Annotated in this window: 126 protein-coding genes, 3 tRNA genes and 2 pseudogenes (1 of these 131 running past the window's edge); 62 read left to right on the top strand and 69 right to left on the bottom strand. The window is 31.6% G+C overall.

Annotated features, from left to right (window positions below; translation table 11 throughout):
• On the bottom strand, positions 1 to 161 hold the 5' portion of the coding sequence (locus C5F50_RS00655; protein ID WP_179371817.1) for a PIG-L deacetylase family protein. 547 nt of this gene lie to the left of the window's left edge; only the first 161 of its 708 coding nucleotides appear in the window; the start codon lies at positions 159 to 161; the stop codon falls past the left edge of the window.
• 135 nt (positions 162 to 296) lie between these two features.
• Between C5F50_RS00655 and C5F50_RS00650 the strand changes: the two genes are divergently transcribed.
• Entirely contained in the window at positions 297 to 1,223 is a 927-nt protein-coding gene (locus tag C5F50_RS00650; RefSeq protein ID WP_179371816.1) for an NAD-dependent epimerase/dehydratase family protein, read from the top strand.
• 47 nt (positions 1,224 to 1,270) lie between these two features.
• Positions 1,271 to 2,332 carry a glycosyltransferase family 4 protein gene (locus C5F50_RS00645; protein WP_179371815.1) on the top strand — a complete coding sequence of 354 codons (1,062 nt, stop codon included), beginning with the start codon at positions 1,271 to 1,273 and terminating at the stop codon, positions 2,330 to 2,332.
• A gap of 2 nt (positions 2,333 to 2,334) precedes the next feature.
• Here the strand turns inward: C5F50_RS00645 and C5F50_RS00640 are convergent, their stop codons facing one another.
• From C5F50_RS00640 to tes, 3 genes are all read right to left on the bottom strand, one after another.
• Complete coding sequence (locus tag C5F50_RS00640; RefSeq protein ID WP_179371814.1) at positions 2,335 to 3,381, bottom strand: methyltransferase domain-containing protein; 1,047 nt, start codon at positions 3,379 to 3,381, stop codon at positions 2,335 to 2,337.
• A gap of 63 nt (positions 3,382 to 3,444) precedes the next feature.
• Positions 3,445 to 4,383: a glycosyltransferase family 4 protein gene (locus tag C5F50_RS00635; RefSeq protein ID WP_179371813.1), complete on the bottom strand. Its 939-nt coding sequence runs from the start codon at positions 4,381 to 4,383 to the stop codon at positions 3,445 to 3,447.
• A 52-nt stretch (positions 4,384 to 4,435) separates the two neighbouring features.
• Positions 4,436 to 6,100, bottom strand: coding sequence for a tetraether lipid synthase Tes (gene tes, locus C5F50_RS00630; protein WP_179371812.1), 1,665 nt, complete (start codon positions 6,098 to 6,100; stop codon positions 4,436 to 4,438).
• Between the two features lie 117 nt (positions 6,101 to 6,217).
• Between tes and C5F50_RS00625 the strand changes: the two genes are divergently transcribed.
• From C5F50_RS00625 to C5F50_RS00615, 3 genes are read left to right on the top strand one after another with little or no spacing between them, the layout of a single operon-like run.
• Positions 6,218 to 6,985 carry a TrmB family transcriptional regulator gene (locus C5F50_RS00625; RefSeq protein ID WP_179371811.1) on the top strand — a complete coding sequence of 256 codons (768 nt, stop codon included), beginning with the start codon at positions 6,218 to 6,220 and terminating at the stop codon, positions 6,983 to 6,985.
• A 1-nt stretch (position 6,986) separates the two neighbouring features.
• The gene (locus C5F50_RS00620; RefSeq protein ID WP_179371810.1) at positions 6,987 to 7,445 is read left to right on the top strand and encodes a metal-dependent transcriptional regulator; all 459 of its coding nucleotides are present in this window, start codon (positions 6,987 to 6,989) and stop codon (positions 7,443 to 7,445) included.
• Positions 7,446 to 7,494: 49 nt separating this feature from the next.
• The gene (locus C5F50_RS00615; RefSeq protein WP_179371809.1) at positions 7,495 to 7,659 is read left to right on the top strand and encodes a hypothetical protein; all 165 of its coding nucleotides are present in this window, start codon (positions 7,495 to 7,497) and stop codon (positions 7,657 to 7,659) included.
• Here the strand turns inward: C5F50_RS00615 and C5F50_RS00610 are convergent, their stop codons facing one another.
• The 3 genes from C5F50_RS00610 to C5F50_RS00600 all read right to left on the bottom strand — a co-directional run bounded on the left by C5F50_RS00610 (position 7,660) and on the right by C5F50_RS00600 (position 8,641).
• Entirely contained in the window at positions 7,660 to 8,079 is a 420-nt protein-coding gene (locus C5F50_RS00610; RefSeq protein ID WP_179371808.1) for a secondary thiamine-phosphate synthase enzyme YjbQ, read from the bottom strand.
• Between the two features lie 168 nt (positions 8,080 to 8,247).
• Positions 8,248 to 8,496, bottom strand: a complete 249-nt coding sequence (locus C5F50_RS00605) for a type II toxin-antitoxin system RelE family toxin (RefSeq protein ID WP_179371807.1) — start codon at positions 8,494 to 8,496, stop codon at positions 8,248 to 8,250.
• A 1-nt stretch (position 8,497) separates the two neighbouring features.
• Complete coding sequence (locus C5F50_RS00600; protein ID WP_179371806.1) at positions 8,498 to 8,641, bottom strand: hypothetical protein; 144 nt, start codon at positions 8,639 to 8,641, stop codon at positions 8,498 to 8,500.
• Positions 8,642 to 8,903: 262 nt separating this feature from the next.
• Between C5F50_RS00600 and C5F50_RS00595 the strand changes: the two genes are divergently transcribed.
• Positions 8,904 to 9,320: a hypothetical protein gene (locus C5F50_RS00595; RefSeq protein WP_179371805.1), complete on the top strand. Its 417-nt coding sequence runs from the start codon at positions 8,904 to 8,906 to the stop codon at positions 9,318 to 9,320.
• A gap of 32 nt (positions 9,321 to 9,352) precedes the next feature.
• Complete coding sequence (locus C5F50_RS00590) at positions 9,353 to 10,396, top strand: mRNA surveillance protein pelota (protein WP_179371804.1); 1,044 nt, start codon at positions 9,353 to 9,355, stop codon at positions 10,394 to 10,396.
• On the opposite strand, the gene cutA is transcribed toward C5F50_RS00590, so the two are convergent.
• The gene (cutA, locus tag C5F50_RS00585) at positions 10,393 to 10,704 is read right to left on the bottom strand and encodes a divalent-cation tolerance protein CutA (protein WP_179371803.1); all 312 of its coding nucleotides are present in this window, start codon (positions 10,702 to 10,704) and stop codon (positions 10,393 to 10,395) included. The genes C5F50_RS00590 and cutA overlap by 4 nt on opposite strands.
• Before the next feature lie 88 nt (positions 10,705 to 10,792).
• On the opposite strand from cutA, the gene C5F50_RS00580 reads away from it, so the two are divergent.
• From C5F50_RS00580 to C5F50_RS00555, 6 genes are all read left to right on the top strand, one after another.
• Positions 10,793 to 11,944, top strand: a complete 1,152-nt coding sequence (locus C5F50_RS00580; protein ID WP_179372849.1) for a site-2 protease family protein — start codon at positions 10,793 to 10,795, stop codon at positions 11,942 to 11,944.
• 48 nt (positions 11,945 to 11,992) lie between these two features.
• On the top strand, positions 11,993 to 12,676 hold the full coding sequence (locus tag C5F50_RS00575; protein WP_179371802.1) for a class I SAM-dependent methyltransferase: 684 nt from the start codon (positions 11,993 to 11,995) through the stop codon (positions 12,674 to 12,676).
• 101 nt (positions 12,677 to 12,777) lie between these two features.
• The gene (locus C5F50_RS00570) at positions 12,778 to 15,198 is read left to right on the top strand and encodes a PEP/pyruvate-binding domain-containing protein (protein ID WP_179371801.1); all 2,421 of its coding nucleotides are present in this window, start codon (positions 12,778 to 12,780) and stop codon (positions 15,196 to 15,198) included.
• A gap of 50 nt (positions 15,199 to 15,248) precedes the next feature.
• Positions 15,249 to 15,881, top strand: coding sequence for a gamma-glutamyl-gamma-aminobutyrate hydrolase family protein (locus tag C5F50_RS00565; RefSeq protein ID WP_179371800.1), 633 nt, complete (start codon positions 15,249 to 15,251; stop codon positions 15,879 to 15,881).
• A 1-nt stretch (position 15,882) separates the two neighbouring features.
• Positions 15,883 to 16,677 (top strand): phosphocholine cytidylyltransferase family protein, encoded by a 795-nt coding sequence (locus C5F50_RS00560; RefSeq protein WP_179371799.1) that lies wholly within the window; start codon positions 15,883 to 15,885, stop codon positions 16,675 to 16,677.
• A 55-nt stretch (positions 16,678 to 16,732) separates the two neighbouring features.
• Positions 16,733 to 17,881: a sulfatase family protein gene (locus tag C5F50_RS00555; RefSeq protein ID WP_179371798.1), complete on the top strand. Its 1,149-nt coding sequence runs from the start codon at positions 16,733 to 16,735 to the stop codon at positions 17,879 to 17,881.
• Here C5F50_RS00555 and C5F50_RS00550 read toward each other — a convergent pair.
• Entirely contained in the window at positions 17,878 to 19,116 is a 1,239-nt protein-coding gene (locus C5F50_RS00550) for an SGNH/GDSL hydrolase family protein (protein WP_179371797.1), read from the bottom strand. The genes C5F50_RS00555 and C5F50_RS00550 overlap by 4 nt on opposite strands.
• Before the next feature lie 99 nt (positions 19,117 to 19,215).
• On the opposite strand from C5F50_RS00550, the gene C5F50_RS00545 reads away from it, so the two are divergent.
• Both C5F50_RS00545 and C5F50_RS00535 read left to right on the top strand, forming a co-directional pair.
• Positions 19,216 to 20,130, top strand: coding sequence for a TIGR00269 family protein (locus tag C5F50_RS00545; protein WP_179371796.1), 915 nt, complete (start codon positions 19,216 to 19,218; stop codon positions 20,128 to 20,130).
• Positions 20,131 to 20,508: 378 nt separating this feature from the next.
• Positions 20,509 to 20,841: a hypothetical protein gene (locus C5F50_RS00535; protein WP_179371795.1), complete on the top strand. Its 333-nt coding sequence runs from the start codon at positions 20,509 to 20,511 to the stop codon at positions 20,839 to 20,841.
• Here the strand turns inward: C5F50_RS00535 and C5F50_RS00530 are convergent.
• Together C5F50_RS00530 and C5F50_RS00525 are read right to left on the bottom strand one after the other, a co-directional pair.
• Positions 20,838 to 21,116, bottom strand: coding sequence for an acylphosphatase (locus tag C5F50_RS00530; protein WP_179371794.1), 279 nt, complete (start codon positions 21,114 to 21,116; stop codon positions 20,838 to 20,840). The genes C5F50_RS00535 and C5F50_RS00530 overlap by 4 nt on opposite strands.
• Positions 21,117 to 21,165: 49 nt before the next feature.
• Complete coding sequence (locus C5F50_RS00525; protein WP_179371793.1) at positions 21,166 to 21,900, bottom strand: 50S ribosomal protein L2; 735 nt, start codon at positions 21,898 to 21,900, stop codon at positions 21,166 to 21,168.
• 103 nt (positions 21,901 to 22,003) lie between these two features.
• Between C5F50_RS00525 and C5F50_RS00520 the strand changes: the two genes are divergently transcribed.
• The 3 genes from C5F50_RS00520 to gatE are packed head-to-tail and all read left to right on the top strand — an operon-like array spanning position 22,004 to position 27,433.
• A complete protein-coding gene (locus tag C5F50_RS00520; protein ID WP_179371792.1) occupies positions 22,004 to 24,190 on the top strand; it encodes a CDC48 family AAA ATPase in 2,187 nt (728 codons plus the stop codon).
• Between the two features lie 32 nt (positions 24,191 to 24,222).
• Entirely contained in the window at positions 24,223 to 25,512 is a 1,290-nt protein-coding gene (gene gatD, locus C5F50_RS00515; RefSeq protein WP_179371791.1) for a Glu-tRNA(Gln) amidotransferase subunit GatD, read from the top strand.
• Between the two features lie 13 nt (positions 25,513 to 25,525).
• Positions 25,526 to 27,433: a Glu-tRNA(Gln) amidotransferase subunit GatE gene (gene gatE / locus C5F50_RS00510; protein ID WP_179371790.1), complete on the top strand. Its 1,908-nt coding sequence runs from the start codon at positions 25,526 to 25,528 to the stop codon at positions 27,431 to 27,433.
• A gap of 6 nt (positions 27,434 to 27,439) precedes the next feature.
• On the opposite strand, the gene C5F50_RS00505 is transcribed toward gatE, so the two are convergent.
• Positions 27,440 to 27,524 (bottom strand) — tRNA-Leu (locus C5F50_RS00505).
• 76 nt (positions 27,525 to 27,600) lie between these two features.
• Here C5F50_RS00505 and C5F50_RS00500 point away from each other — a divergent pair.
• Positions 27,601 to 27,765, top strand: a complete 165-nt coding sequence (locus tag C5F50_RS00500) for a hypothetical protein (protein WP_179371789.1) — start codon at positions 27,601 to 27,603, stop codon at positions 27,763 to 27,765.
• Here C5F50_RS00500 and C5F50_RS00495 read toward each other — a convergent pair.
• Genes C5F50_RS00495 through C5F50_RS00475 form a run of 5 tightly spaced genes read right to left on the bottom strand, consistent with a single transcriptional unit; the run spans position 27,762 to position 33,213 of the window.
• Positions 27,762 to 28,301, bottom strand: coding sequence for a 5' nucleotidase, NT5C type (locus C5F50_RS00495; RefSeq protein WP_179371788.1), 540 nt, complete (start codon positions 28,299 to 28,301; stop codon positions 27,762 to 27,764). The genes C5F50_RS00500 and C5F50_RS00495 overlap by 4 nt on opposite strands.
• A gap of 4 nt (positions 28,302 to 28,305) precedes the next feature.
• Positions 28,306 to 29,391 carry a molecular chaperone DnaJ gene (gene dnaJ / locus C5F50_RS00490; protein WP_179371787.1) on the bottom strand — a complete coding sequence of 362 codons (1,086 nt, stop codon included), beginning with the start codon at positions 29,389 to 29,391 and terminating at the stop codon, positions 28,306 to 28,308.
• Between the two features lie 48 nt (positions 29,392 to 29,439).
• The gene (dnaK, locus tag C5F50_RS00485; protein WP_179371786.1) at positions 29,440 to 31,470 is read right to left on the bottom strand and encodes a molecular chaperone DnaK; all 2,031 of its coding nucleotides are present in this window, start codon (positions 31,468 to 31,470) and stop codon (positions 29,440 to 29,442) included.
• Positions 31,471 to 31,477: 7 nt separating this feature from the next.
• Complete coding sequence (locus C5F50_RS00480) at positions 31,478 to 32,038, bottom strand: nucleotide exchange factor GrpE (protein ID WP_179371785.1); 561 nt, start codon at positions 32,036 to 32,038, stop codon at positions 31,478 to 31,480.
• A 35-nt stretch (positions 32,039 to 32,073) separates the two neighbouring features.
• A complete protein-coding gene (locus C5F50_RS00475) occupies positions 32,074 to 33,213 on the bottom strand; it encodes a hypothetical protein (protein ID WP_179371784.1) in 1,140 nt (379 codons plus the stop codon).
• Between the two features lie 64 nt (positions 33,214 to 33,277).
• Between C5F50_RS00475 and C5F50_RS00470 the strand changes: the two genes are divergently transcribed.
• The 3 genes from C5F50_RS00470 to C5F50_RS13005 all read left to right on the top strand — a co-directional run bounded on the left by C5F50_RS00470 (position 33,278) and on the right by C5F50_RS13005 (position 36,388).
• Complete coding sequence (locus C5F50_RS00470) at positions 33,278 to 34,306, top strand: DUF354 domain-containing protein (RefSeq protein ID WP_179371783.1); 1,029 nt, start codon at positions 33,278 to 33,280, stop codon at positions 34,304 to 34,306.
• Positions 34,307 to 34,373: 67 nt separating this feature from the next.
• Positions 34,374 to 34,446: transfer RNA gene (locus tag C5F50_RS00465), tRNA-Gln, on the top strand.
• A 67-nt stretch (positions 34,447 to 34,513) separates the two neighbouring features.
• Entirely contained in the window at positions 34,514 to 36,388 is a 1,875-nt protein-coding gene (locus C5F50_RS13005; RefSeq protein WP_179371782.1) for a hypothetical protein, read from the top strand.
• Positions 36,389 to 36,397: 9 nt separating this feature from the next.
• Here the strand turns inward: C5F50_RS13005 and C5F50_RS00455 are convergent, their stop codons facing one another.
• A complete protein-coding gene (locus C5F50_RS00455; RefSeq protein ID WP_179371781.1) occupies positions 36,398 to 37,159 on the bottom strand; it encodes an ABC transporter permease in 762 nt (253 codons plus the stop codon).
• On the bottom strand, positions 37,143 to 38,081 hold the full coding sequence (locus C5F50_RS00450) for an ABC transporter ATP-binding protein (RefSeq protein WP_179371780.1): 939 nt from the start codon (positions 38,079 to 38,081) through the stop codon (positions 37,143 to 37,145). Before C5F50_RS00450 ends, C5F50_RS00455 begins: the two co-directional genes overlap by 17 nt.
• Positions 38,082 to 38,324: 243 nt before the next feature.
• Here C5F50_RS00450 and C5F50_RS00445 point away from each other — a divergent pair, with 243 nt between their 5' ends.
• Positions 38,325 to 39,701, top strand: a complete 1,377-nt coding sequence (locus C5F50_RS00445) for a single-stranded DNA-binding protein (protein ID WP_246282082.1) — start codon at positions 38,325 to 38,327, stop codon at positions 39,699 to 39,701.
• Here the strand turns inward: C5F50_RS00445 and C5F50_RS00440 are convergent.
• Both C5F50_RS00440 and C5F50_RS00435 read right to left on the bottom strand, forming a co-directional pair.
• Positions 39,698 to 42,439: a DEAD/DEAH box helicase gene (locus C5F50_RS00440; protein WP_179371778.1), complete on the bottom strand. Its 2,742-nt coding sequence runs from the start codon at positions 42,437 to 42,439 to the stop codon at positions 39,698 to 39,700. The two genes, C5F50_RS00445 and C5F50_RS00440, sit on opposite strands and share 4 nt — an antisense overlap.
• A gap of 99 nt (positions 42,440 to 42,538) precedes the next feature.
• Positions 42,539 to 43,198, bottom strand: a complete 660-nt coding sequence (locus C5F50_RS00435; RefSeq protein WP_179371777.1) for an ATPase domain-containing protein — start codon at positions 43,196 to 43,198, stop codon at positions 42,539 to 42,541.
• 108 nt (positions 43,199 to 43,306) lie between these two features.
• Between C5F50_RS00435 and C5F50_RS00430 the strand changes: the two genes are divergently transcribed.
• Complete coding sequence (locus C5F50_RS00430) at positions 43,307 to 43,552, top strand: U6 snRNA-associated Sm-like protein LSm6 (RefSeq protein WP_014964213.1); 246 nt, start codon at positions 43,307 to 43,309, stop codon at positions 43,550 to 43,552.
• 16 nt (positions 43,553 to 43,568) lie between these two features.
• Positions 43,569 to 44,735, top strand: a complete 1,167-nt coding sequence (metK, locus tag C5F50_RS00425; RefSeq protein WP_179371776.1) for a methionine adenosyltransferase — start codon at positions 43,569 to 43,571, stop codon at positions 44,733 to 44,735.
• On the opposite strand, the gene C5F50_RS00420 is transcribed toward metK, so the two are convergent.
• Complete coding sequence (locus C5F50_RS00420; protein WP_179371775.1) at positions 44,712 to 45,581, bottom strand: SDR family oxidoreductase; 870 nt, start codon at positions 45,579 to 45,581, stop codon at positions 44,712 to 44,714. The genes metK and C5F50_RS00420 overlap by 24 nt on opposite strands.
• 79 nt (positions 45,582 to 45,660) lie before the next feature.
• Between C5F50_RS00420 and C5F50_RS00415 the strand changes: the two genes are divergently transcribed.
• Genes C5F50_RS00415 through C5F50_RS00400 form a run of 4 tightly spaced genes read left to right on the top strand, consistent with a single transcriptional unit; the run spans position 45,661 to position 49,231 of the window.
• A complete protein-coding gene (locus C5F50_RS00415) occupies positions 45,661 to 46,764 on the top strand; it encodes a cobalt-precorrin-5B (C(1))-methyltransferase (RefSeq protein ID WP_179372848.1) in 1,104 nt (367 codons plus the stop codon).
• A 31-nt stretch (positions 46,765 to 46,795) separates the two neighbouring features.
• Positions 46,796 to 47,848, top strand: a complete 1,053-nt coding sequence (locus C5F50_RS00410) for a cobalt-precorrin 5A hydrolase (protein ID WP_179371774.1) — start codon at positions 46,796 to 46,798, stop codon at positions 47,846 to 47,848.
• A complete protein-coding gene (locus tag C5F50_RS00405; protein WP_179371773.1) occupies positions 47,845 to 48,597 on the top strand; it encodes a sirohydrochlorin chelatase in 753 nt (250 codons plus the stop codon). The genes C5F50_RS00410 and C5F50_RS00405 overlap by 4 nt, the downstream gene beginning before the upstream one ends.
• The gene (locus C5F50_RS00400) at positions 48,587 to 49,231 is read left to right on the top strand and encodes a precorrin-8X methylmutase (protein WP_179371772.1); all 645 of its coding nucleotides are present in this window, start codon (positions 48,587 to 48,589) and stop codon (positions 49,229 to 49,231) included. The genes C5F50_RS00405 and C5F50_RS00400 overlap by 11 nt, the downstream gene beginning before the upstream one ends.
• Here C5F50_RS00400 and C5F50_RS00395 read toward each other — a convergent pair.
• Positions 49,216 to 50,571: a cobyrinic acid a,c-diamide synthase CobB gene (locus C5F50_RS00395; RefSeq protein ID WP_179371771.1), complete on the bottom strand. Its 1,356-nt coding sequence runs from the start codon at positions 50,569 to 50,571 to the stop codon at positions 49,216 to 49,218. The two genes, C5F50_RS00400 and C5F50_RS00395, sit on opposite strands and share 16 nt — an antisense overlap.
• An 87-nt stretch (positions 50,572 to 50,658) precedes the next feature.
• Between C5F50_RS00395 and cobO the strand changes: the two genes are divergently transcribed.
• The 3 genes from cobO to C5F50_RS00380 are packed head-to-tail and all read left to right on the top strand — an operon-like array spanning position 50,659 to position 52,187.
• Complete coding sequence (gene cobO, locus C5F50_RS00390; protein ID WP_179371770.1) at positions 50,659 to 51,192, top strand: cob(I)yrinic acid a,c-diamide adenosyltransferase; 534 nt, start codon at positions 50,659 to 50,661, stop codon at positions 51,190 to 51,192.
• 40 nt (positions 51,193 to 51,232) lie between these two features.
• The gene (locus tag C5F50_RS00385; RefSeq protein WP_179371769.1) at positions 51,233 to 52,030 is read left to right on the top strand and encodes a translation initiation factor IF-2 subunit alpha; all 798 of its coding nucleotides are present in this window, start codon (positions 51,233 to 51,235) and stop codon (positions 52,028 to 52,030) included.
• 1 nt (position 52,031) lies between these two features.
• Positions 52,032 to 52,187: an RNA-protein complex protein Nop10 gene (locus tag C5F50_RS00380; protein WP_179371768.1), complete on the top strand. Its 156-nt coding sequence runs from the start codon at positions 52,032 to 52,034 to the stop codon at positions 52,185 to 52,187.
• Between the two features lie 9 nt (positions 52,188 to 52,196).
• On the opposite strand, the gene C5F50_RS00375 is transcribed toward C5F50_RS00380, so the two are convergent.
• The 6 genes from C5F50_RS00375 to C5F50_RS00350 all read right to left on the bottom strand — a co-directional run bounded on the left by C5F50_RS00375 (position 52,197) and on the right by C5F50_RS00350 (position 57,320).
• The gene (locus tag C5F50_RS00375) at positions 52,197 to 54,332 is read right to left on the bottom strand and encodes an STT3 domain-containing protein (protein ID WP_179371767.1); all 2,136 of its coding nucleotides are present in this window, start codon (positions 54,330 to 54,332) and stop codon (positions 52,197 to 52,199) included.
• A gap of 72 nt (positions 54,333 to 54,404) precedes the next feature.
• The gene (locus C5F50_RS00370) at positions 54,405 to 54,851 is read right to left on the bottom strand and encodes a YbhB/YbcL family Raf kinase inhibitor-like protein (RefSeq protein WP_179372847.1); all 447 of its coding nucleotides are present in this window, start codon (positions 54,849 to 54,851) and stop codon (positions 54,405 to 54,407) included.
• Positions 54,852 to 54,894: 43 nt separating this feature from the next.
• A complete protein-coding gene (locus C5F50_RS00365) occupies positions 54,895 to 55,263 on the bottom strand; it encodes a type II toxin-antitoxin system VapC family toxin (RefSeq protein ID WP_179371766.1) in 369 nt (122 codons plus the stop codon).
• On the bottom strand, positions 55,256 to 56,518 hold the full coding sequence (locus C5F50_RS00360) for a translation initiation factor IF-2 subunit gamma (protein WP_179371765.1): 1,263 nt from the start codon (positions 56,516 to 56,518) through the stop codon (positions 55,256 to 55,258). The genes C5F50_RS00365 and C5F50_RS00360 overlap by 8 nt, the downstream gene beginning before the upstream one ends.
• Before the next feature lie 31 nt (positions 56,519 to 56,549).
• On the bottom strand, positions 56,550 to 56,948 hold the full coding sequence (locus tag C5F50_RS00355) for a S6e family ribosomal protein (RefSeq protein WP_179371764.1): 399 nt from the start codon (positions 56,946 to 56,948) through the stop codon (positions 56,550 to 56,552).
• A 198-nt stretch (positions 56,949 to 57,146) separates the two neighbouring features.
• Complete coding sequence (locus C5F50_RS00350; RefSeq protein WP_179371763.1) at positions 57,147 to 57,320, bottom strand: zinc-domain-containing protein; 174 nt, start codon at positions 57,318 to 57,320, stop codon at positions 57,147 to 57,149.
• 52 nt (positions 57,321 to 57,372) lie between these two features.
• Here C5F50_RS00350 and C5F50_RS00345 point away from each other — a divergent pair.
• A tRNA-Gly gene (locus C5F50_RS00345) sits at positions 57,373 to 57,446 on the top strand.
• On the opposite strand, the gene C5F50_RS00340 is transcribed toward C5F50_RS00345, so the two are convergent.
• The 5 genes from C5F50_RS00340 to C5F50_RS00320 are packed head-to-tail and all read right to left on the bottom strand — an operon-like array spanning position 57,447 to position 64,036.
• The gene (locus C5F50_RS00340; RefSeq protein ID WP_179371762.1) at positions 57,447 to 58,409 is read right to left on the bottom strand and encodes a tetratricopeptide repeat protein; all 963 of its coding nucleotides are present in this window, start codon (positions 58,407 to 58,409) and stop codon (positions 57,447 to 57,449) included.
• Positions 58,410 to 58,443: 34 nt separating this feature from the next.
• Entirely contained in the window at positions 58,444 to 58,986 is a 543-nt protein-coding gene (locus tag C5F50_RS00335; protein WP_179371761.1) for a type 1 glutamine amidotransferase, read from the bottom strand.
• On the bottom strand, positions 58,987 to 61,842 hold the full coding sequence (locus tag C5F50_RS00330; protein ID WP_179371760.1) for a UPF0182 family protein: 2,856 nt from the start codon (positions 61,840 to 61,842) through the stop codon (positions 58,987 to 58,989).
• Positions 61,843 to 61,889: 47 nt separating this feature from the next.
• A complete protein-coding gene (locus C5F50_RS00325) occupies positions 61,890 to 63,011 on the bottom strand; it encodes a DNA primase small subunit domain-containing protein (protein ID WP_179371759.1) in 1,122 nt (373 codons plus the stop codon).
• On the bottom strand, positions 63,011 to 64,036 hold the full coding sequence (locus tag C5F50_RS00320) for a DNA primase (RefSeq protein ID WP_179371758.1): 1,026 nt from the start codon (positions 64,034 to 64,036) through the stop codon (positions 63,011 to 63,013). Before C5F50_RS00320 ends, C5F50_RS00325 begins: the two co-directional genes overlap by 1 nt.
• A gap of 85 nt (positions 64,037 to 64,121) precedes the next feature.
• On the opposite strand from C5F50_RS00320, the gene C5F50_RS00315 reads away from it, so the two are divergent.
• A complete protein-coding gene (locus tag C5F50_RS00315) occupies positions 64,122 to 64,961 on the top strand; it encodes a deoxyribonuclease IV (protein ID WP_179372846.1) in 840 nt (279 codons plus the stop codon).
• A 31-nt stretch (positions 64,962 to 64,992) separates the two neighbouring features.
• Positions 64,993 to 66,450 (top strand): glycine--tRNA ligase, encoded by a 1,458-nt coding sequence (gene glyS / locus C5F50_RS00310; protein WP_179371757.1) that lies wholly within the window; start codon positions 64,993 to 64,995, stop codon positions 66,448 to 66,450.
• 191 nt (positions 66,451 to 66,641) lie between these two features.
• Here the strand turns inward: glyS and C5F50_RS00305 are convergent, their stop codons facing one another.
• Positions 66,642 to 67,292, bottom strand: a complete 651-nt coding sequence (locus C5F50_RS00305) for a Snf7 family protein (protein WP_179371756.1) — start codon at positions 67,290 to 67,292, stop codon at positions 66,642 to 66,644.
• Between the two features lie 105 nt (positions 67,293 to 67,397).
• Between C5F50_RS00305 and C5F50_RS00300 the strand changes: the two genes are divergently transcribed.
• A complete protein-coding gene (locus C5F50_RS00300; RefSeq protein ID WP_179371755.1) occupies positions 67,398 to 68,162 on the top strand; it encodes a glutamate racemase in 765 nt (254 codons plus the stop codon).
• Here C5F50_RS00300 and cobM read toward each other — a convergent pair.
• The 4 genes from cobM to C5F50_RS00280 are packed head-to-tail and all read right to left on the bottom strand — an operon-like array spanning position 68,155 to position 70,760.
• A complete protein-coding gene (gene cobM / locus C5F50_RS00295) occupies positions 68,155 to 68,919 on the bottom strand; it encodes a precorrin-4 C(11)-methyltransferase (RefSeq protein WP_179371754.1) in 765 nt (254 codons plus the stop codon). The two genes, C5F50_RS00300 and cobM, sit on opposite strands and share 8 nt — an antisense overlap.
• Positions 68,912 to 69,634 carry a precorrin-2 C(20)-methyltransferase gene (cobI, locus tag C5F50_RS00290; protein WP_179371753.1) on the bottom strand — a complete coding sequence of 241 codons (723 nt, stop codon included), beginning with the start codon at positions 69,632 to 69,634 and terminating at the stop codon, positions 68,912 to 68,914. The genes cobM and cobI overlap by 8 nt, the downstream gene beginning before the upstream one ends.
• Before the next feature lie 36 nt (positions 69,635 to 69,670).
• On the bottom strand, positions 69,671 to 70,261 hold the full coding sequence (cbiT, locus tag C5F50_RS00285) for a precorrin-6Y C5,15-methyltransferase (decarboxylating) subunit CbiT (RefSeq protein WP_179371752.1): 591 nt from the start codon (positions 70,259 to 70,261) through the stop codon (positions 69,671 to 69,673).
• A gap of 19 nt (positions 70,262 to 70,280) precedes the next feature.
• Entirely contained in the window at positions 70,281 to 70,760 is a 480-nt protein-coding gene (locus C5F50_RS00280; RefSeq protein WP_179371751.1) for a hypothetical protein, read from the bottom strand.
• 104 nt (positions 70,761 to 70,864) lie between these two features.
• Between C5F50_RS00280 and rqcH the strand changes: the two are divergent.
• Positions 70,865 to 72,810, top strand: a pseudogene (gene rqcH / locus C5F50_RS00275) (ribosome rescue protein RqcH).
• Here the strand turns inward: rqcH and C5F50_RS00270 are convergent.
• The 3 genes and pseudogenes from C5F50_RS00270 to C5F50_RS12995 form a co-directional block, all read right to left on the bottom strand.
• A complete protein-coding gene (locus C5F50_RS00270; RefSeq protein ID WP_179371750.1) occupies positions 72,788 to 73,177 on the bottom strand; it encodes an aconitase X swivel domain-containing protein in 390 nt (129 codons plus the stop codon). The pseudogene rqcH and the gene C5F50_RS00270 sit on opposite strands and share 23 nt — an antisense overlap.
• Positions 73,174 to 73,554 carry an aconitase X gene (locus C5F50_RS13000; RefSeq protein ID WP_246282081.1) on the bottom strand — a complete coding sequence of 127 codons (381 nt, stop codon included), beginning with the start codon at positions 73,552 to 73,554 and terminating at the stop codon, positions 73,174 to 73,176. The genes C5F50_RS00270 and C5F50_RS13000 overlap by 4 nt, the downstream gene beginning before the upstream one ends.
• 137 nt (positions 73,555 to 73,691) lie before the next feature.
• Positions 73,692 to 74,248 (bottom strand): annotated as a pseudogene (locus C5F50_RS12995) (aconitase X).
• Between the two features lie 113 nt (positions 74,249 to 74,361).
• Between C5F50_RS12995 and C5F50_RS00260 the strand changes: the two are divergent.
• On the top strand, positions 74,362 to 75,012 hold the full coding sequence (locus C5F50_RS00260; RefSeq protein WP_179371749.1) for an endonuclease III domain-containing protein: 651 nt from the start codon (positions 74,362 to 74,364) through the stop codon (positions 75,010 to 75,012).
• Here C5F50_RS00260 and C5F50_RS00255 read toward each other — a convergent pair.
• The 3 genes from C5F50_RS00255 to C5F50_RS00245 are packed head-to-tail and all read right to left on the bottom strand — an operon-like array spanning position 74,996 to position 77,561.
• Positions 74,996 to 75,661, bottom strand: coding sequence for a hypothetical protein (locus tag C5F50_RS00255; protein ID WP_179371748.1), 666 nt, complete (start codon positions 75,659 to 75,661; stop codon positions 74,996 to 74,998). The genes C5F50_RS00260 and C5F50_RS00255 overlap by 17 nt on opposite strands.
• Positions 75,662 to 75,691: 30 nt before the next feature.
• Positions 75,692 to 76,834 (bottom strand): sulfate adenylyltransferase, encoded by a 1,143-nt coding sequence (sat, locus tag C5F50_RS00250; RefSeq protein WP_179371747.1) that lies wholly within the window; start codon positions 76,832 to 76,834, stop codon positions 75,692 to 75,694.
• A gap of 10 nt (positions 76,835 to 76,844) precedes the next feature.
• The gene (locus tag C5F50_RS00245; protein WP_179371746.1) at positions 76,845 to 77,561 is read right to left on the bottom strand and encodes a phosphoadenylyl-sulfate reductase; all 717 of its coding nucleotides are present in this window, start codon (positions 77,559 to 77,561) and stop codon (positions 76,845 to 76,847) included.
• Positions 77,562 to 77,645: 84 nt separating this feature from the next.
• On the opposite strand from C5F50_RS00245, the gene C5F50_RS00240 reads away from it, so the two are divergent.
• The 4 genes from C5F50_RS00240 (at position 77,646) to C5F50_RS00225 (ending at position 80,900) form a co-directional block, all read left to right on the top strand.
• A complete protein-coding gene (locus tag C5F50_RS00240; protein ID WP_179371745.1) occupies positions 77,646 to 78,761 on the top strand; it encodes a thiamine biosynthesis protein in 1,116 nt (371 codons plus the stop codon).
• Positions 78,762 to 78,791: 30 nt separating this feature from the next.
• On the top strand, positions 78,792 to 80,024 hold the full coding sequence (locus C5F50_RS00235) for a glycosyltransferase (protein WP_179371744.1): 1,233 nt from the start codon (positions 78,792 to 78,794) through the stop codon (positions 80,022 to 80,024).
• Between the two features lie 153 nt (positions 80,025 to 80,177).
• A complete protein-coding gene (locus C5F50_RS00230) occupies positions 80,178 to 80,486 on the top strand; it encodes a hypothetical protein (RefSeq protein WP_179371743.1) in 309 nt (102 codons plus the stop codon).
• 12 nt (positions 80,487 to 80,498) lie between these two features.
• Positions 80,499 to 80,900 (top strand): hypothetical protein, encoded by a 402-nt coding sequence (locus tag C5F50_RS00225; protein WP_179371742.1) that lies wholly within the window; start codon positions 80,499 to 80,501, stop codon positions 80,898 to 80,900.
• 8 nt (positions 80,901 to 80,908) lie between these two features.
• Here the strand turns inward: C5F50_RS00225 and C5F50_RS00220 are convergent, their stop codons facing one another.
• Both C5F50_RS00220 and C5F50_RS00215 read right to left on the bottom strand, forming a co-directional pair.
• On the bottom strand, positions 80,909 to 81,703 hold the full coding sequence (locus C5F50_RS00220) for an SDR family oxidoreductase (RefSeq protein ID WP_179371741.1): 795 nt from the start codon (positions 81,701 to 81,703) through the stop codon (positions 80,909 to 80,911).
• 47 nt (positions 81,704 to 81,750) lie between these two features.
• The gene (locus C5F50_RS00215; protein WP_179371740.1) at positions 81,751 to 82,755 is read right to left on the bottom strand and encodes a lysylphosphatidylglycerol synthase transmembrane domain-containing protein; all 1,005 of its coding nucleotides are present in this window, start codon (positions 82,753 to 82,755) and stop codon (positions 81,751 to 81,753) included.
• Between the two features lie 374 nt (positions 82,756 to 83,129).
• Between C5F50_RS00215 and C5F50_RS00210 the strand changes: the two genes are divergently transcribed.
• From C5F50_RS00210 to C5F50_RS00200, 3 genes are read left to right on the top strand one after another with little or no spacing between them, the layout of a single operon-like run.
• Complete coding sequence (locus tag C5F50_RS00210; protein ID WP_179371739.1) at positions 83,130 to 83,888, top strand: ATP/GTP-binding protein; 759 nt, start codon at positions 83,130 to 83,132, stop codon at positions 83,886 to 83,888.
• On the top strand, positions 83,888 to 84,808 hold the full coding sequence (locus C5F50_RS00205) for a homoserine kinase (protein WP_179371738.1): 921 nt from the start codon (positions 83,888 to 83,890) through the stop codon (positions 84,806 to 84,808). The genes C5F50_RS00210 and C5F50_RS00205 overlap by 1 nt, the downstream gene beginning before the upstream one ends.
• 12 nt (positions 84,809 to 84,820) lie before the next feature.
• Positions 84,821 to 85,495: a 7-cyano-7-deazaguanine synthase gene (locus C5F50_RS00200; protein WP_179371737.1), complete on the top strand. Its 675-nt coding sequence runs from the start codon at positions 84,821 to 84,823 to the stop codon at positions 85,493 to 85,495.
• A 2-nt stretch (positions 85,496 to 85,497) separates the two neighbouring features.
• On the opposite strand, the gene C5F50_RS00195 is transcribed toward C5F50_RS00200, so the two are convergent.
• From C5F50_RS00195 to C5F50_RS00165, 7 genes are all read right to left on the bottom strand, one after another.
• Positions 85,498 to 85,749, bottom strand: a complete 252-nt coding sequence (locus C5F50_RS00195; RefSeq protein ID WP_179371736.1) for a hypothetical protein — start codon at positions 85,747 to 85,749, stop codon at positions 85,498 to 85,500.
• Positions 85,750 to 85,792: 43 nt separating this feature from the next.
• Positions 85,793 to 86,350 carry a GTP cyclohydrolase I FolE gene (folE, locus tag C5F50_RS00190; RefSeq protein ID WP_179371735.1) on the bottom strand — a complete coding sequence of 186 codons (558 nt, stop codon included), beginning with the start codon at positions 86,348 to 86,350 and terminating at the stop codon, positions 85,793 to 85,795.
• 63 nt (positions 86,351 to 86,413) lie between these two features.
• On the bottom strand, positions 86,414 to 87,127 hold the full coding sequence (locus C5F50_RS00185) for a 7-carboxy-7-deazaguanine synthase QueE (protein ID WP_179371734.1): 714 nt from the start codon (positions 87,125 to 87,127) through the stop codon (positions 86,414 to 86,416).
• Positions 87,128 to 87,168: 41 nt separating this feature from the next.
• On the bottom strand, positions 87,169 to 87,363 hold the full coding sequence (locus C5F50_RS00180; protein ID WP_179371733.1) for a hypothetical protein: 195 nt from the start codon (positions 87,361 to 87,363) through the stop codon (positions 87,169 to 87,171).
• A gap of 44 nt (positions 87,364 to 87,407) precedes the next feature.
• Positions 87,408 to 88,442 carry a hypothetical protein gene (locus C5F50_RS00175; RefSeq protein WP_179371732.1) on the bottom strand — a complete coding sequence of 345 codons (1,035 nt, stop codon included), beginning with the start codon at positions 88,440 to 88,442 and terminating at the stop codon, positions 87,408 to 87,410.
• Entirely contained in the window at positions 88,439 to 89,470 is a 1,032-nt protein-coding gene (locus tag C5F50_RS00170; RefSeq protein WP_179371731.1) for a helix-turn-helix transcriptional regulator, read from the bottom strand. The genes C5F50_RS00175 and C5F50_RS00170 overlap by 4 nt, the downstream gene beginning before the upstream one ends.
• Before the next feature lie 4 nt (positions 89,471 to 89,474).
• A complete protein-coding gene (locus tag C5F50_RS00165) occupies positions 89,475 to 89,762 on the bottom strand; it encodes a winged helix-turn-helix domain-containing protein (protein ID WP_179371730.1) in 288 nt (95 codons plus the stop codon).
• 315 nt (positions 89,763 to 90,077) lie between these two features.
• Here C5F50_RS00165 and C5F50_RS00160 point away from each other — a divergent pair, with 315 nt between their 5' ends.
• Positions 90,078 to 90,755, top strand: coding sequence for a hypothetical protein (locus C5F50_RS00160; RefSeq protein WP_179371729.1), 678 nt, complete (start codon positions 90,078 to 90,080; stop codon positions 90,753 to 90,755).
• Between the two features lie 98 nt (positions 90,756 to 90,853).
• A complete protein-coding gene (locus C5F50_RS00155) occupies positions 90,854 to 91,318 on the top strand; it encodes a coiled-coil domain-containing protein (protein WP_179371728.1) in 465 nt (154 codons plus the stop codon).
• A gap of 11 nt (positions 91,319 to 91,329) precedes the next feature.
• On the opposite strand, the gene C5F50_RS00150 is transcribed toward C5F50_RS00155, so the two are convergent.
• Positions 91,330 to 91,971 carry a Snf7 family protein gene (locus C5F50_RS00150; RefSeq protein WP_179371727.1) on the bottom strand — a complete coding sequence of 214 codons (642 nt, stop codon included), beginning with the start codon at positions 91,969 to 91,971 and terminating at the stop codon, positions 91,330 to 91,332.
• 234 nt (positions 91,972 to 92,205) lie between these two features.
• On the opposite strand from C5F50_RS00150, the gene C5F50_RS00145 reads away from it, so the two are divergent.
• From C5F50_RS00145 to C5F50_RS00130, 4 genes are all read left to right on the top strand, one after another.
• Complete coding sequence (locus C5F50_RS00145) at positions 92,206 to 92,637, top strand: hypothetical protein (protein WP_179371726.1); 432 nt, start codon at positions 92,206 to 92,208, stop codon at positions 92,635 to 92,637.
• Between the two features lie 266 nt (positions 92,638 to 92,903).
• Positions 92,904 to 93,647: an SDR family NAD(P)-dependent oxidoreductase gene (locus tag C5F50_RS00140; RefSeq protein ID WP_179371725.1), complete on the top strand. Its 744-nt coding sequence runs from the start codon at positions 92,904 to 92,906 to the stop codon at positions 93,645 to 93,647.
• Positions 93,648 to 93,687: 40 nt separating this feature from the next.
• Positions 93,688 to 93,894, top strand: coding sequence for a hypothetical protein (locus C5F50_RS00135; RefSeq protein WP_179372845.1), 207 nt, complete (start codon positions 93,688 to 93,690; stop codon positions 93,892 to 93,894).
• A gap of 9 nt (positions 93,895 to 93,903) precedes the next feature.
• Positions 93,904 to 94,719, top strand: coding sequence for a 3'(2'),5'-bisphosphate nucleotidase CysQ family protein (locus tag C5F50_RS00130; RefSeq protein ID WP_179371724.1), 816 nt, complete (start codon positions 93,904 to 93,906; stop codon positions 94,717 to 94,719).
• On the opposite strand, the gene cysC is transcribed toward C5F50_RS00130, so the two are convergent.
• Entirely contained in the window at positions 94,711 to 95,226 is a 516-nt protein-coding gene (gene cysC / locus C5F50_RS00125; protein WP_179371723.1) for an adenylyl-sulfate kinase, read from the bottom strand. The genes C5F50_RS00130 and cysC overlap by 9 nt on opposite strands.
• 37 nt (positions 95,227 to 95,263) lie before the next feature.
• Positions 95,264 to 95,806 (bottom strand): hemerythrin domain-containing protein, encoded by a 543-nt coding sequence (locus C5F50_RS00120; RefSeq protein ID WP_179371722.1) that lies wholly within the window; start codon positions 95,804 to 95,806, stop codon positions 95,264 to 95,266.
• Between the two features lie 116 nt (positions 95,807 to 95,922).
• Here C5F50_RS00120 and C5F50_RS00115 point away from each other — a divergent pair, with 116 nt between their 5' ends.
• On the top strand, positions 95,923 to 97,335 hold the full coding sequence (locus tag C5F50_RS00115; protein WP_179371721.1) for a cation:proton antiporter: 1,413 nt from the start codon (positions 95,923 to 95,925) through the stop codon (positions 97,333 to 97,335).
• A 58-nt stretch (positions 97,336 to 97,393) separates the two neighbouring features.
• On the opposite strand, the gene C5F50_RS00110 is transcribed toward C5F50_RS00115, so the two are convergent.
• Entirely contained in the window at positions 97,394 to 98,299 is a 906-nt protein-coding gene (locus C5F50_RS00110) for a transcription initiation factor IIB (RefSeq protein ID WP_179372844.1), read from the bottom strand.
• Positions 98,300 to 98,469: 170 nt separating this feature from the next.
• Between C5F50_RS00110 and C5F50_RS00105 the strand changes: the two genes are divergently transcribed.
• A complete protein-coding gene (locus C5F50_RS00105) occupies positions 98,470 to 99,378 on the top strand; it encodes a COG1361 family protein (protein ID WP_425340048.1) in 909 nt (302 codons plus the stop codon).
• Here C5F50_RS00105 and C5F50_RS00100 read toward each other — a convergent pair.
• Positions 99,375 to 99,674: a hypothetical protein gene (locus tag C5F50_RS00100; RefSeq protein ID WP_179371719.1), complete on the bottom strand. Its 300-nt coding sequence runs from the start codon at positions 99,672 to 99,674 to the stop codon at positions 99,375 to 99,377. The two genes, C5F50_RS00105 and C5F50_RS00100, sit on opposite strands and share 4 nt — an antisense overlap.
• Positions 99,675 to 99,781: 107 nt before the next feature.
• On the opposite strand from C5F50_RS00100, the gene C5F50_RS00095 reads away from it, so the two are divergent.
• Positions 99,782 to 99,991 (top strand): hypothetical protein, encoded by a 210-nt coding sequence (locus C5F50_RS00095; protein ID WP_179371718.1) that lies wholly within the window; start codon positions 99,782 to 99,784, stop codon positions 99,989 to 99,991.
• A gap of 101 nt (positions 99,992 to 100,092) precedes the next feature.
• On the top strand, positions 100,093 to 100,365 hold the full coding sequence (locus tag C5F50_RS00090) for a hypothetical protein (protein WP_179371717.1): 273 nt from the start codon (positions 100,093 to 100,095) through the stop codon (positions 100,363 to 100,365).
• Here C5F50_RS00090 and C5F50_RS00085 read toward each other — a convergent pair whose 3' ends face one another.
• Both C5F50_RS00085 and crcB read right to left on the bottom strand, forming a co-directional pair.
• Positions 100,366 to 100,596 carry a hypothetical protein gene (locus tag C5F50_RS00085; RefSeq protein ID WP_179371716.1) on the bottom strand — a complete coding sequence of 77 codons (231 nt, stop codon included), beginning with the start codon at positions 100,594 to 100,596 and terminating at the stop codon, positions 100,366 to 100,368.
• Positions 100,597 to 100,601: 5 nt separating this feature from the next.
• A complete protein-coding gene (gene crcB / locus C5F50_RS00080) occupies positions 100,602 to 100,982 on the bottom strand; it encodes a fluoride efflux transporter CrcB (protein WP_179371715.1) in 381 nt (126 codons plus the stop codon).
• Between the two features lie 133 nt (positions 100,983 to 101,115).
• On the opposite strand from crcB, the gene C5F50_RS00075 reads away from it, so the two are divergent.
• Together C5F50_RS00075 and C5F50_RS00070 are read left to right on the top strand one after the other, a co-directional pair.
• Complete coding sequence (locus tag C5F50_RS00075; protein ID WP_179371714.1) at positions 101,116 to 101,307, top strand: DUF1059 domain-containing protein; 192 nt, start codon at positions 101,116 to 101,118, stop codon at positions 101,305 to 101,307.
• A 177-nt stretch (positions 101,308 to 101,484) separates the two neighbouring features.
• A complete protein-coding gene (locus C5F50_RS00070) occupies positions 101,485 to 102,405 on the top strand; it encodes a transcription initiation factor IIB (protein ID WP_179371713.1) in 921 nt (306 codons plus the stop codon).
• A gap of 16 nt (positions 102,406 to 102,421) precedes the next feature.
• Here C5F50_RS00070 and C5F50_RS00065 read toward each other — a convergent pair whose 3' ends face one another.
• The 4 genes from C5F50_RS00065 to hsp20 all read right to left on the bottom strand — a co-directional run bounded on the left by C5F50_RS00065 (position 102,422) and on the right by hsp20 (position 105,847).
• The gene (locus C5F50_RS00065) at positions 102,422 to 102,856 is read right to left on the bottom strand and encodes a hypothetical protein (protein ID WP_179371712.1); all 435 of its coding nucleotides are present in this window, start codon (positions 102,854 to 102,856) and stop codon (positions 102,422 to 102,424) included.
• A gap of 73 nt (positions 102,857 to 102,929) precedes the next feature.
• Positions 102,930 to 103,148, bottom strand: coding sequence for a hypothetical protein (locus tag C5F50_RS00060; protein ID WP_048114480.1), 219 nt, complete (start codon positions 103,146 to 103,148; stop codon positions 102,930 to 102,932).
• 30 nt (positions 103,149 to 103,178) lie between these two features.
• The gene (locus tag C5F50_RS00055; protein ID WP_179371711.1) at positions 103,179 to 105,320 is read right to left on the bottom strand and encodes a CDC48 family AAA ATPase; all 2,142 of its coding nucleotides are present in this window, start codon (positions 105,318 to 105,320) and stop codon (positions 103,179 to 103,181) included.
• 26 nt (positions 105,321 to 105,346) lie between these two features.
• Positions 105,347 to 105,847 carry an archaeal heat shock protein Hsp20 gene (gene hsp20, locus C5F50_RS00050; RefSeq protein WP_179371710.1) on the bottom strand — a complete coding sequence of 167 codons (501 nt, stop codon included), beginning with the start codon at positions 105,845 to 105,847 and terminating at the stop codon, positions 105,347 to 105,349.
• A gap of 120 nt (positions 105,848 to 105,967) precedes the next feature.
• Here hsp20 and C5F50_RS00045 point away from each other — a divergent pair, with 120 nt between their 5' ends.
• Positions 105,968 to 106,618, top strand: coding sequence for an ACT domain-containing protein (locus tag C5F50_RS00045; RefSeq protein ID WP_246282079.1), 651 nt, complete (start codon positions 105,968 to 105,970; stop codon positions 106,616 to 106,618).
• Between the two features lie 76 nt (positions 106,619 to 106,694).
• Entirely contained in the window at positions 106,695 to 108,050 is a 1,356-nt protein-coding gene (locus C5F50_RS00040) for an NAD(P)/FAD-dependent oxidoreductase (RefSeq protein WP_179371708.1), read from the top strand.
• Positions 108,051 to 108,103: 53 nt separating this feature from the next.
• Here the strand turns inward: C5F50_RS00040 and C5F50_RS00035 are convergent, their stop codons facing one another.
• The gene (locus C5F50_RS00035) at positions 108,104 to 109,654 is read right to left on the bottom strand and encodes a peptidylprolyl isomerase (RefSeq protein WP_246282078.1); all 1,551 of its coding nucleotides are present in this window, start codon (positions 109,652 to 109,654) and stop codon (positions 108,104 to 108,106) included.
• Between the two features lie 73 nt (positions 109,655 to 109,727).
• On the opposite strand from C5F50_RS00035, the gene C5F50_RS00030 reads away from it, so the two are divergent.
• Together C5F50_RS00030 and cbiE are read left to right on the top strand one after the other, a co-directional pair.
• Positions 109,728 to 110,219, top strand: a complete 492-nt coding sequence (locus C5F50_RS00030) for a hypothetical protein (RefSeq protein WP_179371707.1) — start codon at positions 109,728 to 109,730, stop codon at positions 110,217 to 110,219.
• 2 nt (positions 110,220 to 110,221) lie between these two features.
• Positions 110,222 to 110,938 (top strand): precorrin-6y C5,15-methyltransferase (decarboxylating) subunit CbiE, encoded by a 717-nt coding sequence (gene cbiE / locus C5F50_RS00025; protein WP_179371706.1) that lies wholly within the window; start codon positions 110,222 to 110,224, stop codon positions 110,936 to 110,938.
• On the opposite strand, the gene C5F50_RS00020 is transcribed toward cbiE, so the two are convergent.
• Positions 110,935 to 111,873 (bottom strand): cupredoxin domain-containing protein, encoded by a 939-nt coding sequence (locus tag C5F50_RS00020; RefSeq protein WP_179371705.1) that lies wholly within the window; start codon positions 111,871 to 111,873, stop codon positions 110,935 to 110,937. The two genes, cbiE and C5F50_RS00020, sit on opposite strands and share 4 nt — an antisense overlap.
• Positions 111,874 to 111,958: 85 nt before the next feature.
• Positions 111,959 to 112,495: a stage II sporulation protein M gene (locus C5F50_RS00015; RefSeq protein WP_179371704.1), complete on the bottom strand. Its 537-nt coding sequence runs from the start codon at positions 112,493 to 112,495 to the stop codon at positions 111,959 to 111,961.
• A gap of 76 nt (positions 112,496 to 112,571) precedes the next feature.
• Between C5F50_RS00015 and C5F50_RS00010 the strand changes: the two genes are divergently transcribed.
• On the top strand, positions 112,572 to 114,017 hold the full coding sequence (locus C5F50_RS00010) for a DNA-directed DNA polymerase II small subunit (RefSeq protein WP_179371703.1): 1,446 nt from the start codon (positions 112,572 to 112,574) through the stop codon (positions 114,015 to 114,017).
• Here the strand turns inward: C5F50_RS00010 and C5F50_RS00005 are convergent.
• Complete coding sequence (locus tag C5F50_RS00005) at positions 113,994 to 115,199, bottom strand: Cdc6/Cdc18 family protein (RefSeq protein WP_179371702.1); 1,206 nt, start codon at positions 115,197 to 115,199, stop codon at positions 113,994 to 113,996. The two genes, C5F50_RS00010 and C5F50_RS00005, sit on opposite strands and share 24 nt — an antisense overlap.
• Positions 115,200 to 115,343 lie beyond the last annotated feature (144 nt).

Genomic DNA, 115,343 nt, shown 5'->3' with positions numbered 1-115,343 from the left:
ATTCGTGTTCCTTCAAATTTATCAAATCCTCCCAACGACAATACTTGAACATAGACTTGTCCTCCACCTTTTTTTATTTTATTAATCAAGCCAAAACAGCCCATTACCTCATCATCAGCATGAGGAGAAATGACAAGTAATCTTTCTTTTTCTAAATTCAATTAGATATCTCCAATAACGACCCATTTTTACAACATAAAAGCATATTGTATAAATCAAAAAATAATTTTAAAAAATTATTCTTGTGCAGATTATAAATTCAATAAATTTATGAATACTAATTTTAGAAACAACTCATGAATATAGCTGTAACGGGAGGAGCAGGTTTTATCGGTAGCCACATTATAGAGTATTTAGTTAACAGAGGAGATTCTGTAACGGTAATTGACAATCTTTATACAGGAAAGATAGAAAATTTAGCAGCTGTTATAGATCAGATAAATTTTATTCAAACAGACATTCGAAACATAGATTCTTTAAGAAAGATTTTAAAAAATATTGACGGAGTTTTTCATGAAGCCGCATTAGCATCAGTTCAAGAATCATTTTCTAAACCAAATGAATATCACGATGTAAATGTTAATGGCACTGAAAATATTCTCAAATTAGCAAAAGAGTTTGGATTCAAAGTAGTATATGCTAGCTCATCAAGTGTTTATGGAAATCCAATAAACATCCCCATAAAAGAAGATGCACAGAAAATCCCAATTAATCCATATGCTCAAACCAAACTAGATGATGAAATTTTAGCAGAAAAATTTTCTAAACTAGGAGTTAATGTTATTGGATTAAGATATTTCAATGTCTTTGGAGAACGTCAGTCAGAAAATTATGCAGGAGTAATAAAATTATTTCTTGAAAGAATACAAAACAAAGAACCACCCATAATTTATGGTGATGGTTCACAAATCAGAGATTTCATTTATGTAAAAGATGTGGTCAGAGCAAACATTATGGCATTAGAGAGTAATGTAAAACATGCTTTTATCAATATTGGAACAGGAAAAACGATTTCAATATTAGAATTAGCTAATCAAATTATTAAAGCATCAAATCTCACATTAAAACCAATACATAAAAAAGCGTTGGAAGGAGATGTTCACAAAAGTCAAGCTGATGTAACATTAGCTAAAAAATTATTAAACTGGGAATACAAGGTTGAATTAAAAGATTGGTTAAGTGAAACAGTTTCAGATCTAATTAGAATAAAAAGTAGTGAATAAATAAATTACAAAAGCATTATACATTACTCAAAAATTATTTCATTAAATTGAAATTGTTAATTGCAGGATTTGGTTTAAGATATGTTCACTTGAAAGGTTTTGCTAATACTTTGAAAAAATACAATATTGAATGTAAAGTTGTAGTAGATTCTGAAATATATGATGGTTTTCCAAGTAGAAAAATTAGAAATTGGTTTCAAACTAAGAGAAAATTCAACAATCTAATTAAGGAATTCAAACCTGATGCAGTGTTTATTGATAGACAAAGACATTTTGGAATTGCAGCTTTAAAGGCAGGTATTCCATTATTTGTTCATTTGAAAGGAGATTACTGGAGAGAGATGGATATGGCTAGAAAAACACTTTACAAATCATTTCCAAAGAGTATAGCTCTTAAACAATGGGATAAGATTGCAAAAAAATGTTTTGAAAATGCAACTGTAATTTTACCAACATGTAAACACTTGGATAATGAGTTGCAAAAACATTATCCAGATAAAAAAACTGAGATTTTTTATCAAGGAATTACACCATCTGATTGGATTCCAGAAAAAGGAATGAAGTTAAAGCATCCTTGTGTAGGATTGCTACAAGGTGCAGTAATCTGGGAAAAAGCAAAAGAAATGCTAACTTTGAAAAAAGTAATGGAAGCTATGCCAGATATTACATTTTATTGGGCAGGGGATGGCCCATATAGAGACAGAATTCTACCAGAATTACAAAAATATGAAAATTTCCAATGGTTGGGAAAGTTAAAACATCCTGAAGAAGTTAAAAAATATCTAAGTGAAATTGATGTTTATGCATTAATTAGTGGAATTGACATGTCACCTGTTTCATTATTAGAAGCACAGATTTTAGAAAAACCTGTAGTTGCTACAAATGTTGGGGGAATTCCTGAAGAGGTGAAGGATAAAGAAACAGGATTTTTGGTAGAGAAGGGAAATCACAATGATTTGATTGAAAAGATTTCACTAATATTTAATGATCTGGATAAAGCAAAACAAATGGGTGTTAATGGAAAGAAATTTGTTGAAAATAATTTTAGTTGGGAAAAGATTGCAGAGGATTTTGTTAGAGTATCAAAAAAATACCTAGAATTAAAATAAAATTATTTTTTCTTACCTGTAACACTTATTCCACTTTCAATTTCTTTAAAGGTTGTAATCTTAATTTGTGCATCTTTAAACCATTTTTTTACTTCAGAAGGAGTATGTCGAAATGCATATTTTGGAGAATACCAATCAAAATTCACACCCACACTTCTTTCAAAATTATCAGATTCATCCCAAAAACATTTCAAAAAATGCCAATAAACGAATCGTTGAACGTCATATTCACCTGCTTTTACACCTAAAATTGGGATGTCGTAAGGAATTTTGATTTTCTTTTTTAATTTTGCCAAGCTTTTTCCCAAATATGTCATTTGTTTGGAGAATTCTGTACATTCTTCAACGGACATTTTTACAGTTTTGTTTCTAATATAGTCATCAACGTATTCTCTCACGGGAGCTTTTTTATTATAAACATAAATCGAAATATCTCCAGAATTTGTAAGGAATTTTGTCAGATATTTGAATGAAGTTCCAGTATTTTTTGTATGATGTAAAACTTGATCTGAATAAATATAATCAAAAAACTTTCTTGGAAATGGTAATTGTCGGAGATCTGCTTGTAAGAAATGAACATTAGATAAGTTTCCATATTTTTCATATGCAAAATCAATGCTGTCACTTGCATCTAATGCAAAAACATCTGCATTTGAATTTGAGGAAAGGAATTTTGCACTATTACCAATTCCAGTACCTGCATCAAGAATTTTAGTTTTAGTATCTAAGAACTTGTTAAAATTTGATTCAGTCTTCCATCCGTATCTATCTAAAAACCATTTTCTTTGAAAATCTATCCAATCTTTTTTTTGGTGATTTTTATGATGTTTACGCCATTTTGCACTAAAAGCCTCTTCAGTCCTGACAAAATCTTTTGTTTTATCAACTACAAAACGAGGTATTCCTTTATCGATCTTAAAATCATCTTTGCATTTATCACATGAAATTAAACCCTCAATTATTTCACTTCCTTTTTTCTTTTTAATTTTTACATGAATTGAATTTCTACATGTTGGACATACAAGAAAATCAAGAAGTTTTTGTTTCAAAACTACTCAAGTTTTAGATGTGGCAAATAAAAACTAATAATTTTTAATTTTGACAAACCAGGATTAATGTGTGTACAAATTTAGATATTTAGGAAGTAATGCATCCCATGTAAAAAATTTCATTATAAAATTATATGCATTTTCTAATAATTTTTTCTGTAATTCTTCATCAATTAATAATGAATTAATTGCATCTAGCATTTTAGATGGATCTTCAGGAGGAATTAAAATTCCAGTTTCATGATCAATTATAATTTCTGATACTCCCCCCACATTTGTTGCTATTACTGGAATTTTTAGATAAAAAGCTTCTTTGATTACTTGTGGAAGGCTCTCCATTCTTGAAGGAACAATAAGAATATTTGATGATTTTAAAACTTCCATGGTTTTTTCCCATGGTAAATCAGTACAATAGACAACATTACCATTAATTCTAGGTTCTATTTTTTTTAAAATATCAATTCCTTTTTCATAGCTATCACGACCTATGTAGACTACTTGATTTTTCTTTTTTTCAATTTCATTGATATTATTGAATTTTTTTGTATCTAATGGTGCTGGTAAATAAATAAAATCTGCATTAATTTTTTCATTATAATATTTTTGAACAGTTTTTGAATCAGTTGTTAGTCTATCAGATATTTCAAATGCCATTAGTTCTGCTTTACTAGCTAGAGATCCAGTGGTTTTGGAATGTAAGATTTCCACTTGCTCAGAATATACTCCATGTACTGAAAGTATTTTTTTATCCGCATTAATGTATTTCATTACAAATGCTGACGGTATATTCCATGCATGAACAACATCATATTTTTCACGGTTGATTAATGATTTTAAAATTCCAAACATTGTAAATGATGGATTTTTTAATTTTTTGATTGGGATATGTGGTACTTTCATTAATTTTACATCATGACCTTGTTCTCGTAATTTTTCTGCAACTCTAAATGCATGACCTCCAATTCCTCCTTCAAATCTTGGAGAAATATATAGAATTTTCACAAAACAAAATTATTTGTAGACCTTTTAAGGTCTTGGATTAAAAAATAATATTTTACATTGTAGCTTGTGCTGCATCATGGAACATCTGGCTCTTTGCACAGCCAGCAGCAAGCTCGTCACCTGCTCCGCGTCTCATAAGACCTCTGTATAGACCGTCTTCTAATTTGACGCCTTCTCTTTCTTCCCATTCCTCTACAGTGATTGAATATTTCTTTTGGATTCTGTCTCTGTACCATTCTGGAATTACATTGAATGCACAGAATGGAACTATTCTAAGGTCTGGTGTAAGATAGTGGATATCACATCTTTGCAGTCTTTCCAAGTCTTCGTTGTATTTGTCTTGGAAGTGCATCATACCAAGGAATAATCCCTTGACATGCCATGAGCCAACTGAATCAAATGATCTCTTCATGAGGATATTACCAAACATCTTTGCCAAGTCTAATCCCGCTGGTTGTTTCTTTGTATCAACAAAGCCTTTGAGTTTTCTTACAACTTCAAGCATTGTAAAGTACTTGTTTTTACCAGAGCGAATCTCTTCTGCTTTGTCTTCAAATAATTCCAACATTCCTTGAATGTCACAGAATTTAGTTAATGGGACAAACTTTTTTGTGTCTGCATCCTCAAAGATGTATGTTCCAGCACCACAAGCAAAGTGAATTGATAATTCGTATTTTGGTTTGCTTGAAAATGCTTCAATAACATTTGTTAGTGGCATGCAACTTGGGACTGGGAACCAGTCATCAACTGTTACCTCACCGTTTGTTTGCTCTTCAATTCTTTGAACACAATCTGGAACTGTGATTCTGTATTTTTCACGTTCTCCTTTACCCATTCTTCCAGTTAGGGATACTGGTTGGAAGTTTACAGCATGAACTACATCCATGTTCTTTTGCGCATATCTGATAATTCCACCTAATTCATGGTCGTTAATTGATTTGATTACTGTTGGAACAAATACTACAGTAGTACCGGTCTTTCTGCAACTATCAAGTGCATATGGAATCTCCCAGTGGTTCTTTGGATTTGTTCTTGCAGTTACACCATCAAAGGAAAGATACAAGTTGTTACATCCAGCAAGTCTTACTTCTCTTGCGGCTTCTGGATCCATTGCATGTCTAATACCATTTGTGTTCATTTGGATGTGGTCTACACCTTCCTCTTTCATTATTTTAATAACATCAGCAATGTCCTCTCTAAGCATGGGTTCACCACCAGTAATCTGCATAGAGTTTCCTGGGATTGGCCTTTCAGATCTCAGAGTCTTCATCATTGCTCTGACTTGAGTATGATCTGGCTCATACATGTAAGCGCCTTCAAGTCCTTTCTTTACGTAAAAGAAGCAATACCAGCATGTCAAATCACATCTATTAGTTACAATCATGTTTGCCAGTCCGCTGTGTGAAAGATGGTTTGAGCATAATCCACAGTTATTTGGACAGGAACATTTGTCAATCATCACATTTGGAGAATGAGCGCCTTTTCCGTCCATCCAGTACGTGCTGAATTTCTTGTACATTTCATAAGAGCCAAAGTATAATTCCTCACATTCACCGTGAGTTGGACAGACTTTGGACATGAAGACCTTGTTATCTCTCTCAAAGACTTCTGCATCCAGAATCATGTTACAGTCAGGACAGATACTCTGGGTGAATCTAATTGTGGACTTTTTGCCTAAATTTTTGCTTGATTGATTGGATATCTGAATTAGTGCCATAGTATAATCGAAATTCTTCTGAAATACTATATAATGCATTTCATACTTGGCCCCGTGTGGAATTTAGTAATTAGGCATACCTGATTTAAATACCAAAACTGATCGACTAGATCGCATATGAGCATATCTGATAAAACAAGAAAAGCATTAGAAAAAATTGGTCTTACTAGTTATGAAATTAGAACATTTTCTGCATTACTCAAATCAGGTGAGTTGACAGCATCAGATCTTAGTCAAAAATCAGGAGTACCATATTCAAAAATTTATGAAGTGTTAGGAACTTTAGAAGACAAAGGATGGATTGGATCCGATGATTCAAGACCAACAAAATATTTTGCAAAGTCACCATCTACTGGACTAGAAACAACAAAACAAAAAATGGAAAATGATTTTTCCCAGAATCAAAGTGTTATCCTAAACGAATTAGTTCCATTGTATGAAAAAAGTGGAACCAGTGAAAGACCAGACATTTGGGTACTTTCAGGTGCAATTAACATTGCAGCTAAAATTTTAGAAATGGTAGATACATGCAGAAATGAGGTAATGATTGCATTGCCTGAAGCTGGAGTAGATCTTGTAAAACAGGCATTACCAAAACTAAGATCACTTCACGATAAAGGAGTAGACATCACTATACTTACATCAGACAAAATGGATAAGGAGTCAATCAAGGCAATTAAACGGGTTTCAACTGTAAAAATTAAGAAAGGTCTGTTTGGAGGAGGCATAATTTCTGACAAAAGATATGTTGTGATTTTATTAGGTCCAGAAATAGGAGGGGCTAACACTTCAGATGTTGTAGCAATTTGGGCAGATCATGCAGGATTGGCAGGATTTGCACGTCAATACTTTGAATATTTATTAAAAGACTCAAAAGTGGTATAGTATGGATGCATTAAACGATGATGATGAAGAGACTCTCTTTGTAGGAACTGCAGAGGCAGAACATGTTGAGATGTATCTTAAAGCAATCTGGCACATCAAAGAAAGAGGAGAGGATGTCAAGATTAGCACCATTGCTAAAATGCTCAATGTCAGACAACCAAGCGTTGTTCAAATGCTCAAGAAATTAAACAGTAAGAATCTTGTAAATTACAACAAAGCAGGTGTGAAACTTACAGAAGATGGTGAGCGAATAGGTGCAAGTATGATGAGAAACAGTAGATTGTTGGAAGTTCTCATGGATAGTGCACTAAAAGTGGAAATCGATGAGGAAATGGTATGCGGAATTGAGCATCATATGAACAAGCAATTTACAGATGCTCTTTGTGTAATGTTAAAACATCCAAGAAAGTGCCCACATGATCATGAAATTCCAATGGGTGAATGTTGTAAATCAGTTTAAGTGAAATTACATCCCAAAAGATATATCATCTTAGAAATTAAATTCAGACATGGTATGCTTCTGTGGCTGTGAAACATATGAGAAAAATGAGGATGGATTCAAAATTGCATGTGTAAAGTGCGGACACGGACCTCAAAATCATGACGAGGAATTTAGAGCCGCTGCAAGAAAGAATGAATCACAAAGTCAAAAACGTGATGCAGACTTTGGATGATTATTCACCAATTATTTTAACTAAAACTCTTTTTGGTCTTTTACCATCAAATTCTCCATAGAAAATTTCTTCCCATGGTCCAAAATCTAATTTACCATTAGTTATTGCAACTACAACTTCTCTTCCCATAATTTGTCTTTTTAGATGAGCATCAGCATTGTCCTCACCAGTTTTGTTATGATCGTATTGATCAGTTGGTTCGTGTGGAGCTAATCCTTCCAACCATTTTTCATAATCGTGGAGTAATCCGCCTTCATTGTCATTAATAAAAACACTTGCAGTGATATGCATAGCATTTACAAGACAAAGTCCTTCCTGAATTTTACTTTTTGTAACAAGATTTCTAATATCATTCGTAATATTGACAAAAGCTCTTCTCGTTTTAATGTCAAAAGTGAGATATTCTGTAAGAGATTTCATATTTTTTAGTTCAAATTAATCATTAAAAACCTAGGGCAGGCTCAGAACTCAAGATCCTCATCATCATTTCAAAGGGATAGGTTCATCACTGCCTGCAAGGCTGATTTGGGCAAATAGTAATTGAGTCTTTCAAGATTGGTGAACCAGCGGATCAATCTTTACCATATGTCATTTTGTGATCTCTCCGACCCTGATTAATTCTATTGTATGTTTATCATAATCGACCCTGTAAATCATTCGATCGTCATGTCCTAATTCATATGCATATACTTCCATAGATGATTTGTAGACTCCTAATGACTCGGGTCTATCAGAATAAGCAAGTTGTATTAATGCTTTCTTGACTCTCTCTTGCCTGACAGAACCTAACAATTTGTATTGTTTTTTGAATTTGCTTTTTCTGTCAAATTCCCACAATCTAATCGTTTTCTAAATCTTTTATGAGTTCTTTAATATTTTTGAAATGTTTTGGCTTTTCTTTACTAGATGAGTATTCTTTAATATCTGCTATCTCCTCAGGAGTAAGGTCATTTGATTTCTTTGTTTTTGCAGAAGACTGCATGTTTTAAGTTAGTGTTTGTTTCTAATAATGTTTTAGAAGGATGTTGTACCATTACTAGTCAAGCCACATCCTCTCAGAAGTCTACAAATGAAAATATGATTATAACAATGGAATTATGCAAAAAGAGGTTTTGAATAGTACCTTAAATTCTAAGAATGTTTGTTCAAACGTGTTTTTGAGACATATTTTGTTACAATATAGAATGAAGACAGGAAGTACTTTTCCATAATATTATAAATAGCCAATAGTTCAATCATTCAAAATGGTTGCAATTGATTCTCCGGCTTCATTGGAAAGTTTTAGAAGATTTATTATTTCAAGTACTTGTAAATCCTATGCTCCACGTAGTTATTTGGAGGATTCAGAAGTATTTGCCGAAAGAGAAGATAGTCTGGGTGCAATTTACGTTGAAGCTGCAGATAAAGTAACTTTGAAAAAAATAAGAGATATTACATTTGTTAATGCAAGAGATATTCTTGGAATAATCTATAATTCAAAAAGTGGAAACACGTCTTTGAAATGGCGTCAATTAAGACGAAACAACGGTAAAGTTTCAGGTGAAGCTTCTGCAAATTCTCTTACAAATCTAGCAGAATCAGGTGTTCTTACTTTAGATTGGGTTGAAAACTATCTAAAGAAAAAAACAGAAGAAACGAAGACTAACGAAGTCACAAGCTAAACTCTTTTCTTTTTGTAGATTAAGATATCATTATGATTACAAAGACTATTGATGAGAATTCAATTTCAGTCATACCAGAAGATTCTGATGATCTTTTGAATCTACGACGAATTATTAAAAAAGATGACAAAGTAATAGGAGATACAACAAGAGTTCTAAAACAAGACAAAGATTATTCAAGACCAGACAAAGGAGAAAGAATCAAAGTTAGAATTGCATTAACTGTAGAAAAAATTTCACTTGATGATGTTTTAGACAGATTAAGGGTTGGTGGAACAATTTATGAATCAAGTAATGAATCAGTACCCCACGGATCACACCATTCATTTATCCTAAAAATAAATGATGGAATTACAATTTCAAAGAAAAAATGGTCTCCCATTGAGAAGAAACTTTTAGAATCAAACAATAATCAAATTGCTTTTGTACTTGTAGCAATTGACACTGCTGATTGTGGAATTGCAAGATTAAGAGGAACACATTTAGAATTTATGCCAAATATTTATTCAGGATCTGGCGGTAAAAGATACAAAACCAATTTTAATATTGAGAAATTCTTTGATCAAGTACAACAAGCAGTATTCTCTATTTCTAAAAAAGAAGACTCTATAGTAATTTTTGGTCCTGGTGAAACAAAAAAAAGATTTGCAAACTTTATTGAAAAATCACAAAAATACAAAATTCAGGTAGTTGAAGGAATAGATTCAGGTGGTGAAGATGGAATATACACATTTACAAAATCTCAAGCAATGCAGGAAATAATGTCTGAGAGTAAACTAGCCAAAGCTTCATCCATAATTGATAAAGTCATGCTGCTTGCAAATAAAAAAAGCAACAAGTTTACGATGGGATTTGATGAAACTTTTAATGCAAATCAAATGGGTGCAGTTGAATCTCTTGTATTCTCAGATAAAGCAATACAAGAAAATGATGAGCAAAAAATTATGGATTTTCTCAATGACGCTGAAAGTAAAGGAGTAAAAATTTACAGTGTTGATGCATCCACAGATATCGGTCTTAGAGTTACAGGTTTGGGAGGAATAGTTTCCTTATTACGATATGCAATTGAATCTTAGTTGGTAGAGTCAATTAACCAATTAAGATATGATCTGTTAATTGAAGTAACATCAACTTCTATTATTTCAGGAACATCATATGGATGAGTTTCCAAAATTTTCTTTTTTAATAGTTTTTTATTTTTTGTCATTGTTTTGAAGATGGCAAGATATTCAGATGTATTTTCAATTTTTTCATTCCAAGAATAAATTGATGAAATTTTTGAAATGTTGACACATGCCACTATTTTATTTTTTACAAGAGCATTTGCAATTTTTGAAATTGATGTTTTATCAGGATATGTTGAGATGATTATTACTGGTTTCATAGTAAACGATAAATGTACGTTCTTTAAAAAATTAACAATTAGTTTGGAACTTGATTTTATTACTCAGAATTCGATTATCTATGTCTTAATTGCATGGGTTGTGATAGTTATTATCGCAAAAGCTCTAAAATTAGAAAAATATGGTTTTGAAATAAAGGCTTACAGTTTAGTGTACAAAAACAAAGGTGTCAACTCGGTTCTAAACAGAATTCTCAATAGAACCAAAAGAGGGATCAGAGTTTTTGCAGATACAAGTGTTATTGCAGGTTTTATTATGATGGGTTTTGCATTTTGGTTTTTGCTCAATAATGTTTCAAACTTTTTTGTTGCACAGTCTGAATTTTCAGAACTAACAGTCCTAATCCCAGGAGTGACATTAACATCTGCATCATCAATTACATATTTTTTACTATCAATTCCGATTGTTCTTGTAGTTCATGAAGGAGCACATGGAATAGTTGCTGCTTTAGAAAAGATAAAAATCAAAACAGGAGGTTTTGCAATATTTATCGCAATGTTTGCTGGATTTGTAGAGCCAGATGAAGAAGAGTTTGAAAAGGCAAAAAAGATTTCAAAATTAAGAGTAATTGGTGCAGGTGCAACATCAAATGTAATTTTTGCATTTGTTTTGGGCCTCATTTTATTAACAAATCCATTTTTTGCAATGGTACTGCCAGAACCACTTCTCAGTACATTTTATGAATTACCTGATGGAGTTTTGATTCTATCAATCATAGAAAACTCAGGAGCTGAAAAAGCAGGATTACTTGCAAATGACATTATTACATCAATTAATGGAATACCGATCTTTAGTCCAGTTGATTTTCCTAGTTTGAATCCAGGAGAAACAGCAAGTGTCACAGTGCTAAGGGATAGTCAAACATTGGAATTTGGTGTTGAAATAATTCCATCTCCTGAAGATCCTGAGAGAGGGCTTATAGGAATTATGAGAGACAATACATTTGCTTACAAACCAATAATGAATTTCATTACATGGAATGATCCCAATGTTTCAATGTTTTTGTTGTGGTTATGGATGATTTCATTTTTCATAGGAATAATTAACATGCTTCCTCTACCAATATTAGATGGAGGAAAATTCATTCATACAATTATTGATAAAAAGATCTCAGATAAATCAGTCAATGTTGCCATGTGGGGAATTTACGCATTCACGTTTACTCTATTTGGGCTTAATATCGCATTATCATATCTTAAATCAGGATGGTTTACAATCTAAAAAAAACTTGGATATATTTAATATAAAGTCAAATTTGATCTATACCAAATGAATGATGGTAAAAATGATATAACTGATTTAGAAAAACTTCATAAAAAATTAAGAAAACATGTAGTTGCTCAAATAAAAGAATGGGATAGTTTTGTTTATGCATCAGATAATGGATTCTATCAAGGATATGAAGAGATCAAAATTAATGGTTGTAGACCTACAGAAGAGAGATTTACTAGATACAAAATTGATAAATATCTTTCAAAAGAAAAAATTGCTTTAGATATTGGTTGTAATTGTGGATTCTTTACAATTCATCTTTCAAAATTTTTGAAATATGTTGATGGAGTTGAAATAAACCCATATTTAACAGATATAGGAAATGATACAAAAGAATTTCTAGATATAAATAATTTAGATTTTCATACTTCAGGTTTTGAAGAATTTTCAACAGATAAAAAATATGATATTATATTTTCATTAGCAAATGACAATACAATAGATGGAAAAACAAAATTTACATTTATGGAATATATTAATAAAATTCAAAATTTGTTAAAACCAAATGGTTTATTGATGTGGGAAACCGTTTCAATGGATACCTATGATCCGGAATTATTTGATCCAAAACGAAAGTTGTTTGAAGAATTTTTTGATTTATTAGAAGAAAGAATGGTTAAGTCAGAATATCCAGTAAATGTTCCTGAAAGAAGGTTTTTAGTTTTACAAAAAAAAGATTAACTCATAGAAAAATAATTCCTATTTTAGAAATTCTTACATGTTATTGATTAATTAAACGATTCTTTTAAACTATAAATCAAAGGAAGTAAATTTTCAAAATCATGAGGAAGTATTCAAAATTTTCAGATAATGTTTTCACATCAAAAGCAAATGTTTTATTTTTTTTAAAATCAAAAATTAAAAAATCTGAAATAGAGGAATTTTATATATTTACAATAAATGATTGGTTAACCAGTAAATCTAAAATTTTAGAGGATATCTCAAATTTATTTAAACAAAATATTGTAATTCGTAGTTCTGCAATTGGTGAAGATTCAATTGAATCTTCAGAAGCTGGAAAATTTGAAAGTTTTTTGAATATAAATTCAAAGTCAAAGAATGAAATAGAAAAAACAATTTCAAAAGTGATTTCTTCATATGGGGAAAAAGGGAATGATAATAAATTAAATCAGATTCTAGTCCAAAATCAAACTGAAGACATCATTACCAGTGGAGTTATTTTCTCTCGTACTCCAAATATGGGTAGTCCCTACTATGTAATAAATTATGAAGATGGTGGATCTACAATTGGTGTAACACAAGGTTCAGTAAATAATATTATCAAAATTTTTAGGAATGCAAATGAAAGGACCATTCCAAAAAAATGGAAACCATTAATTGATTCGATTAAAGAATTAGAACAAATTTTATTCAATTCTTCTTTAGATATAGAATTTGGAATTTCTAAATCTAATAAAATTATAATTTTTCAAGTACGGCCAATAACATCCATTAATTATATAGATTCACAATTAGATTCAAAAATTGAGAAATTAATAAAAAAATTACAAATCCAATTTACAAAATCATCCAATTTTGATTCTAAAGAACATCATATTTTTTCAGATATGGCAGATTGGAATCCTGCTGAAATAATTGGAAATAATCCAAATCCATTAGATTATTCTTTATACAATTTTTTAATTATGAGAAATGCTTGGTATAAAGGACGAATGAAGGTAGGTTATAGAGATCCTAAGAAAAGTAATCTGATGGTAAAATTTGGAAATAAACCATATGTTGATATCAAAAAAAGTTTTGAGTCATTAATTCCTTCTACTGTAAATAGTCATCTAGCAAAAAAATTAATGAGATTCTATGTCAAAAAATTGATTTCAAATCCTGAGTTACATGATAAAGTTGAATTTGAAATTCTTATAACATGTTATGATTTATTAACAAAAAATAAATTAAAAAAATATAATTTTTCTAATAAAGAAATTAATTTTTTAGTACAAGCACTAATTGATTTTACAAATAAAATTTTTCAAAATTTTAACAAAAATTTTGAGGATTCATTAAATTCAATTGAAAAGATGAATCAAAATAGAAAAATTATTTTAAAAAAAATAAATAAATCTAAAAAAAATTATAAATCACTTCTTAAAAACGCTGAAGAATTATTAATAGATTGTAAAGAATTGGGAACTATTCAATTTTCATCGATGGCTAGAATAGCGTTTATTACTTCTACAATATTAAGGAGTCTTGTAAAATCAAATCATATTGAACAGCAATTTTTAGATGATTTTATGAATACATTAAAGACTCCACTTTCTGAATTCAGAAATAGTGTAATTGATTATTCTCAAAATAAAATATCAAAAAATTCACTTTTAAAAAAATATGGACATCTTAGACCTGGAACTTATGATATACTTGCAAAAAGATATGATGAACAGAATGATTTTCTCAATCAAATTAAATTTAAAAAAATGAAAAAGCCAGAATTTAAACCTCCTAAAAATTTATTAAAAATATTAGAAAAAAATCATATTTATTCCAATGATGACTTTTTAACAATTATAAAAAATTCGTTTATTATAAGAGAACGATTAAAATTTGAATTTACAAGAAATCTTAGTGATGCAATACAGTTAATTATTGAAGCTGGAATTAAGTTAAATTTTTCACGATGTGATTTGTCTTATTTAGAAATTGATTTTATCATTACAACATATAAAAAATATAACAAAAAAGAATTAATTGAAAAATGGAAAAATAAAATTAAATCTCAAAAAATTAAAAAATCTCTTTATGATTATTTGATTTTACCTCCATTAATTTCCTCTAAACAAGATTTTGAAATAATTTCATATTATCATGCAAGACCAAATTATATCACTTCTAAATCCATCATAGGTGATATCTTGAATTTTAAAAAATCATCTGATCTTTCTTTAAATGGAAAAATTGTTTTATTAGAGAATGCAGATCCAGGATTTGATTGGATTTTTGCAGAAAATCCATCTGGGTTAATTACTAAATATGGAGGAGTTGCTTCTCATATGGCTATCAGATGTGCTGAAATTGGATTACCAGCAGCAATTGGTTGTGGAGAATTAATTTTTGAAGAGTTAGTAAATTCTTCAAAGGTTTTACTAGATTGCTTAAATAATGAAATTACTGTTTTAGAAAATTTGAAAATAAATAAATTTGTTGAAGAAAGGAAAATTTTAAAATCTTTAGGATATATTAAATAAATTCTCTAAAATATGTTCAACTTTTTAACTGTATACGATCATCAAAGATTATGAGCTTTAAAAAAATTGGGATATCATTACGCATAGTAAAAGATCCTAATTACGGTGAAAAAAGAGATGCTATTAGTCATGATTGGCCACGATTATTTGAGAAGTTAGACATGGTTCCAATTTTTATTCCCAATGTATTATCAAATGTTGAATTATTTTTAGATCAACATGAATTAAATGGAATAATATTATCTGGTGGAGATGATCTTGGGTGTGATATTGAACGTGATCGTACTGAAGAAGATTTGTTAAAGTATGGAATTAAAAATCATCTACCTGTTTTAGGAGTTTGTAGAGGAATGCAATTGATTAATAATTATTTTGGTGGAAAAAATATAAAAACAGATAATAAAAAACATGTGAATTCAGATCACGTTGTAAATATTGTACAGAATTCTTATTCAAAAAATTTGGGGAAGAAAATTTCTGTAAATTCTTATCATAATAATATAATTGCTGTAGAAAATATTGGTGAGAAATTAGAACCATTTGCTAAATCGGATATTGATGATACTATTGAGGGATTAATTCATACTGAATATGATATTACAGGAGTAATGTGGCATCCTGAAAGAGATCTTAATAAAACAAATCAATTATTGTTAAAAAAAATTTTTAGCAATGGACAATAAAATGAAAGCCATTATTCTTGCTGCAGGGCAAGGACAAAGATTACGTCCTTTAACAAATGATAAACCTAAATGCTTGGTGAAATTATTTTCTAAATCATTATTAGATTGGCAAATAAAAAACTTTCACGATTTAGGAATTTTTGATATTTCAATTGTGAAAGGATATAAAGCTCAAACAATAACAATTGCGAATGTAAATTATTTTCTTAATTCTAAATATGAAGAAACAAACATGGTTGAAACGCTATTTTGTGCAGAAAATAAGTTAGATGGTAAAGTCATAATTTCTTATGGAGATATAATTTATGAAAAAAATGTCTTAGAAAAATTGGTAGATGATGATTTTGATATGTCTGTAATCATAGATAAAAATTGGAAAGAGTATTGGAAAATGAGATTTCAGAATCCATTAAATGATGCTGAAAGTTTAATTCTAGATGACAAAGGATTCATAAAAAATATCGGACAGAAAGTTAACGATATTGAACGAATTCAAGGACAATATATTGGATTGATGAAATTTCAAAATTCAGGCACAACGATTTTGAAGGAATTTTATAAAAAAGCAAAAAATTTGTCAAAAACAGGCTCAAATCCACTTAATTCATCCATACCATTTCAGAAATCATACATGACAGACTTACTTCAAGGTCTAATAGATGAAGGACATAAAATCAAATCTATTCCAATAAACAATGGTTGGTTAGAATTAGATTCTATAAATGACTATAATTTGTATAATAAAAAATTTAATGATAACACAATATCCGAATTAATAAATTTAGAAAAATTATAATTAATTTAGTTTCAAAAACATATAACTTAATAAAAAAACCATGAATTAGCTACATATGAATTCATACAAAGATTACAATATTATACTAATCAATATTGATGGATTTCGTAAAGATAAGATTGATTATTGTCCCACATTAAAATCTCTAAAAGAAAATAGTTATTATTTTTCTAAAATGAATACTGTTGCGCCCTATACTTTTGCATCTCTTCATTCAGTATTTACTGGAATGTATCCTTCCAAGCATGGAGTAAATGGATATTATAATATTTTTGAATTTAAAAAAGATTTCATTACAACATTGCCTGAAATTTTAAAAAAATCTGGATATTATACTTCATGTGATATTATTAGTGAGGTTGTTATCCCTAAACAAGGATTTGATGAATGGAATATTTTTGATGAAAAGTCAGTAAATTTTGTCACAAGGCATACAGAACTTATAAAGAAATTGTCTAAAAAAGAAAAATTTTTTCTTTTTTTACATTATACTGAGGTTCACAAACATTTAGTTCGTGAAATAATACAGAAAGATAATGAAGAATTGAATGATAATTTCTTTGAATCTAAAGAAGAAAATCATAAAAGATTGGATTCTTATTTACCAGACTGTGATAGTTATGTTAAAGCAATCCAATCTTCATTGAAAGAATTTGACATTGATGATAAAACTATTCTAATCTTTTTTGCAGATCATGGAACAAGTATTGGAGAGAAAGAAGGAGAAAAATTTTATGGAGTATTTACATATGATTATACAATCAATGTATTCAGTATTTTTCACATACCTAATTCCATCCCTAAAATTATTGAGAAACAATGTAGAACAATTGATCTTTTTCCTACTATTAGAGAATTGATTGGGCATGTTCCTTCTGAAAATTTAGAAGAAATTCAAGGAGAAAGTTTAATTCCACTTATTGATGATCCAAATGCTAAAAATAGAGATGTTTTTGTTGAAACAGGTGGATTGTATGGACCTTGGCCATCTCCACACAAACATAATGTTTTTTGTGTAAAATTTGATGATCATAAATTAATTTACAATGATACTCCTCAAACATGGGAATTTTATGATCTACAAAATGATCCCGATGAAAATAATAATTTGTATAATCCAAATTCAATAAAAATCAAAAGATACAAAGAACGATTATTATTTTATTTGAATCAGAATAAAATAGATACAAATCTTAGAAGTTAATTTTTTATTGTTTGTAATTTTTTATAAATAATTTTAGCTACTAATTCATTACCCTGTTTAGATAAATGACCACCATATTGATTATCATCAGAATATAATTCATCTAAGTTATCTACTTTGAGAAAGTTTTTGGTCACATCAATAAAATGCAATCCATTTATACCATTAATTGTTGTTATAAAATTTTGATAAAAATGAAAATTTGATTTTATAAATTCCATATCATCTTTTTGAGGAATAAACATAAAAATGGATATAAATTGCTGATCAAAACTAAATTTTGAAAAGCGTTCCAAGATTTTTTCAAATAAAATAAGAGTATTTGAGTCTTGAAATAATTTTATTCTCCATTTCAGATTTATTTCCATTATCACTTTCATAGGTTTCCATTCAAATTTTGAAACATCTTTACCTAATTTCCTATAAAAGTAAATTTTTGTAATCCATTTTAAAATTAATAAATTTCTTGTTATATTTTTAAATATGTTAAAAGAATATGGGAAAGAAATTTTTTCTTTAATAAATTTTTGTTTGAAAAAATAATCAAATTCCTGAATTTCTTTTAGATATTTTTCATAATTATCAAATTTTTGTTTTTCATCAATTATGTTTTTGATTAATTCAATTTTATTATCTTTTAAGATAAATCTAGGTTTGAATGCAAAAGTATTGCCATATTCATAATAATGCTTCCATAAACTCACGATTCTACATATTGTATCAGGTACTACAGCTAAAATCACTATATCAGTTTGATTTTTAGAATATTCTCGTTCAAGTCTTAAAATACTTTGATCAAGTCCATAATTTCCAACTCCAAAATTTTGTACATTTGTTTTTTCTAATTTTGATAAATAATGTTCCCATGTTTCATTATCATTCACTTGTCTACAAAATGTAAATGAATCACCAAAACACGATATAGAAGATTTTTGATTTTCAAATTTTGGGTTTGTTCTAGCTCCAATTTCATTAATACTCCAAAATGTTTCTCCATCTTTACCTTTTTCATGATTAGAAGTATTTGATTTTCTAATCCATCCTAATTTTGAATCATAACCATGCTGGAAGAATTTTTCTAAACCATCTTTAGATAATTTAGGTGTTTCATCTTTTGAAATTATCAGCCATTGAAATTTTTTATTTACTAGTTTAACCCAAATTTGAATTAATATTTCTACGATGAACCAAATAATCAATATCCAAAAAATTACTGTTATTTGGTAAAAATCCATTTTATTTGTTTGAAATACATAGAATTAAACTATTTTATTTTTTTATTTTATATATCATATTTCCTAAAGAATCATTAATGGAAAAGAATCAATAATTTCATGATTTGTGATAGTTGTGAAAACCCAGCTGTCTATACAAGAAAATATTCAGGTCAAAAATTATGCTCAACTTGTTTCTCAAACTCTATTGTTAGAAAGACTGCTAAAACTATTTCAAAATATAATATGATTAAACATAATGACTTAGTAGCAGTTGCAGTATCAGGAGGAAAAGATTCTCTGGCATTACTGAAAATCATTAATGAAATGGCATCAACTCATAGTTTTAAAATTAAAGCAATTACTATTGATGAAGGAATTCCAGGATATAGAAATGAGGCATTAGAGATTGTTGAAAAGTTTTGTGCTGAACTAAATGTAGAACACAAAGTTTACTCTTACAAAGATTTATTCGAATTAACACTAGATGAAGCCCTAGATTTACGAGAAAATGAGAAAACTTCATCATGTTCAATATGTGGAACCCTTAGAAGGAGAGCAATAGATTATGCAGCTAAAGATATCGATGCAGATGTTATTGCAACAGGTCACAATCTAGATGATACATTACAAACATTTGTAATCAATATGCTTTCAGGAGACACAACAAAAATTGGGTGGATGGATCCTGATACGTCCTCAAATTCTTTAAGAAAAATAAAACCATTTTGTGAGATATATGAATCCGAAATAGTGTTTTATGCATTTACAAATGATATTCCATTTCAATCAGAACCTTGTCCACACATGAATGAAGGAATAAGAACAGAGATTCGTGAATTTCTAAATTCACTAGAAACTAAACACAGTGGAGTTAAAAATAATTTGTATCAATCAATTCTCAAAGTTTCTCAAATTGTAAAGACTACAAATCCAAAAGAAAAAACAGTTTGTGAGAAATGTGGAACTGAATGCACTGGAAACATATGCTCAGTATGTAATATGGTTTTAAAACTGAAAGAAAATCAAACCTAATGCAAATATAGCATACTTTGTTTTAGAAAAAATGGTAGTAGGTAGGATTAGGGTGCCAGCCGTGCCCTGTTCTGAAACCGGCTATATGCAGAGATCAGCAACTGTTGGGTAAATCTCTAGATGGGTAATTCCCGCTTGGTGTGCGGAAATGAAATCACGCCGAGGCGGGTGGTTGCAGGACTAGAAATATTCGAAGGGATAACTTCTAAGACTGAACCATCGAAAGGGATGAGGTCCGGGAGGGAGCAATCCTAAGGTGGGGCATCCACGCTTCCTCGTCAACGTGGCGGATCTTGTATGCCTTGAAATGGGGCTATTCGTCTAGACTGGAGCCAGCAGATCTACTACCTTTATAATTTAAATCAAAACTGCTAGATCATGGAAGGAATTATCTCATTTGGGAATAAAAGAAAATATGAAGATTTTAAGAAACAAATTCCCAGTTCAGTTTTACCTCTTTTTGACTCCATTAGAGAATTTTGTTTCTCTTTAGGAGAAAATGTAGTTGAAGACATTAGGATGCACAGAGTTGTTTTTTGCAAATCAATTACTTTTAGATGGTTTGCAGATGTAGAACCTCAAAAAGAAGGAGTAATTATTAAAATTCAAAAAAGTAGAAAAGAACCAATACAAATTATTCAAATAAGCAAAGAACAAAAAATTTTAGAGTTTGGTAATATCATTAAAGAAGCATTTGAGAAAATTAATTAATATGCAACATCAAATTTTGAAAATTCTCCAGTGAATTTTTCATTTCGTATTTCTACATCCTCAACAATTGCATTTGCAGGTCCACCATGAGCCCATTCAACTAGTCTGGTAACATTTTCTGTGTTCCCTTCTAAAACAGCTTCAACACGACCATCTTTCAGATTTTTGACCCAACCAGACACATCATTTTGTTTTGCTTTAGCTTTTAATGTCTGACGAAAAAAAACTCCTTGTACTCTACCCGTTACAAAAATTCTAATTCGTTGTTTTGACATTAAAAATAGATTTCAAAGAGTCATTAATCAATTTTAGGTTAAAGAGAAACTACTTTCTTTCTTTAATTCTAGCTCTACCAGTCTTTCTAGCTGCAATACTTCCTACTTTTGCACCAGGAGGAGCATCTCTTGAAACAGTTGAGCTTTGTCCGACGTGTTGATGACGACCACCACCATGTGGGTGAACATATGCTGCTTGAGCAACACCTCTGACAATTGGATATTTCTTTCCTTTAGCCTTAAAACTACGCCATTTGTTACCTGCACTCATAAAGTGTCGTTCACTTGCTCCACCACCAGCAAGAGTGCCAATCATGGCTCTATTCTTTGGATTTAGTGTAGTAAATCTTCCAGATGGTAGTTTAACAGTAACTCCCTCATCACCATGAGAGAAGATAGTTGCATTAGTACCTGCAGATTTAACTATAGCGCCACCATCTCCAAAATGCTTTTCAATATTACAGACAATTGTACCGTCAGGAATATTTTGAACGCTTATTACATTTCCTTTCTCAATTTTTGATTTTAATCCAAATTGTAAAATTTCACCTACTTTAGCTCCAAGAATTGCTGGAATGTATGAAACAGATCCATCTTCAAATCGAATTTTAGTCAATGGTGCTTCTCGTCCACGTTCGTGAACCAAATCGATAATTTCACCTTCATGTTGTTCAGCAAGTGGAAAACGAGGATAATTTGCCTTGGAGCCTACTTTACCAGTAGACGTAGACCTAAACTGCATGCCTCCACGGCCACGTCTTCTAACTAATGGTCTCTTACCCAAGTTGATCGTTTCCTACGTAAAGAGGATTTTAAGCTTGTGATGTCTATTGTAAGTTAAGAAAATTACCACAAAGGTATAAAAATTAGACAAAGGGCATTTCTGTATGAGCCAAAGTGGTCTTTCCCTCAAAGTTCTCGAAGCATATACCAGAGATGTTGGGAGAGGAGTAGCAAGAATCGATTATGATTCCATGGATACTCTAAATGCTTCTACAGGCGATGTTATAGAAATTAAAGGTAAAAGAAGAACGGTTGCAAAATGTCTACCTTTGTATCCATCTGATGAAGGAAAAGGAATTATTAGAATTGATGGACTTGGAAGAAATAATTCAGGAATTGCAATCGGAGATACAATTTCTGTTAGAAAAATAAAGGCAGTTGCTGCAGAAAAAGTAGTAGTTGCTCCATTAGAGGCAATTCCTCCAATTGATGAAAGGTATCTTGCAGATGCTCTAGAAAGTGTTCCTTTGATTAAAGGTGACAATGTAATGGTTCCATATTTTGGTGGACGTTTAACTTTTCAAGTTATTGGAGTTACCCCCGCAGCTGATGCTGTTTTAGTTACTCAAAAAACTGTTTTCCATATTGCAGAAAAAGGAGAAACATTGCGTGGAGTTCCACAAGTAACCTATGAAGACATTGGTGGTTTAACAGATGAGATTAAGAAAGTCAGAGAAATGATTGAGCTTCCATTAAGACATCCAGAGATTTTTGAAAAGTTGGGAATTGAAGCACCAAAAGGTGTCTTATTGTATGGTCCTCCCGGAACAGGAAAGACATTACTTGCAAAAGCAGTAGCCAATGAAAGTAATGCGCATTTTATCAGTATCTCAGGTCCAGAAATTATGAGTAAGTTTTACGGAGAAAGTGAAGCTAGACTAAGAGAAATTTTCAAAGAGGCAAGAGAAAAATCTCCATCAATTATCTTTGTTGATGAAATAGATTCTATTGCACCAAAAAGAGAAGAAGTTACTGGAGAAGTTGAACGAAGAGTTGTTTCTCAAATGTTGTCATTAATGGATGGTCTAGAAGCTAGAGGAAAAGTAATAGTAATTTCTGCAACAAACAGACCAAATGCAATTGATCCTGCACTTAGAAGACCGGGAAGATTTGATAGAGAGATTGAGATTAAAGTTCCAGACAAGAAAGGAAGAAAAGATATTCTTGCAATTCATAGTAGAAACATGCCGCTATCTGATGATGTTAATATTGATAAAATTTCAGCAGTCAGTCACGGTTATGTTGGAGCAGACTTGGAATATCTCTGTAAAGAGGCTGCAATGAAATGCTTGAGAAGATTACTACCTATTCTTAATTTAGAAGAAGAGAAAATTCCTCCAGAAACTTTAGATAAATTAATTGTAAATAATGATGATTTCCTCAAAGCTTTGATTGAAGTTACTCCATCAGGTATGAGAGAAGTTTTCATAGAAAACCCAGATGTAAAATGGGATGATGTTGGAGGATTAGAAGAAGTCAAACGTGAGCTACAAGAGGCCGTTGAATGGCCTATGAAATATCCTGGCCTTTATGATAAATTAGGACATACTATGCCAAGAGGAATCTTACTTCACGGTCCAAGTGGAACAGGTAAGACATTACTTGCAAAAGCAGTAGCTACACAAAGTGAAGCCAACTTTGTTTCTGTTAGAGGCCCCGAGCTTTTATCAAAATGGGTAGGAGAATCAGAGAGAGGAATTAGAGAGATTTTCAAAAGAGCACGTCAATCTGCTCCATGTGTTATATTCTTTGATGAAATAGATTCTATTGCACCAATAAGAGGAGCAGGTGGAGAAACAGCAGTTACTGAAAGAGTTGTCAGTCAATTACTTACAGAATTAGACGGAATGGAAAATATGCACGGCGTTATTGTGTTAGCTGCAACAAATAGAGCAGATATGATAGATCCTGCATTATTAAGGCCTGGACGATTTGATAAGATTATTCAGATTCCACTTCCAGATAAAGAGAGCAGAAAGAGCATCTTGAAAATCAATGCAGCAAAAATTCCAATAATGGATGATAAAAGTGATCCTCAACATGTAGATATTGAGAAAATTGCTGATCTAACTGATGGGCTCAGCGGTGCAGACACAGCATCTATTGCAAATACTGCAGTATCTCTTGTAATTCATGAATTTTTAGATTCACATCCAGATGAGAAAGATATTGAGAAAACTACAATTGATGCCAAGGTTACTATGAAACACTTTGAAGAAGCAGTAAAAAAAGTCAGAGAGCAAAAAGATCTAAAATTAGGCGAAAAACTAGTGGCTTCCTATTACAGGTAGTTTTAATTAAATAACAAATCTAATTCTCATAAATGTCAGAATACAGAGGATATGAGGGTAATTCGCTAGAATTTCTAAAGGCAAATAAAATTGCAGTAGGCGATTCTGTCAAGATTATTGCAGATATTGCGTATTCAGGCATAATAATGCCAAGGTATGAACATAGTGATGACAAACACATTGTTTTGAAATTAAAAAATGGATACAATGTAGGGTTAGAAATTGCTGAAATTAAGAACATTGAGAAAAATCAAGATACAGAAAAAATAATTGAAAAAAGTGAAAGAATAGAAAAAATTGAAGGATTGCCAAAAATTTTACTGTTATCAACTGGAGGAACAATTGCAAGTAAGGTTGATTATCGAACAGGCTCAGTAACTCCTGTATTAACAGCTGAAGAACTTAATGCATCTGTTCCAGAGCTTGCAAAAATTGCCAATATTGATGCAGAGGTAATATTTTCAGAATATTCTGAAAATATACAACCTGAACATTGGTTACAAATTGCTAAAAAGATAAATGAATATTCTAAATCAGATTATGCTGGGATAATTATTGCACATGGTACAGATACCATGCATTATACATCATCATTTCTTTCATTTGCATTGGCAGGATTTTCAATACCAATTGTACTTGTAGGTTCTCAAAGATCTTCAGATCGTGCTTCATCTGATGCAGCATTAAATTTGATTGGTGCAACAAAATTTATCACTACAAGTAATACTAAAGGTGTCTATGTTGTGATGCACCATGATGAAAATGATGAAACAATTGCATGTCATATAGGAACTAGAGTAAGAAAAAACCATACTAGCAAAAGAGGTGCATTTCAAACAATTGGGGATAATCCTGCATTCATAATTGCAGAAAATCAAATTCAAAAAAACATTAAAGAAGATTTTTTTAAAATAAATGAATTCTATCCAAGAATTAACCTAGATACTAAAGTTGTATTAGTGAAATATCATCCTGGATATGATCCAGGTTTATTAGAAAAAATTATTGAAATGGGTTACAAAGGAATAATTTTTGAAGGAACAGGATTAGGCCATATAGGAAGGACAATGTATGATAGTGTAAAAAAAGCAAATGAGAAAGGAATTTTTCTAGGTATGACTTCGCAATGTATTGATGGTAGAGTTCGAATGACAGTTTATGAGAGTGGTCGTGATTTGCTTAATTTAGGTATAATTCCATTAGAAAATATGATTCCAGAAGTAGCATTAGTTAAGACAATGTGGGCAATAGGAAATTCACGAAATATTGAAGAAATAAAGAAAATTATGCTGAGAAATATTGCATCAGAGATATCAAATTAAGAGAGGAAATAAAGTGTCAGAATTTTCTATAAGTGATATTGGATTAAAAGTAGGACTAGAAATTCATCAACAATTAGCAACAAACAAAAAATTATTTTGTAATTGTAAACCAATTGAATCAGAAGAATATTCAATTAAATTTCAAAGGAAATTGCGTGCAGTTAAGAGTGAATTGGGAGAATATGATCCAGCTGTATTATTTGAAAAATTAAAATCAAAAACAATAGTCTATTATGCAAATTCAGAAAGTAGCTGCTTAGTTGAACAAGATGAAGAGCCACCTCATAACTTAGATAATGATGCAAAAGATCTTGCACTTGTAATTGCAACATCGCTTCATTCAAAAATTTTTAATGAAATTTATCCAATGAGAAAAACTGTAATTGATGGTTCAAATACAACAGGATTTCAACGAACCATGTTAATTTCACAAGGAGGGCAAATTGAAGTTGATGGTGAGAAAGTAGGTATACAATCAATTTGTCTTGAAGAAGATGCAGCAAAACTTCTTGGAGATAAGGGAAACATTAGAGAATATAGCTTGGATCGACTTGGTGTACCTCTTTTAGAGATTGCATTAGATCCTGTAGAAGGAGATTCTAAAAAAATTAAAAAAATCGCATTATCTTTAGGTAGGCTATTACGAAGTACCAAAAAAGTAACAAGAGGAATTGGATCGATTAGACAAGATGTCAATGTTTCAGTAAAAGATGGAGGGGGAGTAGTAGAAGTAAAAGGGGTTCAACAATTAGATCAATTGGAAAAAGTAGTAGAATTCGAGGCTAAAAGACAGTTTGGATTAGTAAAAATTGCTGAAAAATTAAGGAATTCAGATTTTGAAGGAATTTCAAAAAGAGAAAATATTTTTGATATCACTGAAAATTGGAAAAGCTGTAAATCTAAAATAATTCAAAAAGCATTAAAAGATAATTCAATTATCAAAGCAATAAAAATTGAAAATTTTTCTGGAATGTTTGGATATACACCATTTGAAGGAATTAGATTAGGAAAAGAGATAGGACAATTAGTAAAGTTTTATGGTATTGGAGGAGTTTTTCATTCTGATGAACTACCAAACTATGGAATTGAAGAGGACGATATTTTAATTGTAAGAAATATTTTAAAGGTTAATCAAAACGACGCATTTTTAATTATTGCAGCTCCTTCTTCAAAAATAGATTTTGCAATTAATTCAATTATCAATAGATTAGAAGAAGCCAAAAAAGGAGTCCCTGCAGAAACTAGATTGGCTACACAGACTGGTGAAACAGTATTCTTAAGACCACGTCCAGGTGCGTCAAGAATGTATCCTGAAACAGATATCCCGCCAATTTCAATTACAAATCAAGAATTAGAAAATGCTACAAAAAATATTCCAAAATCATGGGATGAATCACTTTTAGAGTTACAAAAAAAATATGAATTGAATTCTCAGCTTTCTGAGCAAATTTTTGATTCACGCTATATTGAATTGTTTGAAAAAATTGTTGGAAAAATTAAAGTCAATCCTACATTTGTTGCATCAATTTTATGTTCTACAATTACTAATTTAGAGAGAAACGGTCTAAATTCTAAATTATTAACAGAAGAGAACATAGTAAAATCATTTCAACTATTAGCAGAAGGAAAAATTGCAAAAGAATCAATTGAGATAATTTATGAGAGTATCATGTCTGGCAAATCTCAAACAATTGATGAAGCATTGAGAAATGCGTCAATTGAGACTATTGATGAAGTAAAAGTAGAAGAAATCATCGTGGATGTAATTGAAAAAAATCAAGAAATAGTCAAAAATCAAAAAGAACGATCAATTGGGCCATTGATGGGAATTGTTATGAAGGAATTAAGAGGAAAAGTTTCAGGCGAAATAGTAAATAATCTTCTTTTAAAAAACATTAAGAAAAAATTAGGAAATATTTGAACAAAATGCGGGAAGTGGGATTTGAACCCACGAACTCCTAGAAGATAAGGATCTGAACCTTACACCGTTGACCAGGCTGGGTGACTCCCGCATTATGAATTTTTGAAATCTAGAATAAGTTTCTTTATTATACTATGAAAAAATAATCTAATCAATCAAGTGAAAAAATGGAGTTTAACGAAGTATATTGTTCAAATTGTAAAAAAGTACTTGGACAATATAATGTAAAATTCTACAATGATGAAAAAGTAAAGGAATTATTGAATACGACTCATTCCTCTCATGTTAGGAGTGGACATCAAGTAAATATTAGAAAACTTGTAAAAGACTAAACTGAATTAATTTTTTCTATAGCTTCTGAAAGAATTGAAATTCTATGTATTTTATTTTCAGAAATATGTTGATTCCAGGGTTGTGAATACAGAACTACTTTTTTTTTATTTTTAAGAAATTTTAATGCATTAAGTGGCGAATCGTCAATAAAAACATCATAATCCAAATCGGCTTTCATCGGTCCATCAATTACAGATACATAATTATCAAAAGATATGTTGTGATGATTAAGCCAACTTTTTACAAAAGAATCAGTAGAACGTTCTCTCGCAGTAACAATATCTACCTGACCTATTTCTAAAAGATTTTTTGTAACAGAGGATAAATTCTCTTCAGTTGGAGGTATAGAATTCCAATTTTTCCAGCAAGAACTTAATTCCGTATAGAAATCATATTGATTGATTTGGTGGTTCTTCCAGAAATCCCAATCAGTTATATCATATTTTGAGATTTTAGGTCGAATTGTATTACTATAATTTAACCAAGGTATTATTACGTCAGCAAGTACACCATCAACATCTAAAGCAATTTTCATTTATCTAGTCACTATCTTTTTGAAATTCCTCTAGAAGCTTTTTTTGATGCTTACTGAGTTTTTTTGGAATATTCACTACAATTCGAACATACTGATCTCCCTTACCTCTAGAATTGATGTGTGTAACTCCTTTTCCCTTAAGTTTGATTATAGTATTTGGTTGACTACCAGAATCAACTTTAATTTTTTCTGTTCCATCTAAAGTTGGAACAACAATCTCACATCCTAATGCAGCATCAATCATTGAGACATCCTGATCATAAAAAATATCTTTTCCATCTCTTTTGAATTTTAAATGAGGTTGAACTCTAACTCGTACTATCAAATCACCATTAGAGCCTCCTGGAACCTCATTTCCTTCGTCTGGAACTGTATAATCTCCTGAATCAATTCCAGGTGGAATTTCAAAAGTAATTTTTTTGTTGCCTTTTTTCTTTCCTTGGCCTCTACATTCATTGCATGGGGTTTCAATAATAGAACCTTGACCATTACATGTTGAACATGGCGCGGCAGTTACAAAAGAAGCAAACCCCATATTGCGAGTTTGCCTTACTTGTCCTTGACCATTACATGTTGAACATGTTTTCTTGTTAGTTCCAGGTTTACATCCAGTTCCATTACAATTATCACATCTAATTTGCTTTTCTAAATCAATTTCCATTTTTTTTCCATGAAGAACGTCTTCTAATGTTACTGAAGTTTCATAGAGAATGTCAGAACCTCTTTGTTGGCTAAAACTAAATCCTCCGCCACCGCGACCAAAGATTGATTCAAAAATTGAATCAAATCCGCCCCCACTACGACCAAATATATCACTAAAATCTCCACGAGCACCTTGAAAAATATCTTCACTTGAATATCTTCCATCTACACCTGCATGACCATGTTGATCATAGAGTTGTTTCTTTTCGGGGTCAGAAAGGACAGCATATGCTTCAGAAATTTCTTTGAAATGCTCTCCAGCATCAGAAGATTTGTTACGGTCAGGATGGAATTTTAGAGCTAGTTTTCTGTATTGCTTTTTTATTTCATCTGTAGAAGATGTTTTAGAAACTCCTAAAACCTCGTAATAATCACGTTTTGCTGTCATGAATCATACCTTTACAATTATTACCGTATAAATGATTGAATTTGAAAATTAGTTAGTTTTTGTTTCATCAGTTGTAGATGATTCATTTGTTTGATTTTCAGTACTTTGTTGTCCTTCAGCACCTGCACTTTGTTGTCCTTCAGCACCTGCACTTTGTTGTCCTTCAGCACCTGCACTTTGTTGTCCTTCAGCACCTGCACTTTGTTGTCCTTCAGCACCTGCACTTTGTTGTCCTTCAGCACCTGCACTTTGTTGTCCTTCAGCACCTGCACTTTGTTGTCCTTCAGCACCTGCACTTTGTTGTCCTTCAGCACCTGGAGGAGGTGAAGCATTTTTGTAAAGTTCTGTAGTTACTTCATTAACTAAAGATTGTAATGCTTCAAGTTTAGGCTTTAATTCATTTGGTTCTCGATCTAAAACTTCTTTGACTTCCTTTACAGCATCAGTAATTTTAATTCCCTGTTCTTGAGAGATTTTATCCTTTAGATCATGATTAACCAATTTTTCTGTAGTGTAAATGTAACTTTCTGCCTCATTTTTAAGATCAATTTTTTCTTTTTTCTTTTTATCTTCATCAGAGAATTTTTCTGCATCTTCTTTTAATTTTTCAATTTCTTCTTTAGATAACTTTGATGTAGATTCAATGGTAATTTTTGCTTCTTTCTGTGTTCCAAGATCCTTTGCAGTTACATTGATAATTCCATTTGCGTCAATATCAAATTTTACTTCAATTTGAGGAATTCCTCTTGGAGCAGGAGGTAAATCAGTTAGATTAAAGCTTCCTAATGAAACATTGTCAGTTGCCATTGGACGTTCACCTTGAACAACATGAATTGTTACAGCAGTTTGATTATCAGCTGCAGTAGTGAAAACTTTACTCTTAGAAGTTGGGATTGTTGTATTTCTTTCAATTAATGGTTCTCTTACACCACCCAAAGTTTCAATTCCTAAGGTTAGCGGAGTAACATCAAGTAAGACTATATCACTAGTAACATCTCCGGCAATAATTCCTGCCTGAATTGCTGCTCCCATTGCTACAGCTTCCATTGGATCAACACCTGATTCAGTTTCTTTACCGATAATTTCACTTACAAATTTTTTAACTAATGGAATTCTTGTTGGTCCACCCACCATGACAATTTTATTTATATCAGAGTTGGAAAGTTTTGCATCTTCAAGTGCTTTCAATATGGAGGATCTACATCGTTCAACGATTGGTCCAATTAACTCATCTAATTTAGCTCTAGTTAATCTTAATTCAAGATTTTTTGCACCTGCTGAAGGATCATGCGCAATAAATGGTAAATTAATATCGGTTTCCATAACAGTTGATAACTCAATTTTTGCTTTTTCAGAAGCTTCCCTTATTCTCGTCATTGCAGTTGTATCTTGTGAAAGATCAACACCTTCTTTCTTTTTGAATTCATCAACAATATAATCAATCAGAACTTTATCCATATCTGTTCCACCTAACTGAGTATCCCCTGATGTACTCATTACTTCAAAGACACCTCCGCCCATTTCCATAATTGTGACATCTAATGTACCGCCACCAAAATCAAAGACGAGAATTTTCATGTCTTCTTTTGCTTTATCTAATCCAAATGCCAGAGATGCCGCAGTCGGCTCATTGATAATTCTGACTACATCAAGTCCAGCGATTGTTCCAGCATCTTTAGTTGCTTGACGTTGATTATCATCAAAGTATGCAGGGACTGTGATAACTGCTTTCTCCACTGGTTCACCAATAAATGCCTCAGCATCTTTTTTGATTTTTTGGAGAATAAACGATGAAATTTGTTGAGGTTTGTATTCTTTGTCTAAAATTTTAAAAGTATGATCTGTTCCCATTTTCCTTTTGGCAGCAACAATAGTACTATCAGGATTTGTTACTGCTTGCCTTCTTGCAGGTTCACCAACTAAGAGTTCACCATCTTTAGAAAATGCCACAACTGATGGAAATGCTTTACCTCCAACAGTGGAACCTTCAGCAGCTGGAATAATGGTTGGTTTTCCGCCCATTACTACTGCAGCAGCAGAGTTACTTGTTCCTAAATCGATTCCAATTATTTTAGCCATTTTTTTATCATCCTTTTTTTGAAATTTCTACTAGTGTAGGCCTTATAACCCTCTCATGAGAAATATATCCTTTCCTGATCTCTTTTGTAATTGTGTTATCATCTAAATCAGGATCAGTAATAATAGAAATGGCTTCATGAAAGTTTGGATTAAAGATCTCTCCCAGAGCTTCGATTGGAAATACGTGATATTTTTTTAATAGTGAATCCATGTTTTTTAAAATAGATTCTAATCCGTCAGAATTTATTTTATTATCAGACAACACTTCTTTTGCACGAATAAAATCATCATATATTTTTAGAAAATCTAACATGAATTCATCTATTTTTGTATTAACACCTTTTTCTATATCTGATTGTGTTTTTTTATTTTGATTTTGAAAGTCTGCCAATATGTGTTTTAATTTTGCTTCATATTCAGACACTTTATCTTTTTCTTTATCTAATAATTTTGTTAGTTCTTCAACAGTTATTGAGTAAGTTGATTCTTCTGGTAAATCTTCAAAATCTGTTTGTTTTTCAGATACTATGTTAATTGGTATTTCATCAGAATTATTTTCACTTGACAATTCAAACGAAATAATCTTTTAGCTAATTTATACTATTATTGAATTGTTTCGCATAAAGGATTAGCTTTGACGATGATTAATTCAGAACTTTGTTTGGTTTTTTCAATAATATCAAAATCGTTTTTAGAACATGCTACAACAATTGTGGTTTTATCACTATGAAATAAATCAAAATTTGGATCTTCATAAGCTTCAACATCACCAATATAATCACGTAGTCTAGAAGTCAAATTTTGAAGCATTTCAATTTTATCTCCGCGCATTGCATGTTGATCAAGAGTCCAAGACAATGCAATTTTTGTTCTGCTTGCTTTGAGATCATTTTTCTTTAAAGTTGCCCGAATTTCATCAATTAATCGTTTGATATAGCCATCAATTCCTTTTACACTTCCATTAATTAGATACATGAGGGAATTTGCACCTTCAAACGAGGAACCCAAAGATTTTAGATCAAATAGGCCACTGACCATATTATCTAGAAATATCTCCTGAAAATCATCTGAAGAAAGATCATTTTTTGTTACATCATCTTGGGCATATTTACAAACTTCTAAAACACTACACAAGCTAGAAAATCTAGAAAGGACATTAATGGCATGAAAATGTTCTGATGATGAAATAGCAACAAACTTTTTCTCTTTTTTGCCCATAGTAAGTAAATCATGTAGTACAGGATCTTTCTTTCCATTAAAAGAACCGATAATTTTTGGTTGTTGGTTTAGATCTTCTAATGGATAATAAAAATATGAAATATGTTTCCCAGCTTCAAGACCTGTCACATGTTCAAGTAATGAAATATTTTCATTATTTCCACCAAAGCCTGTTGGAAGTGTAAAAACAACAGAGCTGTTTTTCTTTAATGAAGTGACTGCATCCTTGAATTTGGAATGGATTTCAGTTTTGATATCTTGTCCTGTTTTTCTAATTCTTGGTGTAAAGAAAAGATATTGAGCTTTAGAAATGGCTACATCAATTGGTTCCATAGCCAAAAGAGGCTCATCTTCTTTTAGTGAAGATACGTTAGGATAAGTTTTAGCTATTTCTGCTTTTAGGGAAATTGCTGATGGTGTGGATTCGTCTATTATGTAAACATCTGCACCTTTAATTGCCATTTGTGATGCAATAGCATATCCCTCTGTACTAAGACCATAAACAACAACTTTTGCTCCCCCCATCACACTTACAGCTAGTAATAGACTAAGAAAAACTTATTGAACTAACTAGAATTATGGAAATTACTTGAAAATATGGATAGATATTCTTACTCCAAAACAATTATTGTTTTCTGAACAAATAATTGAAAAATTAGGAAAAAAGCATGATATTTTGTGTACTTCAAGAGAGTACAATGAAGTTTCAAAATTGGCAAAAATGCGTAATTTTGACCTTGTTTTTGTTGGAAAACATGGTGGTGGGGATAAGAAAACTAAGCTTAAAGCCAGTATTAGCAGAATGGAGAAACTTTCAAAACAAATTGAGAGATTTTCACCAGATATAGCAATTAGTTATTGTTCCCCTGAAGCAGCAAGAATTTCGTTTGGTTTAGGAATAAAACATGTAGCATTTTGCGATTCACCACATGCTGATGCAGTTATGCGATTAACATTGCCATTAATTCAAAAATTATTGATTCCTAATGTAATCCCAAAAAATGAATTTTCTAAATATGGAATTGAAAAAAAGAACATTATATCATACAAAGCCATAGATGCATTTGTTACTTTAAACAGAAAAATTAATCAAGAAGCAAAATTACCATTTGAGAAAAATAATAAAAAAAATATTTTGATTAGAATAGAAGAAGAACAAGCATCATATGTACCAAAATCATCTAAAATAATTCCAATCATCAAAAAAATTATAATTGAACACTATCAAGAAAATATAATTATTTTAGGAAGATATACAAAACAAGTTCAAAATATTGAAAAAATAATTGGTAATAAAGCTAAAATTTTAAAAATGACATATGATGGAAAACATTTGTTAAACAATACAGATATTTTTATAGGATCTGGAGGTACCATGACGGCTGAATCAGCATTAATGGGAATTCCAACTATATCATATCATGGTGTTCCAAATATTATTGATGATTTCTTGGTAAGAAAACATTTAGTGAAAAGAGAAACAAATCCAAAGAAAATTTCTAATCATATCAAGAAAGTTTTTAATTCATCAAATAATCTAAATCAAAAAAGAGCAAAAAAGATTGTTGGAAAAATGGAAAATCCTATACAAAAACTAATGAAAATTATTAACGAATAGTTTCAGATTATTTTGAATCAGAACCAGTTAAAAAGTTCATTAAGGGAATGAGAGTGCTCGATTTAGCAGCCCGGTAGTGTAGCGGTCAAGCATAGAGGCCTTTGAAGCCTTTGACCCCAGTTCGAGTCTGGGCCGGGCTACCTTATTTTAAAAAGAAGAATTTGTAACATGAATATAATATAGGTAGTTTTTCAGAAATTAGGTATAATGACAGATATCGTATTAGGTATGGGGGAAGTTGGAGAAACCTTGTTTAATTTACTTGTTGAAAGAAATTTTGATTGTGTAGGAATTGATCTTAATGAATCAAAATGTAAAAATTATTCCAAAAATATGGTAATTGAAAATCCAGAATATCTTCATGTTTGCCTTCCAGGAGAACTAAAAGAATTTGATGATATCACAATAAATTGGATTCGAGATTTTAAAGGTTTGAAGGGAGTTTTGATTCATTCCACAGTAAAACCTGGGACAACAGAAAAAATTCAAAAAAGATCAACAGTACCAGTTTTGTTTTCACCAGTTCGTGGTGTACATAGAAGATTTTTAGAAGATATCAAAAAATATACAAAATTTATTTCATCTGATGACAAACAAATAGATCCAGAAATAAAATCCGATTTAGAAAAAAGATTTAAAAAAATAGATTGGATGTCTACAACTAAAACTGCAGAACTTGCAAAAATATTAGTTGATACAACATATTATGGATGGCTAATCAATTATGCTCAAATAACAAAAATGATTTGTGATAAGGAAGGTGTTGATTTTGATGAGATGTGGAAATTTGCAGATGAAATACATAAAAATTTAGACAACAGACCAAAAATGTATCCAGGAGTTATTGGAGGGCATTGTCTTGATGGTAATGAAATTCTCTTCATTAAAACTCAAATTGGAATGAGGCCGATCACAATTAGCGAATATGTGGAAAAGGGTTATCAAAACGATGTGCTTTCATATGATCCAATTAAGAAAAAATCAATCTTTGACAAGGTCATAACAAAATGGAAAAGACAGTTCTCAGGAAAAATGATATCACTCACTACAAGAACAAATCGCTCCATTACAACTACTGATGAACATGTCATGATTGTATCTGATTCTCTATCTGAAAAACTCGCAAAAGACATCAAGGTAGATGATAACATTCCCTTTGTTGCAGATCTTCCAAATATGGATACTAAGCAGTCTTTTAATTTTGAATCAACCAATTGGAGATTTAGGCATAATATGCCAGAATCAATCTCAATTACTCCCGAATTTTGCAGATTGCTTGGCTATTATGTATCCGAAGGCTCTGTAAGTAACTATGGTAAAGGATATTCCACAAGATTTTCGTTTAACAAAAATGAGATAAAATACATCTCTGATGTGTGTAAAATTTTAGAACATCTAGAATTAAACTATTACATAACCACACAAAAAAACGTAACACATGTTGGAGTAAAGTCAACTCCATTTTCACTGTTTGTAGCTGATACATTAGGATGTGGTAGAGAGTCTAATTCCAAATGTCTTCCAGAGTTTATCTTTTTTGTATCAAGAGAGATGAAAGAACAATTTGTAAGTGGATATTTTAGAGGAGATGGTTCATTTATGCCTTCATTAGGTTTGGTACAGGCTGGAACTGTATCTAAGATTCTAGTAGCTGGATTGGATTTGTTGCTATTGTCTATGGGTTATGTAATGACATTGACTAGTGGAACTCATTCACCAAGCGTTATAGAAGGACGAACTATCAGTGGCAAAATGTTGTACACATTAGTATCAAAGAAGGAAGTTCAATACAACAAGCTTGCTTCAATATCTGGCTTTACAAAATCTCAGATACATAGACAACATAACAAAAATCTATGGCATATGATAAATGAAAATCTTTACATGATCAAAACAACTAAAACTGTCCATGAGGAAAAAGATCAGGATGTATATTCAATAGATACAGAAAATCATCTTTTTGTTTCAACAGGAGGAAGACTAATTCACAATTGTGTAATACCGAATTTGAGTTTAGTTGATTATGAAAATTTAGATATTATCAAAAAAGTTAATGAATTATATGAAAAGTCTAAAAATTAATTATATTTTCTAGAAATCTAATTTTGTAAGAAGTTTTGAAGCAACAACAAATAGTATTGATGCAATACCAACAAGCACTATCATTTCAATAACCACAAATTCAGTGACACTTCCAAAAATTCCTGCTCTAATTACATCTACAAGATAAGTAAGTGGATTAAGATAAAATGCAGATCTCAGGGGTTCAGGTGCACCTGCAGCTGGATAAAATGCAGTACTAACAAAAGCAAAAAACAGAAAAACAGTGTTAATTACTACATTAAATCCCTCACTTGAGCGTAATCTAGTAGAAATTATTGATGCTAATGAACCAAATAATACAGAGCCGGTAATAGCACCAAAAACAATTATTGGAATAGTGATTAATGAAAATTCTACAGATTCAAAAAATACGGGATAACCAACTAGGGCTATCAAAGTTGCACTTACTAACCCAACAATTCCTATAGTGCAGATATTACTAAGGATGTAATGACTTCTAGTAAATGGCCCAGACATAATTTGTTCAAACATTCCATGCCTTCTATCATTCCAGATAATGATACCAGAAACAAGAGTACTATTCATGATGTTAAATCCAATCATACCTGATGCTAAAAATGCGGGATAATCAAGATCTTTTGCACCAAATGGAACTTGGTTAATTAATGGAGCATATGCAAATCCTGCAACAAAAATGTAGATCAAAGGAAAAATAACCTGCCAAATTAAAAATCCAGGATTGAGAGAAATCGTAAGATTTCTATTTACAAGTCTAAGTATTGGATGCATTGTCTCTCATCATTTTTAAAAATATTTCTTCAAGATTTGTAGGTACAGCTGAAAGATCTTCAATTTCAATTGCATTATCATTAAGTATTTTCAATACTTTTAACAGTACTAATTCAGATTGTTCTGAATGAATTATGATATTAGTTCCATTCTCATAATCAATTTGAAAATCCGAAATTCCAGAAAGAAGAGATGAGATTCTAGTTTGTTTTTCTAATAAATGAATTTTTATAGTTTTTTCTTTTCCAAATTTGTTCTTTAGAGAATCAGGGGAATCAACCGTGAGAATTTTACCCCTGTCGATTATAGCTATTTCATCACAGAGATATTCAGCTTCAGTAAGAATGTGAGTTGTGTAAAAAATTGTTAATCCTGTTTTTACTTTATTTTTTAAATAATCTAACAGTTTTCTTCTAGCACTTGGATCTAAACCAACAGTTGGCTCATCTAAAAATAACAATTCCATATCATGCATAAATTCACGAGCTACCTGGACTCTTCTTCGTTGTCCGATTGAAAGATCTTCATTTCTTTTCTTTCGAATTTCTACAAGATCAAAATCTATCAAAAGTTGCTCCATTCTTTTTTTCCGCTCAGTTTTTGGAACATTCCACATCAGCCCATATTTATCAAGAGATTTTTCAACTGACAAAGTAGGCTCATAACTTGGTTGTTGTAAAACAACGCCTATTTTATGACGAACTTTAAGAGGATTTGCTACAGCATCAACGCCTAAAATTGAAAGAGTTCCACTTGAAGGAGGAATTAGAGTTGTAAGAAGTTTGATTGTAGTGGATTTTCCTGCCCCATTAGGACCCAAAAATCCAAAGACCTGTCCTGATTTTACTGATAATACAAGATCATTTACAGCACGAATTGAACCATATGATTTAGACAGATGTTTAACATCAATGCAGGACATAACAAAACTGCGATCTTCTTATTAATTTAGTTAATGAGACAAATTAAGATGATTGCTATAAAAATTGAATTATTTAAGATAAATCATGAAGAAACATGGTAAAAGCAAGTTTTTTAAAATTTCAATATTAGAAAAAGATGTTAAAAGCGATCATTTTTCTAAAGTAAAAAATTTAGAACCTAATGAAATTTTTATTAATACATCAAGTTTACAAAAAATGAATTGTCAGAATTAGAAAATTTAATGAGTAAATTGCTTGAGCAAAAACCTGAACTGTCAAAAGAAGATGTAGAAGAGCAAATTAAGCTTAAAAAAGAAAAAATTGGTGCAGGATATTTGACAGATCAAGGAGCGTTATTTTTGATTGCATCTGATTACGGGGTTACTTTATCTGAGCCACTAAAAGTAGAAATGGGTTTAAAGGATCTGTACGCAGGAGCAAAAGAAATTTCATTAGAAACAAGAGTTTTGAATCTTTCACCAGCAAAACAATTTTCAAGAAAAGACGGTTCACCATTTTATCTTAGAACAATGACAGTATACGATGAAAATTCCACTGCCAGTGTAAAATTATGGGATGAAAAAGCAAATTTACCAGGTCTAGAAAATCTGAAACCAGGAGATTTAATTAAAATCATTAAAGCTTATGTTAAATCGGATCTTGATGGCTCACCAACAATAAACATTGGTTCTGGTTCAAATATTGAAACTGTAGATAGTGAAAGTGAAATTCCAACTATCGATACCATTACAAAAGATATTAGCGAATTACAAGAAGGACAAAAAGATCTTGTAATTTCAGGCATGATTGATGGGATAATCAGCGGAATGGAATTTACAAATTCTCGAGGCCAGCCTGGAAAAGCGCTTAGAATGAGACTAAAAGGAAAAGATGGAAATGCGATTAGAGTAGTTCTTTGGGGAAAAGATGAATCATCTATTCCCAACATGATCTCACAAGCTGCAAAAGTAAGATTGCTAGGGGTCAAAGTTAAATCAGGAAATCAAGGATTAGAAATTCATGGAAATGATGCAACAATTATTGAAATTGAAGGAGGAAAAGAAGCAGAGCCAGTAATTGCGAGAATTCTTTCTATATCACCGACAGAGAATGGGAAGAGTATGATTTTAGCAGTTGACAATAAGAGAAACTTGTACAATATTAGTGATTTTTCAAATTCAACTAGTATCTGTGAAGAAGGCGATGTAATAGAGTGTATGCCATCAAAAGTATACGGAAATTCAATTACACTTGATGATAATTCATTTGTAAGAAAATTAGACAATGATGAATCAATTCCATCATTATCTCAGATTAGAACAAAAATAAATGATATCAAAATAGATGAAAATTATTGTATTGAAGCAATTATCTTAAAAGTTCCTGAAAGACGTGAAGTTCAAACAAAATCGGGAGAATCAATATCACTTTCAGAAATGTTTGTAGAAGATGATACAGGTCAAATTTGGGTTAAAGGATGGAGAAATCAAGCAAGACTAATTGATAAATGTGAATTAGGAGAAATTGTTTCAATAACGGGATTAAACGCAAAGGCTGGACTAGAAGGTAGAATTGAATTGTTTTTAACTGCATTTTCTAAAATTACTAAGAAAAATTAAGAATCCCAAAAACCTCTTGTTACAACATATTGTCTTTCTGCCTCATAGATTTGTTTGAAGAGATGTTCCTCATCAACCATATTTCGTAAAATTCTTGCTGCAGTATCAGCACCAACGCCATATCCAGACATTACAGTAATAGCAATTTTCCCAAAATTTTCCACCAAAGATGAGACTTTCCAGGCACGATCAAACTTGTGTTTTTCATCAGATGATAGTTTTTTTCCTTCATGTTTCTTTCGGATAATTTTTGGAAGATCATAATCAGAATGGTAAGTTGCGGTGATTTGTCTTCCCTTACAATAAGGACAGATTAGGATATTTTTAACTTCATGAGTTTCAACTAATCGTTCCCATTTGCCACATCTAGCACAAATTAGACGATGCTTTGTTTTCTGAAGTCGAGCTTTTACAAGATCAAGAATTCCTTTGTCAAGATTTGCAGGAGACGAGTAATATTTTGTCGTATGATCTAAAATAGGTTCTGCTAATTTTGAAAATTGGTCAACTTCTAACCATTTAATATGGATTTCATCTTCACGGATTTTTTTTAAAATATTATCAGAATTTTTAAGATCATATTTGTCATGAAATAATTCACGAAGCGCTTCACGTACAAGTGCAGTTTTGGAGTATCGTTCATACAAAAACCTAGCTGATTTTCTTTCATAAATTGCACCACGTCCAACTATTCCAAATTTTTTAGCAACACACCATGTTCGCCAATTGACATTATGAGTTCCTGTTAAAGATGCACTAATAATTGAATGCAGATCATAGTCATCTTTTAGAACTTCGATGAAAAGTTTTTCTGAAATACGTGATCTAGAAGATAAAACAATTCTATAACCATCTGAACGTGAATCAACTATTGAACCCAACAATGAAGAAAGAAATGAAGAAAGTAATACAGATAAAGTGGAATTAATTCTAGTTCCAAAACATGAATGAATTACAATAGAACCTTGAGATCTATTTGATTCAATAACTACATTATTTTCGTCAGGTATTACATCAAAATTTAATTTTTCAATTAGTTTATTCTTTAAAACAAGTGAACCATTCTTAACTTTACTACGAAATTGTCCTACCTTTCTTGCAGTTTTATAGTCAATAGGAATACTTTCACCTTCCCAGTATGGAACAGTTATTCCACTTCCTCTAAATGGCTCAACATTAACAGTGAAAGATTTTTCATCAATATTTAAAATTCTCCATTGTGAACCTTTTAACACAAAAATATTTCCAGAATCTCCAAAATCGCCAACAAATCTTTGATCTAATGACCCAATAATTTTTTTACCTACACTATCAAAAACTTTGAATTTTAAAATATCTGGAATTGTAGAAAGATTCTCAAAATAATATTTGAATGAACGCCCTTTCTTCCAAAAAGTCATTTTTGTTCGATCAAAAAATATCAGATAATTGGAATCTAGCAAATCTAACACATCTATAAGATCTTTGACTTGTAAATTCCTAAATGGATACGCTTTTGTAACCAAATCAAAAGCTTGTTCGACTGAAATTTCACCGCTTTGCATTGCAAATCCAACCAAATGATGAGCCAAAACATCCAGAGATCCATTATGAATTTTTTGTTCTTCAATTGAACCTTCTTGAATACGATCAAGTATAGCTTGTGCTTCAAATTCATCATCAGAATTATTAGTTATGATTAATCCACGAGCTGATGCATCGCGATTGTGTCTACTTCTTCCAATTCTTTGTACAAATTTTGAGACTTGTCTTGGTGAACCATAATGAATCACTAATTCAATAGAACCAATATCTAATCCTAATTCCAACGAAGAGGTACATACAACAATACCACGCTTTCCTTCACGTAAAGTTGATTCAGTTTCTTCTCTGACTTCTTTAGAAAGTGAACCATGATGTAATTCAATAGGAATAGAAGATTTATCTTTTAAAATTGAGGCCAGAAATTCTGCTTCTCCTCTTGTATTAGTAAATAGAAGCACAGGAGAATCTAATTTTAATTCTAAAACATATTCAGTAATTTTTTCGGCAACATCAGAAATTGTCCCTTCCACATATTTTATTTCTACATCATATTTTCTCACTGATGTATCCCTAATTATCTCACATTTCCTTTTAGTACCAACAACAAATTTTCCTGCTTCTTCAAAATTTCCAACTGTAGCAGATAATCCTATTTTTGTGAGAGGATATTTTGAATTAAATTCTAATCTTTCAATACTTAATGAGAGTTGAGCACCTCTTTCACTAGAAAGTAATTCATGGACTTCATCAATTATTATCCATTCTAAATCATATAACGCATCAAGCATTTTGATTTGTGTCAAAAGTATAACAAGAGTTTCAGGAGTTGTGATTAGAATATCTGGTGGATTTTCATTGATTTTTTTCCTGTCTTTTTGTGTTGTATCTCCATGTCGAATTTCAATAGATAATTCATTTTCTTGGGCGTATTTTGTGATTCTTCTAAATACATCACGATTTAATGCACGTAAGGGAGTAATGTAGAGAGCTTTGATTTTTCCTTGTTTTTTAGATTTTTTCAAAATTGAAAAAATAGGAATTACAGAACACTCTGTTTTTCCTGAACCGGTTGGGGCAATGACTAAACAATCTTTTTTTTGTAAAATCAATGGTGAAGCTTGTTTCTGAATTTCAGTTAGTTTAGAAAATCCAAATTTTTTAAATAAAGATTCAAGAATTTGATTCGTCTGCTGTGTTTCTTTGTGATCTCGCATAAACAATAACACCTATCAATCCAAGTGCAAATAGTACAACAGTAATTATTGGAATTGAATCAAAAATTCCTGCCATTGATAAAACATTATGATTGACCGTTAAATATCTTCAGAATTATGAAACAGACCCATTTTATTGATTGTGTATGAAAAAGATTGTTTATCAAGTGCCCAATAGATTTGGCCTTGAAATTTTGATGAGTTTTTAGAAAGATGGACTTTGATATGTGTAAAAGGATCAACTGCACTTTTCATATTTTCTACTTCTCTATCTTCAAGAATTCTAATCATATTAGTAATTACAATTGGAATTTTATTAGTAATTGCAAATTTTGATAGTTGATTCATATATTTCATAAATAAAGAATTTTTTTCAAATATAGATTCATCATTTTTGTATTCATAAGAAAATAAATCAGTAATATTATCAATTACAATTAAAGAAAAATGATTTTTTTCAAAATTATTAATTGATTTGATTTGTTCTGAAGTATTTCTAATTCTATATACAGTAATTTTTTCAAGAAAATTAAATTCTATTCCAGATTGTTTTTGAATTTCTAAAATTCTTTCAGGTCTAAATCCACCAGTTGTATCCAAATACAAAACATTTCCACCATTTTTAATTGAATTTATACATAATTGTAAGAGAAGTTGAGTTTTTCCAGTCCCATTTCCACCAAAAATATCAATAATCAAGCCATTGGGAATTCCTCCAGACAAGAATTCATCTAATTTTTGTAAACCAGTAGAGATCATTTGTATAATTATTAGAAAAAGAAGAAAAAATTTAAGGAATTTCAATTTTCACAAAGGAGGTAAGGCTTTTATTCTAGAGAAAAAAGTTTGAAAACAAGTGAACAATTAGTGTCCCAATCAAATAGTGCAAAAAGACCTCTAACAACTCTTCAGAAAAGTACAAAGAAGAAAGTTACAGTAAGACTGAAAAACGAAGTAGAGTATAAAGGAAAAATGGACAATGTTGATTCATACATGAATTTGATTATGACTGATGCTGAAGAGCTTCATGATGGTAAAACAATTGCAAACTATGGAAGAGTAATCGTAAGAGGCAATAATGTATTATTTATCAAACTAGAAAATGAACTCTAGTTAATAGGGCGATTTTATGACTAACAGTTTTCTATTTACATCTGAATCAGTAACAGAGGGGCATCCAGATAAAATATGTGATAATATTTCAGATTCATTCTTAGATGAATTTCTAAAACAAGATCCAGATTCAAGAGTAGCAGTTGAAACAATGGTAACCACAGATTTTGTAGCAGTTGCAGGAGAGGTAACATCTAAAGCAAATTTTGATAAAAAAGCTCAAGAAGAATTAGTTAGAAAAACAATTAGAGATATTGGATATGACAATAAAGATTTGATGTTTGATACAGAAACTTGTGAAATAACATTACGTCTTCATTCTCAAAGCCCAGATATTAGTCAAGGTGTCACAGCAACTGAAGAAAAAGAACAAGGTGCTGGAGATCAGGGATTAATGTTTGGCTATGCAACAAATGAAACTGCAGAGCTTATGCCAATGCCAATTTTACTTTCACAAAAACTTGCACAGAAATTAGCTGAGGTTAGAAAAAATCATGTTCTGCCTTGGGCAAGACCTGATGGAAAAACCCAAGTTTCCATCAGATATGAAAACAACAGACCAACAAAAATTGAAACTGTTGTAATTTCAACACAGCATGCCCCAGAAATATCTCAGGAAGAAATTTCCAAGGAAATAATAGATAAAGTAATCAAACCGGTTTTAGGAAATCTTTGGAATAATGAAATTAAAATTCACATCAACCCAACTGGAAAATTTGTAATTGGTGGTCCACATGGTGATGCAGGTTTAACTGGAAGAAAAATTATTGTTGATACTTATGGAGGATTTGGAAGACATGGAGGAGGGGCTTTTTCAGGAAAGGATCCTTCCAAAGTTGATAGATCAGCATGTTACATGTGTAGATACATTGCCAAGAATCTTGTTGCAGCAGAACTAGCAGATAGATGTGAAGTACAACTTGCATACGCAATAGGAGTTGCAGAACCAGTATCACTTTATGTTAATACATTTGGAACAAACAAAATTCCAGAAAATGAGATCGAAGAATTGGTTCGAAAGAATTTTGATATGAGGCCAGCAGGTATTATTTCTCAATTAGATTTGAAAAGACCAATTTACAAAAAAACTGCATCATATGGTCATTTTGGAAGAAATGAGCCTGAATTTACTTGGGAAAAAACAGACAAGGCTGAAACATTAAAGCAATCTGCCAGACTCTAATAATTTCACTACAGATTCAAATTTCATACCAGTGAATTTTTTTAGTTTGTTATGGTTACCTTTGAAATTACCAATTAGAATATTGAGATCATCAACGCCAAAATCAGATTTTGGATTAGTAATTGCATCATAGTAAGAATCTTCTAAATTAATTTTTTTAATTATGGTGTTAGTTCCCTTGGAAAACAATTTAACATATTCCTCAAAAGTAACATTATCAGAACCCACAAGATCAAAAATTTTATTCTTAAATTTTACTTCAGTAATTGATTTAAAAATAATTTTTACAACATCATTAACGTGAATTGGCTGAATCATATAATTTCCAGAGCCGGGAATTTTAATTAATCCATTCTTGATTTGTTTATGAAGATGTTTTGTAAGCAAGTCATCTTTTCCAACAATATATGATGGCCTGAAAATAGTATAATTAATTCCAGAATTAATTATTATTTTTTCTGAGTGGTATTTAGAAATAAAATACCCTAAAGAAGTTGTTGCTGAAACTCCTAAACCACTTAAATAAATAATTTTTTTGATTTTTGCTTTTTTACTTAAATTTACTATATGATTTGTGAATTGTGTATTTACTAGGCCATAATCAATATCAACAGACTGTTTCCCAATCCCAACAAGATGAATTAGGGCATAAGAGTCTTTAATTTTTTTGAGAAGATTTTTTTCATCATAATTTTTTGAAACAATTTTAGACTCATTTTTGAATTGTTTAAAGTTTTTTCGCGATATTGAAATTAACTCAATATTTTGTTCAGACAAATACTTTCTAAGATTTGTTGAAATAAATCCACTTGCACCAGTAACAACTATTTTTCTACATTTATTCACAATTATCTCAAGTAAGTTTTAATTTTAAATCTATTTAGAGAAAATTAAAAAAATATCAAATAAGAGTTAATACAGTAAAATAAATACAATAAATGTGGAAGAAGAAAAAAGAAAATTAAAGACTGGTTATACTACAGGAAGTTCTGCAACTGCAGCAGCAAAAGCCGCATTATTATCAATTTTGGATCAAGAAAAAATAGAAAATGTAGAGATTTTGTTGCCAAAACGATCTCTTATTAAAATTTCAGTATATTCTTGTGAATTTGGATCTGATAAAGCAAAGTGCTCTGTAATTAAAGATGGTGGAGATGATCCTGACGTAACACATGGTGCAGAAATAATTGTTGAATTATCATTTACAGATAAAATAAATCAAATCGAAATAGACGGAGGTGAAGGAGTTGGCGTTGTTACAAAACCTGGCTTAGGATTGGAGATAAACAAACCTGCAATTAATCCAGTTCCAAAAAAAATGATTATTGAAAATTTAAGAGAAGTAGGCAAAAAAATTCTTTTAGAAAAAGGAATTAAAGTTGTAATTTCTGTTCCTAAAGGAAGAGAATTAGGTCCAAAAACAGATAATCCAAGATTAGGGATTGTAAATGGAATTTCTATTTTAGGAACTAGTGGAATAGTAATTCCATTTTCTACGGCATCTTATGCAGCATCAATAAGACAAAATCTGGATGTAGCAATTGCAATGGGAAATGATACAGTAGTTCTTACAACTGGAGGAAGAAGTGAAGATTTTGCAAAAAAAATAGTTGATTTACCTGAACATTGTTTTGTGCAAATGGGAGATTTTTCAGGTTATACAATTCAACAATGTGCTAAAAAAAATATCAAAAAAGCATATGTTGTAGGATTTATTGGGAAACTTGCAAAAATGGCAGCAGGAGTTAAACAAACTCATGTTAAAGGTTCTAAAGTAGATATGAGTTTCTTAGCAGAATTAGCAAAAAAAGCAAATGCCAGAGAAAATGTAATTCAAAGTATTAAAAAAGCAAATACTGCAAGACATGTTTCTGAAATAATTTTGGAAAATAATGTAAAAGGATTTTTTGAATTAATTTGTAGTCAAACATACAAACATATGAGAAATCATTCAGATCAAAAAGTTCCAATTGATGTGATATTGTTTGATTTTGATGGAAATATTCTAGCCAGAGTATCAAAAGAGTAAGGTATTTTATTAAAATTGGAAAGTTTTGATTATGGATAAAACTTCAGTTCTTGCAATTACTAAAAACGGGGTAAAAATTGGAGAAAATCTCAAAAAAATATTTCCTGACTGGAGTATCTTTGCACCCTCAAAATTCTCAAATGAGGGAAATGAAATAGTTTGGTATTCTGAGCCCACATCAGAGAAAATTGTGGAACTTTTTAAAAATAGTAATGCGCTCATCTGCCTTTTTTCATTAGGTGCAGTAATTAGACTAATAGCGCCACATCTGAAGGATAAAAAAACAGATCCAGCTGTAATTGTAATTGATGATAAAACAAATTTTGTAATTAGTGTCTTATCAGGGCATATAGGAAGAGCAAATGAATTAACTCAAGAAATTGCAGAAAAATTGCAAGCTTTACCAGTTATTACAACTGCTGCAGATGTTAACAAAACCATAGCAGTAGATCTTGTTGGAAGAGAATTTGGTTGGAAAATTGAAGATGACACAAATGTAACAAAGATTAGTGCACATATGGTTAACGAGGAACCTATCGGAGTATTTCAAGAAGCAGGTAACAAAAGTTGGTACAAGGAATTACCAAAAAATGTTTTAATTTATAAAAATCCAGAGGATTTGAAACAATCAAACTCTAAAGCATATCTAATAATTTCTGATAGAATTATTGATAAAGAATTATCTAAAGAGTCCGTAGTTTATCGTCCTCCAAGTTTAGTGATTGGTATTGGATTGCATTGGGATACTACAAAGGAAACAATCAGAGAAGGAATTGAGAGTTGTTTAGATAAATTCAATCTTAGTTCAAAATCTATTGCAAAATTAGTGTCAATTAAAAAACCACAAGATGTACAAGGATTGATAGAAATTGGAGAAGAAATGAAAATTCCAGTTGAATACGTAAACAGGGAAGAATTAGCCGATATTTCTGCACCAAATCCTTCAGATACTGTAAAAGCATTTGAAGGAACTGCAAGTGTATCGGAAGCTGCTGCAATTAAGGTTTCTGGAGGAGAATTAATTGTAGAAAAGCAGAAATTCCCACCTAATTTGACTATAGCCATAGCGAGGATTCTGAATTGAAAAGAGGATTATTACTAATTGACAGAGGGAGTAGAGAAAGAGAGGCATCTGAAGAATTAGAAGTAATTTGTCAGGGTATCAAAGCAAAAGGAGACTATGTTTTTACTGATTTTTGTTTTCTAGAGGTTGAACCACCATATATCGAAGATGGAATTTCTAAATGTCTCAAAGAAGATATTGATTCATTAACTATAGTTCCTTACTTTTTGTATCCTGGTAAAAAAGTTAAAAATGCAGTAACAGATGTAATGAAGTTCCAAAAAGATACCAAAATAAAATTTGTCGTTACAAAGCCAATGAGCATGCATAAAACTTTAGTTAATGTGGTAGAAAATAGAATATCTACAACATTAAAAGAAAACAATGTAGAACTATCAAAAAATGATGTAGATGTCATGATAATTGGACATGGTAGTAAAGATCCTAATGCACAAATATCATTAAATTACATTGTAAATGAATTAAAAGATTCGTATAGAAATGTTAGTAGATGCTGGTTAGAAATAGAACAACCAGATATTTTTGAAGGAATAAAAAAATGTGAGAAAGATGATCCTAAAGTTTTGATAATAGTTTTTTATTTTCTTCATGAAGGAGCACATGTAAAAACAGATATCAACAATGATTTGATACCTGCATTAGAAAATTCCAATTTAGAAAAAACTTACATTACAAAACATTTAGGAACTGATCAAAAAATGATAGATTTGATATTGGAAAGAGCAAAGGAAGTAGAAAATGCAAACTAGGAAAGGCCAATCAATTGAAGATGCAAGTATGCAGATGATTGAGGATGAAATTGGGTCACATCCGTATAACGAAAAAGAATGGCCAATTGTCAGAAGAATAATTCATTCAACAGCAGATTTTGATTTTGCAGATAAAAATAGAATAATTTTTCATAAAGATGCAATTCAAAGTGGCATGAATGCTTTGAGAAATGGTTGTAGCATAATAGTGGATGTAAATGGAGTGATAGGTGGATTAAATAAACAAAATCCTAAAGATTTTGGAAATAAAATAATTTGTAATATCTCAAGTCCTGAAATTATGGAATTGGCAAAAAAAGAAGGAAAAACTCGCTCTCAGGTATCAATGAGGGCTGCAATAGCAGATATTGAAGGAGGAATTGTGGCAATTGGAAATGCACCTACTGCATTACTGGAAGTAATTCAGATGGTTAGAGAAGGCATTGTAAAGCCTGCGCTGATCATTGGAATTCCAGTAGGATTCATCTGTGCTGCCGAATCAAAAGAAGCATTATCAAATCTAGAGGAAGTACCATTTATTACAAATATTGGTAGAAAAGGTGGAAGTTCTTCAGCTTCTGCCGTAATAAATGCAATATTCAAGCTAATTAGGGCAGATCATCGTCTTGAATAGTTTAAGCAATTTTTAACAAAAATTTGGGCATAGTTTGAGCTATCAAAGTAGAGATGACCATATGATGCAAGAGTGTTGTATTCAATCATTCCATCTTGATGTTTCTTTATACCTTCACCAATTTCTAAATCATAAGCAAATTTAGAATCAGTGGAAACTGAATCTAATTGAGAGTAATGAAATTCATGACCTTGAAAATTATGTAGATTCTCTGAAATGATATTTTTGTGTGTAATCTTTCCTTTTGTATAGTTAAGTCTCATTTTCTTTGTCATTTGAGTTTCAGCATCAAAGAGACCAACCATTTTGTGTCTTTGATTGTCAGATATAATAGATTTTGTCAGGTACATTAACCCACCACATTCTGCATAAATTGGAAGATTGTTTTCAGATAATTTTTTAATTGTTTTTTTCATTATGTGATTTTTTTCTAATAAACTACCTAAAATTTCAGGAAAACCACCACCGATGTAGAGTCCATCACATTTTGGAAGTTTTTTATCTTTTACTGGACTGAAAAATTTGAGATTTGCTCCTTCACGTCGTAACGCTTCAAGGTTATCTTGATAATAAAAATTAAATGAAGTGTCAAGTGCTACTGCAATGGTAGTTTTTGCTATTTTATGTATTGGTTTTGATTTTTTTTTTAATGACATTGTATTTTTTGAAATTTTAATAATTTGTTTAATATCTACAGATTTTGAAATTATTTTTGAAATTTTCTCAATTTTAGTTTTTAGAGACGAGTGATCCAATGTTGAAATCAATCCAAGATGACGTGATTCCAAATTTAATTCGGGATTTTTTGGAATAATACCTACAATTGGAATGTTAGTTTTTTCTAATGCACTTTTACACAAAAGCTCATGCTTTTTGCTACCTATTTTATTTAGAATAATTCCTGCAATATAGGAATTTTTATGAAATTTCATGAATCCTAGTGCAGTAGCAGCAATAGAGCGTGCAGTCTTGCTTGCATCTAAAACCAAAAGAACTGGAGATTTTGTAATGGAGGCTACATGATGAGTACTTGCATAATCTGTATCCCCTCCAAATCCATCATAGTAACCCATAACCCCTTCTATAACAGATACGTCAGATTTTGAATTTGAAACAAAACTAGCCAACATTTGATTTTTACCCATCAACCAAACATCCAAGTTGTATGTCTCTTTTTTTGAAATACTTGAAAGATAGCTAGGGTCGATATAATCAGGGCCAACTTTAAAAGGTTGAACAGAATAGCCTTGTTTTTGTAAAGCATGAATTATAGAACATGTGATAGATGTTTTTCCAACTCCACTTGTTGCACCTGCTATAACAATTCTAGGAATTCTCAATTTGCATGACTAGAATCATTTTTTATTTAAATTGATATCTTTTGATGATTACTCAATGTTTTTAGTAAGATTACTTGAACATCATTTATGAAAGAAAATGGATTAACCATTGTTTATACAGGAAAAGGTAAAGGTAAAACTACTGCAGCATTAGGAATTGCATTAAGGGCAGTTGGATACGGAAAGAAGATTTGTATGATTCAATTCATCAAAGGTTCATGGCATTATGGCGAAATGGATTCATCAAAGAGACTTGAACCTGAATTTGAAATAGTTGCAGTTGGTAAAGGATTTGTTGGGATAATAGATGATAAAAGTCCAAAAGAAGATCACAAAGAGATTGCCAAAGAGGCAATTAGAATTAGCAATGAGAAAATCCAATCAGGCAATTATGACATTATAATTTTAGATGAGATTAATTATGCAGTAAATCTTGAATTAATATCTGTCAATGATGTTTTAAATTTAATCAAATCAAAACCGTTAGAAGTAGACTTGGTATTAACAGGGAATTATGCTAAAGATGAGGTGATTAAACTAGCTGATCTGGTTACAGAAATGAGAGAGATAAAACATCCATTTCAGAATGGTATTAAGGCTAAGAAAGGTATTGATTTCTAGCCAGCAACATTAATTTACGCATTGAAGAGTTTTAGAAGAAATGTCTACTGAAATCCAAGAGATGCCCGAGCAGGGAGAAATTGTACTCGCTACTGTAACTAAGGTAATGGATCATGGAGCATATGTGACACTAGATGAATATGATGATATTCAAGGATTTTTACATATTTCAGAGATTGCTCCAGGTTGGATAAGATCAGTAAGTAGATTTGTCAAAGATGGAGAGAAAAAAGTACTATTAGTAAAAAAAGTAAATTCCAAACGTGGCGATATTGATCTATCATTAAAACAAGTGTCAAAAGATCAGAAAAAACAAAAGCTAAAAGAAGTTAAAAAATTTGAAAAGGGTAAAACATTATTGCAAAATGTTCAGGAAAAAGCAAAACTTTCAGATGAAGAAATTGAAGAATTAGAAGATAGTATTTATGCAAAATTTGATTCTGTATATGATGCGTTCATAGAGATTGGGAGAAATGGTATAGAATCTGTTAAAGAACTTAAACTTGCAAAAAAAACTGCAACTGTCATTGGAGAGATTTGTTCCAAAATTAAACTTCCATCAGTTGAAATTAGAGGAATTATGGAGATTACAAGTAATAAATCAGATGGAGTTGAAATTATTAAAAAAGTGTTATTGGGTGTTATCAAAAAAGATCCTACTATAGATATTACTTATTTGGGAGCACCAAAGTATAGATTGTCAATAACTTCAGAGAATTTTAAAACTGCAGAAAAATCATTAAAGCCAATTATTGAAGAAATTCAAACCAATATAGAAAAGAAAAAAGGTTCATTCAAATTTACTAGAGAAGAGTCTAAGAAAACAAGAGAAAATTAAAATGAAGTTTCAATTAAGAAAATGTATCAAATGTAATCAATATACTTTAAAAGATAAATGTCCAAAATGTAATGAAGAAACAATATCTGCACATCCAGCAAAATTTTCACCAGATGATAAATACATGAGATATCGACTCGCTGAAAGATACAATTAGGAATTTAATTTAATTTAATGGTATGTAGTCTTTATTGATCTCATAAACAAACACTCCAATTACGTATCCTCCTTTGTCAACATCAAAACTTGGCGAAGAGTAAACTAATCGTAAAGGGCCATCACCATCTTTTGGAAATTTAATATCTTGTGTATATATGCCAGTAAATCCAGGTTGATATGTTTGAGATTGCTGATTAGCGTTTAAATCAACATATGCTAAAGGAGTGAAAGGAATCATTTGACCCAGTAATGTCTCATTCCAGAAATAGTTAGTTCCACTAAGCCCATCAGAATAAAGATATTTGTCTAATGGTTCATTAGCTATTCTCATAAACCATATTTTCTTTGATTCATCACCACCTCCTTGTAATGTAAAAATGGATTGATCACCATTATCAATATTTAATCTTTGACCAGCAACAAAAACAAGAATATAGTCTGCTTGCATTTCAAGTAGCATTTCTCTTCCTTCATCTGGAGAACTTAGAAAAATTTTTGCTATTCCTTTAATTATTTGATCAGCCAAAGTAGAATTATCTGCAAGAGAGGCTCGTTCTGCTTTAGTTTGAATCCAATATCCATAATCCCACCAAGCAGCTATAACTGAATCCTTAGGTGTATTATTTTTAATCCAATCCATAGTATCAATCCAATCAGTAGTGCTGATTCTATAGGGACTTCCACCATTCATAATGGTGGGAGGATTGTTAGATGCTGAGAAAACATTTCCACTAACAGGATAAAATAATGGAATAGTTAGCAGTAATACTATTCCAATTACAAAAGAGGATTTTATTGCAAGATTTCTAATTTTTTTAATTTCTATTTTGTTTGAGAATAATTCTTTTAATAATATGGCCAATCCTAAAGAAGAAAGTATGATTATTGACAATGATGCAAATACTTCTAATCTTACAAATGCTGAACTAATATAAACTCCAATTAAACCAATAATTAATGCAAAAGAAATCATTTCATTTTTAATAAAATAATATTTTTTAGAATTTTTTAATATTAACCATATTCCAAGTCCTGCAAATATCATCAATATTGAATGAAAAAGAAAAGATTGTCCAATTGTAGTTGTTGCATGTTCAGAAACAGAATCTACAAGTGGGTCAGTAGTTGTCAAAAATGGATTAATTGCATTTAGGTATCTGTGACTAGGTAGTGGAAGAAATGATGAATCAGTATTTATTAAAATAGTACTAAAACCAATTATGAGAATTGCTGCAAGAAAAATTAATCCATTTCTATTTTTAGATTGTTCACTACTCTTATATTGAATAAGAATGCATGATACCAAAAAAATAGTAGTTATGATTAAGGATAATCCTCCTAATCCAGCTATGAAATTTGTTCCTAATCTTTCAAATGCTAGGGATGTAAGAATAGTAGATATTGTAAATATGGGAATGATCCAAATCAAAAATTTATGATCTGTTCGTAAGAAAGGTAGTGTTAAGAAAAAAATGCCTAGAGGTACAATGAAAAATTGATCTCCGCCCCAAGCAGATAGACCAAATATAATAAAAATTCCAGAAAAAATCATCTTAGGAATTGCAATTTTATGATTTTTTGAATTTATTCCGCTTAAAAAAAGATAGATTGCTAATATGCTAAAAAACAAACCAAGTGGTTCAGATTTAAACCAACCAATTTGACCACGAATAATAATTGGTAATGAGATAGAAAAAAGTAAAGATGCGAATAATCCAGAAGTTGTTCCTCCAATGGTTCTAACTAGAGCAAAAACAAGAATAGTTGTTAGAGATCCAAAAACTACTGGAAACAAAATGGTAAAATCATAAAGATTTCCACCAGCACCAAAAATCCAATAAGTGGTAGCTGCTGTAAGATGCAACATTACTTGAGAAGTTTGAGATACATCACGACCATGAGGATACCAACTTAGTTCATCATTCCATTGAAAATATGAATCGAATCCATTATCGACCATATATTGTGTTGCTCTATAGTTGAAAAAAGGATCAAACTCATTTAGTTCCCATCCAAATCCTGCAGGTTGTGATCTAATCAAAAAGGAAATTGAGAAAGATAATGAGAGAATTCCTATGATTAAAAGATGATTAAGTTTTAGATCAAATTTTCCAATATGCAATATACTAGAATTAGAATTCAATGTTTTTGATCATTATTCTATGTTTATTATTCTTTTTAAAAAATTGATTTTTCTTGCATTAAATAAGTGCAATTATGGAGCATATTTTCCTTCAAGTTTTGCTTCAGAAATAATATGATTCTTCATAGATTCTTCAACATCTGCTTTTGTTGAATTTTGATCTAAATTTAGATCTATATCCAATGCATAAAGTTTGAAAATATAGAGATGTTCTTTATCTGGTGGTGCTGGTCCGCCATAGCCAATTTCATCAAAATCTGTTTTTCCCTCAATTGAATTTATAGGAATAGAGTTTTCTGCTATTTGTTGTATATTTGGAGGAATATTCCACAAAACCCAATGTGTCCATACTTTTCCAACTGCTTTTATTGCATCTGGATCATCCATGATCAATACCAATGATTTTGTTTCTGCTGGAACTTGGCTAATTATTAAAGGTGGACTGAAATTTTCATTTTTGTACCCATATTTTCTTGGAATTGTTCCTCCATTTTCAAAAGATGTACTCTTCAAAATCATACCAATCAATATTATTTAAAAAAAGTCTTAAAGTTAAATTTTTCTAAGATTCCAAGACAATTTTGTCATTTGATAATGAGATTATAGAACTTCCAGCTTGTTTGATCTGTTTTTTTAATTCTTTATCCATGGTTCCAATAAAAGAGTGATTATCCTTTACAAAATCCAATAATTCTTTATCAGCAAAATTTCCACAAATTGGAATTATTTTCAGATTTTTTATAAAGTTTATAGTTCTCATGATATCTTGTTTTTTTTCAGATATTTTTTGTAATTTTTTTAACTCTGTTATTACCACTTCTGGTACAACAAAAGAAATGGATCCTATCTCAACATCAAGGTTATCAATATTTTTGATTCGTTTAGTTGCCAAATGGATTAAAAAATTAGTATCACAGATTACTTCAACCAATTATTCCGGCACCAATTAGTCTCCATCTTTCATCAATTCTTCTACTTATTGCTACATTACCACCTTCAAAGATGCAAGCAGGCCTTCTGAGTTCGATCTCAACATTTTTTGATTTTATTTTAGTAACCTTACCTAATATAGGAGCAGTTCCAATATTGAGTCTAAGTAGTTCTCCTGATTGAATTGGCTGTACTTTGGTATCCTCAGTAATTCCTACTGCAACATCAAACAGATTTACTTCAAGTTTTAATTCTGTAGAATTGTCAGGAAGAGTATCGGGTTTTCCAATTACTGAACCAATAAATGAATCACTCCTAGTCATAGAAGGATCTAATTTTGTTCCTATGGCAACTAGCCCACCAGGTTTGACAGATTCAACAATTCCTGCAGCAGTACCTAATGATGTAATTTCTGTTAGTAAGGGTTCGTATGACTTTTTTTTCTCATTTATGATGCCAGGTTTAATCTCAATTTCATCTCCAATTTTAAAAACGCCTTGGGTTAGACTGCCGCCAATTACACCTCCTTTGATATCTTTTAATTTTATACCAGGTTTGTTTACATCAAACGAACGTAAAACATGCATTACAGTATCCTTCTTTTCATCTCTTTCTGGAGTTTTAATTGTAGATTCTATAGAACCAATTAGCGCATCTATATTTAATCCAGATTGAGCAGAAATTGGAATTATTGGTGATTTTGCAGCAAAAGTTCCTTTAACAAATTTTGTAATATCTTGATAGTTTGCCAAAACTTCTTTGTAGGGAAGTAAATCAACTTTGTTTTGAACCACAACAATTTGTTGTATGCCAAGTGTTTGAAGAGCCAAAAGATGTTCTTTGGTTTGGGGTTTTGGAACTTTTTCATTTGCAGCAACTAATAACAAAGCACCATCCATTAAAGCAGAACCTGAAAGCATATTTGCCATCAGACTTTCGTGTCCAGGACTATCCACAAAACTTACAACTCTAGATAATTCACTTTCTTTTCCACAATTATTACATTTTGGAGTTGTGGAATATCCTAGAGGTTCCTCACAACTTTTACATTTGTAAAATGCAGCATCAGAATAACCTACACGAATTGTAATTCCTCGTTTTAATTCTTGACTATGAACACTTGTCCAAGAACCAGTTAATGCTTGAATTAGAGTAGTTTTTCCATGATCTACATGACCTGCAGTCCCAATGTTTACACATGGTTGATAACCATATTTTTTGATATACCAATCAGGAAGTGTCTCTCTCCAATGCATGACTCAAAATGTAGAATCGGTATATGTTAAGTTATTCTTTTTTATCTTCAGTTTTTTCTGCTGCATCTTCAGCAGGTGCTTCAACTGGTAATTCTCCATCAAATTTACAATTTACTTGATAGATTTCTTCAGATACTGTATTTCCACGCATTAGTTTTCTCTTTCTTTGTCCAGTCTCTGCATCTTGTAGACCTACTCCTTTAGAAAGAAGAACTTTTTTTCTTGCAGAACCGTGAACATCATTTCTCATAGGAACTCCAGATTTGTCACTTCCTCCAGTAAGTTTTAATTTTCCAGATAGTCCAACAATTGAGGCATCTGTTTCATTTCCAAGTTGTAAACCTAACAAAGGATTAGCATCACTATCTTTGAGTTCCTTTGAAACTGACTTTCCTTTAATATCTGAAATTGTAAGTTTGAAGTTTGTCAATTATTCCAAAAAAAAGTTGAACGACTAATTAACCTTTGGACATTATTTTTAAATCAAGATTCACTAAGATAGGTAATGGGGGAAGACATTAGATGTCCAAGGTGTGATAAAATTATGGTCGATATGCAAGCATGTCACATGTTTTGTCCCAATTGTGGGGCACACTTAGATTGTTCTGATAAAGGAAGTTATTGGTAATTACATTCCTGATCGATCTGGAATATAGTCTGTTGCCATATTGATTGCCTGATCTTTCATGATTTCAAGATATGAATCGTAGTCTGCTTCAAAGTTACAATGAGGGCATTTTACATTGGTAATATCATCATCTAAGATGGCAACTTTTTCACATTCAGGACATCTTGCATCCATGTATTAGTTTTCTAATTAAGATATTTAATCATAGTTAATCAATCTCTTCTAAGCGGAGTTAGTTTAGTCTGGTATGACGTCAGCTTCCCAAGCTGAAGGCCGCGGGTTCAAATCCCGCACTCCGCATTATAGCTCTCTTATTGCTTGCTCAATAATACCTCTATCAGGAGCTTTTGGATAATATTTTAAATAATTTTTAAGATCATCTTTTGCTTCAGAATTTTTGTTTTGTTTTTCTCTTAGATACGCTCTGTTTTTGTAAATTTTAGCAGATCTTTTTGGATTAATTTCAATAGCCTTTGAGTAATATTTTTCTGCTTTTTCAAATTGATTTGTTTTAAGATAAAAATTTCCTAAGCCGTTATAAGTCAAATATGATCTTTTATTGATGTCTAAACATTTTCCATACAAATTTACACATTCAGGAGAATTTTGTTCATTCATTATAGAACCCAATTGATGTAAAGCAGTAGAATTATCTGGATGAATTTCTAAGGCTTGTTTTAATGATTCAAGTGCATCAGAAGAGTTTTTGAGAATATTTTGTCGCTCAGATATAAGACATAATCGATTAGATTTGTCAGTATAATCATTTTCAAGTTTTAAAGAAGACAAAACATCAGATGGAGCTAACAGTATCAATAATCTTCCCTCTTCAGTCCATTCTTTATCAAAAATATCTTCAGGTATTGCTCCTTCCTGTTGTTCCCCTTCTTGATTACCTTTCTGAACATAATGGAGAATTGTTTTTTCTTTATCATCATAACCAGTAATGATAGATGCATGTTGAGTGATTTCTGGAATCCCTGGAAGAATAACAATTGGCGGTATTCCAGAATCAATAATTTTTTTCAATTCTGATAAAGATGAATTTACTAGCTTACATGCTAGACCATGTCTTTCTGCTGATTCTATTCCTTCAATAAGTATACTACCACTAAATCCCGAATATTTTTTTGCAGTCTCTATAGCTTCTGACATTGGTAATTCAATGTTCCAATATTTTGATACAACGTTGATGGGTAATGGAAGACAAATATTTTCTTCTTCAACAAGAGGTAAAAGTAATTCATGTTCATCTTGTTCCATAAATTAAAGAAATTTTGAGAGTTATTAAAATCAATCAGAGTTTACAGAATTTTTCAATTAAATCATTACCATCCTCAGTCATCTCCGGATGAAATTGGGTTCCAAAAATTGACTTTTTATCATATTGAATAATTTCATATTTACAATTATTTGATTCTGCAAGAGGAACTAAAACGGGAGGTAAGCAAGATATTTCAAATCCATGACTTTCAAAAACTTGCAGAGATCCACCACAGATTGGATTATCTTTGAATATTTTGATTGTTTCATTTCCTTTTTGAGGTAATGGAATCTTTCTAATTGTACCACCTAAGGTAAGAGCTAAGATTTCCGCACCATAACAAATTCCAAGTAATTTGACATTATTTTTTATTGAATGATTAATAATTTTAGAATTTATTTCGTTAATCTTTTTTTCATTTTTTCTTCTTCCAGATAAAATAAAAGAATCATAATTAGAAAGCAAGTCCAGGTTAAGAAGTTGAGGAGTTTGTTTTTCAAATAAAAGATTTTTTTTAGTTAAAAAATCACTTAAATTTTTTGTAAAGATAGACCCATTATCAACAACTAAGAGCAATTAGTTGCCTACCTCAATTGAGACATAATGTATCTCAGAAATTCCATCTTTGACAAATATTGTTCCAATATTGAGATTGTTTTCTTCTTGCCACATGAAGACTCTATCACTGCGTGGTTTTACAAAGTCATCAATGAATTCATTGAGAAACTCTTCAGTGTTTTTACGATCACCTTCAGTAAAGAAGAATAGTTCACCTTCATTAAATGATAATGGGATCTGAATTGATGTTGGTTCAGATACAGTAATGTTATTTTCTTCAAATACTGATTTTATTATACTAATTCTATCACTTCTAACTAATTCAACATAATTGTCATCTGCAGTTGTGACAGTTGGTGCAACTCCAGAAACTTTCTTCAAGTATGCTTCAAATGCTTTTTCTTGGGTTTCACCCAATCCAACAAAGTATTCCCCATTAAATGCAGCACCTACTGCAGCAATGGTACCTAGTTGTGCAACTACACCACCAGCTCCTGCAGTATACACCGGAATAAAGTAAATATCATGATCACCTACACGATACAAAATATTATCACCAATTCTTGGATTTCTTAAAAGTGTCTTTAGTTGAGCAAACTCTGGGTCTCTGTCTAGTGCTTCTCTAACTGCAGTAGGACCAATTAATTTGGTTGTAGAGTTTAATGGAACTTCATAGAATTGCAAGTTTCCTAGATTTGTTAGATCATTTTCAACTACCATATATCCTGCAAGGTTTCTTCCTTGAGAACCTCTTAATTCCAATGAAAGTAATCCTAAAAATTCAGTTTGTGCAAAGCCTGGCGGTTTGGCTTCAACATAATATGTATCAAGACCACGTGGGATCTCATAAAATTCATTGGCCTGAATAAATGTCTCAACATTGGTTACGTGATAAATGTTATACATCTCGGTCTTCCAATTAAATAATTCGACCGGATATCGGATTTGTTCTTCTAGCCATTCTGGCATTGGTTTGAATTGTTCAGAATACTGACTGGCAAACATCTCTGAAAAGAAATCATCTCCAGTCTTTAGTAATTGGATATCACCATTGTAAGTATCTACTAGCGCATAACCTACTAAACGTAAGTATGGATTTCCAACAGACCATGGAACATCAAAAGTATCAAATCCAATAATTAATGGAATTAGCCAGTAAGAGTTTGTACCATCAGTAACAGGAAGTGAATCTAGTTCTTTTCCAAATAAATCATAAAGGAAGTAGGGGTATAATGTTTCCATTCTATCATGTACATCTTTGTATCTCATGATGTGAACTGACTCTGCTGGAAATGAGAGTAAAAAGTTTGGCTCAAATATCCAACTTAGTGGTGGTGAAACATCCAATCCACCTATTCCTGAATAAGACACTCCCCCTAATTCTGCACTAGCAGACCCTCTTGAATTTGGATAACCAGACCAAGTTTGCTCAAATAATCCACCTTCACCATAGTAAATCTCTCTTTGTTTGAAAAATTCACCACTATCAACAATTTGACCATCTGTTGCTTCAAGTGTTAAGAATCCATTTGGAACGTGCGTATAAACAAGATGTTCGTTATACCATCTATTTTCAAGGCTAACGGAAGTTGGTAAAATTGGTTTCATTGAAGCAGTCCAATAAAGAGTATTGTTAAAGCGGAGAATATCATTGTCTTCAAAGTCTACATATGGAATAAGACCAATCTCGGGCTTTAATTTAGCAAAAGCTGCTTCCCAATCCCAGACTCGAATGACATCAAGTACATCACTATGTTGATTTACATAATTTTTGATATTATTTGCAGAAACAGATGTTAGTCGAACATCATGAATATTTTCTTGTACATTATTTAATTCACCAAGATATCGATTTACTCCAATCTGTTGAGCTGTATATGGACCCAAAAATTCAATCTTTTTTGCATCAGCTATACTGTTGTTAACAGAAACTACACCTGCAACAATAATTGCAATTGCAATTATACTTAGAATTCTAATGTAAACATCTCTTTTAAACATATGAGTCAGAACACGTGCTCTAATTCTATCAACTACTGAGAATGCAATTAGTGCAAAACCTATGAGAAGTGTTCCACCAATCACATATCTTGTATTATAATCAATTTGGTCAGTAAAGAAGAGATTAAATCCTGCCCAAATTATTCCAATTCCTATTATCCCTTCAATTGTTGAAACATAGTTTAGATATCTTGGCTTGCCATCATTAGAATCATGTAAAAATGAGGTAATTACATCGATTATTCGATGAATTCCAACATACAAAACTAGACGCAATCCAATTGCTGCAAGTAATGGAGGAATCAGAATTACTAATGCTGGAATCATTGGAACAACATTTTCAGCTGCAAAATTTGGATTATTTTCAGGAGTTACAAATGGTAAAGAAAATAGTTTTGGTAGATTTTCAACACCCAAATAATTACCATCGATAAATGATACAGATGCAAATCCAAACATGATATTTGCAAAGAATGCGCCAAAAAGTAAAATTTTGGTAATTTGCCAAATTACAAATTGTATAGGTGATAGGTTGTATTCTTTAAAATGTGAAATATTATTTGAGATTGATTGCTGCCCTCCACTTCCAATAAATCCAATTGCTGTTCTAATGGCATACCAGAAAATCGAAGATCTTGCAGAAATATTTACACGAACAAGTGCAATTGCAGATAGAATTATTGTAGAGACAAGTGTGTAATAGAGAGGTTTACTGAATTGATCACCAAATTCGGTAAAATTCATTGATAAAATTACTGCCTGATTTCCAACCATGGCAAAAATTACTATGCCAATAATGACTACAATGCCTAATCTGATGAATTTTCCAGCATCAGGAGGGGGAGCTTGCTTATCAGTAGAGGCGCTATACAAAATCAAATTTTCTTATGATTTGGTAAATTAATGTCTTACCAGCAAAATTAAGCAATTCGTGCCAATTTTTTACAAATCATATAGACTGCTGCAAAGATTGGAATTGTTATTTTTTCATTGTTGTATGGCCCAAATTTTTTATTTTTCAGTTTGAATTCTATTGGAAAATTTGCTAAAACTTCTACAGTTTCATCACTTAGAAAAGATGCATCTATGTATGGATCAAATTTTGATATATCTTTACAAAGAATTTTTGTAAGACCACTTTTGCTGTTAATAGATCCTGGCAATCTAAAGATTCTGTGAATATCCATGGTTACATTCGGATCAATTTTTACTCCAATGTTTTCAGATACATTATCGAGTGTTTTTTGGAAAGAAGAATAACCATTTTCAAGTATTTCTGAAATAATTTTTGAGCGCTTTGATTTTGTTCCAAACACATGTTTTGAGAATCTTCCTTTCCATCCTTTATCATCAAAATCAGGAAAAGATGAGCGGTCTGGTTTGAATTTCTTCATTCCAAAAGTTTCAGGAATTGCTCCACGTAGCATAATGTAATCAGATAGTTCTGATCTTTCTCTAGAACCAATTTTTTGGAATTGAGATGTATACACATAAACATGAAATCCTTCGTTTCCTGAAAAATAAACTTGAATATTTTCTTTATTTATTGCAAAATCATCAACTAGAATTTCAGATAATTTAGATACCTCAACTTTTGATGTATCAATACAATTTTTGCATGGTAATGATTTTTTTTCTAATTTTGTAGAATTGCATTTTCTACATTGTTTTGAATTCTTTGAGATCTCATTGCATTCATTGCATATTGATACTGTATGATTATCCCTACACGATAAATTGAGATCTTTTGCATCAATATCAAAGATTAGATCTGCCTCCTTCCAATCTTTTTCATTCATTGGTAAATTTGGAAATGAATAGTATGCATTTGAACAATAAACATCAGAGGGAACATTTTGCATAAATAACAGATGTAGTTCTTTGTCATCTTTGATTTGGATATGACGAGTCATTCCTGAATTGAATTTTTGGTAACCAAATTCTCTCTCGGATGTTCTTTCAGGTACATGAATGAGATCAAAATGCTCAAAATAGTATTTTTTAAACGAATCTTCTAGAAATTTTATATCAGCTTCTTGCATTATTTTCTCTTCTTTCCAAATTGTAATGGGTTAATGATATTATCGCAGTCAGATGTTGCAAAACAGAGACTTTGTGTTTTTAGTTTCTCACATGAAGGACAAGAGTATTGAGTTCCACTTCCAGAAGTTCCTGCTAGATGATTTAGTTGATACAGTGTCACACGCTGATTATAGTCAGGAGCATTTTTGAATAGCGGTGCAATTTGGTCAACTGTTTGACCTTTTGAAAGAAGAAAAGTGGCTAGCATGAATCGTCCTGAATGCGGTAGGTTTTCACCTTTCTCAAGTACATTAATTGCATGCTTAATGCATGGTGGATATTCTCCAGTCGTTACAGTAAAAGTTGCAAATTTTTTAGATAGTAATGCAAGTTTGTTAACTGAATCCTCAAAACCTGGAATCATTGCAGGAGTTTTTGCATTGATAATTTTGGAATTGATGTATGTTCCTAATTCTTTTCTTATCAATCTAACTGTTTCATGTGGAGTTAAAAATACTAGTCCATTTTCCACATGCCTATTGATTAATTTCCATTCTCTTTCATGAAAATTTATTGAATGTTTTAGATAATCTGATACTGGAATTACAAAATAATCATCTTGTTTTTCAACCTGAACTGAAAAGAGATCATCAATTACTCTAATTGCCAATTCTTTTTTTGACTCGTCTGAAATATTTGATAGATCTCGTTCAAGATATTTTTCTGCACGTCGAGCTTCTGCTAGTGCAAATCTTTTGATTAGAGTATGCATCCCACATAGTTTTAGCAGTACAATTGCTAATAGAAATGAGAAAACCTCTCTTGGGAGTGCTGCCTCTTTTGAGACATGATCTCCAATTAGATCAGACTTGTAGATTTTTCCATCTGCTGCCACGAGAATTCTATCATATGCTTTATCGATTAGTTGCTTTAGATCAGGATCAGTTCCAAACTGCTCTAGTGAAAATCCTTTATCTTTGAGATATTGTCCAGCATCTGCCAAAAATGGATACTTTGCCATTTCATCTTGGCCTAATGCAATCATGATAATGATTCACTTAATTTACATAAAAATCTGGTTTTTAGGATTTGATGCTGGTTTAAATTATGTTTTAAGAAAATTATCAAATATGCAGATCGGTTGTCATGTCTCAATATCAGGATCGATTGACAAAGCAGTTGATAATGCAGTTGAGAGAGAATGTACTGCTTTTCAGATATTTACTAGAAATCCAAGAGGATGGCATGCAAAGGAACTATCAAAGGAAGATATTGCAAATTTTAAAATAAAATTAAAGGCAAGTAAAATTGATAGATTTGCAACATGTGCACATATGCCATATCTACCAAATCTTGCATCACCAAAAGATGATGGATTTGAAAAGTCAGTTAACAGTTTAATTAATGAAGTTGAGAGATGTGCACAGTTAGGTATTCCTTATCTTGTAACACACCTTGGTAGTCATTTAGGTACTGGAAAAGAAGCTGGAATTAAACGATTAGTTGAAGGATTGACAAAAGCTGGAAAAACAAAAAATGATGTAGTAATTTTACTAGAGAATACTGCAGGTCAGAAAAATTCTGTGGGTTCTGATTTTAAGCAGCTCGGTGAAATCTTCAAACAACTAAAGCCTGCAAAGAAATTTGGTGTTTGTATTGATTCTTGTCATGCATTTGTTGCAGGATATGATTTACGAACAGACGAAAATGTAAAGGAAACATTTTCTGAATTTGATAAACATGTTGGAATTGAGAATTTGAAAATTTTGCATTTAAATGATGCTAAAGGTGAACTTGGTTGTAATTTGGATAGACATTATCATTTAGGATTAGGAGGAATTGGAGAGAAAGGAATTTCTGCCATTATAAAATTTGCAAACAAGAAAAAAATTCCAATAATTTTAGAGACACCAATTGATGATGAAAGAGATGACTTTGAAAATATTAGAAAGGCAAAGGAGTTTGCGTAGAAATTTATTTCATGTATGAATGGATTGTATCATGAACTATGAAGAAGTAATGAAATTGGCACTTGAGCGTGGGTTTTATTTTCCTAGTTGTGAAGTTTATGCAGACGCACAGGCTGGATTTTGGGAGTATGGACCATCTGGTGTTGGATTAAAAAATAAATTTCTAGAATTATGGAGAAGAGAATTAATCAGACGAGATGGAATGCTTGAGATTGATGGTTCTCAAATTATGTCAAAATCAGTTTTTGAAGCGTCAGGTCATCTTGGAAATTTTGCTGATCCAATAATCAAATGTACAAAGTGTGATTCTACATTTAGAGCAGATAGAACAATTGCAGAGATTGCACAAATAGAAATTCCTGAAAGTGCAGATTTGGATGAATTTGATAATGCAATTTTACAAAATAACATAAAGTGTCCAAAATGCAAAGGGGACTTTGATAAGACTAGAAAATTCAACATGATGTTTCGAGTTGGAATTGGTCCTCAAGATGATGAAGCATATCTTAGGCCAGAAACTTGTCAATCAATCTTTGTAGATTTTCCTAGACTTTTCAAGACTATGCGAGGAAAACTTCCCTTTGGAATTGCGCAGGTTGGGAAGAGTTTCAGAAATGAGATAGCACCCAGACAGAGTTTGCTTCGTCTAAGGGAATTTTATCAGGCAGAAATTGAAGTTTTTTGTAATCCATCAAAGTTAGAGGAAGTGGAAAACTTTTCAGAAATTGAAAATACAGTAATTAGAGTTCAAACAGATGCAGATCCTGTATCCATGACATGTAAAGAAGCAGTAGAGTCAGGAGTAATTCCAAATAAGTTTGTTGCATATTACTTGGGGATATTGACTGAATTTTATGAGAAAACTGGAATTGATATTACAAAGAGTAGATTCAGAAAACTTGGCGATAAAGAAAAGGCATTTTATGCTGAAGTTGCATTTGATTTTGAAGTAGAAACTACTATTGGATGGTTAGAACTTGTTGCATGTAATTATAGATCAGATTATGATTTGTCTAGTCATGCTGTAAAAAGTAAAGAGAAATTTGAGGTAATGGATAATGATGAAAAAGTTTTACCTCATGTATTTGAGATTTCTATGGGAATAGATAGAAGTCTTTACACTATTTTGGAGCACAGTCTCAAAGATGACAAAGAACATGAGAGAGTTGTATTATCTCTCAAGCCATATTTAGCTCCGGTTCATGTCGGGATTTTGTCTCTAGTCAAAAAGGACGGGTTAAAAGAGAAAACTGATGAGATTTACCTTCAAATAAAGCGTAAATGTGATGCATTTCTGGATCATTCAGGGGCTATTGGTAGGCGTTATAGAAGACTAGATGAAATTGGGGCACCATTTGCAGTTACTGTTGATCACCAAACACTAGAAGATGAAAGTGTAACCATTAGAAAAAGAGATTCTATGGAACAAAGCAGGGTTAAGATATTGGAACTTGATTCAATAATATCTGAATCAATTGCATTTCCATAAATTAAAAAATTAATTTATTTGTTAAAATTTATTTTGAATTAATATCAATCATCGTCATGATATTTGTCATTATGTTTATCATACTCTTTCCGTCCTAATCATCTTCTCCGTCATCATCATGGTGTCCGTGTTAATGAATTGAATGTTAATATAATTAAAACAAAAAGAATGAACCGTTCGTCCTAATCAATCTACTCAAAGGTGGAAGTAGAGGATTGTGACGAAAGTCCAGTTGAAGATGGTACAGATGGGAACTTGTCTCCTATCTGTTGCTCAGCTACTGCAGATGCTTCTTGGAGAATCTTTTCTGTTTCTTCACTTGAAACATCAGATTCCATACTAAATGAATCTCCTGCCAGGGAGTCCATCATCAGTCCATTAAGTGTCTGAGTCATACTATTCAATTCTGAATCTGCTTCTGGCATAAATCTTCCAAGCGATGACTTCAATCCCTTCATTGTAGACATTGCTGGTCCAATTGCTACCATAGCATCACCAAGATCATGAATAGTTGTCAGTCTTAGTTGTACTTGTTCTAATGACATTCTTGCATTGCCGAGCATCTTTGTAACCTTACGAATTTCAGCTAATTCGTTAGACAAAACTCTACTTGTGCTAGTATCATGTTGTTGCATTGCAGTCACGACTCTTTGAAAGAGTTGCGCATCTCTTTCGTGCAGTTTACCTAACATAGAGTCCATTTTTGATATTTGGACTTGTAGTTTGTTTACTGCAGTTTGAATTCGTGGTTTTAATGCACCTTGAGGCTTTACTGCTTCACGGAGTTTGCCAGTTACGCTTTGAGTCTCTTGTCGAGCCCAAGTCTTATCGAAGTTTGGCATGATTGCAAGTTTAGAAATTTAGTCTTAATTGACGGTGTGGATTTAGATCAACTTTAGAGTAAATAAAGTTAACAAATTATTATCCAAGATCTTTTAAGATTAATTGTGGTAAGAATTACAGTTTTTGATTCTGGTCTGGGCTCATTATCTATAATTCATGCAATGCAAAAAATATTCAAGGCTGAAATTATCTATTTTGCAGATAGCCAAAATTATCCTTATGGAACAAAATCACATGCCCAATTAAGTAAAATTATGGAAAAAAACATCAGCCTATTGCAGGAACAATTTTCACCAGATTTCATAGTTGTTGCATCTAATACACCAAGTCTAATGCTTAATTTGGCAACACAGAAAATAATTGATGTAAAGCCACCATTAAATTATGCTAAAAAGATATCAAAAACAAAACAAATTGCAATAGTAGCAACAGAGAGTGCAATTAACAGCGAAGGTTTGAATCAATACATTAAAAAAAATAATTTTCCAAAATCTTTGAAAATTCTTAAGATAAACGCTTCTGATCTTGTAGAATTAGTTGAATGTGGAAAATTTATTACAAATAAGCAATATTGTAAAAAAATTATCAAAAAAATTCTAGATCAAAAAATATCCCAAAATGACATTGATGTAATAACACTATCTAGTACTCATTTGCCATTTTTGAAACCACTATTTGAAAAAGAATATCCACATGTTAAATTTCTAGATCCAGGAAACATGATTGCAAAAAAGATTTTCTTAAAAATTAAAAATAAGCAATCAAAAAGAAATACATTGAAAATATTTACATCGGGTAATATCACAGAATTTCAAAATAAATTGAAAAATATTGGTATTAAAAATAAAGTAAATTTCTTATCTATTTGACTTTAGCTTTTCTGTAACCATGACTAAATTTTTTGTCATATAGTTTAGAATATTCATATGTTTTTGGATCAATTACATCACTAATAACTACAATTGCTGTTCTTGTAATTTCTTCTTCTTTAATTTTTTTTGCAATGTCTTCAAGTGTCCCTTTAATTATTTTTTGATCTTTCCAGCTAGCATGATATACAACTGCAACTGGTGTTGTTTTTTTGTATCCACCTGCTATTGCCTCTTTTACTAGTTTAGAAAGTAAGTGTACACTAAGATAAAAGATCAATGTAGCTTTATGTTTTGCAAGTTCAGATACTTTTTCACGTTTTGGCACTTTGGTTCTAGATTCTGCTCTTGTTACTATAATTGTCTGAGTAACACCGGGAAGAGTTAGTTGAGTTCCAAGTGCAGCAGCTGAGGCTAAAAATGCAGTTACTCCAGGCACGACAACTGATTTGATTCCTTTTTTCTCAAGATTATCAATTTGTTCTTTAATTGCACCATAAATTGATGGATCACCATCATGAAGTCTCACTATAAGTTTTCCAGATTTTGCATTTTCGTACAACAGATCAAAAATTTCTTCTCTTACTAATTTTGCTGCATCATAGAGTTTTCCTTTTTTACAAAATTTCAAAACTGGTTCCGGAATCAAAGATCCTGAATAAACTACAACATCTGCTTTTTGAATTAATTTTTTGGCTTTAACTGTAATTAGTTCAGGATCCCCAGGACCGCATCCTACAAAGAATACATCAGACACGTTTTACCACCAATATTGAGAAATATTTTGTAGTTAATGTATCATCGTTTACTTCACCCAAAGTGAGTTTTCGAATAATTTCATGATCCGTTCCAAGATCTTGTCCAATTGCAAATATTGAGTTATCTGGAAATCCAGACTCTTTTAGAACTTGTATCACTTGATCAAAATATCTTCCATCTTTTAGAAATACCATCGTCTCAGAATTTTTTGCTATTTCTTTTACACTAGATAGATCATAGCATGATGGAATAATTGCAACTTTCTCTGCACCTTCTGCAATGCTTACACCAACCTTTGAGGCAAATGTGAACATTGAAACAATTCCAGGAATGACACTGATTTCCATATCTGGATAATTTTCTTTAAGATCCTTGTGCATGTATATCCAAGTGCTGTATAGATAAGGATCACCAACTGTTAGATATACTACATTTTTTCCAGATAAGACAGTTTCTGCCATTATCTTTGCATTTTTTTTCCATGTCTCCTCCAGAACATCTTTGTCTTTAGTCATTGGAAATATTAGCTTTACAATTTTTTGATTTTTTGATTTATCAATTAAAGGGGAAACTACTGACAATGCAATGCTGGGTCTGTCTTCTTTGGAAGCTGGACACATGATAATATCAGCGTCATTTATGGCATTTACTGCCTTTACTGTAAGTAATTCTGGATCTCCTGGACCCACTCCAATTCCAATTAATCTAGGCATAAAAAATCTGACTTTGTTCCCAATTAAATATCTAGATTAGACTCTGGTGGCAGAAATTATAGTTACAGGATTTCTTGCAAGCATCATGGTTCCAGTACTAGTCTTTCTACTCTTCGATATAGTTACTTGAGTAATATCCATAGATTCAAACTGTAATTTATCTAAAATTTGCAAAACTGAATAAAGTGTCTCAATTAGTATTATGCCAATTACAATTCTACCACCTGACTTTAGTTTATTCTCAGAGAGTTCAACTATGTCTTTTGTATCACCGCCTGTTCCTCCAATAAATATAACATCAGCTTCTTCAAGGTCTTGTATCTTTTCTTTTGCATCTCCAAAGATTACTGAAATATTTGAAAGACCAAACTTTTGGATATTCTTTTTTGTTAATTCTATTGCATTCTCATCATGATCAATTGCCAATACTTTACCTGACGATTCAATTTGAAATCCAGCTTCAATAGAAATAGAGCCACTTCCACAACCTATATCATAAACAGTTTGACCTGGTTTTAATCGAGCTTTGCTAATTTGAATGGTTCTTACTTCTTCTTTTGTGATTGGAACATTTTCTGTTCTCTCAAAATATTCATCAGGAATTCCAGGTGATTTGTAATTCCACATATGCAATCGTCATTTGTTTTTAGATATTAATTCCACTAGAAATACTTCCTGCATGAACTAGTGTATAAGTTACAATCCAAGTAAACAAGTACAAAAAGACATAGCTTCCAATAGCTTGTGTAACTATTTTCTTTCTATCTGAAGATGGTAGTTGCATTTTCATTCCTTTTGCAACTATAATTGTTCCAAAAAACACTATAATCATAAATGCAATTGATGCCCATCTTCGATCTTCACCTTCAATATCTTCAAAGATAAAAGTTGCAGCAGTACCTGCTATTACTGCCAAGACCACACGCATCCAAAATAATTTGTTTAATTTTCTATCTTTTTCACTTTTCTCAGCGACACTAACTGGTGGATCAGTTGATGGAGTATTAGGAATAGGCTCAGATTTTTCTGTTTCAGGAATATCAACTGAATTCTCTTTTCCTGATTCTTTTTTTGAATCATCAGGTCCAGTAGTAGGCTCATATTTTTTCTTTTTGAATTTTGCCAAAGTAAATTTCTAGCGTGACTCAGGCAAACCATGTTTAATATCTTTGGTCAAAGATTGAGCACGTCATAGCAAGGGTATAATTTTAGATATAAAATATCATATTCATGACGTTATCAGGAATAGAACTACGATACTTGGTAAATCAAATTTCAGAGCAAGTTCAAGACTACTATATCAGTAACATTTACGGTGTTACAAAAGACAGTATTCTCTTCAAGCTTCACCATACTGAGAAAAGTGATCTATTCATGATGATTTCAACATCAGGGGTTTGGCTAACTAAAGTAAAAATTGATCAGATAGAACCGAACAGATTACTCAAAAGATTACGAAGTGATCTTCTCAGATTAAAATTAAAAAAAATAGAACAAATTGGTGCAGAAAGAATTGCATACTTTACATTTGAAGGATTTGGAAAAGAATTTGTTCTAGTGGGAGAATTTTTTGGAGATGGAAATATACTACTTTGTAATAATGATATGAAGATTCTAGCACTACAGCATTCAATAGAAGTTAGACATAGAAAGCTTAGTGTAGGATTGGAATATGTACAACCACCAATAAGTGGGTTAGATATTTTTAATATATCAGAATCAGATTTTGAGGATCTTAAAACAACAGACTTGGTTTCAGCAAAATGGTTTGGTCGAACTTTGGGTTTGCCAAAAAAATATGTCGAAGGAGTATTTGAAATTGCAAATGTTGATGGAAAAAAAATAGGTAATCTGTTAACATCCGAAGAGATTAGGCAAATTTTTGATACTACAAAAAAAATTGTTTCAGATATAGTATCAGGAAATCATGAACCAGTTATTGTTAGAAATGAAAAAGTTGAAGTTCTTCCAATAAGATTAGGAAAATTAGATGGTGAAGTAACAAAAGCTAATAGTTTCATAGAAGGATTGGATACTGTTTTTACTCAAAATATAGTTGAAAAAGGAAAATCAATTCAATCAAGTGGTCCTGATAAAAAAATTAAAGAACTCCAAACTCAGATTTTGGAGCAAGAAAAAGCAATTGAAACAGTCAAGGAAAGATCAAAAAACATCACAAATGTAGCAAATTCTCTTTTTGAAATGGTTTCACGTGGAATTATATCAATAGAAGATAATTCTGCTCAAGAGATTTTAGCAGAACACAATGCAAAATTAATCACAGAAAAAGGAATTCCATTAATTGTGATTCAAGATGAAAAAATAAAGATCAACACTAAAGCACCACTTCAATCAATTGCATCTGTATTATTTAATGAAGCAAAAAAACAATCAGGTGCAATAAAATCAATTCAAGAAATCAAAGAAAAAACAATGAAAAGCTAGAAAAATTACAAAACAAAACAGAATCTGAAAAAGACATAACTATGATTTCAGAAATTAGAAAGAAAAATTGGTATGAAAGATATAGATGGTTTTTCACATCTGACGGTTTACTTGCAATTGGTGGAAGAGATGCTGCATCAAATTCTGCTGTAGTTAGAAAGCATTTAGTAAAAAATGATAAAATATTTCATGGTGATATTTTTGGTTCGCCATTTTTCATTCTAAAAGAAGCAGAAAATGCACCAGATAGAAGTATGAATGAAGTTGCACATGCCACTGTTTGTTTTAGTCGTGCATGGAAAGAAGGAATGTACGGTGTTAGTGCTTTTTGGGTAAAACCAGAACAAGTAAAAAAATCTGCTCCAAGTGGAGAATTTCTACCAAAAGGTTCCTTTACAATTGAGGGACAAAGAAATTTTATCAAATCAGATACACTCAAACTTGCAGTTGGAATCATACCACAAGATGAAGATTATGTCTTAACATGTGGTCCGCCAGAGCCAATTAAAAAAAATTCTATTTGTTATGCAATAATTGAACCACATGGATTAGAATTGGTTGATGTTGCAAAAAAATTACGAATAGAGTTTTTAAAAATGCATGAAGACATAACAAGGAAAATCAATCTTGATGAATTTGTACGTGTCTTACCATCTGGTAAAAGTCAGATTAAAGAAGTTAGTATTGGAGATTTAGAAATTGAAAAGTTTACTGATACTGAATTAGATTAGAAGACTCGGTATCAAGGGATATTTTCATTCCATTTTTAATAGAATTGAATTCTTCATCTGAAATTGTAATTAATGGAATATTTGCTAATGCACATCCAGTTGCTACTGTAAGATCTGCTTTTAGACATATCATTGCAAGAGGTGCAGAATTGTTTGATTTTATTGAATAAATTGTATAGGCACCAACGCTACTACCTACTCCTGAAGGAAATACAAGAATTACATCTTTTATTGATTTTCCAAAAAGATCATGATTGTTATCGCTGATAATTCCTGTTTTTTTATCAACAGTTCCTAGAAAATTAATTGGATTTTCAGATTTTAAAACAATTCCTTGAACTTGTCCTGCAACTAGAATTTTGTTCATCTTGTTTCATCTTGAACTATTTGTGATAAGGATTTTAGATTTACATCTACACCATTAGAATTTTTAAGATAAAATGCACCCTTGATACTATTTGTAGTGACTGAATCAACATTTTCTTTATTTATCAAAGGTGTTAAACACGTACAACAATCAGAAAGAATTTCACATCCTGCACGTTCAAGTTCTGTTGTGTATCCAATTTTTTTTGCTTGGTCCTTTACAGTTCTAGGACAAAAAATCATACATCTCTTTTGAAATGATTTACCTTTTAGCATACTTGTAAGATCAGATATCTCATCTAAACCTAATTGCGGACTACCAAGTGTAATCAAATCACCTTTTTCTGCAGTATTTAGCTCATCATGAACATTTCGCATATCTTTTTCATCAAAATCTATTTTTTCACAATTAGAATCGCCATCACCAAAAATAATTTAGCGCAGGTTCCTGATGTGCCCATTCCAACACATTGCTTTGCGTTGTCTTTTATCCATCTCTGCAAGACCAGAGATATTTACAGATGTATCTCCAACTTTTCCTGCAAAAAATCCTCCATATGTTCATTTGGATTTTTTTTCATGTTAATTGTAATGTTTGGAGTATCATCTTTTCTTATTGAAGAGTAAGGACTTTTTCCAACTATTGCACTTGCAAGTGCACTAAATGCACTTTCTTTGTTTGTTTTTAGATTATCATAAGAGTTTGCATGAATTGCAGCATTAGATTCTGCAAATGCTACTGTGTTTTTTTTGGAATATCAAAAATTTCATAAGGAATGCATGAAAATGAAGGAACTACACCCATTGTTTCATATGAATGTCTAATAGACAGTTGCTTTGAGATAAAATTTTCATCTAATCCATAGTTTGCAACATTGTCAATATCAAACCCCATTGGATTAAGAGTTGTTTTTACTGAAACTCTCGCATTTTTGCTAATATTAGAGAGAAACTCTTCGCCTGCATCACCAATTGTGTTATAATTTACACCAGAAAGATGAGCCCATTCGATTGGGATTAATTTCTCAGCATCAGTTGCCTCGCCTGTTGCAACTAAAATTCTATATGCCATCTGCATAATTTCTCCTTGTTCGCCTTTTAGTGCAGATTCTTCGTCTCTAGTTAGTTCCAATGGAAATCTTTGTTATTACAGTTATAATACTTGTACGTAGATCTTTGTTGAAAATGGAAAAAATTCTTCGTGGAATGACTGAGACAATGAATTCTGTAAAGCCACCAAGAATTACAGCATTACAAGATCTTCATGATGCAGAAACTGGTCCTTTTAGTATTTTAATTGGAACAATACTTTCTGCTAGAACTAAAGATGAAGCTACAACAAAAGCAGTAAAAGCATTATTCTTAAAATACAAAAATCCAAAGGAACTTGCAAAAGCGAAGATAAAAGACGTAGAGAAAATTATAAAATCAATTGGATTCTATCATGTAAAATCAAAAAGAATAATCGAGGTTGCAAAGATTATTGACAAAAAATACAAAGGAATGGTTCCAGATGATCTGGATACTTTGGTTCAGCTTCCAGGAGTTGGAAGAAAGACTGCTAACTGTGTACTAGTGTATGCATTTGAAAAGCCTGCAATTCCAGTAGATATTCATGTTCATAGAATCTCAAACAGATTAGGATTAGTCGATACTAAAAATCCTGAAGATACAGAACAAGAATTAATGAAGAAAATTCAAAAAAAGTACTGGATTGATATTAATGATACATTTGTAATGTATGGCCAAAATATTTGCAAGCCTATTTCTCCAATGTGTGATGTCTGTAAGATTAAAAAAAGCTGCAAATATTACAAAACTAAGAACGCTTCTTAGTTAGAAACAACACTCCGACTATTATTCCAACACCTGCTGCTATGTAAAATGGAAACAGTGCAAACACATTCTTTGCAGGATCGCCTGAAAGAATTTCTATAGTCATGCTCCCAGAGTTAACTGCCGGAGGATCAGTGGAGCCCTCCATCCCATGTACTGAATACGAATCGATTGCAAACGTGCCAATATCCAAATTGGTAACTACAATTCTTGCCCCATTATTCACGGTAAGTCCTGCCCTGTCAGTAAATGATACGATGGACTTGGCTTGCGGGTACCAGCCCCTGTCCTGAGCACTGTGAACTACGACGTATCCTTCTTTTGGAGTTTGGACTGCAACCCAAAACTTGTTGTCAGGCTGAGGTCCCATGCCAACTTCGACAAATTCATCGTGAGTCTCCTCATCATATATTCTGAGAACTGCGTTTCCGTTTGGATTTGCATATAGCAGATTGTTATCAATTGTCACCTGCCAGCTAACGGCATGAACGTCATCAAGGGATACTATTGGCGCATCTCGCAAGACTCTGTTGAACTCATCTGCAGGAATCTCTATTGTATCAATGAGCAGTGACGGGTTTTTTACTTCTTGGGCAAATGCGGGAGTGATGAGAAGTCCTAAAAACAATACTGCAAACAGATACTTCACAAGCAGAAACAAGTTTGATTGAATAAAAATCTAATCAACAAATGGTTTTGGATGATTTAAAATTACTTTAGCTACTTCTGGTCTTAGAATAAATTCAGAAGGTGCTTGACCATTTTGAATCATCTCTCTTAGTTTAGTTCCACTGATTTGCTCTTTGTCATCATCACCATGTGGACATGCTTTAGGAGTTGTATATGTAAGACATTTCTTACAATAGAAGAATGGTGGGAAAAACACTGGAGTAATTTCCAGTTCTGGATAGTCATCAAAGATTTTTTGTGCAGCAAAAGGATCATAAAATGTCCCAACACCCGCATGGTCTCGTCCAATAATGATATGTGTACATCCATAATTTTGTCTCATAATTGCATGATGAATTGCCTCTTTTGGACCAGCATATTTCATTTCAGTGTGTAGAGTTCCAAGCATACATCTGTTTTCTGGATAGTATAATTTTATCATGGTTTCATAGCATTTTATAATAACTTCATCAACAAAGTCGCCTGACTTTTTCTTGCCAATAATTGGATTGACAAATACTCCATCCCGTGTAGTAATTGATGTCTTTTGTAGCATCTCATGTGCAACATGTGGAGGGTTTCTTGTTTGAAATGCACAAATTGTCTTCCATCCTACTTTGGTAAATGCTTCTCGTGTCTGATTTGGTGTTAGTCTATTTTTCCTAATTTCAGTATCAGTTGGTCTTTGAATATAGTCAATCTTTCCTCCTATCAAGTAATTCTGCATTGACATTGTCTTTGCAACACCTGGATGAGAGTTATCATTTGTTCCGTATACTCCCCGAACAGTTTTTTCTTTATCAAAAGAATATGTTTCATCAACATGTAAAACTGCAACTCCGACTCCATCTGGATTTTTTAACAATACATCTTTTGATTCTTTCATTTTAGATGCGGTTTGTTCATCAACATCAAGTACAATTGGAATGGTCCAAGCTAAATCATTTGTCAGTCTTCCTCGTGAAACAACACTTTCAAAGTCTTGTTGTCCCAAAAATCCCTCAAGTGGACTAAATATTCCATCTGCAATATTTTCAACATCATTTGCAAGATCTTCTGTAATTGTAATTGAGAACAGTCCAGTTGGATCAACCTTGGCGATTCTGTTTACTAGAATTCCACCATGCGGTTTAATTGAGTTATTTTCTGACATGTTTATTCCACTATTCAGGGTCTATATGAAGGCCACACTCTTTATTTCCTCCCTGTTCCCACCACCATCTTCCTGCACGAATATCTTCTCCAGGCTTTATTGCTCTAGTACAAGGCTCACAGCCAATACTAGGATAGCCTTTGTCAAGAAGACTGTTGTATGGTAGATTATTCTTTTTGATATATTCTTGAATTTGATCCCATGTCCAATCAATTATTGGATTAATTTTTAGAATTCCACCATGTCCATTATCTAGTTGAAACATTGTTACATTTTCTCGATTTTTGGTCTGCTCTCGTCTCAATCCTGTAATCCAACCATCCAAAGTTTTTAGCATTTTATTCATTGGATGAACTTTACGAATATCACAACACAGTTTCCTATTCTCTATACTTTCATAGAATAGATTCATTCCTTTTTCTTTAACCATGTCTTCTACTTCTTTTGTATCAGGAAAGAGAACTTCAATTGAAATATTGTATTTTTTACTTACAATATCTATTATGTCATAGGTTTCTTGTGGCAGTCTTCCAGTATCTAATGTAAAGAATCGAAATTTTGGATTAATTTTTAGCATGATATCCATTACTACAGCATCTTCTGCACCAAAGCTAGAAGCTTTTGCAACCTTGGGATGAAGATTATCAGAAACCCACTGAAGTGCTTCCTGTGTTGTGTTAATTTTAGAGTTTAAATCATCTACTTGTTCTTGTGTAAATTGTACCACATTTTTCCATAAAGTATTTGTTTTATATTGATTACCCGAAATTTTATCCTAAATTATAAACAAGTAGATTTCAATTTAGAAAATATGGATGAAATATCATATGTAGTAGTTTTCCCAACTATTTTTTCAAAAAATAAAATTCCACAACTAATTACAAATATTAAAAAAATTCTTAAGATAAAAAATCAACAATTCAAGTCAGTCAAGCGTGATGGGGATATAATTCTAGTTGATGCAAATGATCCTGTATTTGCATCATCTGCTATCAATCTATTATTTGGAATTGAAAAAATAGCAATTGCAAGACAGATTAAAAATGATTTTCAAAGTATTATTTCAGAAATTACATCTACAGGTGGAAATCTACTTCTAAAAGGAGAAAGATTTCTAGTAAAAGTTGAAGGAACATCAAAAGGATTTCTTACTAAAGATGTTGAAATTGCTGCCACGTCAAATATTATTGAAAAGAAACAAAATCTTGGAGCTCATCCTGGAACAGATGAGAATTATGATAAATTATTGTATTCATATTTAACAAAAAACTATGCATATATCTGTATTTTCTCAGATAAAGGCAATGGCGGTATTCCATATGAATTACAAAATCAGAAAACAATTTGTGCAATATATGATGAATTATCTGCGGTCTCATGTTTTGAAACCATTAAACAAGGAAATGATGTAAAGATAATTGTTTGTTATAGACAAAAATCAGAATTGATGAATCTAACTAAAATTATAAATCAAATTCTACCAAGACTTGCACAAGATAATGTTGAATTAGAATTCTTTGAGATAAAAATCAAACCTACTGGAATTAAAAATTATTTGATTTATGTAAATTCAATTTTAGAGATAATGTTGAAGTATTCAAACAGTCGTGTGTCAATAGCATTATCATCCTTGATATTTTCTTCAAACTTTATTGATAATTCATTAATACGTATATTTGAAAAAAAGAAAATTCCAATAGTACCACTTGCTGGAGTAGATTCTAGTTTGTTTAATGATGCAAAAGAGATAGGATTGGAAAGGAATCTCAAAAAACTAGAAAATATAGTCTCTATCACTTCTAATGAAGTTCCAATTTACGCAAAAAAAGAAGTAGAGAGTGCCCTTAAAACAAAGAAAAAGATTTCAGTTAAGGTAGGACCTAACAATGTTCATGATATTTTAGATTCATTTGAAGAGAATCACTGAGAATTTAAACGGCATAATTGGTTCCATATTGTGCTCAAAATAGGAGAATTCATCTATCCATGGGGAAGTGGTCATTATTCTAGAATGATGAGGCTAAACGAGGTACTAGGAGATTATATTAATGAAAAATTTGAAATTCATTTTTCAAGTAAGGATCATGTTTATGAAAAATTATTAAAAAAATTTCCAGACCAAAAAGAGAAAATTCATGAGATATTGATGCCTACTCCAATTGATGGAAAATTTGGTCCAAGTGTTACAATGTCTTTGATGAATTTGTTATTACCAATTTCAAAAAACCCACCATTAGTAAGACAAATTGCAAATTATTTGAGAGATGAAAGAAAACTCTACAACAAGGAAAAATTTGATTTGGTAATTAATGATGGAGACATGGGGTCTAATATTTTGGCAAAAAATCGAAACATTCCAAGTTTATTTGTAACAAATCAATTTAGACCAAAACTATACAATTCGAGAGCGTATCTTTATCCATCATTAATTTTTGTAGCAAAACAAATTGCAAAAGCAACAAAAATTCTTGTTGCAGATTCTCCACCTCCTTATACAATGTGTGAATACAATCTAAATTTTATAAAAGAAGTTAAAAAGAAAGTTATCTATGTAGGTCATTTCACTAGTAAACAAATTAGAAATGAAGATAAGACAGATCTTGAAAAATTAGTAGAAAATAATGAATTTGGGTATTGGATGAGGACCGGAAACAAATCTACAAATGATGGAACTGGCCAGAGATATGAAAAAGTATTTCACCATGATGACATGAGAAATGAAAAAAGAATTATTTCACATGCAAGAAATGAATCAAACATAGATTCTGTAACAGGAAAAAATGGTAAGAAATATTCAATTTCAGAAGCACTAGATAAAAAAATAGATTGGATACAAATAGATATCGGTTTTCTTTCAGAGCATGAAAAAGATACAATTCTAAATTTATGTAAATATGCAGTTGTCAATGGTTCACATACTGTAATGGGTGAAATAATGGGTGGAAAATCAAAGCCAATTATTGGAATTCCCATTTATGATGAACATACAAACAATATCTTATGGGCACAAGATAAGAATTTAGGAATACTCGCCACAAAAACCACTCAAGTAATCAATGCAATATCCAAAATTAAGAAGAATTATGAAGAATTTGAGGAAAAATTGAATGAATTTTCAAAAAATTTTGTTCCTAAAGGAGCAGAAAATTCAGCAAAGATTGCTGCTCAAACATTAGAAGAAAAGAGATAATAGATTATTTTAAGAATTTTGCATATCTGGCACGCGGGATTTCGATGGGCGAACGGACCGAAAGGGATGATGAAAAAATCCGCGTGTCAGATGAATATCGATCTACAAAGAATGTGGGAACGCTTTTATGGAAAAAATTAAGCAAAATCAGCAGTGCCTAACTGTCCAGAATGTACATCAAGAGAGAAGAAGAAGATTCAAGCAAAGTATGAAGCAGAAACTCCAGAAGAAGACAGAGGAAGGGATGATTTATACAAATTATTTGATGAAATTGAAATTCCAATGAAAATGGATTCTGCGACAAAGCATTTCATTTGTAAAAGATGTGGATTATACGCAACAAGAGAGCAAGTATCTGATATCAGATACAAACTAAATCAAAAAGAAAAAACACGTGATGACAAACATGATGATTATTTAGATTGGTGGCAAAAAAGTAAAAAAGAAAAAGCAGAAAGCTAGAGTGAGTTTAGTATGGTAAAAAAGAAAGAAGATGATATTCCTGATTGGGTTACAGATGAAATCCAAAATGCAAAATTTGAGAAACCAAAACAGATGAAAAAAACAGGGTATGTTTTAGAAATGTATAATGAAGATAATAAAATAGACACACAACTGTACGATCCAGTTGAGGATGGAAGACACATAGTTACAATGGATTTATCTAAAAAGATCAAAATTGGAGATTTAGAGAAAGGAGTTGTGTATGAATTTACTTTTGATCAGCATAAAGCACCATTAAGCAAAAAAGTTTCAGAATACCTAGAAAAAGAAAAAGAAATTGAAATGAATGCAATTTATCAGTTTGAATTAAAATCATTAGAATTACTAGATGTAGGCTCAAGTGAATCTGCAGACGACGACTTGGAAGAGTAAACTTAGTTCTATTTTGTAGAGTCCAGCTGCTTTTTGAAGGATTTTCCTAATATCGGATTTATAAAAAAAGGAAATATACTTTTCATCCATATTGCTCCACGTACCACTGATGGAACAACAATTTCTAATCTTGAAGAATTTGCAGCTTTGAGAATTGCTTTTGCAACAGTTTTAGGATCAAGTGATGTAGGAGAATATTTTGGCATTTTTTCAAATGAAGAATGATTAAAAAAGTTAGTTCTGACCATTATTGGACTTACAACTGTAATTCCTACTCCAGTATCTTTTAGTTCATGCTTAAGACCTTCTGAAAATCCTAACATTGCAAATTTGGATGCACAATATGAAGCAATTCCAGGTAAACCAAAACTTGCTGCAACAGATGCAACATTTACTATATGACCAGATTTTTTCTTTAACATTGATGGAAGAAAATTTTTGATACAATAAATCATACCAAAATAATTTGTTTTCATTTGGGATTCTATATCATGAATCGAAAGATCAGAAACAGAGCCATATATTGCAAATCCAGCATTATTTACCAGAATGTCAATAGAATCAAATTTTTCTAAGACTGTTTTTGACATTTCTTGTACTTGATCTTTTTTTGAAACATCACATGGATAAACTAGTGTAGATATATGAAATTTTTTTAATTCATTTGCAATTTGTTCAAGTTTATCTTTTCTTCTTGCAACTAAAATAATGTTAGTGCCTAGTTTAGCAAATTCTATTGCAGTTTCTTTACCAATTCCAGATGATGCACCAGTAATTAGAACTACTTTGTTTTTGAAATTCACAAATCAAAAAAAATCGTTTAAAGATAAAGTGGTTTCTATATGGTAGATCATTTAGATATTTTACTCAAGGCTAATTTTACTAAAAGTAACCAGGTAATCACAATTGGTACGTAATATGTTGCAATTCGCCAACCAATAACTGCATCCCAAGCAACAATTCCTTCAGGAATTTCAAACGCAAAAGGATCTAAGTTATTTAGATATGCAACAATTCCAAACTCAGCCAAACCAGAACCACCTATAGTAATTGGCAAGTTTCCAATTGCATTTGCACCCATAACTGCCATGATAGAATCAAATGCACTAATGACATAGCCAGTTCCCATTACAATGATCATAAATGAAATTCCATAAAATGACCAAGATGTAAGTGAAAACAAGAAGGAAAGTGTAAAGATTTTTTTAGACTCAGGGGTTTTTAGATTCTCTCTACTCATAGTACATACTTCTTCCATCCAAATGTTTGTTTTATCAATGGCTTTTGCACCTTTCTCTTTTCCAAATCTTTTTGCAAGATTATCTAATATTTTTGGAACTTGGAATGTATGCTTTGATGAAAGAAAGAACATAACCATCCACAAAGATGTAATAATAATGCTAGTAGCTAAAATAACAGCTGCAACTACGTATGCACCATTTAACAATGCAATAATTCCTGCCATTATAGATAACAAACCTGCGGCAAATACTTCAGTTACAATATCCATAATTGCAATCCATGCCGCTTTTGCTGGATTAACTCCTTTCTTATGCAAATAATAGATTACAACAAATTCTGCTCCAACAAACATAGGAGTTGTAAACTTGATAAATTCACTTCCAACTCTGACACCTACTAATTTGAAAAATGAATCAAGATTTCCAAGATATTTTCTTGTAATATATGCAAATTTGATTCCCTGTAAACCTAATTTGATCATCATTGCAGTAACTGCACCAACAAATGGAAAAATTCCAATTGCTAAGACGTCATCTAATTGGATATCAAATTGAATAGCAATAATAAAAATAGGAATTAAGGTAATAGGAATAGCAACAAGTCTCCAGTTCATTTGATAATTTTTTTTGAGGAATCAAATATGAAAGTTGAGTAAGTGCCTAGTCATCAAAAAATACACATCTAAAATTAGGCACGAAAAAATGATTTGATTGATGTTTTTGTTGGTTTTGAAATTCTTGTTTTAGTTCTGCAAATAATGAATCCAACACATCAAAATTAGATAGATTTCTTTCTCGTAGTTTTATCATTAAATCTTTAAGATAATTTTCTTTTTCAGAATGCTTTTAATCATAAATCAAATGAAATAGAATCAGATAAAGAGAATGTGAAATTTTATTGAATTTTTTAATGCCAATTTGGAATTTATGAGAAAAATTAGATAATCAAGTTAGTTTGAAATATAAGCAAATAAAGAATCAGACAGGTTTGAAAACTATTTTTATTTCTGGTACAGCTGGTTCTGGAAAATCATTACTCACATCAAAATTATATGATTATTATACAAAAAATGGAGCTTTTGTAGCTGTCTTGAATTTAGATCCAGGAGTAGAAAGTATGCCATATACTTGTGATGTTGATGTTAGAGATTATGTAGACATTGTATCTATAATGCATCAATATGATCTTGGTCCAAATGGTGCTATGATAATGGCAAATGATTTGATTGCAGCAAAAATTGATGATATTCAAAATGAAGTTAATAGAATAAATCCAGATTACCTTATTGTTGATACTCCTGGTCAAATTGAATTATTTGCATATCGTTCTAGTGGACGGTTTCTTGTAGAAAATATTTCATCAGATGAAAAAACAAATATTTTTCTTTTTGATGGTGCATTAATCACTACTCCAGTTAATTTTGTTTCAATTGCGCTTCTTGCAACTTCAATTAGATTACGTTTGAATTTGCCTACAATCAATGTAGTAACTAAAACAGATCTTATTGAGGACAAGTTAAAAGAAATACTACAATGGTCGACAAATTTGAATACATTAGAGAATGCAATTTCTAAAGAAGCAGATGGAGATACCTATTCATTGACAACAAACATTTTACGAGGTTTGAATCTAGGAGGATTTGCACAGGGATTGATTCCAATTTCTAATGTAACAGGAGAGGGACTAGTAAATCTTGAAGGTGCTTTGAGCAGAATTCTTAATTTGGGTGAGGAGGTAGAAGATTAATGAAATCGATTTCTGTAAAAGCACCCTCATCTACTGCTAATTTAGGGCCGGGATTTGATGTATTTGGATTGGCAATAGACGCATTTTATGATGAAATAACACTAACCAAAACTAAAAGTGGGATTACAATAATTACTGAAGACAGAATTCCTACAAATCCTGAAAACAATACTGCAGGATTGGTCGTAAAAAATATGAAAAAAAGATTCCAAATTAAAAGCGGAATTGAAATTAAAATAAAAAAAGGAGTTCCTGCAGGATTTGGGATGGGTAGTAGTGCTGCGTCAGCAGCAGCAACTGCAGTAGCATTTGATAAATTATTTGGACTCAGACTTGATGGAAACAGTTTGGTAGAATTTGCAGGTTTTGGTGAAAAAGCCAGTGCTGGAACAATTCATTATGATAATGTTGCAGCTTCAGTTCTAGGAGGATTTGTCATTGTAAAGACTAATCCTTTAGATGTAATTCGAATAGATCCACCAATTAATCTTCGAATGTGTGTTGCAGTCCCAAAACTTGATGTTCCAAAAAAGAAAACCAAAGTGTCAAGAGGAGTAATTCCAAAGAAAGTGAAGTTAACTGATAGTGTTTTGAACATATCAAATGCATCTGCAATTGTTGCAGGATTTATGAGAAAAGATCCAGAGTTGATAGGCAATTCAATTAAAGATGTTATAGTTGAACCAGCAAGACAGCACATGATTCCAGGTTATGCTAACGTAAAGCAAAATGCTCTAAAAGCAGGTGCATTAGGTGTCACAATTAGTGGTGCAGGACCTTCAATAATTGCATTTTCACAAAAATCTGCTAATTTGAAAAAGATTAGTTTGGCAATGTCTAAAGGATTTGCATCTGCAAATATTAAATGTCAAACAATAATTTGTAAACCAAGTAAAGGTGCAGCAGATAAGAAAAAATGATTTTGAAGGAATATGAAAAAAGCGGTAATAGTGTTTAGTGGAGGAATAGATTCTGTTTGTGCAGTTTCATTTTTGAAATCAAAATATGAGTTATATGGAATTACATTCTCATACGGACAAAAAGCAAATAATGAAATTACAGTAGCAAAATCTTTTGCAAAAAAACTTGGATTAAAACAGCATAAAATAATCGATATTGGCTTTATGAAAGAATTGTATGGGGATTCTAATGTTTTGACAAGTTCAAAAAAGAAAATTCCAAGCAAATTTGAGTATTCAATAGTAGTTCCAATTAGAAATGCTGTATTTCTATCAATTGCATCTGCTTGGGCTTTTACACTTAATGCAGAACTAGTTGTATATGGAGCACATACAGGAGATCAGCATTATCCTGACTGTAGACCAATTTTTGCAGAAAAACTTGAAGCTGCATTTAATCAAGGTGAGATAGATGGAATTAAATCAAAATTACGAGAAAATATAGAGATTTGGTCTCCTTATCGTAAAGGATTATCAAAAAGTGATTTATTAAAATCAGGAATGAATGTATTGGGAGATTCTATTTTTAAAACTTGGAGTTGTTATTCAAATAAAAAATATCATTGTGGGATTTGTGAATCTTGTAATAATAGAAAAATTGCATTTGAAAAAGCAGGTATCATTGACAAAACAAAATATCTTAAATAATGCTAGTATTTGTTTCGAAGAATTTTCTTTTTTAGAATAAAACCTCTTATTCCAATATACCAAGCTAAGAAGATCAATCCAACAATTCCCATGAATACATAATTTTGTACCTCAGGAGTAAGATTTTCAATTGAGTTAGTGATTTCTCTAGATACTAGCATAGAGATTGCTATAACAATTCCAAACTCAATTGCATACCATGTCCAACTGGGCCAAGATTCTTTTGGAATATGGACGTATGGATTTGCTCCCATGATGTTCATCAAAAATGTTGATTATTTAATTTTTCAGTATAGCCTAGAAAGAAGAGTCTGAGGCACGTTTTCTAATGAGTGTCATTATTCCTTCTTTTTCTTCTTTTTTCTCATAAATTCCTCTAAATGCTGATGATGAAAGTGTTGCATCGTTTCTAACACCACGCATTTTCATGCAGAGATGTTCTGCATCAGCTAAAACAACAACGCCTTTTACGCCTTGAGCGTATAATTCATCTGCAATATTTTTGGTAAGTCGTTCCTGAATTTGGAGCCTCTTTGAATATTTTTCAACTAATCTAACAAGTTTTGAAATTCCAAAAACTCTTCCATTTGGGGAATAAGCAATGTGAATTTTTCCAAAAAATGGTAACATGTGGTGCTCGCACATTGAATAAAATTGAATATCGCGTGCAATTACTACATCAGAATCCTCTGAGAATTGTACAGATAATTCTGAATCAGAGTCATATCCTCCAAAGATTTCTTTGTACATGCTTGCAATTCTATCTGGAGTTTCTCGTAAACCTTCACGTGTAGGATCCTCACCAATTTCAATAATTAATTCTCTTACGAGTTTTTTTACACGTTCTTTGTCCATGTACATTTTCACAGAATTTTTCTAGTATTTGAACCTAATTAGATTTTTAGTCAGGTGCTAATATTATGGAGCTCCAATGAATTTGTGTAATTGAGGAACTACTTTGACATCAATATAATGTGGATATACAATATCATACAAATTCAATAAAAGTTCCAATGACGGTTCAGAAACACCATATGTTGGTTGAATGATAAATCCATCTATATCGTCTTTAGAAATAATCTCAAAAATTTGATTTACTAATTCTTTAAATTCATATAACTTAGTTTTAGAGCTAACAACAATTTTGATATAAATTATTTTTTTTGCTTGGATAGATGATTCAAGACATTTCATTGTATGGGCAATTAATTTTTTATAATGTTTAGAATCTACAAAATCAGAGTCTTTTGTTTTAAATTCAATTTTGACAATATCAATAAATGGTAACACATGATTGAATCTATCAATGTCAAAACATGATGATTCAAGATATGTGGGGATTTTTTTGTCTTGGATATGTTTTGCAAGTAATGCTACTGCTTGATGTTGAATAAGTGGATCACCACCGGTAAAATTTACTTTGTAAGTTTGGCTTTTAAGATTAGTATCAATTAGTTGATTTGCTTCTTCAATTGTATATTCTGTTCCAGAGTCAAGTGGAAGGGATTCTTTAGTGTCACAATAAAAACAAGTGAAAGGACATCCTGCAAGTCTTACAAAAAGAGTCTTTGTTCCATAAAGAATTCCTTCACCTTCAACTGATGTAAATATCTCAAATAATCTTACTTTCAAGTAATAATCATAATTTTTTTCATTATTTATTCAATGAGTTTCTAATGCATTACAGGTTCCTTGGTATAAAATAATCCAGAGATGAAAAACACCACTCCCAAGATTCCAATAGTGCTTCCAACAAGTTCCACTTGATTTTGGTAAATTCCTTCTAATGGAGCCCATAACCAAGCCATTAAAGCACCAACAACAATCATAGGGATACCTACTCCAACTATGATTGCTTTAGAAGCCATGTTCAATGCTGTTTAGAAAATGTATATGAAGTTTATGATGGGCATCAAAGAGAATTTTTGATTTCTTGTAATTGTTTTGCCAAATCTCTCAAAAGTTCATTGGCAGTATCAAATTCTCCATCATACAAATGACGTTTAATGCTTTGAAGTGTATCTTTAGCATTAGCTAAATCATCCTGATCTACTCCATCCATTTGAGATAATCGAGACATGGTTTTTTCAACTTGCAATACTCTAGATTCAAGTCTATCATTTTTTGTTAGTTCAAACTGTTTCTTTATTGACAAGATTTCTCTAATTTCTTTGATTATATCATTTGGATTATTTGCTGATGAGAGATTTTCTCGGGCATTTTCTAATTTTTTGATTATTTCATCAGATACGCCCTGGTTTTTGGCATTTTCAATTAATCTATCTAATTGCTCTAGATATTTTTGAGCATATTCTTTAGCACGTTGAGACTCTTGTTTTGATGCTTCATCACGAATTTCTTTATTAATTTCTACAATGATTTCTTTGATTTTCTGAAGTGTATCTAATGCTAAAGTAAATTGATTATCTTTGATTTGTTGTTTAGATAATCTAAATAATTCATCAAGCTCAGAAAAGTCAATTGAGACATTGTATTTTTTAGCAATTGTTTTTAGACTATTTACATAAACTTGTAATCTTTGAATATCATTTGATGGATCTTTGACAGTTGATCTTGCAGAATCCGATGCTGTTTTTGCTGCAACTTCTGATGTTGATTCTTTGGTGGGAACATCTGATTCTGTTGATTGTCTAGAAATTTGAGTAAAAATCTTCATTGCAGTAAGAAAATGTTTTTTTGCAGAATCAACATCATTATTTCTAATTGCCTTTTCAAGTGAATTGACATTTTGAACTCCTTCTTCAAATAATCTTTTTATTTTATCTGGAGATTCAGAAGAAATTTGATTTTGAACTTGGTTTTGTGCACGTTTTGCAAGTTTTAGGAGGATTGTTGAATCATCTTGGGCATAAACATTGCTTGTAGCCCCTCCAAGAACCATACTAGCAACTAAAATGAATAATCCAAAAGTTGCTATAGTTTTCATTCTTCTTCCTCCAATTCTTTTTTTAGTTTAACAAGATTTTGCAAGTCTTTTTTTACAATTTCAATTACTCCTTGTCTTTCTAGTCGTTTAACTGCTCTCCACATGGTAGTTCTTGGTTGAAGGAATTTTTTTCTAAGATCACTTTCTAAAACTTGTCCACCATTTTCAGAAATAAATTTTATAATTTCTTTATCATCCTCGCGCATTTCAGGTCTTAGATTAAAAATGGTTTCAGGATCATTGGAGTCAGTCTTTGTTTTAGATTCAGTAATTTCATTTTCTATAACAGGTAATGATTTTGTTTGTTTTCTTTTAATCACAATAATTGCTCCAACTACAGCTGTTGTAATGGAGACACCAATAATTGAAATTGTAAAAATATCAAGGGTAGACTGTTTAGTGTTTGTTACTGGTGGGTTTGTTACTGGTGGGTTTGTAGTTCCAAGAATGTAATTAATTTCTGATAAACCAGTACTTAGTTCCAACTGTGTTTGATCATTTATTATAATCATATTTGATGGCAATGCATTCATGCCAACAATGATAGAGTTTTGTGGCATTAATAATGAATAATCAGTTGGTGAATCAAGAGAAAAAGTCCAAACTCTTCCTTCTTTGGAAATTAAGTCATGAATATCATAATCAATTGTAATAGAAGATGTTCCAAAAGTATCGATAGTTACTTTATCATCAATTATTTCACTAGATAGTAAAAAGCCATTTTCGCCAACTGCTACAAAATTATCAATTGAGGGACCAAATAGATTAACCTCAAAATCTGGATTTAGAGGATCCACATCTAATTGAGATGATACATGTGCAGAACCATCTGAATAAAGAGTAAGATCAAGAGTTCGAGTAGAGCTGAATGAGGTCTGAATAGGTATCGCTAATGCAACAAAGATTAAGCTAGCAATTATCAAAGGTGCTTTAACCATTGTTTCGAGGATACCATCAGTCCTTACAAAAAGCATTCCATCTTCTCGAAGAAACTCTTTCCTATGAATTGGTACGATTTCAGAACTCATTGGATCAATACCTTAGATTCATGCTTTCTACTAGTCCCTGAAACCTCTTAAATTCCTGGAAAAATTGAAGTCCTTTTTCGGTAATCAAAAAGACTCTATTCCTATCATTTTTGACGGATTCGACTAAGCCAGCTTCTACCAGTTTCTCACATTTGTCTAGTACTGCGTAGTGAGATAGGTTGGCTTTGCGAGAGATTGCAGATACAATGATTCCATTACGACCGCCATCGGCGGTAACGTCTAAGATATCACCCATTATGCCCATTTCGGACCTGTATTGTTGTTTTGACATGCTATAGTAAAGAATTACTTAGTTTATGAGGAACATTTTGAAACTTCATAGCGGAACACAAAGCGGAACACTCATTTCGGTAAAAAAAATGATGATTTTTTGTGAAAATGGATGCGGAGAGAAAAATTCTGGCAAAATTTATGCCTAAAAAATTGATTAGAAAAGCTGATTTTCTTTAAAAAAATCTTATTTTTCATGTTTTTGTAAAATTGAGTGAATTTTGGTAGATTTTTGGATATTTTACTGAAATTTTGTATATAAGGAACAGGATGTTTCCTTACCGTTCCTAAACTATTATTCAAGCAATATCTACGCATGGTAAAACCCCGAAAAAGAACTATTGGAGGAATAATCATTCTTTTGATGCTTTTTGCTTCACCATTATCTGTAAGCTATTCATTTGCAGAATCACAAGAAAGTCAAGAGGAAAAGGTAAAGATTTCAAAAAATGTGAAAAAAGAGAGACTTTGGGCAATTCTAACTGAAAAAGTAGTAGATGGAAAGTTAGAACTGCAACATTATGCTTTACCAACTGATGTTTCAGAAGAGGACATGAAGAGACTGCTATCTTTTGAAGATCAAACATCTAGTTGGATATATGTAAATTATAAGGCATATAACTCAGGGATCGTCCTTTTTGATGGAAAAGCATCAAAAGTTGAAGAAAATCTATGGGAGATTACTGCAAATGGTGTGTTAAATCTTGAAGAAAAAGAGTTTGACTTGGAATTAAGTGGAAAATCCAATGGTTCTCATGTAATAATGCATGGAACAGCCTCTGATGAGGATCTAAGTTACAGAGTCATATTTTCTGGAAAAATAGCAGAAACAGATGAAGAGAATGTATTTGCTATTTCCTTTGTAATTTCTGGTTTAAAAAATCCTGAGACAGAACAAAATTTCAAGCTTTTACAGATCGGAGAATTAAGCACTAATTCAGAAAAATCCAGTGGTTTTAACCAAGAATTTAGAAATTCAATATCGATGAGATAATCACCATTTTTCTCTTTAATTGAATAAAAATCATTCACAAGGTCAGCTTTGAGATTCATAATAACTTTTTATTCCCATTTTAAAAAGAAGATCATAAAATGTTTGATAAATTCAAAAATGAAGGAGGAGAAATGGTAAAAGAAAGTGTTGATTCAGGTAAATCTGTAGAATCTAATTCAACAGTTGAATCTACAGGTGAAATTGGAATTGGGGAGTTAATGGGGAAACGTGCAAAGTTAGAAGAGGCAATAGATTATGTTGGTTTAATGATTAAGAATCTTAAAGACAAGAGAACATCACTTGAAAAAGACATCGAGGAAGAATCAGTAGATATTAAGAATCTTAAAGAAAAACTACAAAAAGTAAGTGAATACATTGACGAGGAAAATAGAGGAATTAAAGAACTTGCCAATAAGAGACAGCAGGTAGAAAATGAGGCAGACGAGGTAGGTACAATCATCAATTCGTTAAGGGAAAAACTCACAAACGTCGATAAAGTAATTGATGATGAAGGTAATAGAGTTAAAAGAATTAAAGAGTCCAGAGAATCATTAACTGATTAAAAATTTTACAATTAATAGAATTTTGTACTAGTTGCTTCTTGAGTACTTGTAGGAACTGAAGGGAACATTTGGCCTGTGGAACTTTCTGCAACAGCAGCAGCTTCTTTTAGAATACTTTCAGATTCTGCAGTAGTTGTTGCATCTATTCCAAATGCTGAATCACCTGAGAAACTATCTGTCATAAATCCTCCAAGCATTTCTGCCATTTGGCCAATCTCTTGTTCAGCACCAGGCATTATTTTTCCTAGTGAAGATTTTAGATTTTTCATTAAACCCATTGTTGGCATTATTGCTACAACAGTATCTCCAAGATCACTACATGTAGTTAGTCGTAATTCAATTTGCTCTAATGCTATTCTAGCACTACTTAAAATTTTAGTAACCTTTCTTACCTCAGCTAATTCATTTCCAAGAACTTTGGTAGTTTGAGTGTCATGTTTTTGTGTTGCATCTACAATTCTTTGAAATAGTTTTGCATCACGTTCTTGTAAGTTTGTTAACATTGTATCTAATTTTTTAATTTGAATTTGAATTTTTTTAATTCCATCCTGAACTCTTGGTTTTAATGCACCTTTAGGCTTGATAGTATCATTAATTTTTTCAGATATACTAGGCTGTGGTTGCTTTGACCAATCTTTTGACAAGTTAGGCATGAGTTTGATTTTAGAATATGTACTTAATCTCAGGTGTAAAGAATGGTTAACAGTACATTAAATTTTACTAACTAAAACTAAACGTTAAAAATCAACTCATTTGAGGCTAAATTTTTCTTTTATTGTGAGAATCAGAATTATAGTTACATTGACATTAAAATGATCAGGACCTCTGAAAATCATCATTATTATATCTATAATCTTTAAGATGGATGAGATGTATAACTTGTTTTAGTGAACAAAAAAATTATTGTAGTTCCAATAGCTATTGTCATTAGTATTTTTGTAATAAATTTTTCATCAGATCAATCAGTTGATGAAAATAATGTTGTGTTTCATGTAACTCTTGCAGATCCTAATCTATACTCTAATGGAGTTTTTATTAATTCATTTTTTATGGATGCAGGTCAGTATTCATTTAGATTTGTTCCAAATGGGAGCAGTCCAGAAATTTTATCAATTACATTGAATGGGGAAAATTTTGTTTTTTCTGAAGATTTTAAGCTTGAAGGTACATTACATCAAACAGAAATCTCGGAATATTTTACATGGAAGTATATAGGACAAGAAAAAATTTTGATTTCTGAAAAACAAGAAATTTCAATTACGATTAATCCAAATGGGAAAACAATGGGTTCGGTGTCTGTAGATATTTTACAAAATTAAAAAAGGCGTAAACCCCTTTACTGCAGAACTTTGAGAGATTTCCTCTCTTTCTCAGATGCTAAATGTCTGATTACCTTTTTCGTTCTGCGGGGTTACGCAGTGTTAGTCGATAGAAATTACATCTATTGACATTAATTACTATACTAACTTTAAGTATTTAAAATTTTATGTAAAATTTTATAAAAATTTAATATATTTTATAAAAATTTTTATGGCTAATTATGAGTTAATTGGGGTATAAATTACGATTTTCTATCTAAAAACTAATGAGATTATCTGGAAAAGTTGCATTAGTTACAGGCGGAAGTCGTGGAATAGGATTTGCTATTGCAAAAAATTTTTCAGAAAATGGGGCAACGGTGATAATTACAGCAAAAAATCAAGAAAGATTGGATAAGGCATCATCAGAGATTCCAAATTCAATAGGTATTGTGGCTAACATTAGAAACAAGGATGATGTGAAAAACGTAGTAGACAAAACAATTGAAAAATTTGGTAAAATAGACATTCTTGTAAATAATGCTGGAATTTTTCCAAAAATTAAGGAACTACATGAAATTGATGAAGATGAATGGAATGAGGTTTTAGATGTAAATCTTACTGGGCAGTTTAGATTTACCAAAGAGGTAATTCCGTATCTAAAAAAAACATCTGGTTCAATTATTAATATTTCATCAGATGCGGGATTAAAGGCATATCAAGGATTTAATGCTGATGCATATTCTGCAGCAAAAGCTGCATTGGTTTTGCTAACAAAATGTTGGGCACTTGAATATGCAAAAGACAAGATCCGTGTAAATTGTATTTGTCCTGGAGTAGTAGATACAGATATGACAAAACCATTTTTGAAAACTCAAAAAGATAAAGAATTCATGGATAACGAACACCCAATAGGCAGAATTGGTCAACCTGAGGAAGTAGCAAAAGCAGTATTGTATTTTGCATCAGATGATGCATCTTGGATTACAGGAGCAATTCTTGCTGTAGATGGAGGGGAATCAATTAAATGAATTCACATGAATTTAATACAACTCAGGAGTACAAAAAATGATGAAAGATAGAAAATCAAAAGCTAAATTGATAATACTTTTAGGGATCATTTGGGTGATTATTACATTGCCACTACCATGGATAGTGAATAATCCAGAAGTCTCAGAATCGCAATTTAATACTATTCTTGGAATTATTGGAATAATGTCAATTCCATTTATTGTTCTAGGAGTTGCATGGACATTAAAGCCAGAACTTACAACTTAGGTTTTTCAATTGAAAGATATTCCAATAGTAGACAAGATTCCTGAATTAGAAATTGCTATCAAGGCTGTAGAAATGGCAGGTAAAGCAATTTTAGAAATTTATCAAGGAGATTTTGAATCATTTGCAAAAAGCGATGATTCTCCAATTACAGAGGCAGATATTAAAAGCAACGATATCATCAAGGAGATTCTTTCACAAACAGATCATCCGATATTATCTGAAGAAGATAAAGATGATCTCAGTAGATTATCAGAGGATACTATTTGGATAGTTGATCCACTTGATGGAACTTCTGATTTTATTGATAAAACAGGTGAATTTACAATAATGATTGGGTTAATTAAAAATAAAAAACCAATTCTTGGAGTAATTGGTTGGCCTACAGAAAAAACATTGTTTGTTGCACAAAAAGGAAGTGGTGCATTTCGATATTCTGATAATGAATGGAAGAGAATATCTGTGACAAAAGTTTCAGATCTTTCAAAATGTAGAACGGTTGGCTCAAGACATCACTTGTCTGATAAAGAAAAATCATTTATCAAAAAATTAGGTATTGAAGATTTCACTAGTATTGGTAGCTCATTAAAGGTAGGAAAAATTAGCTCAGGAGAAGCTGAGGCATATATTACAACTACAAACAAAATGAAAGAGTGGGATTCTGCTGCTTCTTATTGTATCATTTTAGAAGCTGGAGGGAAAATGACAGATATGCTAGGAAATGATATTACATATAATAACAGAGAAGTTCATCACCAAAACGGAATTTTGGTAACAAATGGATTAATTCATGATAAAATTATTGAAGAATTTAAAAAATTAGAGTAGGTTTCTTTCTTTAAGAAAGTTCTTTACTTTGTTTGCACTCTCTGAAAGAGGTTCATTTTCTGTATCTATTACCAGATCAGCATTTTCAGGAGCCTCATAGGGATCATCAATTCCTGTAAAACCCTTGATTTCTCCTTTTCTTGCCTTGGCATACATGCCTTTGACATCTCTTTCTTCACATTTTGCAAGTGAACATTGTACATAAACTTCTGCAAACTGATTTCCAGCATCAATAATTTCTCTAGCATTTTTTCTGTTTTCAAAATATGGAGAAACTAGAGATACTATGCTTGGAACGCCATGATTTAACAAAAGTTTGGCCAAATGAGCAACTTTTTTGTTATGCTCATCACGTCCTGCTTTTGAAAAGTCTTTTGGGGAGAACCATTCTCGTAGCTCATCTCCATCAAGCATTGCCAAATTTGGAATATCTTTTTGCAAGTCTTTTACGATGGTAGTCTTTCCTGAACAAGGAAGACCAGTCATCCAAAGAACAAAAGGTTTCATAAATAAAAATGCCAAAACAACCCATAAAGAGCTTACGTTAATTTTTAGCCCAAGGTTGATTTTCTAAATAATCAATCTCTACAATCATTTCATCGACCTTTTTTACTATGGCAAATACTGATCTGTATTGTTCATACATTTCAATTTCTTCTTCTTTGGATAAGACATTTGCTTCTGCATCATCAAAGAATTTGTTTTCCTTGTTAAGATGATCATTTAGGAATATTGCATATGTTCTCAAGTATCTTGATACCGGTTCTTGCGCATCTTCTCCATCTTTCCATCTTTTTAGATGATGTGATATTTGTCGGGCAATATTCCTTCCAAATTCATGTTCTATCATAAATTTTCGAATTTCTTCTTTTAGAGTATCATAGCTTGCAACACATGGAAAATACGAATCTTCTTCTCTTGAGTGATGAATGGAATCAATAAATTCTGAAATAACTATGGTGATTTTTGTCAGATCTGAAAATGGAATTTTTGTTCCTTTATAGAGTTCTTTAGAACATTTTAACACTATCTTTTCTAGACGACGAACTTGATCATGGTCAGCACGTAGTTGATTTGTAGCACTCAAGTAAGAAATCTATTGCCATTGTTGATTTAATGTGTATCTAAAATCAATCAAGGAGCTAAAATTATCAAATAAATCTGATTTAATTTCATTCTAGAGATGTATAGATTCAGTCATAAATGAATCCAATAATTTTATCTGTCTTGCAATTGTTTAGAGGGCAAATAGGGGATTTTATTCCATTATCTAATTTTGATTCAAGTTCAATTTTAGAAAAACTTACAGAATTACAGAATTCTATAGGCACATTATTTATTCAAGATGGACCAATTGCTTCTGCTCATGTTATTTTACTTGCAGCAGGCGTTGTAATTTTTCTTGGAGTTGCAGGTGAAGCATTCTTCAAAAAAACAGGAATTCCTGATGTAGCATTCTTGATGATTCTTGGAGTGATTATAGGACCAGTTTTTGGGTTAATTCAACCAGAAGCCGTTATCCAAGTAGTTCCATACTTTGCAGCACTTGCACTAATAATTATCATGTTTGATGGAGGATTGAATCTTGATATCAAACATGTTGTAAGAACTGCTCATTTTTCAGTAACATTAGCAGTTTTAGGTTTTATCCTATCTGTTGCCATGATTACATTTGCTGCTCATTTTGCTTTAGGATGGTTATGGTTAGAAAGTATTTTGTTAGGTTCAATTGTTGGTGGAAGTAGTTCTGCAATTGTTTTTGGTCTTGTCAGAAATATCAAAATTTCCGAAGAGACCAAATCTATGTTAAGTTTTGAATCTGCACTAACTGATATTTTAGCTACAATTATTGCATTCATATTATTTGAAGCGGTGCTTGCAGGACATTTTGATCTGCAAACACTGGAAGAAACTCTTGGAAGAGCAGTTGTTGTAGGTTTAGTACTTGGATTTGGTGTAGGAATTCCTTGGATGTATGTTTCAACAAAGCTTGGAAATGCTCAACACGCATATATGTTGACATTAGGTGTTTTGTTTGTTTTATTTTTCTTGGCAAATTCATTTGGAGAATCTGGTGCTTTGACAGCACTAGTATTTGGTTTAATGATTGGAAACAAAAGACATCTTTCAAAAATACTGAGATTTAAGCTACCAAAAATTGAGATGGACGATCCTACCCATAACCAATTAACATTTTTGGTAAGATCATTCTTTTTTGTATTTGTAGGATTGATGGCAAGTTTTGGGCAAGTAGAATATCTCATATTTGGAATTTTAATTACACTTGCAGTTTATTTTGGAAGAATATTTGTTGGCAAGGTAACACTAACCAAGAGATTTTCTCTTTTAGATAGGGCAGTAACAAATGCTATGATTCCAAGGGGATTGGCTGCTGCAGTGCTTGCTACGTATCCAATTACTATGGGCATACCAAATGCAGAAGCATATCCACAAATTGTCTTTTTCATAATTTTATCATCAGTAATAATTACAACCATTGGGTTAGGAAAATCAAAGAAGATTCCTCCACCTGAATCAGTTGAAGGTGGATTTGTTAAACCAACTGAAGGAGATTCAGATGAAGGTATACAAACTAATGATTCTAATAATTTTTAAAATGAATCAGTTGAGGGTGGATTTGTTAAACCAACTGAAGATTCTCAAAGAAAATAGATTACAGATCAAGTGATTCTTTGAGACCCTTGTACCTATTCCTAATAGTAACTTCAGTAACATTTGCAGCTTCGGCAATATCACGCTGAGTCTTGTCCTCACCGTTTTTCACACAAGAAAGATACAACGCGGCAGCTGCCAACCCCATAGGATCTTTTCCAGCTGAGACTTCATTGTCTTGAGCCATTTTAAGCACCTTTGTTGCGTATCTTTTTGTTTTCTCAGCAATTCCAATTCTGCTTGCGATTCTTGCAACACATTGAATTGAATCAGTTACTGGCATCTTCAAATCAAGTTCTTTGACTAGTAATCTGTAACATCTTGCAATATCCTTTCTTTTGATATTAGCTGCTTGCTCTACATCTTTGAGATTCCTTGGAGTTTCAGTATCACGACATGCAGCATAAAGGGCGGATGCCATCAAAGCTGAAATGGAACGACCTCGAACTAGACCTTTCTCTAGTGCTTTTCTGTAAATGTAGGCTGCTTTTTCAATTACTGCATCAGATATTGTTAGTTTGTCTTTTAGTCTGTTTAATTCGCTAAATGCCTGTCGAAAATTTCTATCAACTGGTTCATGAACTTGACTTCTACTATCCCAAGTCCTTAGTCTTTCAATAGTACTTTTCATAGACGCTGTAAGTGGTCTGCCAGATGCATCTTTGTTTACAGGATTGATAATTGTTGCAAGACCCATGTCATGCATTGTGAGTGACGTTGGTGCACCAGCTCTTGCTTTATTTCCACCTTCATCTTGGGTAAAGGACCTCCATTCAGGTCCTGCCTCTTGTAGTTTTTCAGTAATTACAAATCCACACTTTGAGCAAAACATTTCTCCTGATTCATTATCAGTAACTAGTTTTCCTTGTGCGCATCTAGGGCATAGATCTTTACCTTTGCTTACCATAATTATTTCTAGAATCCTAGAATTCATGGTATTTATGAATCAACAAGTTTTTTTCTTGAAATTTCATGCCAAATTTGAGGCTAACAATAATACTGAATAGTCATTATTGGATAATTCAAAGTAAGACTATGAAGTTTATCTGGATTATTCCCCTACTAATTGGAGTCTTTGTGTTATTTCCAGAAATTTATGCAGAGACCATTACACAGAATCTGGAAGGAGGGATGGATATTCAAATTACATATCCTGAAGAGATAGTATCTGGAAGAGAGGGAGTTATCTCAATTTTAATTAAAAATAATGGGTGGGAAAATAAAGAGGACATATCATTTGGATTTTCACTATCAGCAATTCCGACATTAATCATAGAGCCGTCAGATAGAATTACTTTGGATAGACTTACTCAGGGAGGATCATATGGTGAAAATATCAATTTACAAATTCCTAATGATGCTAGTTTAGGGGTTCATTTTCTCAATCTAAAATATTCTCATGTTCTTGTTGCAAATAATAAAACACCACAATCTCCATTTTTTCACGACATTGCAATTCCAATTACAATAAAGGAAGGCCCAAGTGTAACCATACACACAAAAATGCCTGAGTCAATTTTTTCAAATGCAGAGTTTCCAATAGAAACTGAAGTATTATCAAAAGACATTGATATTACAAATGTCAGAATAAAGATAATTCCTCCAAAAGACATTGAATTTAGAGGAGAAACATTGCATACGTTTTCAAAAATAGAAAAAAATATGGCTGTAGCAATTACATCGAGAATCATTACACCAATTGATGAAGTAAATATAGAATACAAGCTTCCATTTCAAATCATTGTAACATATACAGATGATGTTGGATTAAACAAAGAAGATTCACAGACAGTTTCAGTAGTTTTGCGACCTAGAACATTTATGGAATTAACTACAGATGGAGGAATTTGGATTGGGAGTTTCTTTATTGCTCCCTATGTGAGCCTTGGAACAATTATAGGAATTCCTGCAGGGGCCATCATATCATTACTAATTAGGAAAAAACAAAATTCTAGTAAAAAACGCCCAAAAAAGAAAAAACTCTAAGATTCTAGTTTTTCTTTAATTTTTTGAGTGTATTTTTCGCTATATTCATTGAATAGCTTTATTTTATTTTGAGCTAAAGCCATTGCGCCAGGTCTACTGTTAATGTGAGATTCTGCAATTTTTTGCTCTTCTAACAATTTTTCGAGATTCTCTTTTGGGGTTGATTCTAATTCTGCAAGTAAAGTTACAAGTTCCTGTTCAAGATTATCTTTGGTATCAGGAATTTCAGGTGGATCAGAACCAATAATTTCTTTAGTAGTTATTTTTCCAAATACTTTTTTGTCTAATTCAAGCAATAATAAAAAATGAAATTAGCGGTATAAATTTTATTTTATAATATTTCCTAAAAGTGAGTGCAGTGCAATCAAACATTTTATCTTTTTGATAATTTTAGTCTTCATTGATGGCTTATTGTATAGGTGAATGCAAAAAATACAAGGCTTTCAAACCATCACAGATTGGCAGATATGCTGCTGGACAAAAAAGATGCAATTATTGTGAGATATTTATAGAAATTGATGGGATTGTTTGTCCTTGTTGTAAAAGTCAACTACGATGTTTACCTAGAAGTAGAAAGGGAAAGGAAAAGTATCTAGCCCAAATTGTAAGGTGAATTTAGTAAAGGCTAAATATTTTTGAAAAATTACAGGTTTTGGAATTTATCACGCCTAAGAATTAAAGTTCTATTTATAAGAAATCAATTCAAGTAAGAATATGGCAATTCCAGCTGATATCGAAGAGTATGTTGAAAAACATATCAAGTTAATGATTTCCCAAACTGAGACATACTTGCCATTTATCAAAGTTGCATTTCCATATTCAAATAATGTAGCTGATGGAGTTTACAGTCTAATTATCGGCAGTGCGTTATCTGTATTTGTAAATCAATTTGCAATGAAAATGAAATATCCAACTGCAGAAGATTTTGCAGATTTCGGAAAGGTTGCTCTAAAATACAGAGATCAAGTAGACAAATTTTTTACATAGTCAAGCCAATTCACCTAGAAAATGAACAGTATCATTAGTTACTACAACTGTTCTATCTTTTGGAACATGGTATAATTTTTTTGAACCATTAGATGATTGGACAATAATCTTTGAAAATGGATCTTTGAGGGATTTGTAAAGAATTCCTTTTTCACCAACTGACTGTGACCAATGAGTTCCTTGAACAAAAGATATGGTTTGAAATTTTACAATTTGATATGAGTAGACCATTTCTATTAATTATTAATAATTGCACTCATAAAGAATTTTCCTCCAAATAATGCTATAATTGAAAAGCTGACATTGGCAAAAGCATTGATTAAGAGTGTTCCATAATGACTGTTTTCAAGAAGATTTTCAGAATCAAGTGCAAATGAAGACATTGTTGTTAACGATCCACAAAATCCTACTGCTGCAAATAAAGAATATTTTCCATCAAGATTCCATTGTTCTGATACTATAACAAATGCTCCAAGAATAAACGCTCCTATAACATTGACTAACAAAACATTGAGAGGTAATGTATTGAATAATAATGGGGATTCAGTAAGTTTGTATCTTAAAAATGCTCCAAGTACAGAGCCTATAGCAAGTAGAAAAAATTCTAAACCTTTCATATATTATTCCATAAATTAATCTAAATAATTAGTGTATTATTTGGTAAATTTAGGTTGAATTTATGCCTAATTTTGTTTTAATGTAGAGATACATGTCTATGGTTTTTATAGGTTCAATTATTTTTCCAGATAAATGACCCTTAAACTAAGATGTGATGACTATGGTTTTGAGTGTGAATTTATCCTAGATGGAGAAAAAACTGTAGGACTAATCGAAAAATTAAGAAATCATTTTGAAGAAGAGCACGGAATTGATTATACAATTGAAGCAGTTATTCAAATGATTACAAACCGTGGACATTCTTTAGAATCAATTAGAAAATAGATTATTCAAAAAAATTATTTTTCATTTTTAACATTTATTACAATGTGTATTGTATTACAATTAACAAGTTAATTTTAAAGAGATTCTAGGAATTTTTGGTTTGCAATGTTATAATTTTAATACAAAATTACCTGAAACAATCTCCTTTTATTTTATAACCACTAATAGTTACTAGTAGTGTTAGAAAATTATTCAAATGATTATGATGTCAAGTGTGAACTAGATACTTGCAAAACCTACCCTGCAATAACAGATTCTGAAAGAGGAGAAATTGTTTGTGGGGGTTGCGGTCTTATTCTAGTGCAAAACATGTCTGACGTATCATATGAAAGCAATGGTTACACTCAGGAAGACTTTATGAAGTTAGCAAGAACAGGTCCTGCAACGTCATTAACAATGAATGACAAAGGATTATCAACTGTAATTGGCACCAATAGAGATTCTACTGGAAAAGCATTATCCAATAAAACAAAATATGAATTCAATAGATTACGAACATGGGATCAAAGAAGTAAATCAAGAAGGACTGCTGCATTAAGCAAGGCCTTTACATTACTTCATGGAATGAAAACAAAGCTAGGAATCCCAGATAATGTTGTCGAAAATGCTGCCTATATTTACAGAAAAGCAGTTAATGCAAAATTAACTAGAGGGAGAACAATGGCGTCATTGGTTTCTGCCTCATTGTATGCAGCATGTAGAGAAAATAACATACCCAGAACATTAGATGATGTTGCTGGTGCTGGAAACGTTGAAAGAAGAATACTTTCCCGAGATTTGAGAACCATAATCAAAAAGCTTGAATTGAGTCTTAATCAATACAACACTTCATCGTTTATCTCAAAAATTTCAAACAATATGAATTTGAAAGAAAAAACCAAACGAGATGCATTTGAGATACTAAAACGATGTGAGAAAGAAGATATTACTGCTGGAAAACACCCCGTAGCACAGGCTGCTGCTTCATTATACCTTGCATGTATAATAAATGGTGAAAAAATTAGTCAAAAGAAATTTTCAGTGGAATCTGGAGTCAGTGATGTTACAATAAGAAACAGAGCTGTCTTGATTAAGAAAACATTAAAGCTAATTGAGTAGATAATTCAAAAAAATCCTACAAGTTAATTGTAGGAGAAAATATTTTTTCAAATAATACATCTTTTAATCTGTTTGCCAAATCTATAATTACACGTATTTGCTCCATTATGATTTCTTTAAGACTTGTGATAGCATCATTTAGTTCTGATATCTCCTCTTGTAATCTTATCTTTTCATTTTTTAGAGTGGATATCTCTCCTTGAAGATTGGTGTTTTCTTGTTTTAGTTTATCGTTTTCTTCAGTCAATCGTTTTACTTTTTCTGATTCAGATTCTCTTGGAAATGGTGCTGGTGCGGGCGCAGGTTCCGGCATACGAATGGGTTCTGGTTCTGGAGAAGGTTCCGGAATTTCCGGAGGTTCTGGTTCTTGTTCTGCTTCAATTGCTAAAGCAAATGAAATACTTGCTAAGAGAATCATTATACTTAAACCAAAAATTAGACCAGTTTTCATTTTTTTTCTCAGACAAACTAGAATAATTTTGTATATGAATATGATTATTAATTTCTAAGAATGAAAAAGAGAGTTATTTGTAGAAATCAGGCTCTTGATCTTTCTTTTGTTTAGGAAGATCTTCCATTACTGCTTGAACTACTTCGTTATGGTTGTATGTTAGATGTCTAAGAAACTTTGCTGATTCATCTGCTCTAGTTTTTTCATCAGCAAATAACATCTCAGGACTACTCAATTCTGCCATCATAGTATTGCACTCTTGGCATGGATTAAAGTCAAGATACAGTTTCATTGATTTGTCTCATCACCCTTAGTATTTAGACTATTTTATGGATTGAGGGATAGATGCTTCCTTTTTTTGAGGCCTTACCTTATCGATTGAATCAATCAGATCTTCTTGAGTGATCTTGATCTCTTTAACATTTTGAGATTTTCCACTGACATATCTCTTCAAAGCAGTTATTGCTGCTCTGTTTGCAACGGCTGCAATTTCTGCACCACTAAAGCCATCGGTTAGTTCAACTAGTTTTATTATGTCTACATCACTAGCAAGGGGTTTCTTTTTGGTATGAATCTCAAAGATATGTTGTCTTCCTTTTGCATCAGGATTTGGAACTTCGATGATTCTATCGAATCTTCCTGGTCTTAGAAGTGCTTCATCAACGATATCTAATCGGTTTGTTGCACCAATTATCAATACGTTGTGTAATTCTTCAAGTCCATCAATTTCAGTTAAAATTTGAGAGACTACATTTTCTGTTACATGTGAACCTGAATCTCCACTACCTCTTCGTGGTACAAGCGCATCAACTTCATCTAAGAAGATTATACATGGTGCTGCTTGTCGTGCTTTTCTGAAAATTTCTCTCACTCCTTTTTCAGATTCACCAACCCATTTGGAAAGTAGTTCAGGACCCTTAATACTGATAAAGTTAGACTCTGTCGTTTTTGCAAGTGCTTTTGCAATCAAAGTTTTACCAGTTCCAGGTGGACCATGGAGTAGTATCCCCTTTGGAGATTCTACATCAACATAATCAAATGCTTCTTTGTATTTCATAGGCCATTCAACTGCCTCCAAAAGTTCTTCTTTTAGTTTGTCTAATCCTCCAACGTCATCCCAACTAACATCGGGAATTTGAACTTGGACTTCTCTTAGTGCACTTGGTCTTACTTCTTTTAATGCATCTCTAAAATCTTCACTTGTAATTTGGATCTTTTGAAGAATCTCTGATGAGATTTTTTCTTCATCAAGATCAATCTCAGGAAGAATTCTACGAAGAGATCTCATTGCTGCCTCTTTGGATAAAATCTCTAAATCAGCTCCTACAAATCCATGTGTGATCTTTGAGATTTGTTTAAGATCTACTTTTTCATCAATTGGCATTCCACGTGTATGAATTGAGAGAATGTCAAATCTTCCCTCAGTATCAGGAATTCCAATTTCTATTTCTCTATCAAATCTACCAGGTCTTCTAAGTGCAGGATCAATTGAATCTGGTCTGTTGGTAGCTGCAATTACTACAACTTTTCCTCGGGACTTCATTCCATCCATTAATGTCAATAGTTGTGAAACTATTCTCTTCTCAACTTCGCCTGATACCTCATCTCTCTTTGGAGCAATAGAATCAATCTCATCTATGAAAATAATACTGGGTGAGTTTTCTTCAGCTTGTGAGAATATTTCTCTAATTTTCTCCTCACTTTCTCCATAGTATTTTCCCATAATTTCTGGACCGCTAAGTGAAATGAAATGGGCATTGGTTTCTCCAGCTACTGCTTTTGCAAGTAGGGTTTTTCCAGTTCCAGGTGGACCATATAGCAACACACCCTTTGGTGCCTCTACTCCTATTTTTTCAAACAACTCAGGATGTCTCATTGGTAATTCAACCATCTCACGAATCTTTAGCACCTCATGTTTTAGGCCTCCAAGTTCATCGTATGTAATTCTTGGAACAGATACATCAACTGCTTTAGTCATTGAACCAAGTTTGAATACTGTATTTTCAGTAACAAGTACTGGTTTTGATGGTTTGGTACTAGTTACAATAAATTGAACTCGTCCGCCCATCTGTGTATTCAAAGATACCGAATCTCCGGTTGTAAAGACATGATTTAGATAATTGTAAATCATGTATTCTTGTAACCCTTCAGCTGAAATTTTTTCAGTTGGGGACAAAACAATCTGTTCTGCATTTTCAGCTTCAACTGATTTTAATGAAATTTTATCGCCTATTCCTGCACCTATATTTTGTCTTGTCATTCCATCTACTTTGATTATTCCTGCACCATACTCTTCAGGTGCACCTGGCCAAAGTTTTACATGTGTTTTCTTGTTATATGTTAATTCTAATATTTGGCCAGTATTCCATTTTTGATCCTCAATAATTTTAGGATCAACAATTGCTCTACCTTTTCCAACATGTTGTTGTGGAATTTCATCTATTTTTAAAACAATTTCACTCATATCATTACCTCAAAAATTTAGGAGGTTTATTCAACCTCCACCGTTTTACCTTTTGGTTTTTCTTCTTCAATTAACTTGAAGAGTATTTCTAAAACTCCATTTTTGTAAGAAGCCTTTGCAGAGTTCTCATCAATTTTTTGTTGAACTGGAACTTTTGCATGATATTTCTTTTGATCATGTTCTGCAGAAAGATCTACAATCTTGTTTTCAACAACAATTTTGACGTCAGTTTTTTCAACTCCTGGCATCTCAGCTATGAGTTTTACTACTTTTTCTTTTTCATCGACAATAGTATCGACTACTGGTTCTCGTGTATCAGAAGTTGGGAGAAGGCCTGGTTTGACATTTCCATACTCCTTTACAACAGGTTTTCCATCTGGACCAACGGTCATTGTATATCCATAATAATATGGACCAGAGGTAGAACCATTACCCTTGAATTCCTCAAAAATGTCATCTATGTTAAAAAAAGAGTTTGACATTCTCTTGAAGATTCTATCAAATTCACTATCAAAGAACATTGTCATATTCACCTATACTATGTAATATATATGACATTATATAAAGATTATTATAATTTCCTTGATTTCTTACATAATCCTATTATAATTGACATAATATAATAATCTTTGATGAGAGTTGCTAGTATGTCTATTCCTGAGATTGTAAGGGTGATCATTACCAGAAATCGCTCAATTTATGATTGTATGAAAATGGATCTGATAAACTATACAGCATTAGCTGTAAAGATTCAACCAGAGATTGAAAAAATTCTGGGAAATTCTGTTAATCTCAATACAGTAGTAGTTGCAATAAAGCGATATGCAGATTCATTTGAAATTAAAGAAGAGGTTAGAGATGAATCAGTTTTGAAAAATGCTAGATTGGTATTAACTGATGGAATTATGGACATTAAATTTTCAGTTAAAGAATCAGATGAAATGGATCCCATGGCCATTTTAGATAAATTCTCAAAGATTACTAACAATTATGAGTTTTTTCGATTATCTGATTCTTTTAGATTCCTTACGGAAGATTTGGAGGATATTAGACAAATTTTCAGTAATGTTCCAAGTAGGGATGATATGTTCAGTACAGGTCTTGCAAAGATTAGAATCTCAATACCTAATACACAAAACCAATCAGATGTGGTCTCTTATGTTGCCGAGGTATTGCATGCAAACGGAATTGAGCTTGTAAATGCATTTTTCAGCCAAGATAGTATCATTATCATTCTAAATGAAAAGGATGCATCAAGGGCTTATGATATCTTACATTCAGATATAATAAGAACCTGAAAATTTTATGAATAATAATATTATTTCAAATATTGATCTCATAGGATATATTCAGTAATTTTGTGGGTACAGGTAAATGGCTCGAAATAAGAAAAAAATTGTTATTGTAGGTGGAGGTTTTGCAGGAATAGAATGCACGAGAAGATTGGAGGGGTATTTTAAGAATGATTCAGAAATTGAGATTGTTTTAGTCAGCGAGGATAATTTCTTGCTGTTTACACCAATGCTACCTCAGGTAGCATCTGGAATGATTGAAACTAGACATATTGTAATGCCAATTCGAACAATTACAAAAAAGGCAGTTTTTTATGAAGGTAGAATCAAAAACATTGATCCGTATGGAAAGATTGTAAATTTATGGGGAAGTAGAGACAAAAGAGGAGTTTCAATTCATTATGATTTTTTAGTAGTTGCATTAGGTAGTGAAACCAACTTTTTTGGAATGAGTGATCTTGAAAAGAATGCATATCAAATGAAAACACTCAATGATGCAGTTCTTGTAAGAAATAGAATTATTGATATGCTTGAGCAAGCTGAAAATGAAACTAATCCAATTTTAAAGAAAAGTTTCCTAACATTTGTTATTGTAGGTGGAGGTTTTGCAGGAATAGAAACAGCAGGAGAATTAATGGATCTTCTTTTGGATGTGAGAAAATATTATCCAAATATCAAACGAGAAGACATTCGTGTAATTGTTTTAGAAGCATTGCCAAATATTTTGCCTGGTTTTAGTGAAAGTCTTGCAAAGTTTGCACAAGAAAAATTAATGGGACATGGAGTTGAGATTAAGCTTCAGACAGCTGTAACGAGTTTTAATGGAGACGAAGTAATGATTAAGAGATTGGATGTTAACAAAGATACAATTGATGATTCAATGGTAAGTTCTATCCAATCAAAAACTGTAATTTGGACTGCCGGTGTTACACCAGTTAATACAATCAAAAGGTCATTATTCAAAACAGATAAGGGGAAAATTATTGTTGATGATAATTTACAAGTGGTTGACTTTCCAGGAGTTTTTGCAATAGGGGATTGTGCATTATTTTTAGATCCTAAGACTCAAAGACCTTTTGCACCTACTGCCCAAATTGCAGAAGCTCAAGCAAAGGTTGCTGCCAAAAATCTTTATTCTCTAATTAAAAATCAAGAAAAAACAAAATTTGTTTATGAATCAAAAGGCCAGATGGCAATAATTGGAAAAAGAACTGGAATTGCCTCATTCTTAGGAATGAACATTCATGGTATTGTAGCATGGCTTCTTTGGAGAAATGTTTACTTATCAAAAATACCCACGTGGGATAAACGTTTTAGAGTATTTCTTGATTGGGCAGCAGATATTTTCTTTGATAGAGATATTTCTAGACTAAAATTCATGAGACGTGAGCCTGAAAAAGAATACAAAATGCTTGATGAAGTAGATGATGTTTGGTAATTCAAAAAGTTATTTTAATAAATTGTTTGAATTAAAATATACAAATCTGGGATTTACAGATATTTTCTTTTCAAACTATACACAATAATTGCAGGAGCCATAAAGTACATGCCCAAATTCATTACAATTATTCCTATACCATAGCCTAACATCTCTTCTTCAGAATCAATGTCTAGATGATTTAGAATAAATAATGAAGATAGCATAGGAGTAATTGAGATTTTTACTATTTCTTTAAAAACAGAGTTTTCACGCTCATAGTCTGCAATAATTGGTGAAAATGAGTAATAGAATTGATTGAATGTATTCATAAATGTAGTTCCAGTTTCTGTTGATAAAATAGTATTATCTCTAAGCTCTCTTAGTTGTTGAACTTGTGGTGCAAGTTCAGAACCATATGTCGCAGTTGCAATTAAGCATCCACCTCCCTCTTGATTATCACTAGATTGTGATGAAAGATTATTTTTATTTGATTCAGATAATATTTCAAAAGAATCAACTGTTTCTTCAAATCTTGGAAGTTGGGAATCAAACTCATTTATTCCATTACTATATGAAAGAGTGTAAAATTTTTCAGTACCATAAACCATAATTTCTCTAAATTTTATTTTATATGTTTCATCATTGGAAAAAAAGTTTCCTTCTGCATCAATTACATATCCTTCATTTCCTTTTACCAAAATTTTATCTTGTGAAATAATGTTAAGATTGCCTGATTCAACTACTTGCTTAATTGTTTCAATTTTTTCAGAAATGAGATCATCAAGAGTTCTTTGGTTAGTTTGTTGTACTGTTAAGGAAAATACTGGATTAATTTCTCCATTTTTTGGTCCCACTGCAACTACATCAGGAGAGTTTGGTTGTGATTTATCAGGTTGTTGTAATAACCATCCTTCAGGTACACTGAATGCTATTTCATGTTCTTCACTTTCATATTTTTGATTACCAGTAGATGAGATTGGAATAGATTGAGTACGTTCAGGTTCAGGCAGCTCAAGAATATTTGAAACATCAGATCTATTGACTACTGAAACTTTTGTAATTCTAACTTGTTCAGGATCTATGGGTCTGTCATTTGATTCTGTTTGAACTGCTGCAATTTTGTCAAGTGTTTCAAAACTTTCTTCAGTTACAATTCTACCAAATACTGTATATTGTTCATCAAGAGAGTTTGAGTCCTTATGAACTATGAAAAACTGTGATCCACCACTGTTTGGATCTTGTGATCTCGCCATTGAAACAATTCCACGGTTATGTTTGATTGTGTTAAATTCTGCATTTACTCTTTTTGATGGACCTCCTATTCCCCAAGTATTTGGGTCACCATCAATGGTATTTGGGTCACCACCTTGAATCATAAAACCAGGAATTATTCTATGAAAAAGAGTTCCATCATAATATCCACTTAAAGATAATTTGATAAAGTTTTCAACATGATTTGGTGCATCGTCATAGAAAAATTCTATAGTAATTTTCCCAAGATTTGATTCTAAAATAACTATCGGATTAGTTATGTCATAAGTTTCAGGAGTTTGAGCAAATATTTGACTTCCAAAACTAGTTAAAAATAAAGATACAGTCATTATCAAAAATATTTTATTCAATATTTTTTTTCAAAACGGCTTACATAAAAGCTAATTGTATTAGTTTTTAACAACCCCAAATAAAATAATCAATATGCAACCTGATGAGAAAATTCAGGCACATTTAGTTTCAGTCTGGAGAGAATCTAAAAAATTCTTTTCAATTGGTGGAAAAGAAGGAATGCTGATTTTGACTGATAAACATCTAATGTTTATTCACAAAACAGAATCGAAGATGAATTGGTGGAAAGCCATTACTCAAAGACAGGTGGTTAATTTTATCAAATCAAAAAATACAATGATTCGTCATGATGGCTATGATGAAAAAGAGTTAATGAATGATTTAGAAGATGAAAGGAATATTGAATTATCATTTGATGATATTTCCAGTATCAGTTATGAAGAAAAGGATTGGGGTAGTCCATTACTTTTAGAATATGAAAAAGATGGGAAGAAAGAGAAATTTCAATATTCAATTGCTCAAGATTGGGTGAAATATCCTGTTAAAGAACCTATGAAATACATGAAGGTGGATTGGGAACCCTTTGTGCAATATATTAAAGACAGGCAAAAATTTACAAAGTAAAATTGGGAAAAATTTTTGCTGTTGGTGTTGGGCCTGGTTCTCCAAAATATGTAACTGAAATTGTTAAGGAGATTATTCAGAATTGTGATGTAATTATTGGTTACAAATACACGTTAAAAACAATAGAACATCTGACTGAAGGAAAAGAAATATACGAAATTACTATGAATGATCAAGAAGAGTCCTATCAAAAAATTCTTCCAAAACTTGGTGATAGAACATTGGTGATTCCATTTACTGGTGATGTAAATTTTTCAGAATCAGAGGTGGTGGATAGATTAATTGAAATTTTCGGTAAAGTGGAAATTATTCCAGGAATTAGTTCCATTCAGGTTGCTGCATCAAGAGCTCAAGTTCCTCTTGATAAGTCCAAAGTAATTACCATGCATGTCACAACTCCAATTGAAGATAAAAAATTGGAATTACAAAAGGCATTGATTGATGGCTTTAGTGTAATTTTAGTTCCAAGACCATGGTTAAAACAACCAGACAAACATTTTATGCCATCAGAAGTTGCCGTTTATCTTAGAGAAAATAATTTTGATACTAGTAAAATCAAGGTTCATGTTTTTGAAGCAATAACAACTGAAAATGAAACAAGTTTTGTAGGAACTGTAAAAGACTTGGAAGGTAAAGAATTTTCTGACTTGTCTGTAATGGTGTTTAATCAGACAAGTTTGGATTCATATATGAATTATAGATGGCAATGGGAAAATTAATTTCCTTGTTGATTAGTAGTTGTACCTAAAACTAAATTAGTAGAACTAGGAAATACATATCCATCAATCCTCATCCAAGGATAATTAGTATCTAATAGTCTGTAAAATCCAGTTTCGGTAAATTTGATTGATATTGATTCTCCAGGTTTAATTTCATTTGAATTAATTCGACCATCTAATGTAAAGTCACAATTTGATTGAATGTAGCTTGAACCAGCTTTTACTTTTGTATCTTGTTGTTCACAGATTACTACTTTGCCTGAAAGAACACTGCTATGAGTTCCAAGTCCAGCACCACTAACTATTTTATGAGAAACTATGTCATCATTTACAAACGTAATTGTAGTACCTGGTTCTAGTGAAATTCTATCTTTTGAGAAGTATTTTGTTACTGTTTGTGATGATGATCCTTTAAGAATATGAATTGTGTTCTGATCTGATTTTTTGGTTTCTGTAGCAACTTTATCGATTTTTGAAAGTGTAGATAATTTTGTAGTGTAAAGTACTTTATAACTATCATCAGGGGTAGTAATCCTTCCAGTAAATCCATAAACTGATGCATCTTTGCTTTCTTCAACTAGTCTTCCAAAAAAGCTAATTGTAGTATCAAATCCGTTTGAACTTTCTATATTTCCATTAATTCTAATATATTGACCTTGACGCAAAAATTTTCCATTTAATTTAGAGATTACAAATTCTTCATTATCTAATGTGACAAATCCATCTTCTGTTACAAAATTAATTGTACTTCCACTTTGTTTTTGAGAAGAGAGTCCTAGATCAATTTCAGATACTCTAATTGATTCTTCAGTTACAGCAAATCCAGATCCTTCTAAAAGAAATGCTTGGTTTTCAGAAATTTCAGCAAATGATTCATTGATGAAATATCCTGATGAAATAACAAGCAGTGCTAATAGAAATACAACTGTTTTCATGATTAATTTCTCTTTTAATTTGGTTTATAATTTGCTACTAAATTATTTTAGACTGATTAGGCAAAACCATAGATTATATGAAAAATTAGAACCCAGGCATCTCAAAACCTTCTTGTTGAACTAATTCTAACATGTAAAATTCAAGAAATCCTCCTGCTAGAAGAAGTGCTATAACAATTCCAATTTCTATTGCTGTTGGTTTGATATATGATGTTAGATTAATCTTTTTAGTAATTGCTCTAATCAAAATAAAACTTCTAGAAATCCCTAATGAATATGCTACAAGCTCCATCAATCCAAATGGAGATAAGAAAATAACTGCAAGTGGAGGAACATCTGCTAGAATTGGAGTAGTGGTAGAAATTGCTGCAAAAGCAAATCCGGTGGACCAAGCAGAGAAAATTCCCCATGCCACTCCAAATCCAGGAATAAACATCGGTAATGCAATAGTAGTGTTATGTACAAAGATTCCAAATGCGTCAATATCTAACACTAATTCCTCAAATTCAGACATGAATATTTTAGCTTCTTCATCACTTACAGTTGAAATCGAGCCAATCTGATAAGCAATAGCAAAAATTATTAGAAATATAAAAAATGTAATAATTCGAATTTTATTCATATTGGCATTGATTACGAACAATATTTGAGGGTTGGTGTGGGCGCAGATTTAATTAAACCAGATAATATTTTTTGATATGAAAAAGGAATTATCCTTTGCATTAAACTATGCATTAAACAAAGGATTCCAGATTCATCCAGATGCTTTTAAAATCTTAGAAAATGTAGATGTTAAAAAATTAGAGAGAATAATTAAAGAAATAGTAAGAGAGAAAACTAGACAGAAATTATTTCAGATTAGTCAGGATGACTTGGAGACATATCTAGGAATCAAAGAGGATCTAACATTACAAAATGAAATCAAGGTAATATCTGAGCCTACAAGCAAAATAACATCAGGAGAGGGGGTAAAAGGTTACAATGCTTTGTTTTCTAGTCGTTTTAACAAACTTAAACGAATAATTTCAGATAGGCCAGAATCAAGAATGCTCAAATCTGCAGCTTCTGTAAAAACCGCAAAATCTGATGATGATATCTATGTATGTGGTCTTGTTACCACGCGAAATACTGAAAGAAATGTCACTAAATTGATTTTAGAAGACCCGTCAGGCTCTTTTGAGGGTATTATTTTTGACAATGAATTACAAAAGACAGCAAATACTCTTTTGATGGATCAATTTGTCATGGCAAGAATTAGTTTAGGCAAGAATTCTGGATATATTATCAAAGATTTGATTCTGCCAGATATTCCAGATCAGGCTAAAAATAAATCAGAATCTGAAGCGTATGCAGTTTTTCTATCGGATCTTCATATTGGAAGTAAGTACTTTATGGAGGAGGAATTTTCCGAATTTGTTTCTTGGTTATCAAGTCCCGATCCTGTTGCAAGAAAAATTCGTTTTGTCTTAATAGGTGGTGATGTGGTGGACGGAGTTGGAATTTACCCAAATCAGGATAAAGAGTTAGTTTGTCAGACTATTCAAGAGCAATTAAAAAAAGCAGAAGATTTGATTGATAAAATTCCAAAAAATGTGAAAATTATCATAATGCCAGGCAATCACGATCCTGGAAGACGAGCACTTCCCCAACCAGCCATTCCAAAAAAATACAATTCAGGTTTGTGGGAAAGAGAAAATGTAGTGATGGTTGGAAATCCAGCCTTGGTATCATTGAATGGTGTTAAAATTATGATGTTTCATGGCCAAAGTATTGATGATATTGTAAAGACTACTCCAGGTCTAAGTTATGATAAACCAACCAATGTAATGAGACACCTTCTAAGAGCAAGGCATCTTAGTCCTATTTACGGTAGTCAAACACCAATAGCACCTGAAATGGAAGATCTTTTAGTAATTGAAGACATTCCAGATATTTTTCATGTAGGTCATGTTCATAGGGCAGAATTAGATATGTACAAAGGAATTTTGTTAGTTAATTCTGGCTCGTGGCAAAAACAGACACCATTTCAGGCAAGTGTTGGTATGACTCCAAATCCAGGTATTGTTATAATGGTAAATCTAAAAACTTTTCAAGTCTTTCATGAAAATTATAGTTCAAATTCAAACAATGTCTTGCAAAGTTAAATCATCATTGAAAGTCTTTTTTATCATTTCAGACGATATTGTAAGTTTGTATTTTTTTGTCCTTCCATGAATTCCTTGATGAATTAATCTTCCAGAGATTAATCCAGATAATTCGATTTCACTTAGCATTTGTGTGATTCTTCTTTGAGTTAGTTCATCTTTCCCAATTACCTTACAGAGATTTTTGTATGAAGAGTAAATTTCACCAGTAGAAGAGCCATTTGCTTTCATTATTGCGATAAGGACCAGTTTTTCGTGTAGTGGGAATGATTTTAGAGATTTTTCTTCTTTGTTTTCTTCGATTTTTTGAGAGGCTTCTCTAACATGCTCTATAGTGACTTTATCAGATTGTTGTCGCTCAGCAAGCTCGCCTGCCACACGAAGTAAATCGATGGCCCTACGTGCATCACCATGTTCTCCGCCTGCAAGAGCAGCAATGAGGTTTAGTGCATGTGTATCTACAGAGTTTTCAATAAATGATTCGTTAATTCTTTCTTGAAGAATTTTTTTTATTTGTTCAACATTGTAATTTGTAAAAACAACCTCCTCTTCTCCTAGACTACTAATTACTCTAGGATCTAGTTTTTCTTTAAAGGTGAGATCATTTGAAATTCCGACTAAAGTTAGAGAACCTCCTTCTTCAAGTCGCTCATTTGCCCTAGTAAGTTGATAGAGGATATCTTTTCCTGTTTTAGCCACTAATTGGGCAAGATAATCGATTTCATCAATTACAAAAATTGCATTAAGTTTCCCATTTCTTATTTTATTGAGGAGTCTTTTGAATACCTCACTAATTGCAAGGCCAGTGTTGGGTAATTCATCTTCTTCTAAACCTAATTGCCTGCCTAGACTGACTAATAATCCATATAATGTTGTCTCTTCTTTAGAATTAGTATAAATCAGTTTAATTGGAAAATCTGACTTTTCTACTCTTTCTTGAATTTTATCAATTACTCTTCTGACAACAAGAGTCTTACCAGTTCCAGGTTTTCCATAAACTAAAAGATTTGACGGTCTTGATTGTTTTAGAATTGGTAGTAATGATTGTGTAACTTGTTCTAATTCAGATTCTCTATGTAAAATGATTGGGGGTTTGTAAGAATAGTGAAGGCTTTCTCGATTTTTAATAATTGACTTTCCAGATTCAGCTGCATCAAGTAATCTATCTATTGGATCAGACATTACTCACACACCTTCATTTCCGATGTATCTATCATATTCATATCTAAATTAAGAGAGTATAGAATACAATAATAATTGTAGTTTAGTTTGTAATTAATTATTTTTAGTTAGTTTTAGATTTTCTTAAAAAAATAATTAAAAAAG

The sequence above is a fragment of the Nitrosopumilus ureiphilus genome, assembly GCF_013407185.1.
In the GTDB taxonomy this organism is placed as follows: domain Archaea; phylum Thermoproteota; class Nitrososphaeria; order Nitrososphaerales; family Nitrosopumilaceae; genus Nitrosopumilus; species Nitrosopumilus ureiphilus.
The sequence above is the reverse complement of the archived record's forward strand: the minus strand, read 5'-3'. Positions and strand labels throughout refer to the sequence as shown.

Excerpts from the sequence above, each read along its gene's own strand:
- C5F50_RS00015 (WP_179371704.1), bottom strand. The coding sequence starts at position 112,495 with ATGAATAAAATTCGAATTATTACATTTTTTATATTTCTAATAATTTTT.
- C5F50_RS00530 (WP_179371794.1), bottom strand. The coding sequence starts at position 21,116 with ATGTCAAAACAACGAATTAGAATTTTTGTAACGGGTAGAGTACAAGGA.
- C5F50_RS00195 (WP_179371736.1), bottom strand. The coding sequence starts at position 85,749 with ATGGGAGCAAATCCATACGTCCATATTCCAAAAGAATCTTGGCCCAGT.
- C5F50_RS00005 (WP_179371702.1), bottom strand. The coding sequence starts at position 115,199 with ATGTCTGATCCAATAGATAGATTACTTGATGCAGCTGAATCTGGAAAG.
- cysC (WP_179371723.1), bottom strand. The coding sequence starts at position 95,226 with ATGAAACCTTTTGTTCTTTGGATGACTGGTCTTCCTTGTTCAGGAAAG.
- C5F50_RS00450 (WP_179371780.1), bottom strand. The coding sequence starts at position 38,081 with ATGTCCTGCATTGATGTTAAACATCTGTCTAAATCATATGGTTCAATT.
- metK (WP_179371776.1), top strand. The coding sequence starts at position 43,569 with ATGACTAACAGTTTTCTATTTACATCTGAATCAGTAACAGAGGGGCAT.
- hsp20 (WP_179371710.1), bottom strand. The coding sequence starts at position 105,847 with ATGACAATGTTCTTTGATAGTGAATTTGATAGAATCTTCAAGAGAATG.
- C5F50_RS00270 (WP_179371750.1), bottom strand. The coding sequence starts at position 73,177 with ATGAACAAAATTCTAGTTGCAGGACAAGTTCAAGGAATTGTTTTAAAA.
- C5F50_RS00170 (WP_179371731.1), bottom strand. The coding sequence starts at position 89,470 with ATGAGTTCTGAAATCGTACCAATTCATAGGAAAGAGTTTCTTCGAGAA.
- C5F50_RS00140 (WP_179371725.1), top strand. The coding sequence starts at position 92,904 with ATGAGATTATCTGGAAAAGTTGCATTAGTTACAGGCGGAAGTCGTGGA.
- C5F50_RS00650 (WP_179371816.1), top strand. The coding sequence starts at position 297 with ATGAATATAGCTGTAACGGGAGGAGCAGGTTTTATCGGTAGCCACATT.
- C5F50_RS00205 (WP_179371738.1), top strand. The coding sequence starts at position 83,888 with ATGAAATCGATTTCTGTAAAAGCACCCTCATCTACTGCTAATTTAGGG.
- C5F50_RS00455 (WP_179371781.1), bottom strand. The coding sequence starts at position 37,159 with ATGCATCCAATACTTAGACTTGTAAATAGAAATCTTACGATTTCTCTC.
- cutA (WP_179371803.1), bottom strand. The coding sequence starts at position 10,704 with ATGAAACCAGTAATAATCATCTCAACATATCCTGATAAAACATCAATT.
- cobI (WP_179371753.1), bottom strand. The coding sequence starts at position 69,634 with ATGCCTAGATTAATTGGAATTGGAGTGGGTCCAGGAGATCCAGAATTA.
- C5F50_RS00435 (WP_179371777.1), bottom strand. The coding sequence starts at position 43,198 with ATGATCTCTACTGGTTTACAAAAATTAGATGAATTCTTGTCTGGAGGA.
- C5F50_RS00590 (WP_179371804.1), top strand. The coding sequence starts at position 9,353 with ATGATTACAAAGACTATTGATGAGAATTCAATTTCAGTCATACCAGAA.
- C5F50_RS00495 (WP_179371788.1), bottom strand. The coding sequence starts at position 28,301 with ATGAAAATTGCTTTAGATGTTGATGGTGTACTTGCTGACGTAATAATA.
- C5F50_RS00315 (WP_179372846.1), top strand. The coding sequence starts at position 64,122 with ATGCAGATCGGTTGTCATGTCTCAATATCAGGATCGATTGACAAAGCA.
- C5F50_RS00200 (WP_179371737.1), top strand. The coding sequence starts at position 84,821 with ATGAAAAAAGCGGTAATAGTGTTTAGTGGAGGAATAGATTCTGTTTGT.
- C5F50_RS00340 (WP_179371762.1), bottom strand. The coding sequence starts at position 58,409 with ATGGAACAAGATGAACATGAATTACTTTTACCTCTTGTTGAAGAAGAA.
- C5F50_RS00610 (WP_179371808.1), bottom strand. The coding sequence starts at position 8,079 with ATGAAATCTCTTACAGAATATCTCACTTTTGACATTAAAACGAGAAGA.
- C5F50_RS00410 (WP_179371774.1), top strand. The coding sequence starts at position 46,796 with ATGGATAAAACTTCAGTTCTTGCAATTACTAAAAACGGGGTAAAAATT.
- C5F50_RS00555 (WP_179371798.1), top strand. The coding sequence starts at position 16,733 with ATGAATTCATACAAAGATTACAATATTATACTAATCAATATTGATGGA.
- C5F50_RS00215 (WP_179371740.1), bottom strand. The coding sequence starts at position 82,755 with ATGAACTGGAGACTTGTTGCTATTCCTATTACCTTAATTCCTATTTTT.
- cbiT (WP_179371752.1), bottom strand. The coding sequence starts at position 70,261 with ATGTGGAATTACAAATCACCTGGAATTCCTGATGAATATTTTGAGAGA.
- C5F50_RS00020 (WP_179371705.1), bottom strand. The coding sequence starts at position 111,873 with ATGAAAACAGTTGTATTTCTATTAGCACTGCTTGTTATTTCATCAGGA.
- C5F50_RS00400 (WP_179371772.1), top strand. The coding sequence starts at position 48,587 with ATGCAAACTAGGAAAGGCCAATCAATTGAAGATGCAAGTATGCAGATG.
- C5F50_RS00625 (WP_179371811.1), top strand. The coding sequence starts at position 6,218 with ATGAGCATATCTGATAAAACAAGAAAAGCATTAGAAAAAATTGGTCTT.
- C5F50_RS00320 (WP_179371758.1), bottom strand. The coding sequence starts at position 64,036 with ATGATTGCATTAGGCCAAGATGAAATGGCAAAGTATCCATTTTTGGCA.
- C5F50_RS13000 (WP_246282081.1), bottom strand. The coding sequence starts at position 73,554 with ATGCGAAATGTTCATGATGAGCTAAATACTGCAGAAAAAGGTGATTTG.
- C5F50_RS00475 (WP_179371784.1), bottom strand. The coding sequence starts at position 33,213 with ATGGGGGGAGCAAAAGTTGTTGTTTATGGTCTTAGTACAGAGGGATAT.
- C5F50_RS00135 (WP_179372845.1), top strand. The coding sequence starts at position 93,688 with ATGAAAGATAGAAAATCAAAAGCTAAATTGATAATACTTTTAGGGATC.
- C5F50_RS00520 (WP_179371792.1), top strand. The coding sequence starts at position 22,004 with ATGAGCCAAAGTGGTCTTTCCCTCAAAGTTCTCGAAGCATATACCAGA.
- C5F50_RS00045 (WP_246282079.1), top strand. The coding sequence starts at position 105,968 with ATGTCTATTCCTGAGATTGTAAGGGTGATCATTACCAGAAATCGCTCA.
- C5F50_RS00325 (WP_179371759.1), bottom strand. The coding sequence starts at position 63,011 with ATGCAAGAAGCTGATATAAAATTTCTAGAAGATTCGTTTAAAAAATAC.
- C5F50_RS00010 (WP_179371703.1), top strand. The coding sequence starts at position 112,572 with ATGAAAAAGGAATTATCCTTTGCATTAAACTATGCATTAAACAAAGGA.
- C5F50_RS00570 (WP_179371801.1), top strand. The coding sequence starts at position 12,778 with ATGAGGAAGTATTCAAAATTTTCAGATAATGTTTTCACATCAAAAGCA.
- C5F50_RS00445 (WP_246282082.1), top strand. The coding sequence starts at position 38,325 with ATGAGTAAATTGCTTGAGCAAAAACCTGAACTGTCAAAAGAAGATGTA.
- C5F50_RS00545 (WP_179371796.1), top strand. The coding sequence starts at position 19,216 with ATGATTTGTGATAGTTGTGAAAACCCAGCTGTCTATACAAGAAAATAT.
- tes (WP_179371812.1), bottom strand. The coding sequence starts at position 6,100 with ATGGCACTAATTCAGATATCCAATCAATCAAGCAAAAATTTAGGCAAA.
- dnaK (WP_179371786.1), bottom strand. The coding sequence starts at position 31,470 with ATGGCTAAAATAATTGGAATCGATTTAGGAACAAGTAACTCTGCTGCT.
- C5F50_RS00560 (WP_179371799.1), top strand. The coding sequence starts at position 15,883 with ATGAAAGCCATTATTCTTGCTGCAGGGCAAGGACAAAGATTACGTCCT.
- C5F50_RS00370 (WP_179372847.1), bottom strand. The coding sequence starts at position 54,851 with ATGATTTTGAAGAGTACATCTTTTGAAAATGGAGGAACAATTCCAAGA.
- C5F50_RS00030 (WP_179371707.1), top strand. The coding sequence starts at position 109,728 with ATGCAACCTGATGAGAAAATTCAGGCACATTTAGTTTCAGTCTGGAGA.
- C5F50_RS00595 (WP_179371805.1), top strand. The coding sequence starts at position 8,904 with ATGGTTGCAATTGATTCTCCGGCTTCATTGGAAAGTTTTAGAAGATTT.
- C5F50_RS00155 (WP_179371728.1), top strand. The coding sequence starts at position 90,854 with ATGTTTGATAAATTCAAAAATGAAGGAGGAGAAATGGTAAAAGAAAGT.
- C5F50_RS00550 (WP_179371797.1), bottom strand. The coding sequence starts at position 19,116 with ATGGATTTTTACCAAATAACAGTAATTTTTTGGATATTGATTATTTGG.
- C5F50_RS00060 (WP_048114480.1), bottom strand. The coding sequence starts at position 103,148 with ATGAAACTGTATCTTGACTTTAATCCATGCCAAGAGTGCAATACTATG.
- C5F50_RS00360 (WP_179371765.1), bottom strand. The coding sequence starts at position 56,518 with ATGCATTGGAGAGAGACACTTCCTGATTGGTATATCAAAAAATATGGT.
- C5F50_RS00380 (WP_179371768.1), top strand. The coding sequence starts at position 52,032 with ATGAAGTTTCAATTAAGAAAATGTATCAAATGTAATCAATATACTTTA.
- C5F50_RS00600 (WP_179371806.1), bottom strand. The coding sequence starts at position 8,641 with ATGCAGTCTTCTGCAAAAACAAAGAAATCAAATGACCTTACTCCTGAG.
- folE (WP_179371735.1), bottom strand. The coding sequence starts at position 86,350 with ATGGACAAAGAACGTGTAAAAAAACTCGTAAGAGAATTAATTATTGAA.
- C5F50_RS00440 (WP_179371778.1), bottom strand. The coding sequence starts at position 42,439 with ATGCGAGATCACAAAGAAACACAGCAGACGAATCAAATTCTTGAATCT.
- cobO (WP_179371770.1), top strand. The coding sequence starts at position 50,659 with ATGAAAGAAAATGGATTAACCATTGTTTATACAGGAAAAGGTAAAGGT.
- C5F50_RS00085 (WP_179371716.1), bottom strand. The coding sequence starts at position 100,596 with ATGGTCTACTCATATCAAATTGTAAAATTTCAAACCATATCTTTTGTT.
- dnaJ (WP_179371787.1), bottom strand. The coding sequence starts at position 29,391 with ATGACAGCAAAACGTGATTATTACGAGGTTTTAGGAGTTTCTAAAACA.
- crcB (WP_179371715.1), bottom strand. The coding sequence starts at position 100,982 with ATGAAAGGTTTAGAATTTTTTCTACTTGCTATAGGCTCTGTACTTGGA.
- C5F50_RS00535 (WP_179371795.1), top strand. The coding sequence starts at position 20,509 with ATGGAAGGAATTATCTCATTTGGGAATAAAAGAAAATATGAAGATTTT.
- C5F50_RS00075 (WP_179371714.1), top strand. The coding sequence starts at position 101,116 with ATGACCCTTAAACTAAGATGTGATGACTATGGTTTTGAGTGTGAATTT.
- C5F50_RS00500 (WP_179371789.1), top strand. The coding sequence starts at position 27,601 with ATGGAGTTTAACGAAGTATATTGTTCAAATTGTAAAAAAGTACTTGGA.
- C5F50_RS00115 (WP_179371721.1), top strand. The coding sequence starts at position 95,923 with ATGAATCCAATAATTTTATCTGTCTTGCAATTGTTTAGAGGGCAAATA.
- C5F50_RS13005 (WP_179371782.1), top strand. The coding sequence starts at position 34,514 with ATGACAGATATCGTATTAGGTATGGGGGAAGTTGGAGAAACCTTGTTT.
- C5F50_RS00150 (WP_179371727.1), bottom strand. The coding sequence starts at position 91,971 with ATGCCTAACTTGTCAAAAGATTGGTCAAAGCAACCACAGCCTAGTATA.
- C5F50_RS00180 (WP_179371733.1), bottom strand. The coding sequence starts at position 87,363 with ATGGCTTCTAAAGCAATCATAGTTGGAGTAGGTATCCCTATGATTGTT.
- C5F50_RS00350 (WP_179371763.1), bottom strand. The coding sequence starts at position 57,320 with ATGGATGCAAGATGTCCTGAATGTGAAAAAGTTGCCATCTTAGATGAT.
- C5F50_RS00165 (WP_179371730.1), bottom strand. The coding sequence starts at position 89,762 with ATGTCAAAACAACAATACAGGTCCGAAATGGGCATAATGGGTGATATC.
- C5F50_RS00305 (WP_179371756.1), bottom strand. The coding sequence starts at position 67,292 with ATGCCAAACTTCGATAAGACTTGGGCTCGACAAGAGACTCAAAGCGTA.
- C5F50_RS00065 (WP_179371712.1), bottom strand. The coding sequence starts at position 102,856 with ATGAAAACTGGTCTAATTTTTGGTTTAAGTATAATGATTCTCTTAGCA.
- C5F50_RS00110 (WP_179372844.1), bottom strand. The coding sequence starts at position 98,299 with ATGGTAAGCAAAGGTAAAGATCTATGCCCTAGATGCGCACAAGGAAAA.
- gatD (WP_179371791.1), top strand. The coding sequence starts at position 24,223 with ATGTCAGAATACAGAGGATATGAGGGTAATTCGCTAGAATTTCTAAAG.
- C5F50_RS00175 (WP_179371732.1), bottom strand. The coding sequence starts at position 88,442 with ATGAAAACTATAGCAACTTTTGGATTATTCATTTTAGTTGCTAGTATG.
- C5F50_RS00575 (WP_179371802.1), top strand. The coding sequence starts at position 11,993 with ATGAATGATGGTAAAAATGATATAACTGATTTAGAAAAACTTCATAAA.
- glyS (WP_179371757.1), top strand. The coding sequence starts at position 64,993 with ATGAACTATGAAGAAGTAATGAAATTGGCACTTGAGCGTGGGTTTTAT.
- C5F50_RS00240 (WP_179371745.1), top strand. The coding sequence starts at position 77,646 with ATGGATGAAATATCATATGTAGTAGTTTTCCCAACTATTTTTTCAAAA.
- C5F50_RS00620 (WP_179371810.1), top strand. The coding sequence starts at position 6,987 with ATGGATGCATTAAACGATGATGATGAAGAGACTCTCTTTGTAGGAACT.
- sat (WP_179371747.1), bottom strand. The coding sequence starts at position 76,834 with ATGTCAGAAAATAACTCAATTAAACCGCATGGTGGAATTCTAGTAAAC.
- C5F50_RS00565 (WP_179371800.1), top strand. The coding sequence starts at position 15,249 with ATGAGCTTTAAAAAAATTGGGATATCATTACGCATAGTAAAAGATCCT.
- C5F50_RS00090 (WP_179371717.1), top strand. The coding sequence starts at position 100,093 with ATGGCAATTCCAGCTGATATCGAAGAGTATGTTGAAAAACATATCAAG.
- C5F50_RS00260 (WP_179371749.1), top strand. The coding sequence starts at position 74,362 with ATGGAAAAAATTCTTCGTGGAATGACTGAGACAATGAATTCTGTAAAG.
- C5F50_RS00385 (WP_179371769.1), top strand. The coding sequence starts at position 51,233 with ATGTCTACTGAAATCCAAGAGATGCCCGAGCAGGGAGAAATTGTACTC.
- C5F50_RS00095 (WP_179371718.1), top strand. The coding sequence starts at position 99,782 with ATGGCTTATTGTATAGGTGAATGCAAAAAATACAAGGCTTTCAAACCA.
- C5F50_RS00055 (WP_179371711.1), bottom strand. The coding sequence starts at position 105,320 with ATGAGTGAAATTGTTTTAAAAATAGATGAAATTCCACAACAACATGTT.
- C5F50_RS00615 (WP_179371809.1), top strand. The coding sequence starts at position 7,495 with ATGGTATGCTTCTGTGGCTGTGAAACATATGAGAAAAATGAGGATGGA.
- C5F50_RS00225 (WP_179371742.1), top strand. The coding sequence starts at position 80,499 with ATGGTAAAAAAGAAAGAAGATGATATTCCTGATTGGGTTACAGATGAA.
- C5F50_RS00160 (WP_179371729.1), top strand. The coding sequence starts at position 90,078 with ATGGTAAAACCCCGAAAAAGAACTATTGGAGGAATAATCATTCTTTTG.
- C5F50_RS00040 (WP_179371708.1), top strand. The coding sequence starts at position 106,695 with ATGGCTCGAAATAAGAAAAAAATTGTTATTGTAGGTGGAGGTTTTGCA.